The sequence below is a fragment of the Clostridioides sp. ES-W-0018-02 genome (assembly GCF_020658175.1).
Classification (GTDB): domain Bacteria; phylum Bacillota; class Clostridia; order Peptostreptococcales; family Peptostreptococcaceae; genus Clostridioides.
Window position 1 is genome coordinate 1268773 of sequence record NZ_JACVVY010000001.1, and the last position, 115343, is coordinate 1384115.

A 115343-nucleotide genomic window follows, 5' to 3' on the forward strand; every position below is an offset into this window, starting at 1 on the left:
CTACTTGTTTAAAATTATATACGCTCATATTTTGCCTCCTGTTTTTAGTTGTGTTCAACTACTTTGTTTAATATTATTTACTTATAATTTCCAAATAATTCTTTGAAAATAAAAAATCCTCGTCACTAAACTTGCGTTTAGGGACGAGGATAAATCTTCGCGGTACCACCCTAATTAGCCTACTTTTATAGACTCTCTTAGATAGCTTTTAATCCAGCCATGGAGAATAGGTTTTAATCTAGTAAGTTCAAAGTTATATAATATTAGTTCTCACCTTCCACTAACTCTCTGAAAAAATATAATCTTTTACTGCTCTAGTCTATTCAATTCAATACAATTTTTGAAATTTTCTAACTATAATAACATATATTATCATGTTTATGCTAATGTGTCAATATCTATATAAGGTGCATCTTTCCATAATTTTTCTAAATTATAAAATCCTCTATTTTCCTCATTAAATACGTGAACCATTATATCCCCATAGTCAAGAAGTACCCAAGTTTGAGTTCCTTGTCCTTCTTTTCCTCTTGGTTCTAATCCTAGTTTTGCTAATTCATCTTCAACATTATCAGCTATAGCTTTTACTTGTCTTTGAGAAGATGCTGTAGTAATAACAAAATAATCACATAAACTAGAAACTTTTCCTATATTTATTATAACTGTATCTTGACCCAGCTTATCTTCTATGGCATCATATGCTATTTTTGTCATTTGTTCCACTGTCATATAAAATTTCCTCACTTTCCTAATTTAAATACACTTAGTTATTCTAACATATTAATACGATTTTGTAACATAGTCAACTTTAATTTTATTAATATGTTTGCCTTTATATAAGATTTTTATAATAACTTTTCTTTAATTAGGTAGTTTCTTGCCATAACAGTTCTTGGATGTATTTCTTCTTTTTTATTAATAACAAACATTAAAGTATTATTAAATGAAGTTAAAAGTGCTTCGTCAAGCTTACCTTCATAGGCTAATTCTCTCAATGTATCTACAACTGGAAATTTTCTTCCTTCTTCAATTAAATCTGCTATGTAAATTATTTTTTCTAAAAGAGACATATCTTCTCTTCCTGTTGTATGGTATTTAATTGCATTTATAATATCTTCATCTTCTATACCAAACTCATATTCACATATGTATGACCCTATCACACTATGTGATAGAGAGCGGTTTCCATCTTCTATTGGGTCTAAGTATATTTCATACTTATTAACATAATCCTCTACTTCTTTATCACTTAAGTATTTCGCACAATCATGAATCATTCCCGCTATATAGGCTTTTTCTTTGTCACATCCATAAATTTCACACAATTTTACAGCACATTCTGCAACATTTTTTGAATGGCTAAGCCTTCCTACTGGTAGCATTTGATTTAATCTCTGGTTAATATTCTCTAAGTTCATTTAATCATCTCCATATTGATATAGTTTATTTTCATACAAATAATTTTCTACATTTTCGGGTACTAAGTAACGTATAGACTTTCCTTCATTTAGCTGTTCCCTTATATATGTGGATGATATATCCAATGATGGAACGTAAACTGTTATAATGTCAGCATTATATTTTTTAGTCAGTTTCTCTATAGTTTCTTGTGACCTTAATAAGCTAATACCTGGTCTAGTTGCAGCTATAAAAGTAGCTAACTCAAAGTTTTTCTTTACATCTTTCCACTCTTCAACACTACAAATAGCATCTGCCCCTGTTATAAAGTAAATATCAGCATTTTTGTATTTTTTCTTTAAATATTTTAATGTATCGATTGTATAAGTCCTTTTATTTCTTTCGATTTCTACTTTTGAAACTAAAAAATCTTCATTGCTTTCAGTTGCTAGAAGTGTCATATTGTATCTATCATACTTATTTGTAGTGATACCTAGTTTATGTGGTGGATTTCCTGATGGTATAAAGATAATTTTGTCAATCTCATACTTATCTCTAATAAACTCTGCTGTTGCTAAATGAGCATAGTGTATAGGGTCAAAAGTACCTCCTAATATACCTATTTTGATTTTGCCTTTATGGCGATTAAATTTCTCTAGTTTTTCAGTATTTTTCAATTCTGCCTTCTGAACTAGATTTTTACTTCTCATATTTTGTCTCCTTTTAATGTTATAATACTATTGTACCATTATTTTTTATTTCTTAAAGCTTATAAATTATTTTTTTTGGTATATAATCATATTTATATGGTAAAAAATACTTTAAAAAATAATTATTTAACATAGTTTCACTTAACTTTTTAATAAAAATAACTTTTTATTATTTTGTCTTAATTTAGATTAAATATAACGTATAATTATAAGTTTTTTATTAAATTTTATTAGTTACTTTTGTTAATATAATTACATATAAAAAAGGAGAAATTATGAGTATAATTACAAAAATAGAACAACAAAAAAGAAATGATGATAGAGTAAATATTTATGTAGATGATAAATTTTTTATTGCTATATTTAAAGAACTTGTTTATACATTTAATTTAAAAAAAGGAAATGAAGTAAATGAAGAGGAATTAAAATCCATTTTAGATGATGAGATGTATATAAAAGCTAAAAATAAAGCATTAAATATTTTATCTCGTGCTGACCAGTCTGAAAAAAAAATAAAAGAAAAACTATCAGCAGATTTTGAAGAGGATACAATTGATAGAGTTATAGATTTTCTTAAAAATTATAATCTGGTAAATGACAATATATTGGCTCAGAAAATAGTTAATACCAATGTTAATTTAAACAAATGTGGTAAAAACAGAATTAAACAAAATTTATATAATAAAGGTATTGAAAGAAGTGCAATTGATGAAGCAGTATCAGAATTAGACAAAGATACTGAATTTGAAAATGCCATGTATCTAGCAAAAAAAAGATATGAAAGGGTAAAAAAAGAAGATAAAAAGAAAATATATCAAAAAATTTCTCAACATCTTTCCTATAAAGGCTTTGATTATGATATTATTAAAAGAGTTTTAAATAAACTTTTAAATTTTGATGAATCTGATATATAAGTATATTTTTAAATATACTAAGGAGGTAAATTATGAAACTAATTATTGGTGGTTTAAGCTTTTTATTAGGATTATATAATATATATCAATTATATAGAGAAGATAGTATGAGATAAGTATTATTTTATTAAAATATAATACTTATTATGGAGGGAAAATCAAATGAAAAGTCAAGAAAGATTTAAAATTTTAGACGTTGATGTTTATCTACAACCATTTGAGTCTGACATAAAAAAAAGGATGAAACACTATGAAGATGTAAAAGCAAAAATATTAACTAGCTGTGAAAATTTTAATTCTTTTGCAAATGGTCATCTTTATTATGGATTCCATCAAACAAATGATGGATGGTTTTATAGAGAGTGGGCTCCAAATGCAGATAGTTTATCATTAATTGGTGACTTTAATAATTGGAATAGAAAATCCCATCCTCTAAAAAAAATAGATTCTGGTAATTGGGAAATTTTTATACCTGATAAAAACAGCTTACCTCATAAATCCGAGGTAAAGGTACAAGTCACTACAAATGGTGAAACATTTGACCGCATACCATTATACATAAAGAGGGTAATCCAAAAGGATTCTGGTAACTTTAATGGGCAGATATGGCAACCAAAAACTCCATTTAATTGGACTGATAGTGAATTTGATTTAAAAAACATAACTTTCCCTTTAATCTACGAATGTCATATAGGTATGGCTACTGAAAAAGAATCTATTGGAACTTATAATGAATTTACTGAAAATATACTTCCTAGGATAAAGAAAGCTGGATACAATACTATTCAACTTATGGCTATCATGGAACATCCATATTATGCTTCTTTTGGATACCAAGTTTCAAACTTTTATGCAATTTCATCTAGATTTGGTACTCCTGAAGACTTAAAAAACCTTATAAATACAGCTCATTCAATGGGAATTGCTGTTTTATTAGACTTAGTTCACTCTCATGCTGTAAAAAATACTTTAGAGGGAATAAATGAATTTGATGGAAGTGAACATCAATTTTTCCATTCAGGTTCAAAAGGTAATCACCCTGCTTGGGGAACAAAACTCTTTAACTATGGTAAGCCTGAGGTAATTCATTTTTTACTTTCAAATATAAAATTTTGGCTAAATGAGTATCATTTTGATGGTTTTAGATTTGATGGCGTAACCTCAATGCTATATCATAACCACGGTCTTGGAGTTTCATTTGACAGTTATAAAAAGTATTTCAGTGCAAACACGGATATGGAAGCTATAACATATCTTCAATTTGCAAATGAATTAATAAAAGAAATCAAACCTAATTCAATAAGCATTGCAGAAGATATGAGTGGAATGCCTGGAATGTGTATACCTATAAGAGATGGTGGAATTGGCTTTGACTATAGATTAGCAATGGGAGTACCTGATTTTTGGATAAAAACTATCTCAAGATCTTCTGATGAAAATTGGGATTTAGGCAAAATGTGGTACGAGCTTACTACTAGACGTCCTGGTGAAAAAAACATTGGATATTGTGAATCTCATGACCAAGCATTAGTTGGTGATAAGACAATTATATTTTGGTTAGCAGATAAAGAAATGTACTGGAATATGGAAATAAACTCAAATAATCATGTTATTGATAGAGCCATGTCTCTAAACAAGTTAATTAAATTAGCAACATTTTCTCTAGCTGGTGAAGGATACCTAAATTTTATGGGAAATGAATTTGGACACCCTGAGTGGATTGATTTTCCACGCGAAGGAAACAATTGGAGTTATAAATATGCTAGAAGACAATGGAGTCTTTCAGAAAATGATAACTTAAAATATAAACAACTATTGAACTTTGATAAATCTATGCTTGAACTTACAAAATACAGTGATATTTTTGCACAGAATAGTTATGAACTTATACATATAGATAATGATAAAAAACTTTTAGTATACAGTAAGGGTAAATATTTATTTATATTTAATTTCCATCCTAATCTGATGCAATCAGTAGACATATCAAAATTCCAAGACAAAAAATACAAGACAGTATTAAGTACTGATATGATAGAGTTTGGAGGAAAAACAAGACTAGAAAACTTAATAGACTACGATATCTATTTTACTTCTACTCCTCCATCTTCTAAAATACCTATTGCATCTCTCACAGCAATAGTACTTTTAAATAATATTCTCTAGATATAAATAACTACTAAAAGCCAAATAACAATTTTGATTTTAATACAAAATGTTATTTGGCTGATTTATTTTCTTGCTAATTAATTATTTTTTATATCTGACATTATAACTTCCAACTTTTAATTTGTGGAATTATATTCATCTTAACAGTCTGTGCCTTTAGAGCATTTCTAAATTTTTCAGTAGATGTATTTTTAAACATTTTACTAGAAGCACTTTTAAGATTTTCTATAGAATCCCAGTGTTGTATCATAATCCATTTTTGAGTTTTTTCATCATATAAAAGCTCAGTATCAATAAAGCCCGATTGAACAGAGTGAAAATTTATTTCTAAATCATTTACAATCTCTACAAATGCATCTTTTGATAAATGCTCTTCCACATTAAATTCTACTATTTCTGTAATAATTTTCATATACAAACCCTCCTATTTATCTTTCTTACATCATAACAAGAAGTAAATTAAAGGTATTGTAAAAAATCGACAATATAATTATAAATAGTTGTATGTTGTGTTTTCTTTAATAGTTTTATTCTCTTTAATAAATTTAATTGGCGATACTCCTGAAAACTGTTTAAATTCTTTAATAAAATGAGCTTGGTCATAATATTCATTTTCATAAATTAAGTCAAGAAAGTTATTATTTTTAGAGCTATAAATAAGCTGATTACTTACCATTTTAAATCTATATATTTTCCTTAGTATTTTAGGTGTATACCCAGTATATTTTAAACAAGCTCTTTCTAAAGTTTTAATATTTATGTTCATCTCATCACAAAACAATTTTATAGTGCTATATTGATTATTGTATATAAATAAATCTAGGAGATTTATCATCTTATTTATAACCAAATTTTCATCTAATACAGATACTAATATTTTTTCTAAATGTAAAACTATATCTTCTATTGATAATATTTGATTTAATGTACTTTCCAATTTCCCAACAAAACCTTTTGATACTTGTTTTAAGTCAACAAGTTGACCCTTAAACTCTGAAATTGGTATCTTTAAAAATGGATAGAGCCCAAATGGATAAAAAGAAATACCCATCACACGTATATTTCCACGTTGAATAACAAATCCATGCTTATCTCTTATTCCATTAAAATGTATATTACTTGCATTATAATTTTGATTTTCAATCTTATATTCCATAACATCAGAAAGATTAATGATAATATCTATACTGTCTGTAGGTAATAACTTATTATTTAGCAATATATTTGATTTTGTTTCAAGATACCAAATAAACTTTACCCAGGGTTTTAAACGAACATTTCTAACTGCATACCTTGTAACTGATAACATTGTAATTAACCTCTATCCTAAATTTTTTTATCATTATATACTTTATCTTTATATTATACAATATAATTTATCCTATCAAAAACTTAATCTATTCCATATCTATCTTATACATTTTTTTAATGCTTTAGAAATAGGAAGTGCTATTATAAGACCTATTAACACCTGCATTAAATTGCCTGGTATTGAAGTAAGTGGAATTATAAAATTACCATAAAGTATAACCTCTGTTACATAATATCCAAACAACATCCAAATTGATGAAACTACTACTCCTATTACATTAATCAAAAAACTTTCTCCATTCTTGCCATTTGCCCATACAATCTTTCCAAGTAAATACCCCATAATACCTCTAACTATAAATGTAAATGGAGCCCATAGAGTCCACCCAGATATCAAATCAAAAAGAGCCATCCCAATAGCACCTGATAACGCACCTTTTTTACTTCCAAATACTATTGCTGATATAAATAACATTGCTGTTCCTAAATGTACAAGACCTCCATTTATAGATATTGGCAATCTTATATTTATAAACTTGGTTGCAACAAATACTAACGCTATTAATAGTGAAGTTTCTACCAAATCTTTTGTTGTAAATTTCTGTTTAGCTGTAGCTTCCATGCCACATCCTCCTTTTATATTGTGACTAAAAATAATATTTATTAAATAAATCTACTAAACTTCCATTTGTATTAAATTCTAATGCTTTTAAACTTTTATCCAATACATTTAATATGTGAACTATTTTATCAAGACTAGCATTTTCCCCCATATGACCTATTCTCAAAATAGCATCCATATATTGATTTAATGATGTTGCAACAAGTGTATTGTAATTTTTAAGCATATAATCAGTAAGTTTTAATGCTCCTATACTTTCAGGTATTTTTATTGCTGTCACTGTATTAGAATATCCTTCTTCTAAAAACAATTCTAAACCATATTCTTCAACAGCTTGTCTTACACTAGAAGCTATTTTCTCATGTCTACTTAATACCTTTTCCACACCCTCTTCTAGTATATTGTCTAAGGCTCTATCAAGACCCATTATGTCACTTATTGGCATTGTATAAGGGAAATATTTTTTTTCGTAATATCCTTCCCATATACTTAAATTACAATAAAAACCTACTATGTCTGTTTTTCTATTTTTTATACAATTTTTTGCATCTTGACTTATACCAACTATAGTAAGACCCGCAGGTGCAGAAATAGCTTTTTGAGAACCGCCTAATATTACATCTATTTTCGATTCATCTACATTTAACCTTTCACCCACCATACCTGCCACAGAATCCACTACAGTTAAGATTCCATATTCCTTCAATAGCGGACATATCTCACTTACATCATTTAATACACCTGTTGGAGTATCACAATGAACCACTGTTGCATATTTAAAGTTATTATCCTTTTCTAAAAACTTTCTTAACTCATCAACATCTATACTTTTTGTATATTGACTTGAAAAAAGCACATACTCTCCACCATACATTTTTACAAAGTCTTTAAATCCTTCTCCATATATACCATTGTCAATTACAAGAACTCTATCACCCTTCTCTGTCAGTGAAGCACAAGCTGCTTCAAGTCCCAATATTCCTTCACCACTTAATATGTAAATATCATTCTTTGTACCAACTATATTTCCAAACTTTTCACATGTCTTCTTATAAAACTCAACAAAATCAACATCTATATCTGGGTTAGTTGTTTTCTCTGCTCTTATTAACCTTACATTTTCTCTAGTTTCTGTTGGTCCTGGTGCATAATTAATTTTATTATTCATATATATCAGCTCCTTTTTATTTTCTATACGATTATTATACAAAATTTTCATTTTTCATGGTACAATTTTATATTTTTTTAGAATTGTACCAATACATTTTTTTCTGATAACAATCTTCTGAACATTAAACATACTATCACTTACAACTTAAATTGATAAGTTATATTAATAAGAATTTTATAACAGTAAAAACAACAAAATACAGGACATATGAACATTTAAGCCACTTGCCCTGTATTTGTATATTATTAACCTATTTAACTCTATTTTTATATCTTCTATAATCCTGTTTAAAAATTAAATATAGCTTTTTATATATTTTTATTCACTATATCTTACTCTATCAATAAGAGATTCTTTGTTAAAGCTTCTTCCTATTAAATAAGTTGTTATAAATTGAGCTATAAGGATAAATACAACCATAAATAAAATTGGTACTATTGGTAATGCATATGTTGCATAAGATAATCCAGTTTTTCTTAAAAATACAACTGCAATGTATCCTAATATACCTCCAAAGACAATACTTCCTATCATCATTCTAGAAGTATAATATATAGCTTCTGAATTAAGCATTTTTACTAATTGTCTATTAGTAAGTCCAATTGCTTGAAGCATACCAAGTTCTTTTTTTCTAGTAACTATACTAGTTATCATTGTATTTACAAGATTCATAAATCCAATAACACCTATTATACCAGTTAAAGTATAGCCCATTATTTTTATAAATGAAATCATCATCTTATTTGATTCTATTCTACTATCTAAAAAATCCGCTTCTAAATATCCATTAGATTTAGCAATTTTCTTTATAGCATCTTTAACTTCTTGATATTTTCCTTCTTCAGTATATATTCCAATGGTACTTGTTGTATCATATTTCAAAACTCTATCTATAAAATCTTTTCCTATACCAAAACTTGGAGTTCCCATAGCTATTGCTTGAACTTTAAATTCTTTTTTTATCTCTTTATCTCCATCATATAGAGTTAATTTTATTTTATCTCCAGCCTTTACACCCATTTCTTTTGCTGTATCAAGGTGAGTAATGACTATTTCGTTTCCTGTTTGTAACCCTTCAAAATTTATTTTTCCATCTATTAGGTTTTTATTTAAATCCTTCACATCATTTTCATTTATGCTCTGTAAAAGGTCATGTTTAAACTCAACATTATAATCCTCCATCCCAATTTTTACAGAATTTCCTAATTCAGTTTTTTTGACTCCTTCTATACTCTTTACTTGGTTTAAAAAGTCTTTACCTAATGGATTATTCATTTGTAGAATATTCAAATTACTTTCAGGATTCTTGTCGCTATCCATTTCATATCCAGTAAATCTAACTTCTATATCATAAGGAAAATGCTCTCTAGCCATCTTCTCAGCATTAAAACTTTCTAAAGCAGTAGATACTGTTATAAATATAGTTCCACTTAACATAAGAGATGTCAGTGTCATATAAGTACGCTTTTTATTTCTTTCTAAATTTGCTTTTGATAAATTCTTTAAATTTATATTTTTATGTCCTTTTCTATCATTTTTACCACTTATTTCATTTCCAGTATATCTTACTGCATCAACTATAGATACCTTTGAAGCTACTTTCATTGGTTTCAAAAGTGATAAAACAACAGATATAAAACTTATTACCACAACCAATAATAGCACTGGTAATTGTGATGATTTTACATCTACATCCATAAATGATTTTATTATAATATTTGCAAGTGCATAACCTAAAATTGTTCCTACTGGTATTGCTATTCCTGCTAATATAAAGCCTTCCTTAAACACTATTGCTTTTACTTGTTTTTTAGTTGCACCAATTGCTCTAAGTTTTCCAAATTCTTGTACTTTAGTAACTATTGAGATGTAGAATATATTGTATATTACCAATATACTAGACAATACAATTACTAAGCCTATAAGAACTCCTCCTATCATTGTTTCACTATCTGGTTTTAAAGCATTTATATAATTTTCATTTACAAGTATATTATTAGTATCTAATCCTATATCATTTGCAATCTTATTTAATTTTTCTTTTGCCTGTTCTATAGATAAATCACTCTTATCTTTTAATTTAACATATATATTGAAATCTTCTTGTGACATATCTCTAGTATTTTTCATATATGTTTCTGATATAATAGCAGAATAATTCTTTCCTGCTTCATATATTTCACTAGTTTCTAAGATTCCAGTTATTATAAATTCTTTTTCTATTCTTTTGTCGCTTTTATAATCATCATAAGGTACTTTTATTTTTTCACCTAATTTTTGACCATGACCTAATGCTTTTAAAGCTCCACTATCTAGTACTATTTCATTTTCTTTTGTTGGTAATTTTCCTTTTATAAATTCAAAATTATTTAATTTTAAACCCTCTTCATTCATATATGATAATGAAATGGTTGTATCATCTTCTAGCTTCTCAACACCCACTCCATTCATTTTTCCAGCTAGTTCAATATCTGCATGATTACTTAATATTTCAGCTTGTTTTTCATTTACATTTGCTAATACTCCTTGATAATTGCCTGAATACTTTATTGTATTTTCCTTTTGATATTCTCTTGTATCGACAATATAAATACCTATAGATGAAAGCATCAATGTTGAAAGTATTATAGTTATTATTATTAATATACTTTTTGATTTATTTTGTTTTACATTACTTTTTGCTATTTTAGTAGTATTAATCATTTTTGTCACCAACCTTTGACACCTTACCATCCTCTATAAATATAACTCTATCAGCCATTTGAGCTATACTATCATCATGAGTTATCATAACCAAAGTTTGACTATATTTTTTAGACATAGACTTTAGTATACTCATAACTTCATCTGATGTTTTGGAATCCAAGTTTCCAGTTGGCTCATCAGCAAGTATTATGGCTGGTCTTGTTGCCAAAGCTCTTGCTATTGCTACTCTTTGTTGTTGACCTCCTGATAATGTATTTGGTAAAACATCGTGTTTATTTTCAAGCCCCAAAGATTTTAAAAGGTCTTTTATAAATTGTTCATCCACAGTTCTACCATCTAGACCGATTGGTAATACTACATTTTCCCATACATTAAGAGATGGAATTAGATTGTAGCTTTGAAATATAAAGCCTATTTTTCTTCTTCTAAATACAGCAAGTTCTTCTTCTTTCAATGTAAATATGTTTTTATTATCAATGTATACCTTGCCAGATGTAGGTATATCGAGACCACCTATCATATGTAACAATGTACTTTTTCCAGAACCAGATTTACCTATTATAGCTACAAATTCACCTTCATTTATTTCTAAATTTACATCATCTAAAGCTTTTACTAAACTTTCTCCTTCTCCATAATGTTTTGATAAACTTTCAGTATATAGTATTTTCATAAAATTATCCCCTCACTCTAAGTTATGTTGCTCCTTAATCATCTACTTCTAATTTGTGGAGCTGTTTATACTTATATAATATATGTAGAGGATTACATTCTCCTTTCAGTAAACATTACATAGTTGTAAGAAACAAAGAAAACTTACTTCCTTTTCCTAGATTAGAAGATACCATGATATTACCACCTTGTTCTTCCAAAATTTTTCTACTTAAATACAATCCTACACCACTACCTTCTATAGATTCAATTTCTTCATCTGTTCCTCTATAAAAACGTTTAAATATGTTATTAAATTCATTTTTTGCAATTCCTCTACCATTATCCTCTATTATGATTTTAAAATAGTTTACAGTCTCTTCTATGGATATATTTACTTCTCCATTTCTTTCTGTATACTTAACAGCATTGTCTAATACATTAAAAATACTTTCCTCAGTCCATTTTTTATCGTGAGGTATAATTCTACTATTAAATTCATTTATTTTTAATGTTATATTTTTAATTCTCGCTTTAGGAGTTATACTTTCTATAGCATTTAAAATAGTACTTTTTATGTCATTATCTTCTTTTTTTATGCTTATCATACTAATCTCTAGTCTTGATATGTTAACTAAAGAATTTATTAAATTTTCCAATTTATTTATAGAATTTTTATTAGTTAATAAAAACTCATGTGCTTCATCTTCGTCTAAGTCTTCTTCTATAAGTAATGTATTATATAATTTTAATGATGCTAAGGGAGTTTTTAATTGATGAGAAATGTCTGTTACTAATGATTTTACACTTTCCTTTTCTTTTTCTAATTTAATAAATTTTATCTTTAAACTTCTATTTAACTCATACAGGCAATTGTTAATCTTACTAAATGTACCCTCTCTAAAATACTCATTATATTCTACCAAATAGCCAGAATTATCTAACTTGCTACCTTCTTTTAAATAATTTTCTTGTGCCATTTGCTCCACTATAAAATAAATCTTGCTTAATCTTTTGTTTATGTATCTTATAAAATAATATATTATTCCTGTAACGGCTATAAACATTATTAAAAAAACAAAAATTGATTCTTTAAAAAAAGATTTTAAATATATGCCAAAGTTTTTATCATTTGACATTTTATTTTCTAGCCCATATCCAAATTTTTCAAGTGCTTTTTCTCCAACCTCTGCATTACTATAGTCAAAATTATAAATAGACTTTACTATATCTACCTCATCATCTGGATATTTTTCAATCAACATACCTGCCATACTTTGAGTATTTTTTATTTGATGTTCATATAAAACATATAGTCTATTATATTCAAAAAATATAAATGCAAGTGTTACCACAAGCATGGATAAAATAGAATATATAACAGCCTTTTTCATTATATAGTCCTCTTTAATACTAAAATTTTCTTTGGTATTTATATCTTTTAACATTTTTTTATACTCCTTTCACCCCATATATATCCAACTCCTCTTACTGTTTTTATATACTTAGGTTCAGAAGGATTCTTTTCTACTTTTTGTCTAAGTCTTCTTATATTTACTGCAACTGTATTATCATCTACAAAATTACCACTACTATCCCATAAAGATTCTAATAGTTGTTCTTTGGTCAAAGCTTGCATTGAATTTTCCATCAAATATCTTAATAGTTTAGTCTCTGTTTTACTTAAAATTATTTCTTCTTCCTTGTCATCATTTTTTATAATCAGTTTATTTTCTATATAATAAAAAAACAAATCATCACAAACCAGTAAAGTGTAATTTTTTACTGTGTTTACCCTTTTCATAAATGCATTTACTTTTGAGATTAATACCATCAAACTAAATGGCTTTGTAATATAATCATCTGCACCTAAATCATAACCTGTAACAATATCCACTTCTTCATCAAGTGCTGTAAGCATTATTATATAAACATCACTTTTCTTTCTAATCTCCTCACAAAAATCAAACCCACTTCCATCTGGTAAACCTATATCAGAAATAATTAAATTTATATTCTCTTTAAAAAAAATACCTCTTGCCTCTTCTATACTAAATGTATTAAAAACATTGTATCCCTCTTTTTTTAATTTAAAGCTAATCCCTCTATTTAAAGATTTATCATCTTCTAAAAGTAATATATTATTCATGTTTTTCTCCTCCATTATTATGTATACTAGCTAAATTATATCATACTAACTAAGCCATTTTATTTGACAATTTATAAATATTTTTTAATCATCAAGAAGATTTTACACACTTAGATAATAAAATAAACATACCAATGATAAGTTAATAATATATTTGTTTTTAATCAAGGGTACAATTATTGATTCGATATTACTATACATAAATAAAAAAACAAAGGTAATCCAGTATTTAAACATCCAATTACCTTTGCTTAGGTTTGTATTTTATATAATAATCAATACCTATTTATCAATAAATAATTATTAATTCTATTTTATTATTGATTTTATTACTAATTTCATTTTACTTTTTTATTTTTTAAATTTATCTGATTATTATTTAATAAGTAAATTAAAACACTCGAAGCTACAAATATAAACATACTATCTTTGATACCTAAATCGCCTGTTTTAGGAGATTTTTCTTTAATTTCTGCTTTAGATGCTTTTATATTAGAACTTTCTCTAGCTTTCATTTTATCTAAATTTTTACGTTTATTCTCATTTGAGTTTTTAGTATCCTCATTATTTGCACTGTCTTCACTATCATTTAAATTATCTTCATCACCATTTAATACTAAGTTACTCTCATTACTTTTAATTATCAATTCTTCCTTAGTTTTAATGCTAATTCTTCCATCTACACTCTTGCAGATTTCTTTTTTATACTCTATATACTCAATTACTGCACTTTCTAAACTTCCAAAATCTTCTAACATTGGTTCTTTTGATAAGCAAGGAAATTCATCTCCACCTAGTGCTATATAATCATTGGTTGCAACTGTATACTCTTTATTCATGTCAAGTGATTTTCCATCTTTCATAATACCAGTTATTTTTTCTCCTTCTTTCTGCTTTGGGTCAAAATAGTATGAGATTCCACCCACTTGTAAAAAGGCTGAATTTTTTTCTGGATACAGTTTTACTCCATGTTCTAAAACACTTTTAATTTGTTCTCCTGTAAGTTTTTTAGTAACTATAGTATTGCTAAAAGGGAATACATCTGCAATACTTCCTATTGTTATATCCCCTTTTTCAATTGTATCTCTTATATTCCCCCCATTAAATAGCGAAATATCTGCTTTAGTTTTATCTAATAAGATATCACCTATTAAATTTCCTAGATTCGTTTCTTTTGTCCTTACATTTTCATATGAGCCATCTAGAGTATTTTTTGTTACTCCTATCACTTTATCTAAAACTTGTTCCTGCTGTTTCTTTATTTCACCAATCTTTTCACTTATGTTAGAATCAAGCTTATACTCTAATGCTTCTTCTTTTTCAATTAATCTTGCTGATTTATTTTCTATTTTTATATGTTCTGTATCATTAGTATCCAATGTTAACTTTACTTCACCAATATGTTCTAGATATTGCCCTGTGCTTACAATCAGTGTATCACCAACCTGTTTACCATTTTCAAACTTAGTATGGCTATGACCATCAATAATTAAATCAATACCATTAACTTTATTTGCTATATCTATACTATTTGGCTTACTTAAACTATTAGTTCCAATATGTGATATTGCAACTATTACATCAGCACCTTTTCTTTTTAATTCATTTACTTGCTCTTTTGCACTTTCTATAGGATTTCTAAACTCTAATCCTTCTACATTTTTAGAGCCTGTCTTACTTTTTGTTTCTTGGGTTGTAAGCCCAAAAAATCCTATTTTTATACCATCTATTTCTTTTATATCATTACTGTCAAATATGTTCTTATCATCTTCAAATATATTTGATGCTAAAAATTTTAAAGTTTTATCTCCTGAATTAGCAATTTTAGATAGCTCTAATAATCTATCCTTTCCATAATTGAAGTCATGATTTCCTGGAGTAATATAGTCATATCCAACACTTTTAATTAATTTAATTGCATCTTCACCTTTATTCATATTTACTATTGGTAACCCATGTAAGCAATCTCCTGCATCTACTAAAATTGAATTTGGAGTTTCCTTTTTTAATGTAGCTAGATTACCTATTTGTATATATTCATCACCTTCAGCATATCTTCCATGTATGTCATTAGTGTGAAAAATTGTTATTTCTTTAGATGAGTTCTCTATTTTGTGCTTAAAGTTATTTAATTGTTCTACACTTTTATAACTTTCTTCAAAACTCTCTAGTCCATAAGAAATAAAACTCTGGCCTGTTGTAATTAGAATTATAATTACTAAAATTAAATATCTTCTAATTTTCAATATAAGTTATCCTCCTAAAATTAGTTTCAGCTTTAAAATAAGACTCTTATTTTAAGATAAAGCTTTTTAGATAAATATTAGAATATATGAAGTTAATCATTTCGATTTTAATATTTATCTATCAATTTAATTTTGTCCATATCCAACAAGTTTTAATCTAGTTACATTTTTTCACACTTATATTTTCATTTATTTTATATGTATTTTTTAGAACCTTTTTAGCTGGTCTCTTTTAAAAGTCCATTGAGGAACTGTTAAATCCCCCTCAAAATCCAAGTTATACCAAGGACTTAAATTTGGTTGTTTACGATTAATAAGAAGCTGAGTTTGTTGAGCAGGCATATAACTTTGAGCTATCATAAAGACCTTTTCTCCAGTTTTTTCATTTTCTGCCATATCCATAATTATACTTGCATGTCCTGGACTGCCTCCAACTATAAAAACATCCCCTATTTTCATATCATCAAGTTGCACAGGTTTTAATTCTTTTTCAAGTGATAAAGTGCCTGAATAAGCAAATACTATATCCATAAATTTTCTAAAACTATCATATGATGTTGAATATTCACTTGCTTTATACCAACTTGAACCACTATCTTTTACTGAAATCCTATATCCTTCTGCCCATTTTGAATACTTAGCCTTAAAACCATCCACAAAGTCAAAGCTTATTTCATCATATCTCTTATTCTGATACAGGTATTCTGCTCTCATAAGCATAATTGCATCTGCACATTGATGCAAATCTCTATCACCAATATTGACATCGAATACACTATCATAGATACCTTTTGATTCCTTAGTTCTACCATCGTAATACTTAACTTTCTCACCATAATTTTTCAACTTAGTATTCCTCAAAAAACTTTCAAAGCTACCTTTTTCTACATCAACCCTTTTAAATCCTTTTGGTGGCTCATACCTATCTTTTAATATATTTTCATCTTTATGTACTACGATAGATTGCTCTTCTTTTTTAGAATTTTGAATATGGTTAGAACCTTCAACTGTTTTTTTACTTTCCCCATTACTGCATCCAACTAAAGTCAACATCATCAATGATAAAATAGTAATTTTCTTTGACAGTTTCATTAGATTTACCTCCTATAAATTTTTCAAAAATAAATGTAAAGTTATACTTATAGAGTTCTTGTATACTATTATACAAAATTTCTATTTACTAATATTTCTTGACTCAAATGCACATTTATTGTTGTATTTAATGTTAAAATAATTATAATAGGATATCATAATAAAAACAAACAACAGATTTGTGTTAATTTTAGAAAGGGGAAAAAATGATAGATTTAACTTTACTTGGATGTGGTGGAAATGTACCCATGCCACATAGATTTTTGTCTTCTGTATTCATGAATTATAAAGGCAGAAAAATACTAATTGATTGTGGTGAAGGCACTCAAGTATCTATGAAGTTGAAAAAATGTGGCTTTAAAGATATAGACTTGATTTGTATAACACATTTACATGGTGACCATATATTTGGACTTTTAGGGCTTCTATCAACGATTGGAAATAGCGGTCGTACAAGTGATTTAACTATAGTTGGTCCTATTGGAATAATTGATTGTATTCGTTCTATGAGAAATTTAGTAGAATACATACCCTATACTTTAAAAATTATAGAAAATCCTCAAGGTAGTTTTTCTTTAGATAATGAGTATTTGAAAAACATAGAGATTTCAACAATCCATTTAGAACACTCTATAGAGTGTATAGGATACAGTTTTAATTTTAAACGAAATCCTAAATTTGATATAAATAAAGCAACTCAAAATAAAGTTCCTAAAACAATATGGAAAAATCTTCAGGATGGTCAAAGTGTAGTTTTAAATTCAAAAAAATACACTCCAGACATGGTTTTAGGAGAACCAAGAAAAGGAGTTAAAGTAAGTCTTACAACAGATACAAGACCTATAGACTCAATACCTAACTTTATAAAAGATAGCGATTTATTTATATGTGAAGCTATGTATGGTGATGATTTAGATATTTCAAAAGCTGTCAAAAATAAGCATATGACTTTTAGAGAAGCTGCAAACCTTGCAAAACTAGGAAATGTTAAGCAACTTTTATTGACACACTTTAGCCCATCATTAGATATGCCTAACATGTACTTAGAAAATGCTACTAATGTTTTTGAAAATACGATTATTGGTGAAGATAGACTTAGCTTACACTTAAATTTTGATGAATAATTAATTTTACAGCTTTAGTAAAAATTATACTTAATAAAAATTTAGGAATGAACTTACCTTAGATAAAATTATTTTAGGGTAAACTCATTCCTTTAATATTTATTACTGTTATTTAATTTATTAATAGTTACTTAATTATTAATAGTTATTTAGATAAAATTATTTAGATACATTTCCAGCTACATTTAATACATCCCAGGTTCTTGCAAATGGTGGAGCATAACATAAATCTAACATCCCAAGTTGACTTGTGGTCATTTTTCCAAAGATAGCAGCTGCCAACACATTAGTTCTTTGAACAGCATCTTTAAAACCAGCTACTTGTCCACCTAAAATAACTTTTGTCTCTGCATCGTAAATAAGTTTTACATATATTTTATTTCTTCCAGGATAATAGTGAGTTTGATTATAATCAGAAATAAATTTGGATTTGAAGTTTAATCCCAAATCACTAGCTTGTTTCTCTGTAATTCCAGTTGAGGCAGCCTCCATATCCATAACCTTTATACAACTTGAGGATAGAGAACCTTGATAAGAGACTTCTTTACCTGCTAAGTTTTCTCCTACTATCCTACCTAATTTATTTGCTCCAGTTGCTAAAGGTATATATGCATTTTCATTACTCACTATATTCTTTATAGTTGCACAATCACCAGCAGAATATATATCTTCAACAGAAGTCCTGCCATATTCATCAACTACTATAGCTCCATTTTTTAATGTTTTTATATTTGTATTTTGTAAAAATTCCGTGTTAGGTTTTACACCAGTAGCAATTATTACAACATCTGTATCTATTGTACCTTTATTTGTTATTACTTTTTCCACTTTATCTTTTCCAGACAATTCTACAACTATCTCATCCAAATGTAATTTTACATCGTGATTTCTTATTTCATCCTCTAAGACATCTGTAATTTCCTTATCAAATACTTGTGGTAATACTCTCTCTTCCAATTGAACTACATGTACATCTTTACCTAATTTTTTGCATGCTTCAACTGCTTCTAATCCTATAAATCCAGCACCTATTATTGTTACTTTTTTTATTTCTTTTCCACTTAATAATTTTTTTAGATATTCTCCATCATATAGGCTTTTTAGTGTAGAAACATTTTTTAAATCTATATTTTTTATAGGAGGCAGAATGCTTCTTGCCCCAGTTGCTATCATCAATTTATCATAGTAATCTTCGTATATCTCATCTGTTTTTACATTTTTTATTTTTATTTTCTTAGACTTAGTATCAACTGCAACAACCTCTCTAAATATATTTAAATCAATGCCCGATTCTCTAAGTTTTTCAGGTGTTCTTGCCAATAAATCATTAGCATCATCAAAAAAACCACCTACAAAATATGGCAACCCACAAGCTCCAAAAGACACTATTTCAGTTTTTTCATAAACTACAACCTCGTATTCAGGTTTAATTCTTTTTAATTTCGCTGCAGCACTCATACCAGCTGCAACACCACCAATTATTATTACTCTCATTTTATCTCTCCTTAGACGTCTAATTAATTTCTCTACTTAGTTTAAACTTTTCATTTAATATCTATTCTATGTATATATTTTCATGATAATTTTAGTTATTTTTTTAACATCTTTTTATTTGAAATCAAATTTTATAAAAGTTGTTCTTACATCCATTAATCTAATTCAAAGTCTTTAAACATATATTATACCCCCTTTTCATCTATTTAATCATATTTTGATAAATTAAATTATTTTATTCTATCTCGGTAAATTGTGATATAATATTGACATTTTTTTAATATATTGATATCATTTAAGCTTAGAAAAATTTATTTTTAGACAAAGGAGAAAAAATATTGGAAAACTCATTCTTATCACAATTTCTTATGATTACAGATTTTAAAACGATTTTTTTCATATTATTACTTATAGGTATATTTTTTATTGTTAGACAATTTGAAAAGAAAAAAATCAAATTTTCATTGAGAACAATATATGCTACAATAATTGGTCTTATATTGGGAATTATTATTCAAGCTTTTGCTGGTTTTCCTACTGATACAACTCAAATTACTTGGTTACAAGAAGTAAGCAAATGGTATAGTTTATTTGGTTCTGGATTTATGGACTTATTAAAAATGTTAGTAATACCTTTGGTTTTCTTATCAATTATAAAAGTAATTATTAACATGAAAGATAATAACCTTGGAACTTTGACATTTAAATCTTTAGGAATGCTCCTTATTACTACGGCTATAGCAGCAATTGTTGGAATTGTTGTTGCAAACACGATGAGATTAGGAGTAGGAGCTGATTTATCCAGTTTAGGTGGAAATCAAGAGCTTAAGGAAATAAACTCTCTTGTAGATACTTTAAGAGGATTATTACCATCAAATCCTGTAATGGCTATGGCAAATGGAAATATTGTAGCTACAATAATATTTGCTACATTTATAGGTACCTCAGTAAAGAGATTAAGTAAAAAACATTTTGAAACTATAAATCCATTTATAGATTTTATAGAAGCATCTTACAAGATAATTGTTAGTGTATCTATGACTGTTATCAAATTTATGCCTTATGCTGTAGTTGCACTACTTGCTAATACAATAACTTCACAAGGTATTAGTTCAATAATTTCTGTTTTATATTTTATATTAGCTCTTTATATATCAGTTGCAATATTATTTGTTATACATTTAATTTTTATAACTTTAAATGGTCTAAATCCTATTACTTATATAAAAAATTCAACTGAAGCTCTACTTCTAGCATTTACTTCACGTTCTAGTTTGGGAACATTACCTGTTACGATAGAAAGTTTAGTACAAAATCACGGAGTCGATGAGGGTGTATCAAGCTTTACAGCAAGTTTAGGTGCAAACATGGGTATGAATGGTTGTGCTGGCATATATCCTGCTTTAATGGCTGTTACTCTTGCTAATATGGCTGGAGTAAATATGGATATTAGTTTTTATGTTATGCTGTTAATTGTTATAACAATTAGTTCACTTGGAATAGCAGGTCTTCCAGGAACTGCTACAATAGCTGTTTCAGTTGTTATTTCTGGAGTAGGTCTTGGCTCTTATTTCCCACTAGTTGGTGGAATACTTGCAATAGACCCTATACTAGATATGGGACGTACAATGATAAATGTCAATGGTGCTATGGTATCTTCAATTACTGTAGGTAAGTCACTTGGAAAAGTTGATAAAGAAGTATTCAATAAGAAAAACATTTCTTAAAAAATATTATAAAAATAAATGGCTAACATAGTACAAAGTTAGCCATTTATTTTTTATTTTATTTACAAAATGGAAAAAATTCTTTTGTAAGGTTTTGAGGATATACAGATATAAAAACAAAGTCATAATCTTGAGACTTTGCATATTCTAATATATCTCCATCATAGTATCTAGGGTCTATCATATCCATAGTTGAACAAACAGAAGAAAAGAATGCTGCTGTTGGTACAATTAATGAGTCCTTAACAAATAACACTTTTAATCCTTCTGGATTTTCTATATTTTTAATTTTAACTAGTGGACGATTCCCCAATAAGTATGTAAAATATTTATCTGATTGTCCATCCATTAAATTAAGGTCAGCATTAAAAGGGTATGATAATATCAAACTCTCTTCAAACCTTCCTTTTAATTCAAATTTTTGAGATTTAGAATCTGTATAGTATGTATAATTCGTCTTAAATTTAGGATAAATTAGTGTAAAATCATCTATTCCACCATATAAAATTCCCGTCTTCCTTCCCATAGAACCAAGAAATGACCTAGGATATACAATCGAATTATAGTTTTCTTTATCTCTATAATAATAATTTTCATCTAATTTCATGTTATATTTTTTATTAAGCTGTTCAATCAATTCTCCAAATGCCCAAAAAGAAGTCTCTACTTTCCAATGGTGGTCTGTTTTAAAGAATAACTCATCTTTTGAAATACCACTTTTTAAAATATTTTTTCTAAAATCTATATAGTCAACATTATCATTTTTTAGTTCATTTAAAAAATTATCTGCTGTCTCATTACTATAGGAATAAGGTATGCCTTTAGGAAACTGTGTTACTCCTTTTATATATTTATCTGGAGTCATTAAATAAACTAATTTAGTATTTTGTTTATCCATTTCCTTAGAGAACTTACTTACTCTGTCTGACAATACATCAACTTGATTTGGAGATTTAGCAAAATATGTGTAATGCATTTTGCCAGAAGTATCTTTCACAACACTAAACTTTGAAAATTCATTTTTACCCATTAGTTTTTGCAAATATCCATAAGTTTCAATAAAAGTATTTTTATATATCACTTTGTCATTTACTGTATTATCAATAGACGATATAGTATCCTTTAAACTATTCTTATCATTAATTGATTTTTTTATTTCTTGTATCATATCTTTTCCAGAATAACAGATATTAGAGATAGAGAAGGTGAATAAAACAACTAAGAATATAATTGTAGTTATTAGCCTTACTTTAAAAAATCTATTCATACTTTTCCTCCTCAGCTAAAAATTAAAGTAAATAAATGGATTATAACTTCCAGTTACTAAATATGTCACAGAAATAAAGAACAATAAAATAGAACAAATTGGATAAAATAAATTAAATAATGTACTGTATTTAGCTTGTTCAACAACAAATTTATTAACTTTTTTTGCAATAGGTACACTAAAAATAAATGCAAATATAAAGAAAATCAAATATTCTTTCAAGAACATATATGTATAGTCACTCCACATAACTCCACTTGCACCAAACATAGCTTTAAAATAGTTATATGCTTCATTTAAATTTGGAGCTCTAAACAGTACCCATCCAAAGTTTACTACTAGTAAAGTATAAATATGTTTTATGAGATTATGATTTTCAATCTTTTCAAACATTATAAATCTCTCTATAATTAAAAAAACAAAATTCAAAATCCCCCAAATCACAAATGTCCATTCTGCACCATGCCATATTCCAGTAAATAACCATACTATAAACATATTTCTAATCATAATGTCTTTATTTAAAACTCTAGAACCACCAAGTGGAAAGTATATATAACTCTTAAACCACATTCCTAAAGAAATATGCCATCTTCTCCAAAACTCAGAAATTGATTTTGAAATATATGGGTAATTAAAGTTTTCTTCAAATTTAAAACCAAACATAAGACCTAAACCTATGGCCATATCTGAATACGCAGAAAAGTCAAAAAATATTTGTAAAGTATAAGCTATTGAACCAAGCCAAGCCAACGATGTAGCTATTGAACCTTGACTATTCATAGTGTAAATATAATCTGCTACTATTGCCATATTATTAGAAATTACTATTTTTTTACCTAAACCAGTTATAAACCTACATGTTCCAATAGAAAATTTATTCCATGTTTCTTTTCTGTTATGAATTTGTTCTGCAACACTTTCATATCTAACTATAGGCCCTGCTATTAATTGTGGGAAAAAAGCTATATATAATCCTACATAAAAAGGATTCTTTTGAACTTCTCCATGTCCACGATAAACATCTATAACATAAGACATTCCTTGAAAGGTAAAAAATGAAATACCTATAGGTAAAACAATGCTTGGAATCGCAAGTTCTGTGTTAATAAGCGAACTAATATTTCTTAGTGCAAAAGCTAGATATTTAAATATAAATAGAACACCTATATTATATATACACATCAAAATCAAAATAATCTTTACTTTTACTTTACTTTTTCTATATCTGTCTACTATCAAACCAAATATATAATTCATTATTATAGAAGCTATCATAATAACAACAAATTTCGGCTCTCCCCAGGCATAAAAAAATAAACTAACAATAAGTAATATCATATTTTGGATTGTCCGATTAAATCTAAATAAATAATATAATACCAAAGTTATTGGCAAAAAATAAAATAAAAAAATCAAACTTGAAAATAACATGCTATACCTCCTCTCTTTACTCAGTTTTTAAGTGTTTTTTCCAATATAAGTATATCCCTAAGCATATTGCTAATAAGGATATAAATAAAATGCGAATAAAATTTACACTATTATTCATAGCATTTACTGTTTTCATATTTTGTACGGTTGGTGATTGTTTAGGTGATACTAAGGTATACGGAACACCATCTTTATCTTTTTGATTAATACTCCAAGACTGAGTCAATACTATCTTCTTTCCAACTTTAAACTTGTCATCAACATTAACTTTTAAAATAATTTCTCCAGGTTGTACTTCATTATTTAATGTTAATTTACCTTCCTGAGATATATTTACATTGTTTTGTTTTTCTACAAATGAGTACTTAATTTTTGAACTCTGTTCCAGTCCCGACACTTTATATTGACTTATACTTTGACCCAATACAGGTATTTGTACTTCTTCATCACCAATTATTTTAATATTATGCAAGGATTCAAGTTGCTCCTCTAAAAGTAAAGATACTTTTCTTATAGTAATAACATTATGTTCTTCACTAGATGGAATAAATGTGATTCCCCACCCGTTAATATCTGATAGAACATCTGAATCTAACATGACATTATTTTTATCATTTATAAAACTGCTAAAATTCACATAAATTTTTCCCTCAAACTCACCTGGTATATCTATGCATCCATCTTTTATTTTATCTGAATATATTATATTTTGATTTTCAATAAATATTTCGCTACCTTCTTTTAACTTAAAGTCAAGCGTATCCTTACTTTGTATATTTAAATTAATTCGCTGAGGACTCTTATTCTTATTTTGAATCTCAATATAAAAATTATGGAATACATTCCAGTCATCTTTTATATTTTTATAAACATATAGATAACGTTCTTTATTATTTTTAGAACTATCTGTCTCTATTTTTATACTTGTATTTTCATGTATAATGTTAGCACTTAAATTACTTTCCACCTTTTTAAAAGATAAATCTAAATTTTTATTACTTATTCCTGAACTTGTAAAAGTACTGTTTATAAAAAAAATAAACACTAAAATAAAATATTTTAAATAACACAAAAACACTTTTAAAATTTTCATTTTATCTCTCCTAAATATATTTCATTGGCTCAAACTCATCTGTGCATTCGTCTTTCTTTTCATTAGGTTTTGAAATTATAATTGTTTTATGTTGTAATATCCACTCCATCATTTCCTCTCTTAAAAATAAATTTTGCATTATACTATCAATATTATTTACTTTGTATAAAACACCCCTCATATCAGCTTTACCTTCACATAAATCACACTCAAGTATAATATTTTCATTAAGTTCTATTTCTATTTTTTGAGGATAAATATCTTTATTTTCAAAACCTAGTAATACATACTGATAGTTAAAATTTACCAGTTTTACCTTACCTATATGTTCTATATCACTTTGGAAATCTGTATTAATTCTTGGACTTCTTCTCGATAAAGTTTTAGATTTTTCAATACGTTTTTTTACATTAATTTGCAAGTCATCAAAAAAACCTAATTGATTAGATATTGTCATTGGCAAAGTCGGCACCCTATCATGAACAATACACATCCAATTATCAAATTGATTATCTTCAATGTGTGTAATGTAACATGCATACTTCCACTTTGAGTTTATTTCCACAACATTAACTATCTTTGCCTTCATACTGGCTATATATATTTCATTTCCTGATTTTTCTTTAAACTCTACCTCAAATTCTTCTGGAGAAATATACTCTGGATTTTCCAACAAAAACGCAAATCCATTTTCTGATATATCAATTGTTTTTGAAGAAAAAATGTACGAATTTTGCTTTAGTTTAAAATCAATTTCAGCAACATAACGCTCAGATTTTCTTAATTGTTGTCTTCCTGATATAAACAGCATGGCCATAACAAGATTAAAAAGATTTCCAATTAACCAAAACAGTACGACTGAGTATGTCATTGAATTCATTTTAAATATTGATATAAACATCTTTAAGATTCCTATTATAGATAGCACTATGTATATAAAATATGGTGCTCCTTGCAAAACCTTATATATTCTTTTTTCTTCTGCTTTACTCTTATTGGTTACTGAAAATTTATTCTTAGATATTGCAAATGTTTCAAGTATTACTGCTGGCATTAAAGACTGAAACATTATAGTTTCATATATATTAGTCCATCTTGTGTTTCTTATATTTTGAGAAAATATTTTAAGGGATAAACTACTTAAAATATACATAGGTAACCAAAATATCAATACTTGAAGTAATGTGCATTTTACAACAATTACATTAAAGACTGAAAATAAAATGGGAGCCATTATATAAGTAAAGCGTTTTATACTTGCATACCAATAAGTAATTGAAGAAATATAACTTATTTTCTGCCAAAATCCTAAACCTTTTCTAAACAAAATATTCAATCGTCTACCTGTCTGTATGCATCCACGTGCCCATCTTTCACGTTGTTTAATAAGGCTTTTTAAATCTATTGGAGATAATCCTGATGCATGTACTTCTGGAATAGCATAGCATCTATATCCTTTACTTTGAATTAAAATCCCTGTTGCAAAATCTTCTGTGATAGAAAAAGTATAAAATCCTCCAACTTCATCTAAAGCTTCTCTTGAAATAACCGTATTACTACCACCATAAATTACAGAATTGGTTTTATTTCTAGCTAATTGAATATCTCTATAAAAATAATCTTGTTCATTTGGAATTCTACCTTCAGAGTGTAAATTAAATTGAAATAAATCTGGATTATAGAAACTTTGTGGTGTTTGCACAAAACCAATCTTTTCGTATTGTTCTTTTTCTCCATCTTTTTTAGCCTGTTCATTTTTTAAAAAGTATGGTACTGTATCAATTAAAAAATCATGCATTGGTATCATATCTGCATCAAATGTAGCAATCAAAGGAGAGTTTGTATGCTGCATTGCATTATTTAGGTTTCCAGCTTTGGCTCCTTCTCTTTCTGTTCTAGTTATATAATTGACACCCATTTTTTCTGACAGAAGACGCATTTCTTCACGATTACCATCATCACATATATATATATGTACCTTTTTCTTATCAGGATATTGCATATGAAGACATCCATTTATTGTTTTTCTTACCAAGTCAACAGACTCATTATATGTTGCAATAAATACATCCACAGGTGGATAAAGTTCTTCACTTATAATTGGCTTTTCAGGATACTCAATATTAGACATTCCATAATAATGTACAAACATTTCCATCATCCCTATTAACTCCACTGAAAGTAGTATTATCGCACAAATTAATGCAAACATCCCTTCTTCTTTAGGTATTGTATAAAAAATTCTCCACAATATATATATAATATTAGTAATAATAGTTAAGGTTATAAGTACCTTTTTTGAATTTTTCTTCATCAAATCACCTCTTTCCTACTAGTGCATTCAATATATCTTCATCCCAAGTACTTTCAACTTGATTATATATTCCAAATCCAGAGGCAAGTTCCCAGTAAGCCCATGAAAAATTTCGTTTTTCAGCCTCTTCTCTTACTGCTTTTATCCAAGCTACTCTTGAAGCTTCTGGTGCCTCTTTTGTTATTCCAAACTCTCCCAATAAAACTTTTACATTATTTTTATTAGCCCATTTCTCTACTGTATCAAATCTTTTCTTTAGATATTCAAGTTGTTCATTTGTTCCTTCCCAAGTAATATTGCTTAAGTTCTCAAACCCTTTATGATAGATATTTCCTTGGAATGCAAAATCATTTGGTTCATAATAGTGAAATGAAACTACTATATTAGAATTTTTAGGAATATTTAAATCCTTTAAATAATCAATTTGGTAGTAATTGTATGGACCCACTATAATTGTCCTTTTAGGATTAGTTTTTCTAATTATATTTATAGCTTCTTTAAAGTATTCATTTAGTAACTGTGGAGATAGGCTTTCTTTAGGCTCATTTAATAATTCAAAAACCAATTTTTTATCATATTTTTGATATCTATTAGCTATTTGTTGCCATATTTTTAAAAACTTCTCTTTATTAGTTTGTGGTTCTTTCATAATGTCTTCAAAGTGATGTAAATCTAACACAACTACTAACTCTTTATCCAAAGCATACTTTATATGCCCATCAATCTTTTTGAAGAATTCTTCATCAATTTTATAATCATTAGAATCTGAGGTGTAATCAGAAAATCTTACTGGTATACGAACTGTATCAAAACCTGCCATTTTTATATCATCAAAATACTTATTTGACATTTTAACATCCCAAGGAAAATTTTTTGGTGATTCTAACGCATTACCTATGTTTATTCCTCGTTGCATTGTAACTTTATCGCTATCTCCTCTTATTATAAAATAAAATCCAATAAAAGCTATACTCAAAAAGGCTGCTATACTAATACCTATTCTTTTTATGTTCCTCTCCCCCTAACTTATTTTTTGTATAATATTACTTTACTAGTTTTAGTCTATCTATAGAAGCTTTAATATCATTAGTACCCTATTATAACAAATTAAATTATATCATGTTATCTCTAATTATGCTTCTTTATAAATTTTATTCTAAATATACTTTTAAAAAAATATAAGGCAGTATATCTTAAAATAACTTTGATTATTTCTCGATATAATGCCTTATATTTTTTATAACTTATCTAACAAATCTAAAACTTGTTTTTTGACCTTATCATATCCAAAATTATCTAGTGAATATCCAAGCTCTATATTTCCGAAACCTTTAATTTCAGCATTTTCTTTTTTATTTAATAGAGTTTGCATAAGCTCAACTTCTATATATTCTCTTCCCTTTTCTTTTTCTAACATAGTAAATAACTCAAAATCTTGTATGCCAAATCTTAAGTTTTCCATTCTAACACTTCTAACAGGCTTTAAATCTTTTCCAGGATAAACAAAGAACATATCTCCAGCTTTCCAAATAGGGAATTTGTAACTTGCGTCTTTCCAAGGGTCTTCTGTCCATAAATTATAATCCCATCTTAAAAATCCATCAAGACCAAAATAATAAGTGTACCACCCTATTATTCTATTTTCTACAAAAGGAGAACTTATAAAACTATTTGGTTTTTCTGGGAAACAGCAAACAAACCAAGTCAATATTCCACCTTTATCATGCATTTTTTTCTTTAGATTTTCTATATTTTTATAATTTTGAATAGTAAGTTTTAAATTTATTGACATGTCATCAACTTCATCTTTAGCTCTATCTAAAAAGTTTTGGTCATGAGTTGCTGATTTATATTTAACTTGATGAGTACTTACAGTAGAGTTTATAAATTTGATACACTCTTTTACAACCTCTGGATTATTTGGTTCATCGGCTATAATTCTGATGCTATCCCATAGACCACATTCTATTAAATGATTTAATACTAATCCTATATACTCTTTTAAATCATCTGTATTATTTATGAATTTAAACACTTTGTCTTTTTCATCAAAGTATCTTACTCTTATAGGGTCTTTATAGGCCTCTATAGGGTTTCCAAACTCTCCAGCACACCAATTACCTAACAGACCAAATAAATCTATCTCCTGAGCCATTTTGTACTTACTAGCTATACTTATATACTTGTCCATGCTTTCAAAATTACACTTGATATTTCCATCTAAATCTTTTGAGACACCTACCATGTTGTATTCATATAAGTTTGATGGATTTTTATAGACTTTATAACAACTTTGACCTGCCCATGGATAATCTGAAACTATAACTGTTGCAACTTTTTCTCCTAAAGATGCTAGTTCTTTGAGATAATTATCTATTATCTCAAAATGTATATCAGACCACAATTCAACTTTATACATTCTAGCTAGACAACTTGGATGTTGCCATAAATCTAAAAAGAATTTACTTTCGTCCAAAGGCTTTAACACAACATTTTTTACTTCTATAGGCACATCAACTGTAAAAACTTTTTCTTCATCTTCATAACCAAAACTTTTGAATATATCAATACTTATATTAAACTTATTTCCTAAAAAATCCTCAGGTACTTGCCCTTCAATCCAAAACGTTTGAGGCAAATATTGTTCCACTAGTACATCTTTATCTCTCAAAATAGCATCATTTACAAATGCTTTTGTATCATCTTGAACGTACCCTAATATATTTATACTAAAATTATTTTCTAATCCATCAGGCACATTTAGACCTAATCTTACTCTATTTCCCAAGCCTTTCCATGATATAGCACTACTACCATCAATTGTGCAATTAAATTCTTCTGTAGCTTTCAGCATAATTTGAAATGCAAATTTTTCACCTTTAGCTACTACAATATTTAAATCCTTATGTTCCCAAGTTTCAGCTTCTATAACTGAGTATTTATTGTGTTTAAATGTGCAATCTTTCAATATATATGAAATTTCCATGTTTTGATTTCCTCCGCATCTATAGTTTTATTTTGTATTTTTAAATTAGACTATTTAACCTTTTATACCAGATAAAGATACACCCTCAACAAATTTACTTTGTAAAATTAAATAGAAAATAAATGGAGGTAAAAATGTTATTGTTGCTCCTGCCATCATTTGTCCATAATTTGTTATCTGGAATGTCTTAAGAGTGGATAACCCTACTGTTAATGTCCTCATTGCATCTTTAGTTGTTGCTATAAGAGGCCACATAAACTCATTCCATGCTCCCATGAAAGTAAATATAGCTAGTGTAATTAATGCTGGTTTGATTAGAGGTAACACTATTTGTACTAAAATTCTAAGGTCTGAACAACCATCTATTTTTGCTGATTCTAAGAGTTCTTTTGGTACTCCTAAAATAGCTTGTCTCATTATAAATACACCAAATGCAGTTGGTATTGGCATAATAAGAGCCAAATAACTATTTATCCATCCTAAGTGTTTCATTATTATATAAAGTGGTATCATTGTAACCTGAGATGGTATAATTAAAGTCATTATCATAAATAAAAATAACTTATCACTACCTTTAAAATCCATCTTCGCAAAAGAATACCCTGCTAATGTACTAAATACTAAGTTTAACAGTACTCCTGAAAAAGATACTATGGCTGTGTTTAAAAAATATTGCGTAAATCCTTTTTTAGTAAATATATCTATATAGTTTTGAAGTGTTACTGTTGAAAAAGATATATCCAAATTGTACGAATTATAGGTTACCTTTAATGATATTATCAACATGTATATAAATGGTACTAAGCTTGCACATGCTATAAATAATAGCAACCCATCACTCAATAATCTCTTTGTTGTTTTCATATTATACCTACCTTTCTAAAAATCTGAACTGTCTCGTTTTACAAGTTTATTTTGTAAAATTGAAACTACTGCTATCAACAAAAATAATACATTTGCTACAGTCATTGCATATCCAGAATTGAAGTTTTTAAAGTTTAAGTTAAATGCATGCATAACTATACTCATAGTAGATATCCCTGGACCTCCACCTGTCACAGTATAAACCAAGTCAAATACTTGTAACGACCATATTGTTCCTAAAAACACAACCATTATTGTAGTTGGCTTTAGTAGTGGAACTGTTATTTTCATAAATTCTTGAAGTTTTGTAGCTCCATCAACCTTTGCTACCTCATAACAATGTTTTGGTAAATTCATTATAGCTGAAATATAAATTACCATAAAATATCCTATATTTTTCCACATAGATATAAACATAAGCGTAGGGAGTGCTGTTTTACTATCTCCCAAAAGTTTAGATGATTCTATTCCAAAAGCACCTAACAATTGATATATAATTGAACCTTCTCCATTTAATAAAGCTCTCCATACCATACCAATCAAAACCATAGACGACAATACAGGTATAAATATAGCTCCTTTAGCAAATGAAGCTATTTTACTATTTCCTTTTCCTGTAATCCAAACTGCCAAAATCAACGATAAAATAGTCTGGCAAGGTACTACTACAATAGCAAATTTAATCGTATTTATAATAGATACTTTTAATGTCTCATCTGTAAATAATTTTTTATAATTTTCTAAGCCTATAAATGTTGCTGGACTAATAATATTGTACTTTGTAAAACTAAAGTATATTGACATTATTATTGGTAATACATAAAATGCCACTAAAATTATGCCCAATGGTAATATGTATATATATGGTTTAATATTTAATTTTAATTTTTTTCTTGTTGAATTTTCTTCAAACTCTCTAACTAAGTTATTCATTTTTATCCTCTCCAATATAAATATTAGCATTGTACTTATAAATACAATGCTAATTTTAATCTGTAAAGTATTTTATAACATCTTACAGCCTTAAACTTTTATTGTGCTAATAAATCATTTGAATATTTTGCAGCATCATCTAACGCTTGTTTTGGAGTTTTATCTCCTGAAATCATAGTTTGAAGTTCTTTCCATAAATATTCATATATTTCAACACCATGTGGTCCTACTACCAATGGTCTATATACATCCTTATCATTTTCAACCATTGCTTTAAATCTTTCATCACCTTGATATGGTTCACCTTTTGTTATTGGTGCTCTTGGTATCGCTTTATGGAATTCTGTCATTGATTCAACACTTAACATATGTTGTATTAATTTATATGCAAGTTTTTTATCTTTTGCTGATGACATTAAAGATAAATGGTCTACTGCTCCAAAAGTTGCAGCTTTCTTGTCTTCTAAACCAGTCACAAATCCCCAATTTAAATCTGGGAATGACTTATCAAATACACTTGTTGCAGCAGAAGACAACATTATAGTAAAGGCTGCTTTCCCTGGTCCAAATACACTTTCTATCATTTCATTGCTATCTTTAGATAAAGAATCTTCAGGTACATATGCTTGTAATTCTTTTAAGAAATTAGCTGCTTCTAAACCACTCTTATCATTAAATTTAACTGATTTTAAATCATCATTAAATATATCTCCACCAGCTTGCCATAAATATGGATACCAGTTCCAGTTCATGTTACCAAAAGTTTTAGCTCCCCATCCTTGAGCTAATCCCCATTGGTCTATTTTTCCATCGCCATCAGTATCCTTTGTTGCTTTTTGGCAGATTCTTTTAAAATCTTCCCATGTTTTAGGAGGTTTTTCTCCTATTTTATCTAGAATATCTTTGTTATAGTATAATACACCTGGATTTGCTGCTTGGAATGGCATTCCATACATTCCACCCATCATTTCAGATGTTTTTATGTAAATAGATTGTTCTTTATCCTCTTTAGTTGCATAATCAGTTAAATCTTCTACTGCTCCACTTTGTATAAACTGAGGATACATTTCTGCATACATATATCCAACATCAGGGCCTTCATCAGCACTTATGGCTGTTGCAAATTTTTCTGAATAATTTTCCCAAGGAATTATCTGTAAATCTACTTCACAGTTATTTTTTTCCTCAAATTTATCTAAAATAGGGTCCCAAACTTCCTTCATATTATCTTCTACTGGTGGCATCCAAAGAACTAGCTTTTCTTTTTCCCCATCCTTTTTTGCATCTTTTCCACTACCACTTGAACACCCTGTTATAAGTGTTGTAGTCATAATTGCCACCATAGCTAGTGAACACAATTTTTTCAACATACTCACCTTAATTCCCTCCATCTTGTTTGGTTTTTCTTTTTTCATTGTAATTCTACATAATTTTACTCCATTTAAAATATTATCAAAGCATGTATTTCTTGTCTAATCAGTTTTTTCTATATATTTTTTTTTATTATAGTTTTTTTCTATAGTGCCATTTTTAATTTTATTTTTTATGGCAATAAATATAGTTAAAATAAACTAGAATCTTTTAGTAAAATTTTTAATTTTAAAGTCTCTTTTATTAAATTACAACACAAAAAATAGACCATATAATTATATGGTCTGTTTTCATCTACTTAAAAAAGTTTATTTTTTAGGTCTAAGTTCAGCTTTATCTCTTTTTATTTCTTCTAATATTTCTTTTAAATTATACTCAACACTAGAAAGCACATCTTCTGCATATTCAATTGAACCAATTCTTATCTCATTGGCTATTCTTTCAGCCCTATCAACTATATCCTTAGCTCTTTGGTCTGCTTGAACAACAGGTTCACTTGACTCTACATAGGCTTTTACTACATCTTCAGAATTTTTCTTTAATTCTTCTATATTTTCTTGATATTCTTGCTGTATTCTTTCAGCTTCTTTTTGTGCTTGTTCAACTATGTTTGTAGCATCTTGTTTAGCTTGGCTTATTATTTTATTTCTTTCTTTATTTATCCAGACTGCCTGTGTTACTTCCTCTGGTATTAAAGTTCTTATATCATTAACTATTGCTAAAACTTCATCCTTATCTACAGTGCATTTATGAGAAAACGGAATTGTAGAAGCACTTCTAAATATCTCCTCTAACTGATCAAATAGTTCAATCATTTCTAAATCTATCTTCATATATCAATTACCCCCAGTAGTTTTTTTCTTTAATTCTTCCAAAACAATTTTTGGAACCAAATTTTTTATATCAGCATCAAAGAGCAAAACCTCTTTTATTAAAGATGAACTTATAAATGAATATTTTGTACAACTTGGTAAAATTATAGTCTCTATATCTGGATTAAGCTCTCTATTCATATGAGCCATTTGAAGCTCATAATCAACATCTGCACCACTTCTTACACCTCTAACTAATGCTCCAATTCCATTTTCTTGACAGTAACTTATTAATAGCCCATCAAAAGTTACAACTTTTATATTCTCTAGATGGCTTGTACTTTTTTTTATAAGTTCTACTCTTTCATCAAAGCTAAATAGACCTTTTTTATTAGGATTATTTAGGACTCCTATTTGTAATTCGTCAAATAACTTCGAAGCCCTGCAAATAATATCTAAATGTCCATTAGTGATTGGGTCAAAGCTTCCTGCAAATATAGCTTTTCTAGGTTTATTTTCCATTTTATGCCTCCATCTTATAAAAAGTTAATGTAGTATTTCCATATTTTTTATCTTTAGTTTTTTCTAACTTACATATTTTATCTGGAAATAAATCATTAGTATCATGTTCTACAACTATTATTCCATCTTCATTCAATAAATTGGAATTATCAATTTTTTCAATAGCTTCTATAAACATATTTTTATAATAAGGAGGGTCCATAAAAATTATGTCAAATTTACTATTTTGTAACTTAAGCTTATCTATAGCAGTTTTAAAATCAAGGTTTAAAATAAAACTCTCATTTTCAACCCTTGCTTTTTTTATATTAGATTTAACAATTTCTATACTTTCTTTACTAATATCTACAAAAGTACATTCTTTGGCACCTCTTGACAAACACTCTATCCCTAAAGAACCAGTTCCAGCAAATAAATCTAGAACTTCACTTTCCATTATATATGAATTTATTATATTAAATAAAGACTCTTTTACTCTATCTGTTGTTGGCCTTACATCTTCATTTTTTGGAGTATTTAATTTTAATCCTCTTGCTTTTCCTGAAATTACTCTCAATATGACAATCTCCCTTCAGCACATTCTTACATCAATAATATTTTAACATAAATTAAAATCAATTTAATGAAATTTCTTCCAATGTATCTTTAAATTTATCTATAATTTCCTTTTTAAGTGGAATATTCTCTTTCAATTGTAGATTATTATCTTCACCTAATATATATCGAGCTTCCTGCTGTGCTAATTTTAATATTTTTATATGCTTAAACAAATTTGCTACTTTTAATTCTGGAAGTCCATGTTGTCTGGTCCCAAAAAACTCTCCAGGTCCTCTTATTTCTAAATCCTTTTCTGAAATTCTAAACCCATCATTTGTTTCTTCCATTATAGACATTCTCTGCCTGCATACATCTGTTTTAGAGTCGTAAATTAGCACACAATATGACTTATGGCTTCCTCTCCCAACTCTACCTCTAAGCTGATGTAATTGTGCAAGTCCAAACCTTTCAGCATTCTCTATTATCATTAGAGTTGCATTTGGCACATTGACCCCAACTTCTATAACTGTTGTTGAAACCAAAATATCTATTTCTTTATTCTTAAAGTTACTCATTACTTCATCTTTTTCACTTGATTTCATTTTCCCATGAAGAAGTCCAAGTCTTAAATCTGAGAAGTATTCAGCTCTTAATTCCTCTACTAATTCAACAGCTGACTTAGCTTCTATTGATTCACTTTCTTCAACTAGTGGACATACAATATATACTTGCCTTCCCGATTCAACTTCTCTTCTTACTAGGTTATTGTAAGCTCTATCTCTCTTGCTCTTTTCAATAGCAAGTGTTTCTATTGGCTGTCTACCTGGTGGGAGTTCATCTATAATAGAAATATCTAAATCTCCATAAAGTATAAGTGCTAATGTTCTTGGTATTGGTGTTGCTGTCATTACCAGTATATCTGGATTTATTCCTTTTAATGAAAGTCTACTTCTTTGCATAACTCCAAATCTATGCTGCTCATCTGTTATAACTAGACCAATATTATTAAATTCAACTTTATCTTCAATTAATGCATGTGTTCCTATCAATATATCAATTTCATTATTTTTAATTTGTTCTAATACCATATCTTTTTGTTTTTTTGTAAGACTACCTATTAATAGACCTACATTTATACCAAAATCTTTTAAGGTTTCAGTAAGTGAAATATAATGCTGTCCTGCTAATATCTCTGTAGGTGCCATCAAAGCTCCTTGATAACCATTTAAGACACAATTTGCAAGTGCTAAGAGAGCAACTACTGTTTTACCACTACCTACATCACCTTGAACTAATCTATTCATTATTTTATCAGAATTCATATCATTTATAATTTCATCTAATGCTCTATTCTGAGCTTTAGTCAATTTAAATGGTAAAGAACTTATTATATTCTTTAAACTTTCACTTGTTGTAAATTTTATTCCGTTTTCTTTATTTCTTCCACTTTTAAATACAAACAGTCCCAACTGTAATATAAGTAATTCTTCAAATACAATTCTATATAAAGCTATTTTTAACGATTCCTTATTGCTTGGTGAATGAATATTTCTAACTGCAAAATCTATATTACATAATCTATATTTTTCTATAATTCTTTGTGGCATATATTCTTGTATAATTAATTCCTTATCTTCAAGTACAGTCTTAATTATGCTCATAATCTCTTTATTTGTAACACCATATGTAAGTTGATACACTGGCATAAATCTACATGTATTTTTAGGTGAATTAGTAAGGTACTCTAATTCACACGATGTAAGTTCTAAGTTATTAAATCTTTTCTTAACTTTTCCAAAAACCAATATTGAATCTCCAGGTCTAAATGTATTTTTTATATAAGTTTTATTAAAAAACACTAGTTTAGCCGAACCAGTTTCATCTTTTACATCAATCTTTGTTAAAGTCATTCCTTCTTTTGGACTAAATGTATTTATATTTGATATTACTGCTTTTATTGTAGCTTTTTCATCATTCTCCAACTGCGCTATTTTCTTAAGATTGTTTCTATCTTCAAATTGCCTTGGAAAATAATACAATAAATCTTTTAATGTGAATATACCCAGCTTATTTAGCTTACATGCCTTTTTAGGTCCTATCCCTTTAACATATTGAACATCTTTATATAAATCCAACAAATATATCACCTACTACACAAAAATCCTGTACAACCAACTTTATAAAAGCTACATGGTCATACAGGTTCTTATAATCATTATTCAACTGAAATTAAGTAATAATAAAGAGGTTGTCCTCCATAATATAATTCCACATCTACATCTTCAAATTTTTCTTCTAAAGAAGTACGAAGTTCATTTGCCTGAGATTCTGTAACATCTTCACCAAAGAATAAAGTTATTATAGCAGTATCCTCATCAACCAATTTTTCAATAAGATTTGATGTTACTTCATCTACATAATCCCCTGCTGATAATAATTTACCTTCTGCAATTCCAATTATATTACCTTCTTTAACATCAATTTCATTCATTACTGTATCCCTAACAGCAAAAGTTACTTGACCTGATTTAACTGAATTTAAAGCATTCATCATAGCTTCTTCATTTTCATCTTCACTTAATTCTCCATTAAATGTTACTAATGCAGCAAATCCTTGAGGTGTGTTTTTTGTAGGTATAACTATTATATTTTTATCACTCAATTCTTTAGCTTGGTTAGCAGCCATTATTATATTGCTGTTATTTGGGAAAATAAATATATTTTTAGCATTTATATCCTTTATGGCATTCATAAAATCTTCAGTACTTGGATTCATAGTTTGACCACCTTCTATTATATGGTCAACACCAAAGTCTTTAAATATATTTGCTAATCCTTCACCCATTGAAGTAGCTATGAATCCAAATTCTCTTTCTTCTTCTAAAGGCTCACTATCATTTTCTTTTTTTTCTTCTACTTCCAATATTGTATTTTCATGTTGTAACTTCATATTTTCTATTTTTATAGTTAATAATTGACCATACTTTAGAGCTTCTTGAAGCACGTTTCCTGGGTCATTAGTGTGTACATGTACCTTTATGACTCCATCATCTCCAACTACTGCTAAACTATCGCCATAAGCCATCATTATATCTCGTATTTTCGTATCTTCTACTTTAGAACTTTCTAGTATAAATTCTGTACAATAACAGTATTTTATATCATCTGTGCCAGTACTATTCTTTGGGAAGTCTATATTTGTTGCAATATTAGTGTCTAGGCTAGTATTTTTTATTTCTATATTGTTACCTTTCATAGAAGCTAACATACCTTCATATATAAGTACAAGCCCTTTTCCTCCAGAATCAACTACACCAGCATCCTTCAGATTTTTTAGAAGGTCTGGAGTTCTTTCTAGTGAAGCATTTGATTCCTTTACAAGCATACTTAAAAACTTTACTACATCTTTTTCTTTTTTAGCAGCTTTTACTGCAAACTCTCCGCTCTCTCTAACTACAGTAAGTATAGTTCCTTCAATTGGTTTTATTACAGCTTTATAAGCTGTATCAGAACCATTTTTAAAAGCTTTTGCTAAATCATCTGTTGATAATTTACTTTTTCCCTCTATAGACTTAGCTATACCTCTAATTATTTGTGAAAGTATAACTCCTGAGTTTCCTCTTGCACCCATTAAAGAACCTTTAGATAGTGCTTTTCCGATGTCTGATATATTATCATTGTCTACTTTCGCTAACTCTTTTAAGGCATAAGATATAGTTAAGGACATATTAGTCCCTGTATCTCCATCTGGTACAGGGAATACATTTAATTTGTCAACTAAATCTTTATTGTTTTGGAGATTGTTTGCACCTGAAATGAACATCTCTCTTAACCTTTTACCATCTATATACTGAATCATTTCTTTCCTCCTATAAAATTACTTCACTCTTATTCCTTGTACATTAATATCAATTTTAGTGACTCTTACACCAGTCATCTTTTCAACTACATATTTAACTCTATCTATTATGTTATTTGCAACTGTAGATATATTTGTACCATATTGTATTATAACATAAAGTTCTATTGCTATGGCATCTTCTTCTACTTCTTCTACTCTAACACCTTTAGTAGCATTTTCACCTTTTAATAATTCTACTATTCCTTTAGATTTAGATGCTAAACCTACTAGACCATAACTTTCCATTGCAGCTCTATATGTGACTTGAGCTATTACTTGATTATCTATTTCTATACTTCCATATTGATTCATTACCTTTGCACTCATGGTTGACCCCCTTAAGTTTTTTTTATTAAAAATGTTTCTTAATTTATTTTTTACTATTTTTACTTATTTATTATATAAAATTATAATCATATCATACTATAAATATGGTATAATTTAAACCTAGAAAAGTTTTTGGATAAAATTTCTTGTACTGTCTATATATTTAAAGAAAAATAATAATTATTTTTCAAATATATTTACTTTATATAAAATTATATATATAATTTTATATGATAATGAGAAATTCTTCAATATATGTAAGGCAAATATATATTTCTATTGCAAATTTTTGTTATTTATGATAATATAAATATGTTTTTAGTCTTTAAATAGTTATCATTTTAAGGAGGTGTGCGTAGATGGCAAAAGTATGTAGCGTATGTGGTAAAGGTAAGGTTTCTGGAAACCAAGTATCACACTCAAATAAACATAATAAAAGAACATGGTCAGCTAATTTAAGAAGCGTAAGAGCGATTATAGATGGAGCTCCTAAGAGAGTAAAAGTTTGTACTAGATGTTTACGTTCTGGTAAAATTGAAAGAGCTTAATAGCCACGTTTAAAAGCCTACTTCCGAAAGTAGGCTTTTTAAATTTAATCATTTTTACTCTTTCTCATAAATTTTAAAACTATGTTTGAAATCCATTTTGGTAACTTTATTGTTACTACTTTCATCAATACTCACCCCACACTTTATAGTTAAAATTATTTTAACAAAAAAATAATAATGCTCCACATCCAATAAGTATTAATGCGGTAAGTGCTGACCAAATCCAGCCAGGAAGCAACATAGATAAAATTACTGCCATTCCTGTTGCTAGACACAGTATTCCTAGCAATACCTTAGACTTGTTATTTCTCATGGAACACCTCCACATAGAACTTGTATCTACAAATATTTTCATATTTAAGTTTATGCGATAAGTTCCTATTTTAGACCGATAAATACATTATGTAATTTTAATTTTTTATACTGGAATTATTACTATCTTCTGATGCTGATTCTATAATATCTAAAATACCTCTTTTTTTACTTAACCTTTCAGGTCCACTATATAGAACTACTGGTATAACTTTTGGGAGTTTAAAATCTTTGCTTTCTATTTCTTCAAGACTCTTTTTCATTATAAAGCTTTTCCAAATTTGCTCTCTGTATGATTTTAATCTTGGTACAATCTCAGTATCCATTTCTGTTTGAAACTCCAACACTATATAGTGTGAAATTTTACGATTTTTAGAAAAAACTTTATAAATTATATCTACTTCCTTTCCTTTATATTCACATATAAAAGATGTTTCTAACTCTATACTTTTAAGAGTTAATTCCTTTGCTATTGAGACGCTTGTAAAATTTTGAATCAAACTTAAAAAACTTTCTTTATCTGAATATAACCTTCTATATTCTTCACGTTTTTCTTTGCTTCTTTTTAAATTCATACAATTCCTCCCAGGTTATAGATTCTCTATCTTTTGATAAAAATAATCTATAAATTTTATTTTTTAATTTTCACTAGTGATTATTGACACTTATGATTAAAATATCCAATAAAGATATTTTTTTATATTTTTATTAAAAGATATGAATTTTTATATTTTAATATATTGACATTGACGTTGCGTAAAAGTGTATATTTAATTTATAGGAGGTATTACTTATGGAATATACAGTTCAGAAATTAAGTAAAATAGCTGGTATAAGTACTAGAACCCTTAGATACTATGATGAAATCGAGCTTCTTAAGCCACTTAAAATAAATTCCTCAGGTTATCGTATATATGGTCAAAATGAAGTTAATAAGCTACAACAAATACTTTTTTATAGAGAGTTAGGCATCAGCTTAGAAAATATAAAAAACATTATAAATTCACCAACTTTTGACAGTCTAAATGCATTAAAAGAACATCATAGCAAATTACTAGCTAAAAGAAAACAAATTGACTTACTGATAAAAAATGTAACTAAAACTATAGCATTAAAGGAAGGAAAATATATTATGACAGATTTAGAAAAATTTGAAGGTTTTAAAGAAAAGATGATTGATGAAAATGAAAAAAATTATGGAACTGAAATTAGGGAAAAATATGGTGAAGATGTAATCAATCAATCAAATAGAAAGTTTAAAAATATGTCTAAAAAAGATTATGAAAATTGGCAAGATTTAAGTACTGAGATAATTAGTAAACTCAAAAAAGCTTTTAAAACTGGTGATGCATCTAATGAACTTTCTCAAGAAGTTGTGAGATTGCATCATAAATGGTTGAGTTACACTTGGAATACCTACTCTAAGGAAGCTCATGCTGCTTTAGCACAGATGTATTTAGATGATGAACGTTTTACATCATATTATGATAAAGAACAGCCTGGACTAGCAAAGTTTCTAAGAGATTCCATAGTATTCTATACAAGATAACAATCAATGTAAAGTAATAAAAAGAGTGCTACTTTAAAATAGCACTCTTAAAAAATTTTATTTTTCAAATTATATAGTTATAATCTGTGATAAAAATCTAACTTAGTTTTTATTAAAAGTAATTGTAACTTTAAATAAATCTCCATCTATATCTATCTTCATTTTACCACCTTGTAGCTCTACAAAACTTTTTGCTATTGCTAGACCAAGTCCAGAGCCTTCTGTATTACGTGACTTATCTCCTCTTACAAATCTCTCCATAATATCATCTACACTAAAATCAATTTCAGTTGCTGACATGTTTCTAAGCATGATATTTACTTGTCTATCTGTTTCTAAAATATCAATATATACTCTTGAATTTGGCATTGCATATTTACTTATATTTATTATAAGATTCTCAAATACTCTAAATGTACGTTGACTATCTAATGGTAATATTATTTTTTCGCTAGAAAAATTATTTTTTATTTTCAGTGATGACTCTGCTATCTTATCATCTAATTCTAGTAATGTCTGTTTCATTAGAGATATAATATCTACATTTACTATGTTTAAGTGTACATCTCCACTATTTACTTTACTCACTTCAAATAAATCTTCTATTAAGTGTTGTAGTCTTTGTGACTTTCTATCCAATGTATCAATATACATTTTACGATTTTCATCTGTTATATTTTCATCCTTTAGTAAATCTATATAAGTGATTATAGATGTCAAAGGTGTTTTTAAGTCATGTGACACATTTGATATAAGCTCTGTTTTCATTTTTTGACTTTTAACTTCTTCATCTACAGCTTTTTTAAATCCAGATTGAATATTTCCAAGCTCATCTTTAATAGGATTAAAGAACCCTAAATCATCTTCCATATTTGCTTCTAAATTTCCATCTGAAATTTTCTTTGTAACATCTAAAAGTTGATTGTATTCACGTATTGTTTTCTTAGAGTAATCTGACAATACCTTAAATAAAACTATTGAGTAAATTAATGCAAGTATTATTCCAAAGAACCACATACTACACATTATAACTATAATTAATAAGTTTACTGCTAAAATTATAGCTATAGTTTTATTTGGCTTTTCTTTTAAATTTGTCATTCTAACTTGATTAATAACTACTTTACTTGATTTTTTAAACCATTTTAGAAACATCCCTGTCAAAGTATTTTTTACAAAGTACTCTTTTATTCCAACGTTTAGAATATGTTTTAAAAGTACTATAAATACAAATATTATTGAGAAGATTACAAACCAATAAATTAAATTCATTGAGCTTACTAATATATTTGCCATTTTACCACTTATATCATTTTTTATTAGATACTCGACATAATTTCCATTCAATGTGTTACTTATTATATCAGTAGGATATAAAGCTACGATACTCTGTATAATAACAATAGCAATAAAAAGTAACTCTAACGGTATTCTTGTGATTATCTCAAACCCTAATAACTCTTTAGATTTTCTATATGGAAATGCTACAGCTACAATTACAACTATAGATATTATGATTTTTATAATCATTGCAGAAATTTCATAATAAGAATTATTCTCTACATTATTTATATATCTACTTATATCATCACTACTATAAATCATCCCATAATTATTATATGAGCTATATGAATTATCTTGGCTTATTACTTTAGGTACCGCATATACCAATGTTTTATTTTTTATTGGAGATAATTTATATGAGATTGAATTTCCATCTAAATCTGTCTCCATCAAATCTTCTCTAGATTTAGATAATAACATTTGGCTGATAATCTTTTGGTCTACTCCATAAGAGTCTACAATATTTACTTTTCCATCTTTATCAAAATTCATCACAAGGTAAAACCTATAATTTGCTTTTATATTTTTAATCTTTTCTTGTCTTTCCTCATCATTCATAGTTGTCTCTTGAGGCTGCTTTTTATCAGATTCCTCTTTTGAAGTGTCATTTTTTGTTGTATCCAGTGCTTTTAACTCTTTATTCTCATTAAAAAGCTCAAAGTTATTTTCTTTATCAACTAAATAGTATTTTAAGTTTTTACTTGAATTATCAATAAAAGATTCCCATTCATCAAATTTTTCATTAAAATCTGCATTAATACTCTCATCAGTGTAATAGGTTTCTGAACCTTCATATGCGCTTTTCTCTTTACTAGTATTTTTTATATAATTTATAGTTTCTTCACTTAAAAAAAGCTTCGAAGGTTGTATCATCTTACCTTCTTGTTCTTCTTTCATATTGTGGTCTAAAACATAACTTCCTTTATATATGCTATCTACAAATCCTTCTTGCTCAAATGGATTTTTAGCTCCACCTTTAGCAGCTGACTGTATAGTCGAATATTGGCTAATCATACCTAATGATGCTGATAACATAAGTATAAAGACTATCACACTGATTATATATTTTTCCTTAAATTTTTTCGATTTTATATCCAACACCCCACACCACCTTTAAATATTTTGGATTTTTTGGGTCAATTTCTATCTTCTCCCTTATATTTCTAACATGTACCATAACTGTATCTGTGTTTACAGCATTTTCATTCCAAACTCTTTCATATATTTCGTCTGCAGAAAAAACCCTTCCTGCATTTCTCATAAGTAAACTTAATATCTTAAATTCTATAGGAGTTGTTTTTATATAATTTCCATCAATACTGACTTCTTTTGTATTTTCATTTAATTCTAATCCACCTATTACAAATATACCTTCATTATTTTCTGAACTTTCTTCTTTATTTTTTATCATATTTAGATACTTAGTATATCTTCTAAGTTGCGAATTAACTCTAGCCAATAACTCTAATGGCTTAAAAGGTTTTGTTACATAATCATCCGCTCCGATGTTAAGCCCCATTATTTTATCAACTTCTTCTGATTTTGCAGATAACATTATCACTGGAAAATTATGATTTTCTCTAAGTTTCATTGTAAGCGTTATTCCATCCATTTGAGGCATCATTATATCAACTATAGCTAAGTGTATTTCTTGGCTTTCTATAATTTTAAGACCTTCCAATCCATTGTAACCTTTAAAAACATTATACCCTTGATTTAAAAGGTATATTTCTATAGCATCTGCTATTTCCTTTTCATCTTCTACCACCAAAATATTATATGAATTCATTTTAATCTCCTTTATATCAATTAATTTATAAACTACCTTTACATATATGATTATACAATATGATAGAAGTTTTTCCATTTTTTTATAAATTTATAGTGGTCTATTCTAATTATTTATCTTTGATGTCCATTTTAGAACCCTCCCTTTAATTTAACTTCAATACTGTTTTACTTTATTTATATATCTAATATTAAAGCTAAAAACTTAAGATATTATATATACTTTTCTAAAGATTTTCTAAAGATTTAAATTTACTTGTTTTAATATACACAAAAAAAGTAGGTATTATTGTATTAATTAAATCAACAACCTGAAACATAAATTTAATATCAATAAAATCTACTTTTTAGTTTTTGCATATTTATTTTTAGTTTATTTACTTTTTATAAAAATTCTTGTTTTTATTTTATAAATGTACATATGTCTTCCACTGGTTTTTTAGATGGACTTCTTAAGTTGTCTTCTGGTACTCCAAGTGCTAACATTGCACCTAAAAAGTATTCGCCTTTTTCAAACCCTGTTTCTGCCTCTAAAACAGATTCTATCTCATCTGCTGCATAGTTTTGACTTGTCAACCAACAAGAACCATATCCAAGTTCAATTGCTGATAATGTAAAGTTTTCAATTGCTGCTCCTAAACTTTGCATGCCTGGATTTCTTATAAATAACTTATCTATAGTCTCTTTAGGTGCATTTATAAGTTCTAACTCATAATAGCCTGATGGGTTGTATACCTTTGTAAAAACTAATACCAAAACTGGAGCTTTTAAATAAAATAAAGTAAAGTTTGGCACAAATTTTCTAAATCTATTAGCTTTTTCTACTGATACTTTGTCCATCTCTACAAGTATTTCTTGTTGTTTTTTAGTTATCACATCTGCTATCTTTTCCATTAAATCACGACGCTTTATAACTACAAAATGCCAGTTTTGAATGTTTTTACCTGATGGAGCTGCCCCTGCTGCTTTTACCATTTTCAAAATATCTTCATCTAAAACATCTTGTTCTTTAAATTTTCTTACACTTTGTCTTTTGTAAATAGTATCTTGTAATTCCATTTTTAAGTCCCCCTGTAGATTATTTTTTTAATTTAAAAACAAACTTTAAACTTCCCTTATTTTAATATATCATGTTCTAACAAATCTTTAAATGACTCTATAGAATAATCATACTCATCCACATTTCCAAAACCATATTTTGCATATACAAAAGGAATCCCAGCAAATTTAGCACTATTTGCATCCCCTTGAGTATCTCCAATATAGATTGGATTAGTTAGTTTATTTCTATCAATTATGAGTTTATTATTTTCACCTTTATGCAATCCAGTATTTCCAGGACACTCAAAATCTATAAAGTAATTTTCTAGCTTATGTGCTTTTAAAAAAGATTCTATATATCCTTTTTGACAATTACTTACTATAAATAATTTATATTTTTTAGATAATTCTCCAAGAGTATTTTCTATGTCTTCAAATAATTTGCCTCCATATTCAGATAAGTAATCACATTCTCTTGCAGAACATTCATCTAATATATTCATTCTTTCTTCTTCATCTAAATCTGGAAAGAAACGCTTTGCTATTTCATCAAATGAAAGACCCATAACACTTCTAAATAATTCTACTGTAACATTTAAACCTATATCCTCACGTTTATCTAAGACCTCTTGCCATACCTTACATACTCCTTCAGTTGAATCCCATAGAGTTCCATCTAAATCAAAAATAATACTGTCTATCACAAAAAATCCCCCTTGCGTCAAAAATTATTATTTATTTATAATTATATATTAAAAAGCAGATACAATTATAAATATATTTTACTTGATTGTATCTGCTCTGTAATATAAAATCAATTATTAAAGTCCATTTTTATAAATTTCTAATTACAAGTACACATCCCTGCTCTACTTTAATTTTACAAGAATTCCCTAACATAACATTGGATATTCCAATAGGTACTGAATACTTCATATAATAATCATCCAAAGGATATTCCAAGCCAGTAAGTGTTACTCCTTTAGCATCTCCTTTTACAGCTATTACAGAAATAGTATCTCCTTTGTTTCCAAACAAGGTAAATTCTTCATTTTCAACTATATACATCTCTTCTTTATCTGAGAGTATCCTAGAATATATGCCATCTTCTTTTAAATAATATAATAGCTTTATATTTGCAAGGGTATGGTCAATTCTCCCACCTAAAGCACCAAAAAAATCAATATGGTTAGCTTTAAGAGTTTTAGCTAAAAAAAGACATAGTTCTGTATCAGTTTCATCCTTTTTAGATGGAAATTTTTCAAATTTAACACCTTGATTTCTATAGAAATTTATCTTGTCTTCTTCTACTGAATCTAAATCTCCCAAAATATAATCTGGTATTATATCCATTTTGTAGGTGTGATTTGCTCCTCCATCTGCACATATTATGCAGTCATAACATTCTTTAAGTATAATATCTCTTGTAATTTTATAATCTTCAATTTCACCATTTAAAACAATACAGATTTTCATACCTAAGTCTAAACTAATTCTTCAAGAGAAGCATTCTTTCTAAATAAATTAACTGTTTCTTGAATGTCATCACTTCCAAATATTGCAGAGCCTGCTACTATTACGTTAGCTCCTGCTTGCACAACTTCAGCCACATTTTTAGGACTTATACCACCATCAACTTCTATATCAATATTTAATCCTTTACTATCTATAAGTGTTTTTAATTCTTTAATTTTATCTAACACACAAGGTATGAATGATTGTCCTCCAAATCCAGGATTAACAGACATTAAAAGCACCATATCTAAATCAGATAGTACATGTTTAATAGTATCTATTGGTGTTGCTGGATTAAGCACTACACCTGCCTTTATTCCATGTGATTTTATATTTTGTATAGTTCTATGTAGATGTGTACAAGCTTCCTGATGAACAGTTATTATATCACATCCTGCTTTTACGAACTCTTCAATATATTGGTCTGGATTCTCTATCATTAGATGAGCATCAAATACCATATTTATATTCTCTTTTTTTAAACTTTTAACTACAAGTGGTCCTAGTGTGATATTTGGTACAAAATGTCCATCCATTACATCGATATGAAGATATTCACATCCTGCACTTTCCACTTTTCTTACATCCTCTAATAATTTTGCAAAATCTGCTGATAATATTGATGGTGCTAATTTAATCATGTTTCTAATACCTCCTACTGTTATTTTGTCTTATTTCATTTAGTAGCTGTATATAACTATCATATCTTTCTTTAGATATTTCTCCATTTGCAACAGCTTCTTTTATAGCACAATTAGGTTCATTTTCATGAATACATTTTGAACCAAACTTACAATCATTAAATTTATCAAATTCTATAAAATAATCTTTAAGTTCAACTTCTTCTATGTCTTCAAGTGCAAGTGAACTAAAACCTGGTGTATCTGCAACCATTCCACCAAACTCCAACTTTAAAAGTTCAGCATGACGAGTGGTATGTTTTCCTCTTTTTATTTTATCACTTACTACACCTGTTTGCAGTTGAAAATTTTCATCTATTTCATTTAATAAACTCGATTTTCCAACTCCAGACGGTCCTGCAAATACTACTACATTTTCTTTTAATTCATCTTTTACTTTATCTATATTTAACTTAGTGACATTACTTACAGGAATAACCTTATATCCACTAAGCTCGTATATCTTTTTAACATGCTCTAATATGTTATCATCATCTAAATCTGCTTTTGTAAGGATTATTACAGTTTCTAAATTTTCTTTTTCTGCCAAAACTATAAATCTATCTAAAAGAGATAAGTTTGGTTTAGGATTTTTTATTGCAAATACTATTAGTGCCTTATCTACATTTGCTATAGGTGGTCTTATAAGTTCTGTGTCTCTACTATCTATTTCTTCCACAATTCCCTTTTTTTCATCTTCATCAACAACACTTATTTTAACTCTGTCACCAACTAAAGGTGTTACTTTTTGCTTTCTAAATATACCTCTAGCCTTACATTCATAAAGACCTTTTTCTGTATCTACATAATAAAATCCACTAATCCCTTTTATAATTTTTCCTTCTAGCATCAAATACCTCCCTTTATAAAATTATATAAACCTATACTGTTTATGAGTAGTATATAGTGTTATTCTTTCCTATTTTTATATAATACCACATTTTTTTTAAATAACAAATCCTCCGTTTGGGCTAATTACCTGACCAGTAATAAAACTTGATTTATCAGATGCTAAAAAAATAGCACAATTTGCTATATCTTCTGGTGTTCCTAATCTCATTAAAGGAGTTTCCTCTACAAGAACATCTATCTCATCTTCATTATATTCAGATAACATATCTGTATTAATAACTCCTGGTGCTATGCTATTTACTCGAATATTTGATGGAGCAACTTCTTTAGCTAATGCCTTTGTCATTCCTATTATACCTGCTTTTGATACAGAATAATGTACTTCACAAGAAGCACCTGATATACCCCAAATTGAAGATATATTAATTATGTTTCCTTTTTTTTCTGATATCATGTATTTTAAAGCAATTTGTGAACAATAAAAACTTCCTTTCAAGTTAATATTCATCATATTATCCCAATCTTCATCAGTTATATCTGTAAATAACTTATCTTGGCTTATACCAGCATTATTTATAAGTAAATCTAATCCTCCAAACTCCTTTATACAATAATCTATCATATTTTCGACTTCTTCTCTATTTGAAATATTAGCTTTAAATAATTTTACAGAAAAACCCTTTTCGTTTAATACAGTATATAATTCTTTAGCCTCATTTTCTGATTTATTAAAGTTTATTAATACATTATACCCATCTTTTGCAAATATTTTAGATATTGCTCTTCCAATTCCTCTAGAGCCTCCTGTTACCAAAACTGTTTTATTGTTTTTATTCATAAATATTTATCCCCCTTATAATTAATCTAATATTTTATACAAAACAAACTGCCCCTTTAAAGAAAATAATTTCTATAAAAGGACAGCTTTTTATTTTTAGCTACTATTTATTCTGATTTACCAATATTTCCACCAGTTCCTGCTGGAGTTTCTCCAGTATTTCCTGAGTTTGAACCTCCTGAGTTATCTCCACTATTTCCTGAGTTTGAGTCTCCTGAATTATCTCCATTATTTCCGGAGTTTCCTCCACTATTTCCTGAATTATCTCCACTATTTCCAGAGTTTCCTCCACTATTTCCTGAATTTCCTCCGTTAGTTCCTGAGTTTGAACCTCCTGAACTTCCTCCACTATTTCCTGAGTTTGAACCTCCTGAGCTTCCTCCACTATTTCCTGAGTTTGAACCAGGTGTTGTTGTATCATTCTCATCTGGTGTTGTTGGAGTCTTATTTGGTGTTGTTGGTGTTGGCGTATTTGATTTCTCTGAGCCTTTGCTAACATATAGGTCTATTTCATCACCTTCTTGAACACTTGATGAACCAGAACTAGGGCTCTGACTTAAAACTGTACCTTCTTTATATACTGAACTATACTCATACTTGACAGTTCCAACTTTCAATTTATTTTCCTCTATAATTTTTTTTGCATTAGTTAAAGTAATACCTACTACATTGGGAACTGAAGCTTCGTTTGCACCTTTACTTACAACGACATTTATGGTGTCACCTTTTTTAATATTTGTACTTCCACCTTCAGGTGTCTGCGATATTATACAATTTTTATCTACCTCACTGCTATACTCTTCACTTTTTACACTTAAGGACAATCCTTCTTTTTCAACCGCACTCTGTGCTTCCTCTAATGTCATATTCACAAGATTAGGAACAGTTAAATCTTTACTACCAAATCCTCCAGCAAATAAAAATTTATATGCTAAGAATACTTGTGCACATAAGATTACTATCAAAACTGCCGCGACTACTTTTAGTCTTTTTCTAGCTTTAGGACTTTCTTGTTTTTTCTTCTTTTTCTTAGCCCTCTTACTTTGAGTATTCTTAGGTTTTTGATTCTTTTTAGCTCTCATTATCTCTTCCTCATCTTCATCGTCTTCATCTTCTTCTTCATAAAAATCATCATAATAATCTTCATCTTCATCTAAATCAGCAACTTCTATAGGTTTAACTACTTTTTCCGGAACTGGCTTTGCAAGTACTGGATTTACAGCTTTATTAATCTCTTTTTCATCAATTTTCTTCGTTGCAAAATCATCGTATTCCTTTATAAAATCTAAGTCAATATTTTTTTCTATATAATCTATATCTTCTATTAACTCTTCAGCAGTTTGGTATCTATCTGCACTAGATTTTTCTGTAAGCTTTTTTATTGTAGTTCTTACACTTTGAGGAATCCTAACTTTTTCTTCTGATGTAAAATCTATATCATCATTGATATGTTGAAGTGCTATAGAAATTGGGCTATCTCCTCTAAATGGTACTTTTCCTATCAGCATTTCATATAAAACTATTCCTAAAGAATACAAATCTGCATTATTAGTTACAAACTTTCCTTTAGCTTGCTCTGGTGAAAAATAGTGTACTGAGCCTATTATACTACCAATATTAGTCATAGTTGAATTTGAGACAGCTTTGGCTATACCAAAATCAGCTACTTTTACTACTCTTCCTTCATTGGATATGAGAATATTATGAGGTTTTATATCTCTATGTATAATCCCCTTTTTATGTGCAGCACTAAGTGCCATAGCTATTTGTTTTGTTATATCCAGTGCGGTATATTCGTCTAATATCCCTTCATCCTGTATAATTTCCTTCAAATTTTTTCCATCTACAAATTCCATTACAATGTAGTGAACTTTTCCATCTTCCCCAACATCATATACATTTACTATATTTGGATGTGAAAGGCTTGCTACTGCTTCTGCTTCTCTTTTAAATTTTGTTAAAAATTCATCGTCATCTACAAATTCAGGTCTGAGTACTTTAAGTGCAACAGTCCTGTTTAATAATCTGTCTTTAGCCTCATATACAAAGGCCATTCCTCCATCACCAATCTTCCTGATGATTTCATATCGATTTCCTAAAATTGTATCTCCCACAATATCACCGTCCTAATTATACTTTTATTACTATCACCGAAACATTATCTTTACCAGAAACATCATTGGCCATGCTTATCAATTCATCACTTATATCACTAATTCTCTCATATTCGTAATCTAATATTAAACTTCTTATATCTTCGTCATAAATAAACCCAGTTAATCCATCTGTTGCAAGAAGTATTATATCACTTTTTTTGATTTCCTTCTTAAAAATATCTACAACAACCATATCATCTGTTCCAATTGCTCTAGTTATTCTATTTCTCTGTGGATGTCTTCTCGCTTCTTCTTCTGTAATAACATGAGCCATCATAAGTTCTTCAACCACAGAATGGTCTATAGTTATTTTATCAAATTTTTCATCTGTTAACAAATAACATCTGCTATCTCCAACATTTGCCACATATAAGACATTATTATACACTATAGCTGTAACTAATGTAGTTCCCATTCCTTCAAATGCTATATCTTCCATAGATTTCTTGTGCACAATTGAGTTTACATTATTATAAGCCTGTTTTAGTATATCATCTATATAGTCTATTTTTACATTATCATGCTGTAATAAGTTTTCTTTTAGAAAATCAATTATATTTTCTACTGCTAACTTACTGGCGACTTCCCCCTTTTTATGTCCACCCATTCCATCAGCTATGGCAAATATTCCTATTGTACCATGTTCTGTATCTATAACTTCTCCCTCACAATAGTCTTCATTGTTTTTTCTTACTTTTCCTATATGGGAGGCACAACTATAAACCATACGACTTCCTCCTTACATATTACTTGTATTTTCTTCTCAATTGGCCACAAGCTCCACTAATATCAGAACCCATAGACATTCTAACTGTAGCAGGTATATTATTTTTCTCTAAACTATCTCTAAACTTATAAATAAATGCCTTGTCTGGCTTTTCATATTCTCTTTCTTCAACCTTATTTATTGGTATTAAATTTACATGGCATAGCATACCTTTTAAAAGCTTTGCTAATGCCTTTGCTTCATTTTCTGAGTCATTTACACCCTTTATAAGAGAGTATTCAAATGTAACTCTTCTATTTGTCTTTTTTATATAATATCTACAGGCATCTAGTATTTCTTTAATAGAATATGCATTTGCTACAGGCATAATCTTTCTTCTTTCTTCATCATATGGTGAATGAAGTGATAAAGCCAAATTTATAGCTATTTTCAAATCAGCCAACTCGTACATTTTAGGCACTATCCCACAAGTTGAAAGAGTTATATGTCTATACCCTATATTAAGACCATTTTTTTCATTAATTATTTTTAAAAATTGTTTTGTATTTTCAAAATTGTCAAGTGGCTCACCACTTCCCATTAAAACAAGATTTGATACTCTTTTTCCAGTATCTTCTTGAATTTTAATAACTTGGTCTAAAATCTCCCATGGTTCTAAGTTTCTAATCAATCCATCCATTGTAGATGCACAGAAGTTACATCCCATTCTACAACCTACTTGATTAGAAACACAAACAGTGACCCTACTGTCATAATCCATCATCACAGTTTCTATTATATTTCCATCATCTAATAAAAACAAATATTTTTTTGTGCCATCTACCTTAGATTCTAACTTTAATTCTATATCTATATGACCTATACATGAAACTTCTTCTAATTTATTTCTCAAACTTTTTGGTATATTATTCATGTCATCAAAAGTTTTTGCACCTTTGTATATCCAAGAAAATATTTGGCTCCCTCTAAAAGGTTTTTCATCTATAGTTTTCATAAATTCCTTGAGTTCATCTTCAGTAAAGTTTTTTAATACTATTTTTTTATCTTCCATTCTATTCACTACCTTATTCTCTTTAATTTTGCTATAAAAAACCCATCTATACCATGAATATTAGGATATATTTTTAAATATCCTTTATCTTGATTGTCTAAATCTACGTTTATTGTGTCAATTGGAATCAATTCAAAATTATTATATTCTTCAATAAAAGAAGTAATTATATTTATGTTTTCCATATCTTGAACTGTACATGTACTATAGACTAAAGTTCCTCCAATTTTAACATACTTTGATGCATTTTCTAATATTTTCTTTTGTATAGAAGTAATATCTTCCAACTCTTCTTCTTTCTTATATTTAATTTCTGGTTTACGTCTTATTATACCAAGACCAGAACAAGGAACATCTGCTAAAACATAATCAAATTTATTTATGCTATTTTCATCAATTTCAGAAGCATCAAATCCTTCTACACATACATTTTTTAGACCAAGTCTATTTACAGTAGCTTTTATAAGCTTTAGTTTATGCTCAAAAATATCTCTAGCTATTACTTGACCTGTATTATTCATTAAAGTGGCTAAGTGAGTAGATTTTCCACCAGGAGCACTACATACATCCAAAATCAATGAATCTTCCTTTGGATTAATTACTTTCCCTACTATCATAGAACTTATATCTTGAATTGTAAATAAACCAGCCTTAAATAACTCATTATTTTCTATATTTTTTAATTTTTCGACTTTTATAGCTTCTTCCACCATAGGGACTTTCAAACACATAATACCCTTTTCATTTAATTTTTCAATAAGCTCTTCTCTGCTAATTTTAAGTGTATTTGTTCTTATATAAATACTAGGTTTTTCATTGTTTGCTTCTAATAAATCTTCAGTAAATTCTTGTCCAAAATTTTCTATCCAATTTTTTATAATCCAAGAGTTATAAGAATACTTTATAGATAAGTATTTTACACTATCTTCCTCAGCTATGTCCATTATAGTATCTTTATTTCTTATTTCATTTCTAAGAATAGCATTTATAAAACCAGAAGATTTTTTATCATATTTTTTAGATAACTTAACAGTTTCATTAACTGCTGCATAATCTGATATACTATTTAAAAATAAAATTTGATATGTTCCCATTCTTAAAAAGATTTTAACATAAGTTGACATTTTTTTTACTTTTATTTTTGAAAGTTTATTAATTATATAATCTAAGTAATATTTATTTTCTACTACTCCATAGATTAACTCTGTTGCAAGTCCTCTATCCATATCGCTTATTTCTAAGTTTTTAAAATGCTTATTTATTGCAATATTTGAATAGTTATTATTTTTCTCTATATCACATAATACTTTAAATCCAATTTCTCTTGCATCCATATAAATTTCTCCCTTTTATTAAACATAAAAAAGGGTTGTTTCTAAACAACCCACTTTATTTTTAGTCATCTCTTCTTTGAGCTATTAGTAACAATCTAAGTAATTGAAGTATTGAAACTAGTGCTGCTGCAACATATGTTAAAGCTGCTGCTGAAAGCACTTTTCTACTTTGTCTTACCTCACCCTCATCTATAATACCTAGATTTCCAAGTTGAACAATTGCTCTACTAGAAGCATTAAATTCTACAGGCAATGTTATTATTTGGAATAGTACTGAAGCTGAAAACAATAGTATCCCAATTTTTAGAAATGGCCCAGCCATAATAAATCCTATAAATATTAAAAACCAAGAAATACTTGAAGCAAAGTTTACTACTGGCACCAAACTACTTCTTATTTGAAGAGGTGCATAACCTTTAGCATGTTGCATTGCATGACCACATTCATGTGCAGCTACTGCAACAGAAGTTATTGATGTTCCATAATATACATCTTCTGATAATCTTACAGTTTTTCTTCTTGGGTCATAGTGGTCACTTAAATGACCTCTAACCATTTCTATCCTTACATCATACAAACCATTTGAATCAAGTACTCTTCTTGCTGTCTGTTCTCCAGTATATCCTCTACGTGTATTTACTCTTAAATACTTATTTGTTGTTGAGCTCACTTTAAATTGAGCATATACAGTGAATAATATAGCTGGAATTAATATAATCATCGTTGGGTCAAATCCCCAAAAGCCGCCATATACAGGGTACATAAATAACACTCTCCTAAAATATATTTTTATTATACATCCTCTTTAATATTCACATAACTTAAAAACAGTTTAATTACAAGCTAATATCTCTTTTCCTGTTAAAAAGCTTATAGCTTTTTCAATATCTACTATGTCTACATTAGTATTTATACAAGGTCCATTAGGTCTTTTATTAAATACTCCTAAAACAGGAATTTTTTTTATATCTTGTATTCCAGATGTTAAATCTCTCTCACATGCAACAGCTATAACAGCTTTAGGTTTATTGTCAATTATAATTTTTCTAGCTAGAGTCCCTCCTGTAGCTACAAATACTTTTACTTTAACACTTTTATTTAGCTCAGCTAATTCTCCTATATTGCATTTTCCACATTTTTTACAATTATCTATATCATTAGTAACTTTTAGTTTGCAACTATTCTCTTGAATACAATGAGGTATTAAAATTATTATATCCTCTGGATTAAAATTATATTTATTACTGTATATATATTCATTATTTAATTTTATATATATTCTTCTAATTTCACTTTTTGACATACCAAATGATGATGCAATAAAAGATATAATGGGAAATAATACACTAACAATTTTAAAATTTATTTTCATTATATTTGAGTTAACATTTTTTCCTTTAATTACTCTATACGTAACTATTGTTGAGCATAGTATTATAAGTATTAGTGATATTACTACAGCATTTATTCCTAAGGAAAATATTTGAGTCAAACTAATTATAAAAAAGTTTGCAACCCCCATTAAAATCCCTAATATTAAGACTAAGATACCAACACTTGTTAAATACTTTTTTATATCTGTCATACTTTTCACCTAACTCAATACTACACCAATTTCTATAGTATTTCCTTTTATATATTCTCCAACTAGCATTCTCTTTTTATTTGGCATCTGAATTTCTTCAATTAAAAGTACCTTATCTTTAGTACTTACTTTTATGCCATCTTTATTTACCTCAATTATTGTACCTGCTTCTTTGTTACTTTCTTCCTCTAATACTTTAGTTTTCCAGATTTTCATCGTTACACCATTATAAGTAGTATAAGCACTTGGCCATGGATTTACACCTCTAACTAGATTGTGTATTTCCTTAGCATTTTTTGAAAAGTCTATATTACCTAGTGATTTATTCATTATTGGTGCATAAGAAAATTCCTCATGATTTTGTACTTCTCTTGGAGCAGTTCCTGCTTCTATCAACTTTAATGTTTCTTTTAAAGTTTCTGCTCCTATATTCATCATTTTATCATGAAGTTCTCCTGCTGTTATATTTTCATCAAGATTTACTTCTGTCTTTAATATCATATCTCCAGTGTCTAACCCTTCATCCATATACATAGTTGTAACACCAGTTTTTTCTTCGCCATTGATTATTACCCAATTTATAGGCGCCGCACCTCTATATTTTGGAAGTAAAGAAACATGGACATTTATACATCCAAACTTAGGAATTTCTAATATTTCTTTTGGAAGTATTTGCCCAAAAGCTACAACTACCATTACATCTGGCTTTAAAGATTTCATTGTATCTATAAAATCTTTGTCTCTAGCTTTAATTGGTTGATATACAGGTATATTATTTTCAATTGCAAGTTCTTTTACTGGACTCATGCCAAGTTTTTTACCTCTTCCTTTTGGTTTATCTGGCTGAGTTACAACTCCTAGTATTTCATACTTTTCATCTATTATTTTTTGTAAACAAGGAACTGCTATATCAGGAGTTCCCATAAATACTATTTTCATCAAATCAACCCCTACTATTTTTCTATTTTATCAACAAACAGTATTCCCTCTAGATGGTCTATTTCATGACAAAACGCTCTAGCTAAAAGTTCTTCCCCTTCTAGCTCTATTGTTTCTCCATTTCTATTTAAAGCTCTAACTTTTACATAGTTTGGTCTTTTAACCTCTCCAGATTCTCCAACAACACTTAAACAACCTTCATCATCTATTTGTTCTCCAGATGTTTCTATTATTTCTGGGTTTATAAGTTCTATAAGTTCTTCTCCAATATCAATTACTACAACTCTTTTTAAAATTCCAACTTGAGGTGCAGCTAGTCCAACACCATCTGCATCATACATAGTTTCTGCCATATCGTCTAACAATTGTATTATTTTTGCATCAATTTTTTCAACTTTTTTTGATTTCTTTCTTAGTACTGGTTCTCCTATTTGAACTATTTGTCTTAAAGCCATTACACTTCCTCCTAAATTTATAATACACTATTTGGATTAATATCTATAGATACATTAATATTCTTATTAAATATCAAATCTCGTTTTGTTATACATATATATTTTATTATACCCTTTAAGAGATTAATTTCAATATTTTCATCTTTAAAGAGTATTTGCCATCTATAATTTTGATTTATTTTTGATATTGAGCATGGATTGGGTCCTAATATAAACCCTAAGTCGTTTATACCCCTTTTTTCTAATAAATAAATCAAAGATGCATGCATATTTTTTATATTTTTTATAACTAATCTTTCATCTTCACCACTAACAACTACGCTTAACATGTTATTAAAAGGAGAATATCCAAATGCCTTTCTTATCTTTATCTCATCTTCATAAAAACCTTCATAATTATACTCTATGGCATGCTTAATAGCATAATGCTCAGTATCATATGTTTGAAGTACTACTTTACCTTCTTTGTCTGCTCTTCCTGCCCTTCCAGAAACTTGAGTTATCAACTGAAAGGTTGTTTCAAAACTTTTAAAATCAGGAAAATTTAGTATCATGTCTGCTGACAAAATGCCTACTAAAGTTACATTATCAAAATCCAATCCTTTACTTAACATCTGCGTTCCTATCAATACATCTGCTTCTTTATCTTTGAACTTATTTAGTATTTCCTCTAATGAACCCTTTTTTGATGTTGTATCTTTATCCATTCTCAAAGTTTTTATATTTGGAAAAATACATTTTAACTCTTCCTCAATTTTTTGAGTTCCTACTCCAAATGGCTTAACATAATTACTTCCACATTCTGGGCATTCTTTTGGAATTTCTCTTTCATATCCACAATAATGGCATCTTCCAATATTACTTTTTTTATGATATGTCAAAGATATATCGCAATTTTCACATTGAAACACATAGCCACACTTTCTACATGATACAAAATTTGCATAACCTCTTCTATTTAAAAATAGTATTACCTGACTATTTTCTTCAATCGCACAACTTATTTCTCTTTGAAGTTTTAAACTAAATATACTTCTATTACCTATATCTAATTCATCTTTCATATCTACAACTTCAATATTTGGAAGTGGTTTATTGTTTGCTCTATTTTTTATATTTATAAGTTTATATTCACCAGTTTTTGCTCTATAATACTCTTCAATTGAAGGTGTCGCTGAACCTAAAATAAGAGTTAGATTATTTTTTAATGCCATAAATCTAGCTACTTCTATAGCGTTAAACTTAGGATTTTTTTCAGACTTATATGATGACTCATGAAATTCATCAATTATTATCAATCCTAAAGAATTAAAAGGAGCAAATAGTGCTGACCTAGCACCAATTAAAACTCTTATCTTGCCAGCTTTAACAGCTTTATAAACGTCGTGTTTTTCTCCTTCAGATAGTTTACTGTGAAACACTCCAACTAAATCGCCAAACCTACTCTTTAATCTATCTATCGTTTGGGGAGTTAATGCTATCTCAGGAACCAAAAATATACTATCTAAACCTTGGCTTAATGCAAATTCTATTATTTCCATATAAACTTCAGTCTTTCCACTTCCAGTTATACCATGAATTAAATATGGCTTTTTATCATCTATAAACATACTTGAATTTATCTCATCAACCGCTTGTTGTTGCTCATTGTTTAATTTTATACTTTTTGATATAGATTTGTAAATACTTTTTGGCTCTCTATAATAATCTTTAAATTCTAAAGTTATTAACTCTTTCTTACTCAAAGAGTTTATACTCTGCTTTGAAGCATTTAATAAATCCAATAAATCATTTATCTCTACATTTTCATTATTTTTAAGAAAATTTAATATCTCTTTTTGCTTGCTTCCTATGCTTATTTTATTTTGTTCTATATAATCATCAATTTTATCATTTTCTAAACCCAAAGATACATAGCATACTTTCTTCTCATTTTTATGATTTTTGTATTCCCAACATAATTTTATAATTCCATTTTTATTCATTGTATATAGATAATTATTTAGATTCGCTATATATTTTAACTTATCAGCCTTAATTTTTCCTTTACTAGCAACTACTTTTTCTACTATCTCTCTATTTTTATCACTCAGCTTTGATATCTTTTCATATAATTCAGTCTCACTTAATCCATTTAGCTTTTCACCTAGTAAAACTACTTTGTAATTATTTAGTTTATATCCTTTTGGATATATCAAATTTATACACTCTATATAAGTACACAAATATCTATTTTTCATCCAGTAAACCAACTCTAAATCTTCTTCTCTAAATATTGGATTTTCATCTAATATCTCTATGATTTCTTTAGTCTTTATTTTTTCATCTAAATTATCTGTAAGTTGAAATACAAAGGCTTCTGTTGGTTTATTACCTCTTCCAAATGGCACTAATATTCTATGCCCAACACTTATAACTTCCTCTAAAAATACAGGAATTTGATATGTAAATAAATTATCTGTGTATATAGTATTGCTTCTAACTATTACCTTTGCATATTTTTTCATTGTAAAACCCCTACTTAAAATTAATCTACTGCTCATATTTTAACACATTTTATAATATATCAAAAAAATCTCAGCATATCTAAAAAGTTTCAAGTTATTACTAATATTAGATATATCTTAATAATTAACTATTAATCATATTTTATACTTTATGGCAAAATAAATGCTGAAAACCACAATTTAACTGACATTTGCGAGTTTTTACTCGCTAAAAGTAAATTGTAGCTTTCAGCCACTTTAGCTGTGATAAAATACACAAATATCATATTTAAAAAAGTTCTTATTTCTCAAGTAACACTTTAATCTTATTTAATATAACATTAGCTACTTCTTCCTTTTTCATTTTAGGGTACTCAGTAATATTTCCTTCTGTATCTATTATTTTTACAATATTAGTATCAGTTCTAAAACCAGCTCCCTCTTTAGTTAAATCATTTGCCACAATAAAATCTAAATTTTTCTTTTCAATTTTTCCTTTGGCATGTTCTATTAAGTCATTAGTTTCAGCAGCAAATCCAACTAATATCCTATCTTCCTTTATTTTTCCTATTTCATAAGCAATGTCATAATTCCTACTTAATTCTATTGATAAATCATCATTATTCTTTTTAATCTTTTTGTCAGAATAAGTTTTTGGCTTATAATCTGCAACTGCTGCACTTTGAATTACTATTTTATTTTCGTTTAAATTTGATACTACTGCCTCATACAAATCTTGTGCTGATTCTATTTGTACAAATTTTTTAAGGTTTTGTGGAATAGAGAGATTTGTAGGACCTGATATTAATGTTACATCAGCACCTCTAGATATAGCCTCTTTAGCTATAGAATATCCCATTTTACCAGAAGACCTATTAGTTAAATATCTTACTGGGTCTATACTTTCTACAGTTGGTCCAGCTGTAACTATTATACTTTGACCTTTTAAATCTTGCTCTTTCGTAAGATTAGCTAAAACTGACTCTACTATTACATCTGGTTTAGCTAGTTTTCCTGCTCCAATATCTCCACATGCAAGTCTTCCACTTTCTGGTTCTATAAATTTATATCCAAATTCCTCTAAAGTTTTTATATTTTTTTGGACAATTGGATTTTCATACATATTAGTATTCATAGCTGGTGCTATTAAAACTTGTGCTTTTGTTGCCATAACAGTAGTTGTTAGCATATCATCAGCTATACCATTTGCAATTTTTCCTATAACATTTGCACTTGCTGGTACTATTAGAAACAAATCTGCCTTTTTTGCTAATGATATATGTTCAACTTCCCAAGATTTTGGTTCTTCAAACATATCTTCTACTACATAATTTTGACTTAGTGATTGAAGTGTAAGTGGTCTAACAAATTCTGTTGCTGATTTTGTCATTATAACATGGATATTTGCATTTAATTTTTTTAATTTACTTACAACATCACAAGCCTTGTATGCAGCTATTCCGCCGCTTATGCCAATTACAACAGTCTTATTTTTTAGCATGACCTTACTCCTCTTCTGAAATTTGTTGATGTTGCTCAGCGTAGTGTCTAGCTTCTTCTATCTCTATTTCTTCTTCTGTCAATAATCTATATGTTATTTTTCCACTTGCAACTTCCTTAGTAGCTACACATACAGGTTTTTCCTTAGCTTTGTTTGGAACATATGGTTCGTCTCCATCAATTAACTTTCTTGCTCTCTTTGAAACAGTCCCTACTAAGTAATATCTGTTGTCTATTTTTTCTAGTACCTCATTGATAGATGGTTTTAACATAATTATAATTCCTCCTTAAATTTCTCTATTATAATATTTTTATATCTGCTAACTTTATTCTTTTCAGATGATATTATACCTTCTATTTCTTTAGCAGATGTTTTCACATCTTCATTAAATATAAAATAATCATAATCCTTAATCATTTTTATTTCTTCATATGCACAACTAAATCTCTTTTCTATTTCTTCTTCTGTCTCTGTACCTCTTCCAACAATTCTATTTTTTAACTCTTCAAGTGATGGAGGTAATACAAATATAAATACTCCTTCTGGACAAACCTCTTTTATTTGTTTTGCTCCTTGCATTTCAATTTCTAGTAGCACATCCTGTCCTTTTTCTAAACATTCCATTATTGCTGCTTTTGGAGTTCCATAAAAATTATCATAAATTTGAGCATACTCCAAAAACTCACCTTTTCCTATCATATCTTCAAACTTTTCTTTACTTATGAAGAAATAATTTACTCCATCAACTTCTCCTGCTCTTGGTTTTCTTGTAGTAGCTGATACAGAAAGTTTTATTGTATCATTCTCTCTAAGTAATTCTTTGCAAATAGTACCTTTTCCTGCACCTGATGGACCTGATACAACTAGCAATAATCCTTTTTTTGTAAACATTTAAATATTCCCCTTCTAATATTGTATTCTTACTCTATGTTTTGTATTTGTTCTCTTATTTTTTCTAACTCACTTTTCACTTCTACTACTAAATTAGTTATATTTATATCAGATGATTTTGAACCTATTGTATTAGTTTCTCTGTTCATCTCCTGTATTAAGAAATCAATTTTTCTACCTATAGAATCGTCTTTAAATATAGTTTTTTTAAGCTGACCAATATGACTTTTAAACCTAACTATCTCTTCTGTTATACTACTTTTATCTGCATATATTGCAACTTCTTGTGCTAACCTATTTTCATCTATTATACTTGGGTCTTCTAGCATTTCACTTATTCTTGAATTTAGTTTTTCTCTATAGTCTTCTACAACACTACTTGAATATTTTTCAATTTCTTCTATATGATTTTTTAATAAGTCACATCTCATGGTAATATCTTCAGCTAGTTTTTTACCTTCTTCACTTCTCATTTCTCTTAGTTTTATCATTGCATCTTCTACAGCTTGATTTAACATCGACCATAATAAATCTTCATCTTCATCTTTTTCTTCTATTTTTATAATATCAGGAAATCTTGCAACATTCATAACACTAATATCATCTATAATATCAAATTTGTCTTTTATTTCCTTTAAGATATCTATATATTGAGATGCTAATCCTTCATCAAAATTTAAGTTTACATCTTCTTTGCCTAATAAGTCAAATTTTATGTATAAATCAACTCTTCCTCTTTTTACATAGTTTTTTACTAAATTTCTAACTTTATCCTCTAAAAATGAAATTTTTCTTGGAAGACGTATATTTATATCTGAATATTTATGATTTATTGTTTTACATTCTACTAAAAAATAATAGTTGTCGTCTTTGTATTCTCCTCTTCCAAAACCAGTCATACTTATAGCCATTACCTAAACCTCCAAAACACCTTCACATATTTTTACTGCTGGACCTGTCATATAAGAAAACTCTCCTATATCTATTCGTACTGTTCCACCTTGAGAAGTCACATTTACACTATTTTCTACCATATCAAGTAAATTACATACTATTGCTGATGCAGTCATACCTGTTCCACATCCTAAAGTATATCCACAACCTCTTTCCCAAGTATAGACATGTATATTATACTTATCTTCTACTTTTACAAAATTTACATTCGTTTTTTTCGGAAATATTTTATTATTTTCAATCTCTTTTCCATATTTACAAACTTCATCTACATTTAATTCATCCACTATAACCACAGTGTGAGGAACCCCCATCAACATAGATGTAATCTTAAACTCTTTATCTAAAACTTTTATATTTTCTTGTACAAAACGTTCTTCGTCAGTTAACACAGGAACATCTTTAGCTAAAAAACTTCCTTTTCCCATATTAACTTTTATAGTATTTATTTCTCCATTTATAGTGTTTATTTTTATATTTTTTACACCATCTAGTGTATCTACTGTAAAGTTTTCTTTTTTAACTATGCCATTATCATAAACAAACTTACAAAAACATCTAAGTCCATTTCCACACATAGCTGCTCTTGAACCATCAGAATTATAATACACCATTTCTACATCTGCAATTTCTGAATTTTTTACAACTAGTAACCCATCCGCACCTACAGAAAATCTTCTATGGCATACTTTTTTTGCTAAAACAGTATAATTTGATGAATCTATTTGGTCAAATCTTCCATCTATTGCAATAAAATCATTGCCTATTCCATGTAGTTTCCAAAATTTCATAAGTATCGCTCCTTTGTAAATTAACACTTAAACTATTATAACATAAAAAAATTCCCATAAACTTATAATTTATGGGAAAAGTTTTGTAATGACAACTATAATTTGAGGATGTGAGGGAGAGTTGCCATTACAATTAGGGTAATTATATTATGTTTTTAAGCTAGTTCTTTCTATATTTATATAATAATATTTCTATATGAATTTTATGTATAGTTTATTTAAACTGTATATGAATTTTTTAAATAAAATATTTAGCATCTTCTATTTAGTTTTTTGAACATACCTAATTAGCATACACCTATTAATTCTTTAAGTGTTTTTAAAACATAATCTAAATCTTCTCTAGTAATATCTACATGAGTTACAAATCTATACTCCCCATTTTCCATTTTATTGATTTTTATATTTCTTTCAAAAAACTCTTTTATTAAAACATCTTCTCTTATTACATCTTCACTCATTTTAAAGAATACCATACTCAGGTCTGGACTAGTGTTATTTACTTCAATTCCTTCAATTTTATCCAACTCACAAGCTAAATATTTTGCATTATCATGGTCCTCATTTAATCTCAGTGTCATTTTTTCAATGGCAATTATACCAGCTGCTGCAACTATACCAACTTGTCTCATGCCTCCACCCATAACTTTTTGCTTTCTTCTAGCTTTTGCTATAAATTCTTTACTTCCAGCAAGAATAGAACCCATTGGTGCAGCTAAACCTTTTGATACACAGAACATAACACTGTCACAACATTGTGCAATTTCTTTAGCTTCTACACCTAAAGTTAATGCTGCATTGAATAATCTCGCTCCATCTAAATGCACTGGTAAATTGTGTTTTTCAGCTATTTTTTTAATTTCTTTTAAATTGTCAAGGCTTACAACAGTTCCACCTGAATATGCATTTTCTACACATATAAGACCTGTTTGTGGTTCATGTATATCATCTCTCCTAATTGCCTTCTCAACAAGCTCAGGATTAAGAGCTCCACTTTCATCTTCATCTATAGTTCTAAGTTGAACTCCAGCTATTACAGCAGGTGCTCCAACTTCATGAGTCACAATATGATACCCTTTACCAATAATGATTTCTTGACCTCTTAGGCAGTGAGTAAACAAAGCTAACTGATTTCCAAAAGTTCCACTTGGAAGGAAAATAGCATCTTCTTTTCCAACTTTAGCTGCTGCTAATTCTTCAAGTTTATTTACAGTAGGGTCATCTCTAAAGATTGAATCTCCAACAGGAGCCTTTGCCATGGCTTCTCTCATTTCATCAGTAGGCATAGTAACAGTATCACTTCTTAAATCAATAAATTTCATTTTTTCAACCTTCTTTCATATTCATATACTATACAGCTTTAATATTTATTTAGCTTTGTAAAGTTTATATACTTTTATAAGTTATTCTTTACACACTAATTATACTACATTTGTTTTATATTTAAGCAAATTTAAATTATTAATTTAAAAATATACTTCCTATTCTCTTGTGAGTATATCCTGTAAGTATAAATAATTATAAAATTTACACATTAATCCATGTTGTTTAAATTCCCCCTAGTCATAGAGCATATATTATGTGTATAATTAATTTACTGACTTATTTTGGTCAAAGAAAGGGGTGCTATACATGGCATTAGATGGATTAGTTATACATTCAATAGTAGATGAATTATCATCAAAGCTTACAGGTGGAAAAATAGATAAGATTCATCAACCTGAAGATGATGAAGTAATTTTTAATATAAGAAACAACAAAGAAAATTTTAGATTGGTTTTAAGTGCAAGTGCTTCAAATCCTAGGGTTTATTTAACAAGCAATTATAAAAAAGAAAATCCGCTAAAGGCGCCTATGTTTTGTATGTTGCTTCGAAAATATATACAAGGTGGAAATATTATAGAAATTTCTCAAATTGGTTTTGAAAGAATAATAAAAATCAGTGTTGAATCTTTAGATGAATTAAAAGAAAAGACAATCAAAAATATTATAATTGAAATTATGGGAAGACATAGTAATATAATAGTAACTCATAATGAAGATGATAAAATTATAGATTCTATAAAAAGAGTGCCTTTTAGTATAAGTAGAGTTCGTCAGGTTTTACCTGGACATAGTTACTCATTGCCACCAAAGCAAGATAAACTTAACCCTCTTGATAATATATCTAAAGATTCGTTTATTAACAATCTAAATGAATTTGATGGACCTATTTTTAAGTCTATATATTCTAAATTTTTAGGTATAAGCCCTACTATCGCCAAAGAAATTTGTTATAGAGCAGATGTAAATCAAAACGCTATTAGCAAAGATATATCTAGTCAACAGTTTGATTCTTTATACAAAGAATTTTGTAGTTTATTTAATGATATAAATTCTAATAAGTTTTCACCTTGTATTGTTATAGATAAAAAATTAGATAAAGTCGTTGATTTCAGTTGTGTCAATCTTACATTGTTTAATGATTTATCATATATCAATAAAGAAAGCATCTCTAATATACTAGAGGATTTCTACAGAACTAAAGATATTAAAGATAGAATCAATCAACGTTCATCTGACTTAAAGAAAAGCATATCTGTTAAACTGGATAGACTTTATAACAAACTTAGAAAACAAGAAGAAGAATTATTAGAGTCTGAAAATGCAGATATTTATAAAGTAAAGGGTGAACTAATTACATCTTATATATATATGGTAGAAAAAGGGATGGAAAGTGTTGATGTTGCCAACTTCTATGATGAAGAGTGTAAAAATGTAACAATAGAATTAAATAAAAATTTGACTCCATCTGAAAACGCTCAAAAATATTTTAAAAAGTATACTAAAATGAAACATGCCAAAGTTGAAATATCTCACCAAATTTCATTAAACAAAGAAGAAATAGATTACTTAGAAAACATAATTTTGAGTATTGAAAACTGTGAAAATTTGGCTGAATTACAAGATATAAAAGAAGAACTTGGTAAAGTTGGATATATCAAAGCCCAAAAGAAAAGTAGTAAAAAAGACACTATTCCTTCTACAAAACCTCATGAATTTATTTCTTCTGATGGATTTAAAATCTTGGTTGGAAAAAATAACAAACAAAATGATTATCTTACATTAAGACTTGCTGATAATGATGACTTATGGATGCATACAAAAAATATTCCAGGTTCTCATGTAATAATAAAATGTGCTGGTAAAGAAATTACTGATAATACTATATTTGAAGGAGCTATGTTAGCTGCATTCTTTAGCAAATCAAAGATTTCTTCTCAAGTACCTGTGGACTACACAAAGAAAAAAAATGTAAAGAAACCTAGTGGTTCTAAACCTGGCATGGTTATCTATGAAACTAATAGTACTATTTATGTTACTCCTGAAGAAGAAATGGTAGCTAAGCTTAAAATTAAATCCGAATAAAATATATCTCATAGATATAAAAATTTCTGACTGGTAAATAATAATATATTTATCATATTAACTAAAAGTAGTGGCATTCTTATTGTACAAGAATGCCACTTTTAAATTTGTTTATTTTTAGTTTTTTAATAATCAATACTTATATTTAAATTGATTAATTTCTATTTTTATAAAAAAACAACGATTAGTTTAATTTTGAACATTATTTTTTATACGTCTAATTTTTTCTAATAGCTCATTATATTCTAATTCATAACACTCTTTTTTTGCATTATCTTTTTCTATTGACAGCATAGATATAATGTTTGTAAGTCTATTTTCTAATACTAAAAGATTTTCTTGTTTAACTTTACTTTCTCTACTAGAAGTTTTTTTATTTCTACTAATGATATAATCACTATAGTTACAATCAAACTCCTTTATATTCTTATCTTTTATTTCTAAAAAATAGTCACAAATATGAGATATAAATACTCTATCATGAGATACTATAAGCATAGTTTTATCAGTATTTATCAATGCTTTTTCCAATGCTTCCATAGATTTTATATCCAAGTAATTAGTTGGCTCATCAAGAACTAAAAAATTATTATCTTCTAGTATTATTTTGCATAAAGCTATCTTTACTTTTTCACCCCCACTAAGAACTTTAACTTTTTTATAAACAGTATCACCTTTAAATCCAAATAAATTTAAATTTATTCTTATAAAAGACTCAGCAAATGAACTATTTGCTTTGATATTGTACAAAATACTCTTTTCCTCATCTAACAAATCTTGATTTTGGTCAAAATAACCTATCTTTACTTTGTTATTTATCCTTATACAATCATTTTTATTACTAAGTATTTCTTTTATCAGAGTACTTTTTCCACATCCATTATCGCCTAATAAAGCTATTTTCTTACCTCTTTTTACCTTGAAAGAAATATTATCTAGTAAAAGCTTTTTTCCCACATTTAAACTTAAATCCTTTAATTCCACTAAGTTTTTGCTGATTATTTCCATACCATCCTGTATTTTAATATTCATATTTGTACAAACTTTAGGCTTATCCTTTACTTCCAATTTCTCAATTCTACTTTTTAATGCTTTTACACTTGAATCTATTTTTTTCTTATTTGTTTGACCACCCATTTTATGGAGTCTAGCTTCTGAATTCCCCATTCGTTTTGGAGTCTTCCTTATACCATCACTTAAAGCTTTTTTGCCTAAAAGAGCTTTCTCCAATCTTTTTTTTTCATTTATATATTCATGATATTCAAAGTCAGATCTTTTTGTATCCGCATCCTTTTGTTCTAAATAATCAGTGTAATTACCTTTATAAACTTTTAATTTGCCACCTTCCAATTCCAATATAGTTGTACATAATTCATCTAAAAAACGTCTGTCATGAGATATTAATAATAATGCTCCTTTATGTCTCTTAAACATATTTTCCAAAATATCTATACTCTTTTTATCTAAATTTGAAGTTGGTTCATCTGCTATTATTATATTTTTCTTATTATTCAGTGCATCTGCTATCTTTAGCTTAACTTTTTCTCCTCCAGATAAATAATCTTCAAATTTATCTGGCGCATTTAATAGACTTTTTTCTTTACTATCATTACATTTTTCAATATTATTTTCACTCTGACTTATATATGAATAGCTATCTGTAAGATAAACACAACCTTCATCAATTTCTATTTCACCCAATATTGCTTTTAATAAAGTTGTTTTTCCCTGACCATTTGAACCCACTAAACCTATTCTCTCATTCTCTAATATTTCAAGTTTATCTATATCCAAAATTAATTTATCAGCATAATATTTTTTTAAATTTTCTACTTTTATTAACATCATAAAAAAATCCCTCCCTGGTATACTTAAATATAAGGAGAGATTTACATAAATAGGCACAATAACTAAACGTATAGACTATAATCTACTCTCCTTAATTTAAGCATTATAAATAAAGCCACCAATATAGGCTTTTCAAAATTTACAATACTTTAAATTATAAAAAATAGATTATATTCTCATCTTCCCAGTTACCTTACCCTTTCTTTTATTTATTTTTAATCATTATATCAATATTGATTGCCGATGTCTATAAAAAATTGATTATTTAAAATAATATATACTTAATTAATTATTATTTTTCAACTTTAAAATCTTGATTATTCAATATTCTATTTAGTACAATACCTACAATCGCAGCCAAACTAAGACCAGTTATCTTTACAGTACTTGTTATAGGAATTCCTATAGAAATCCCTTTATTAGATAAGTAAGTTGTTCCAAGACCTATCAATAATATAACTGCTATTATCAATATATTTACTTTACTTTCTACACAAGAACTATCTTTTATAGTTTTTAACCCAACATAAGTTATCATTGAAAATAGCATTATACTGATTCCACCCATAACTGAACCTGGTATACTTTGAAGAAATCCTCCAAACTTCCCTACACATGCAAGCAATATAGCAAATACTGCTGTACGTCTAAGTATTGAAGGGTCATAGTTTTTAGTTATCGCCAGTACTGCTGTATTTTCCCCATAAGTAGTGTTAGCTGGTCCACCTAAGCATCCTGCTACTATAGTTGCAAATCCATCACCAAGTAATGTTCTGTTTAATCCTGGATTCTCTATAAAGTTTTTTCCTACAACAGCACCATTGGTAGTCATATCTCCTATATGCTCCATAAATACAGCTAAAACAACTGGAGATATAATTACAATTGCTCCTAAGCTAAATTTAGGAATTGTAAAGTCAGGTATAGCAAGTAAACTTGCTTCTGTAATTGTAGTTATATCTACTAATCCTAATACCAAACATATTATATATCCAGAAAAAACAGCTATTAATATACCTAATTGTTTTATAAATCCTCTACCAAACTTATTAGTCAAAATTGCTATTGCTAAAGTCAAAAAAGCTATTATAAAATTAGCTGAAGCCATATTAAAAGCCGTTGGTAATAAATTCAAACCTATAACTGCTATCATAGCTCCTGTAACTTGTGCTGGAAAATATAACTTAATTTTATCCACCCCAACTAATTTTACTATAATTGACATTATAATATAAATTAATCCTGCTACTATTATACCACCCTGAGCATATGCCAAATCTCCTCCATAAGCTTCTTTAGCTGCTAGTATAACAGGAATAAAAGCAAAACTTGAACCTAAAAATGCAGGTACTTTTCCTTCTGTACAAAAATGAAATATCAATGTACCAACACCAGCGCAAAAAATTGCAACTGATGGATTAAAGCCTGTTAAAATGGGAACTAATACTGTCGCTCCAAACATGGCCAATAAATGTTGTAAAGACATTATCGTTTTTTTCATAAAAACCTCCAAAAATTATTATATATGAATAAATCCTTTGTTCAATTAATATCTTTTAATTAATTATAATTCCCTAGATTCTATTTTTTAATCTCTATATACTTACTGTACAAACTATCATTTTTTTACATTTTACGACATTGAAAACCAAAATAAAGGAGAATAGAGACTACATTAATATACACATTAATAAACTTGTATTATTTATTTTGTGCAATATATGTAAGCTTTATCCTCCTCCATGACTATACAATGCTGAGCTTTTATATAATATTAAAAAACCACTATTCTTTGATTGTAACTGAATCTTCTCCATCAATTTCTAATAAACTAACAGATATAATTTCATGTCTTGAAGTAGGGACATTTTTTCCTACATAATCTGCTCTTATAGGCAATTCTCTATGTCCTCTGTCCACTAATACTGCTAATTGTATTGATTTAGGTCTTCCTATATCAATAATAGCATCAAGTGCTGCTCTTACAGTTCTTCCTGTATATAACACATCATCAACTAAAACTACTGTTTTATCATCTACATTAAAATCTAGATATGTTCCTTTGACTACTGGTTCAACATTAATTTTTTCTAAGTCATCTCTATAAAGTGTTATATCAATATCACCAGTATCTACTTTTGTTCCTTCTATTTGTTCTATTTTTTTAGATATTCTATTTGCGATTGGTACACCTCTAGTCTTTATTCCAACTAAGACTAGGTTTTCTACACCTTTATTTCTTTCAATTATCTCATGACTTATCCTAGTAATTGCTCTTGCTATAGCCTTTTCATCCATTAATTGAGCTTTTTCTACCATATCATAACTATTGTCAAAAAAATATATTCTCTTTTATTTTGACAAATCTACTCCTCTCTCTTAAATTTTTATAGAACCACTTTATTAAAATTTTCAATTTAAACAACAAAAAACTTCTCATCACAAGACAAGAAGCTTTTATATAAAAAAATATATAGTCTAATTCAGCAATTGTCTTACGATATCTCTGTATCGTTTAAAGATAATTTTTATACTCCATTAACTCAAATTATATATTTATATTTCAAATTTTTCAAGCTTTTTTAATCAAAATACTTTAATATAAAATATTTTAGCTAAACTTCACTAATTTTATCACTTGTATAAATCTAATTAGATGATTTATAATATCATACAAACTTTTATTTAATTTTTCTAAGAACTTCCTTAAAGTATTCTGGTAATTCTGAATCAAATTCAATATATTCCTTAGTGGTAGGATGTATAAATCCCAATTTCTTAGCATGTAAAGTTTGTCCCTTTAGTTTAAACTTATTTTCTTTAGGTCCATATACACTATCACCTAAAAGCGGATGATTTATAGATGAGGCATGAACTCTTATTTGATGAGTTCTACCAGTTTCAAGTCTAGCTCTCATATGAGTAAATTTATCAAATCTTTCTACCACTTCAAAATGAGTTACTGCATTTCTTCCATCTTTTACTACAGCCATTTTTAATCTATCCTTAGGATTTCTTCCTATTGGTTTGTCTACAGTTATTTTATCTTCTTTAACTACACCATAACATATAAATTCATACTCCCTAGTTATAGAATGCTCTTTTAATTGTTCTGCTAAAAAATTATGTGCATAATTATTTTTAGCTACCATAAGAAGACCAGAAGTATCTTTGTCTATTCTATGAACTATACCAGGTCTAATAACACCATTTATTGATGATAACTTATCTTTACAATGATACAAAATTCCATTTACCAATGTATTTTCATAATTTCCAGGAGCAGGGTGAACAACCATATCCTGAGACTTGTTAATTATTAAAATATCATCATCTTCAAATACAATATCTATTGGTATATTTTGAGCTACAACCTCTAGAACTTTAGGTTCTGGTATTTCTATAATAATCTTATCTTCTTCTTTAACTAAATATTTTGCTTTTTCTACTTTATTATTAACTTTTACTTTACCATCTTTTATAATTTTTTGTATGTAGCTTCTTGACATATCTCCTAATTGTTCTGCTAGATAAACATCAAGTCTAACCTCTTCTTCCTTTTCAAGCACTAAAAACTCTCTTACATTCTCCATCAAATCACCTACTTTTACTTTCAAAAAATAAAACATATATACATAAAAATACAGTTCCTACAACTACAAATACATCAGCTACATTAAATACATACTCCCATATAATCCTAAAGTCAAAATAATCTACTACAAACCCTAATCTAACTCTATCAATTAGATTTCCTAATGCACCAGATATTATTAATATGATTCCCAACTTTCCAGATGTATGTACTTTTCTTGTATTGAGATAATATAACCCAAATACTGTTGCAATTAGTGCAACTATTATAAATATCCATTGATTATTTTGTAATAGTCCAAATGCTGCACCTCTATTTTCAACATAAGTTAGATGAAATACATTCTTTATTATTGGTATTGTAGACACATTCACCAAATTATTTAACACCCATAGTTTAGACAATTGGTCTAATCCTATAAGCAGAATTATTATTAACACATATAACAATGATTTTTCCCCCTATAAATTATTTAAAAATCAATTTTGATTGAAATTCACTATTACCATTATACAAAAAAAATACTATAAAGAGCAACTCTGTTAAAATTGAATTTTTTAGTAAAACTAATCAAAAATAATATTAACCCTTCTATATTATAAATTGCTACAAATTTAAAATTACATTATTATGTATAAAAAATTTCAAAATACTCTATTATTCAATACTTTTTGTGTATTTTATAGCTTAAAGATTAATGATGCTTGTATTTTAGATTTACAAGCATCATTAGTCTTTAAACAAATATCTTTTATTTTTGTACTTGTTGATTTTTATCTAAATGTTGTATAAGTTCAGATACTGTTACAAATTTATACCCTTTTTCTTTTAACTTGGGAATTACTACTTCCAAAGCCTGTATAGTCTGTGATTTATTGTTTCTTTTATTATTATAATCATGTAGAAGTATTATATTTCCATTTTGTACTTTTGTAAGAATAGTATTAATAATACTATCAACGCCAGGATTTGACCAATCTCTAGGGTCCAAGTTTGACCAAAGAATTATATTCATACCTTTAGAAACTATAATATCACATACACTTTTGCTCATAGCTCTATATGGAGGTCTAAATATTTTGGGCTCTACTCCAATTACACTCTTTACAGCATTTTGTGTATCTGTTATTTCTTTTTCTACTTTATTATAACTATTTTTTTCAACATTTATATGTGTAAATGTATGATTACCTATCTCATGCCCTTCCTCATACTGTCTTTTTAGTAATTCCTTGTTATATGCAACTTTTTCTCCAACCACAAAAAAAGTTGCTTTTACATTATTTTTCTTTAGTATATCAAGTACTTGTGGTGTAAAGTCTTCATCTGGCCCATCATCAAAAGTCAATGCTAAAATTTTTTCGTCCTCATTTCCTTGCTTGATTATTACATCTTCATAATCGTTCTTTATATTGTCATTTAGACTATAAGCTTCTTTTACGCTATTTTGATTATGTGTATTATGACTATATGTATATACGCCTACTATTGATAATACACATATACATATACCCCACATTACTTTTTTCATGTCATTACCTCTTTTCTTAATTCGTTCTAACAATATATGATGTCAATTTTTTAATCTCTTAATGTTCCGTTTTTGTTTAAATCAGTTAAATTTGTTAGGTCTGTTGAATAAAAATTAGAATCCTCCACTTCAGGAGTTTCACTTGCGTGTCCTAATAAATCCTCTTCTTTTTTTGCACACTCATTGCATAAATTTGTATCAGGTAGTATATCCAATCTTTCTAAATCTATTTTATTATGACATAAATCACAAAGTCCGTATGTCCCATTTTCTATTTTAGATAATGCCATATCTATTTGATACAATCTACCTTCTTCATGATTTATTAAACTATTTTGCATATTTTGCATATATAAATCTGTTCCCATATCTCCTATATGATTATCATAACTAGATAACTCTCCTGATGAATACTTTTCACTGGTATGTTTATTTGTATCTCCAAATAAAGTATTGTCTTTCATATCTCCCACTAAATTAGTCAAATTTGCTCTTTCTTTCAATAATTTATCTTTGTATTTTTTAGTATCCATTTTTAACACCTCTAATTTTAATATTTATATCATAAAAATAGTATGTGGAAAACTAAATTAAAAATACAATAAAAAGTAAGATTTGATTTTTTCAAAAAAAATTGTAGGCAAATTTTAAATTCACCTACAAATTTTTAAAACACATTTAAATGTTATATTTTTATTTTTTATAATAATTATATTAACTTGCTAATTTATGAGTATTTTGTTCTTTTATATCTTTAGCTTTTTTAAAGAATAAAATACCAAGAATTATTGCAACAGCAACACCTATTCCATTAGATATATTTACTGGTAGTCTAAAACCTTCTTTTGCCTGCATTATATAACTAAATGTTACTACAGTCATAAAAAGCGCTGGCAATGTAGTTATGTAGTGGTTTTTATTTGCTTTAACCAAATATGCAGAACCAGTCCATAACATTATCATAGCAAGTGTTTGATTTGCCCAAGAGAAGTATCTCCAAATTATATTAAAATCTATAAATGTAAGAGCAACACCTACTGCAAATAGTGGTAAAGCTATTAAAAATCTATTTTTAACTGCATCTTGATTGTAGTTCATTGCATCAGCTATTGTTAATCTAGCACTTCTAAATGCTGTATCACCTGAAGTTATAGGACATGCTACAACACCAAGTATAGCCAAAGCTCCTCCAATAGGCCCCATCAATCCAACAGATACTGTATTAACAACAGTAGCTGCTCCACCATCATTAAATATTACATTAAGTTGAGGTATACCATGGAAGTATGACATAGCTGCTGCTGCCCAAACTAAAGCTATTATTCCTTCTGCAACCATTGAACCATAAAATACTGGTCTTGCTTCACTTTCTCTTTCAACACATCTTGCCATAAGTGGTGATTGTGTTGCATGAAAACCTGATATTGCCCCACATGCTATTGTTATAAATAAATATGGGAATAGGGGTGTTCCATTTGGATTCATATTTTGTAAATTTATATTTGGTATGTTATATCCCTTTATTATTAATCCTCCTGCTACACCTACTGCCATAATTAATAAAGCTGCTCCAAATAAAGGATATATTTTTCCAATTAACTTATCTATTGGCAAAACAGTAGCCATTATATAATAAAGAATTATTACTCCAACCCATATTTGTGTATTTACTCCTGTTAATGTTTTTAATAATCCTGCTGGACCTGTTATAAAAACAACTCCAACCAATACCAAAAGAATAACGCTAAATATTCTCATTGCTATTTTTGCACTATTGCCTAAGTAAAGACCTACTAACTCTGATGCAGATGTACCTTTATTCTTCATAGATAAATATCCAGAAGCAAAGTCATGTACACCACCTGCAAAAATTGTCCCAAATACTATCCATAAAAATGCTGATGGCCCAAATAATGCACCTTGTATAGCACCAAATATAGGACCTAAACCTGCGATATTTAAGAATTGAATTAAGAAAATTCTTTTCCATTTCATTGGAACATAATCTACACCATCTCTACAAGCTATAGCTGGAGTTTGATTTTTATCATTGATTCCAAAAACCTTTTCTACAAAAGTACCATAAATAAAATAACCTACTATAAGTACCACCATTGAACCTAAAAAACTTACCATAAATTCATCCCCTTAGTTTTTTTATAATTGCTTTATAAATTTTTATAAGTTTAAGAAAACTATTTCCAGTTCAAATAGTAATACTTTTTTGCACTAATATAAATGTTAATCACATTAAGTGCATATTTAAATACATGAAATGACTTTATATGTGCATTAATAGCCTAAATTCTTTTATTCTACTTCTACTTACAGTTACTTCATAATCACTATCTTTTAACTTCAATATGTATGTGTTATTAAACCATGGGATAATTTCTTTTACTTTAGTTAAATTTACTATGTAAGACCTGTGTGTTCTAAAAAAAGTTTTATCATTTATTATGTTTTCTACTTCTGATATACCCTCTTTTAGTATAAATGTTTCCTTTTCAGTATATATAAATGTCTGTCTTTCATTAGCCTCACAGTAATATATATCATCAATATCTATTACAACCAATTTATCACCTTTCCAAAGGCTAATTTTATGTGTTATTTCCTCTATATTTTGATTTATTATACATTTTTTATCACTAGATATATAATTATTATCACTAGATATTTCACTACTATTTGTTTCACTTTTCTCTAACTTATCCAACATTGATGTAATCCTATCCTCAGAATAAGGCTTAAGTACATAGTCAAATACACCTAATGAAAAAGCATCTACTGCATAATTTTCATATGCTGTTATAAATACTATTTTGGGTCTTGCTTTAAATTGATTTAATGTTTTTGCAAGTAACATTCCATCAAGATGAGGTATATTTATGTCCAAAAAAATTACATCTATTTTATTTTCTTGAATAAAATCTAGTACTTCTATGCCATTAGTAAATTCACTTACTACCTCAATCTCGCTTTTATTTTCAATAAAATATCTCAATTCTTTTCTTGCTGGAAACTCATCCTCAACTATTATTGCTTTCATATTCTTACTCCTTTACGTAAAACATAATTAAAGTTCCTTTATCAGTTCTTCTCATATTAAGACCACTTCCATACATTAGCTTAAGTCTTAAATGAACATTATAAAGTCCAATCTTATTTTCTGGCATATTATCTTGATATACATTATTTATAACTTCTTCACTTATACCTATACCATTATCCTCAATCGATATTCTAATAGTATTTTCTAATGAATGTTGTAATTTTTTTATAGATATTTTTACCATACCAGCTCTTCCACTTTCCAAAACTCCATGTATAATTGCATTCTCTACTATTGGTTGTATAATTAAACTTGGAATTTTTATATTTACATCATCTATATCATAAATTATAGTTAATAAATCTCCAAATCTAGCCTTTTCTATTTCTACAAAAGATTTAACTTGCTCAATCTCTTTATTTATGTCTATCAAGTTATCACTATATTCAAGATTGTATCTCAAGTAAGTTGATAAATTTATTATGAGTTCTCTAGCTTTATCTGGATTAAATCTTATAAAGGATGCTATTGTATTTAGAGAATTAAATAAAAAATGCGGATTAATTTGCCTTTGAAGTGCTTTTATTTCTGCTTTATTTCTTGCTTCTATATCCTTTTTATCTTTTTCAATTCCCTCAACTATAGATATAACAAATCCTATACCAATTTGTCCTACAATTAGAGGCAAGTATATTCCATTAATTATTTGAATTGCTAGAGAATGAGGCTGTGATATTAAATATATAAGTAATATAGTAAAACTTTCAGAAATCATACCTACTAGTATTCCATATATCACTCTATGCTTCTTTGGTATCTTCTTATACAAAAATCCTGATAACACACCTGCTAGTATACTTGATAAAAGGCATGGCATGGATGTTATACCTCCAATATCCATAAAATACCTATGTATACCTGATAGCAAACCTGCTGTAATACCTACAATTGGTCCAAATAAAACGCCTCCTGATACTATAGATATTATTCGAGTATTTACTATTGACCCCATATAGTTTATGCCATTGTAAGTACCAAATATAGCTAGAAAAGTAAAAACTAAAGATATACAAATCAAATCATTTAAGCTATATTCTTCTTTTTGAAATATTTGTTTAAATGTTTTTAGCTTTGTTATTAGAAGAAATAATACTACAATAAGGCTTGTTTTTTCTATTAATGCTATTAAAATTGATGTTTTCATGTTTTTTCCTCTTATTTTTCCTATTTAAAATAATTTTTACATATGTTATTGGTATTATTTTTATGGCTTATTAAATACATAAAAAATAATTGCCTTAATTATTGTATCATATCAGTTAAACATAAAATCAAACTCATTTAATTATATATATAAATTTTTTTAAAACGTTTTTTTGATATATTATTGACAATTTTCTTTATAAGAGTTAAAATTAATTCATAAATTACATATTGAGTATAAAGTATAATGGATGTATGTTCAAGGTTAGTTCAGAAGGCTCTGGTTTTCTGATTTTTTTATGCTCAGTAGTGATATGCAAAAAAGAACAAAGTTAACGTCAGTTAACTTTTACCTTTATTCTACTTTCCCCAAAGTAAGAATAATCTAACCCCTTTGAGATGAGCAAAAGCTCATCTTTTTTTATTACAAAACTAAAGAGGATATTATCTTAATAATATCCTCTCTATTTCCTATCATATACTTTTTTAATAACTTTAAATATTTATTTACTAAAGAAGATATATAATATAATTAATATCTTCTCTCTATAAACCCAACCTTTTTATAAACTTTTCTAAGAGTTTTTCTAGCTTGCTTTTCAGCCTTTTCAGCTCCCATAGTATAGATTTTTTCTAAATAATCTTTATTATTAAGAAGGTCAACGTATTTTTCTCTTATTGGTCTTAAAGCTTCTGATACTACTTCAGCTACATCTTCTTTAAATACTCCATAACCTTTACCTTCATACATGTTTACAATTTCTTCTACACTCTTTTTACTTAAATTAGAATATATATCAAGTAAGTTTTTAATACCAGGTTGTTCATCAGTATACTTTACAACACCTAAAGAATCAGTAACACTTCTCTTAATCTTTCTCTTTATAGTATCTGAATCATCTGCCAATAATATAAATGCGTTGTCATTTGAATCAGATTTACTCATTTTCTTAGTTGGTTCTTGTAAACTCATTACTCTTGCTCCACCTTTTGGATAGTATCCTTCTGGGACTACAAATGTAGGTGAAAATCTATTATTAAATCTATTTGCTAAATCACGAGATAGCTCTAAATGTTGTTTTTGGTCATCTCCAACTGGAACCAAATCAGCTTGATATAATAGTATATCAGCAGCCATAAGAACTGGATACGTAAATAATCCTGCATTTAGATTTGCTTCACTCTTTTGTGATTTATCTTTAAATTGAGTCATTCTACTTAATTCACCCATATAAGTCATTGTATTTAATATCCACATAAGTTCAACATGCTCTTTAACATGTGATTGTATAAATATAGTATTTTTTTCTGGATCTAATCCACAAGCTAGATATTGAGCAAGTAATTCTATAGTATTAGCTCTCAAAACTTTAGGGTCTTGAGGTACTGTTATTGCATGTAAATCAACAATACTATAATAACAATTATAATTTTCTTGAAGTTCAGTCCAGTTTTTTATAGCTCCTAAATAGTTTCCTAGAGTCATCTTACCTGATGGTTGTGCACCACTAAATATAACCTTTTTTTCACTCATATGATTTGTACCTCCTTATATATTTATATTGATTTTAACATGCTTAATACGATATCTTTAGAATTGTTGGCGGCCTCATGTACAAATACTTCATATGCAACTCCAGCACTTCCATCTGCTTTATCAGACATTGCTCTTATTATGACAAATGGAACATTATTTAAGTAACATACATGAGCTATAGCTCCACCTTCCATCTCTCCACAATACCCGCCAAAATCATTTACTAACTCTTCTTTTAATTCTTTAGAGTTTATAAATATATCTCCTGTTACTACTCTTCCTTTTAATACTTTATGCGTTTTTGTTTCTTCTACAGAAGATTTATAAGCAGCTTCTACGAGTCTTTCATCTGCTTTAAATACAGATGTTTCCATTCTTGGTATAACACCTTTAGGGTCTCCAAATGCAGTAGTATCTATATCGTATTGTATCGCATCAGTTGAAATTACTATATCATTGACATTAAGATTTTCATTTAAAGCCCCCGCAACACCTGTATTGACAATAGCATCAACTTCAAATTCACTTATTAATATTTGTGCACAAAGAGCAGAGTTAACTTTTCCTATACCACATTTTACTAAAACAACACTTTTTCCTTCTAAAGTTCCTTTATGAAATTCTAAGCTAGCTTTTTTTACAATTTCTTTAATATCCATTAAATTCACTAATATACTTACTTCTTCATCCATTGCACCTATAATTCCTATTACGTTCATCTTTCCTCCTAAATTTTATATATTAAAAAATCCGTCCTAAATCAATAGGACGGATATATTTTCCGTGGTACCACCTAAATTTATATATACTCAAAGCTGAATATATATATCTTAATATGTGCTATAACGTGCACACACGATATCAGATAATCTACAGTCTTAAACTGCATTTCACATTACTCCTCAAAGACCCATTCAATAAATACTTTTTATTAAGTTCTCAGCACCCTTAATTCTCTGTGTAAAAGTCTATTTATTTACTCTTTCTTATCCCAGGATTTAATTTATTAATTTCTTTATTTTATAATATTCCTTATGATATAAATTGTCAACTATATATATAATAATATCCAAAATATATATTTAAAATACATTTTTATTTAGCTGTTCTCTTTTCATATCTATTCCATAACCATAGACCAGATAGGATAACTAGAAGACCTCCACCAATCATTTCTATTTCATATATGATATTTTCAGCAAATGTAGGCATAACTGGTGCTGCTGATAATAATATACCAACTACAGTTACAGTTAAAACCATTTTCGCTAAACCTATACAAGTACCTGTTGATTTTGCCATAGTATATGGTCTAATTTCATCTGGTCTCTCTTTTCTTAGCTTAATATAAGAAGCATATAACAATACATATGGGAATAATGCAGTTAATGCTGTCATAGTTACAAGAACATTGTATATAGCATCAACAGAAGGCATTAATGTAGTCACTAATAATATTATAGTAACTATTATTGCTTGAAGTATAACTGCTTTCGAAGGTATCTTGTGTTTATTTACTTCTACCAAACTATCTGGAAATACTCCTTTTTTAACACTACCAAATAACATTTTTATTGGTGATGCTATATAAAGAACTATTGCTCCTAATATTGAAAAAGCTATACCAAAAGCTATCAATTGAACTAACCAAGAACCTATTCCTAAAGATTCACAAACAGCTGCAAGCGCATCTAACACACCTTTAGAAGCAGTAATTTGGTCTGGTGGTATTATCATTGTTATTGCAATAGAACCTAATACATATAATGAAGCAACTATTCCAGCTGATATTAATATAGCTTTAGGGAAGTTCTTTTCAGGCTTATCTATCTCTGTTATAAAGTTAGCTGCAGTTTCTGCTCCTGCTAAACCAAACATTATAGCTGATATAGCAACAAATGCATCCATATTAAGTTTTGGAGTCATTGAAGCTATTGTATATGTTGAAGCCATATCATGTTTTTTCAATACTAATACTGCTAAAAATGAAAATATTATAAGTATAGCACTTGGTATTGTTGAACCTAATGCACCTGTATTAGTAAATATTTTTGTAAAGCTTATTCCTTTAGTTGCTATAATAGATAATATCCAGAATATTACTAAAGATAATATAAGTACAAATATCTTATTATCTGCAAGTGCTGGATTTCCTATTGTATAAGAAACATTTACTGCTAAAAAAGTTAGGAATGAAGAATACCAAAATATTTTAGCTGTCCAGTTTAACCAAGAAACTAAAAAGCCATATTTTTCTCCAAAGGCTTCCTTAACCCAATCATATAAACCTCCATCACCTTTTTGATATGTAGAAGCTAATTCAGCACAAATTAAAGCTCCTGGTACGAAATATATAAATGAGAATAATAACCACATAGGTATTGCACCTAATCCTAAACCGAAGCTTGACGCTGTCGACTTAGCTATCCATCTTATACCATATAAAGCTGATACATTCATAAATACCAAACTCCATAGGCCTATTTTTTTCTTTTCCATCCTATTATAATTTCCCCTCTCTTTATTAATTAAAAATTGATTTCATAACAGTTAAAATAACTTTAACCTATAAAATACTTCAATTTAACCTATAAAATACTTTAAATAAAAATATTTATACCTCAAATTTAGATATTTTGAAATCAAAATTTACTAAAAGTGATAAATTTTGAAAGTTCTATCACTTTCTCTTTAATGATACTAAATTTTTAAAATTGTTTCAATATTATTTTAATATAAAAATTTTTTTATTAATTTTCATAATTATATAACTATCTTAAATATATATTTTTACTTATTCAAGTTATTATTTTTATAAAATTTTCACAATATAAACTTATTTTACTTTTCTTTTAATGTAAAATAGGGAATTAAATTTAATATAAAAAATATATGTTAAAATTTTTTTATATTTCTAGAAGAAAAGTATACTAATTTTTGTTTAATAGTGCTAAAATTGATTTGTATCGAATTTTGATTAGGAGGAAATTATTATGAAGACTCAAAGATTAAATGCTGTACTTGAACAAATGAAAAAAGATGATATTTCTCAAATGTTGGTAAGTGATCCTACTTCAATATTTTATTTAACAGGATTACTAATCCACCCAGGTGAAAGACTGTTAGCTTTATACTTAAATTTAAATGGTAATAATAAATTATTTATAAATGAATTATTCCCAGTTGCAGAAGATTTAGGTGTTGAAATGGTTTGGTTTAATGATACTCAAAATCCAATAGAAATAGTAACTGAACATGTAGACAAAAATGCTACTATGGGTGTTGACAAAAACTGGCCAGCTAGATTCTTATTAAGCTTAATAGAATCAGGTGGAGGAAGTAAATTTGTAAACTCATCTTATATAATAGATACTTTAAGAATGTGTAAAGATGAAGAAGAAAAAGAATTAATGAGAATAGCTTCAAGATTAAATGACAAAGGTATGGAACAACTTAAAGCTACTGTTTCTGGTGAACTTACAGAAAAACAACTTGTTGGTAAATTATCTAAAATATATGAAGACTTAGGTGCTGATGGATTTTCATTTGACCCTATAATAGGATTTGGTCCTAATGGAGCTAATCCACATGGAGAACCAGGAAATGCTCTTGTAAAACCTGGTGATGCAATAATATTAGATATAGGTTGCATAAAAGATAATTATTGTGCTGATATGACAAGAACTGTATTCTATAAAGAAATACCTGAAAAAGGTAGAGAAATATTTGAAATAGTTCTTGAAGCCAATAAGAGAGCTGAAGCTATTGTAAAACCAGGAGTTAGATTCTGTGATATAGATGCAGCTGCTCGTGATTACATAACTGAAAAAGGATATGGACAATACTTCACTCATAGAACTGGTCACTCTATAGGACTTGAAGTTCATGATAAGGGAGATGTATCTTCTATAAATACAGATACTGTGCAACCAGGAATGATATTCTCTATAGAACCAGGTATATATTTACCAGGAGAGTTTGGAGTTAGAATAGAAGATTTAGTACTAGTTACTGAAGATGGTTGCGAAATACTAAACAAATATGACAAAGAAATATGTGTGGTTGGTTAATTGTAAGATTAACTTAATAACATCAAAATAAGCTGTATAAAAATGATTTTATTCATTTTTATACAGCTTTAACTTTTTAGTTTGTTGTTTATATTGCAGTTATCAAAATTGCACCTTTTGAAGTATATGTTCCCATTACTGAACCAACTTCACAGATTACAACGTCTTTATATTTAACATCTTTTTCCATAGCTTCTCTTACTTTTTGAGCTTTTTCAGGGCAGTTAGCATGTCCTATAAATAAAACCTTCTCTTCTTTATCTATAATTTTTGATTCTACTAACTGAATCAGTTTTTTCAAGCTATTCCCTTCACCCCTTGCCTTATCTATTGGAGTTACAATCCCATCTGCAACTTGTATTATAGCCTTAAAATTTAATGTATTTATAATTTTTCCTGCTATTGGATTTATTCTACCTCCTTTTATAGCATTTTCTAATGTCTCTAGAGTTCCATAAAATGGTGGATTGTCTTTATATCTATCTATTATTGAAACAATTTCTTCAAGTTCTTTTCCTTCTTTTATTAATATTGCCGCTTTTAATACTAATTGTCCTATGCCAATTGACCCACTAAGTGAATCTATAATTTCAATTTTTTTATTATTTCCTTCTTTTTCGAACATGTCTTTTGCCAAAAGTGCACTATTATAAGTTCCAGATAATCCTGAACTTATGCTAATTACTAATATACTTTCCTCTTCGCATTGATATGCTTCTAAAAACTTATCTGGTGAAGGACATGATGTTTTTGGCAATAATTTACTTTCATCCATTTTTCTGTAGAAAGTTTCATTATCTATTTCCTTCCCAGATATATAGTTCTCTTCTCCAAAAGATACATTTAAACCAATAACTTCAATATTGTATTTCTCTATTATATGATTAGGTAAGTCACATGCACTGTCTACTATCAATTTTATTTTATCCATATTAACCTCACTATAAGATATTGTTTTTGTTTATTTAGTCGGTCGTACGACCGATTTAATTATTATTTTATATTTTGGATGAAAAAAAGTCAATAGATATAGATTCTTGCTTTATTGACAATAATTTTCTATAAGCTTATAATGTTATTAATTTGTTATAAATATACATAGAAAGGTAGGTTTTATGAAAACAAATAATATGAAACAAGCTATTTTATTATCTGCTACTAATTTAATAGCCAAAAATGGAGTTCAAAATACCAGTCTTGCTGATATTGCAAAAGATGTGAATATAAGTAAGGGTACACTATATTATCACTACTCATCTAAAAATGATATTATATATGACATTGCTGATACTCATTTAGAAGTTATAACTAGTGCTATATTAAACTGTGTAAAAAATGTCAAATCCAAAAATTCTCAAATAGAAATGGTCAACTTAATACTAGAAAAAATATCTACTATAGAAAGTCGTGGTAGAGTACATATGTATCTTATTTGTGAAGCTATTACTTCAAATGATGATTTAAAAGAAAGAATGAGATTGAAATATATTGAATGGCGAACTACCCTTAAATCTGAAATTATTGAATCTCTTGAAAAATATAGTGGTGATGAGAATGAACAGGATGCTGAATCCTTTTCTTTTTTACTTATGTCTATAGTTGATGGTTTAGTTGTCCAAAGCCTGTTAAAAACAGAAAAAATGCCTTATGAAAATATCGCTTCTTTTTTAGTTAACCATTGGATTTAAACTTGATATTTTAATAATTAATAAAAGTGAACTATTAAAGTTTTTTTATTTAACAGCTCACTTTTTTATTTGCTATGAATAATTTTTATTTAAACCTTCATGGAATCACAAAATAAAAATCATTTTATTAATTTAAAATACTTCTATTTATGTTGATGTGTATGCCCATCTAAATGTTCATGCCCATGTATATGTGTATGTTCATGCCCATGCTCATGAGTTCCTGAAAATCCATCATCATGATTATGGTCATGACCTACACCATTTACATGCTCATGTTCATGTCCATGACTGTGAGAATGCTCGTGTGAATGTTGATGGTTATCTCCTCCACAGCATCCTTCTCCTCCAGTTCCACAGCATCCATTAGCATGTGGATTATGATGATTTCTTACTACAAATCTCTCTCTTAACATATTATTATACCTCCTAGTATATTATTGAGCACTTCATGTGCCCCATTAGTTACAGTATACATCTAACTAGGTACAATAACAAGATATATGGTATTTTTTAACACTTATATCTTATAAAAATTTATCCTTAAAACCTCCACCTTTTACTTCTTCTACATTGTTTACAGAAATAAAAGCTTCACTATCCATATCATAAATTAAATCCTTAAATTTACCTACTTCATTTGCAGATATGATACAGTAAATCATTTTTTTCTTATTCTGCGTATATGCTCCTTCTGCTTCTAAAAAAGTTACTCCTCTACCCATCTTATTCATTATTACTTTTGATATTTCTTCATATCTATTTGATATTAAAAGTATAGATTTTTTTCTATCAAAGCAATCTTTTGCTATATCCATTGTAAAAGAAATTATATACATAGTAATTAGAGTGTACATTACCAATTTTGCTCCAAATAAAAATGCACCTGCACATACTACAAAGAAATTAATAAATAAAAATGTATTTTTCATTGGTATATCGTACTTTCTTTTCATTATAGCTGCTATTATATCAAGCCCTCCAGCAGTAGCTCTTGCTTTAAAGGTCAATCCCATACCTATACCAGTTAAAACACCACCATAAATAGATTGTAGCATAGTATCATCTATTGGAAAATATTTAGCAATATCTTGTGTTAAACCAAGTGCAACAGAAAATAGTAACATATTTACAAAACTTATTAACAAAAATTTATTATCAAAATACTTCTTAGCTATAATAAATATTGGTATATTCATCAAAAAACTAGATAATCCCTGATTTATACCAAATAACTTATATAATATAACACAAATTCCAGCTACTCCTCCACTTAACAACTTGGCTGGTGCTAGATATAAATTTATTCCTAAGGTTGATAAAATCATTCCCAATATAATAAGACCATATTGCAAAAATATGTTATTATCAATACTTAGTTTTTTGCTTTCACCATACATCAAAACGCACCCCTTTGCATAATAAATAAACCACCCTGCATAATGCACAATAAATTTAAAAATAAATTTACCAGAAGTAGTTCACTCTAAAATATTATTCATCCTCACTTAAACGTTTATTCATTAACATTTTATCATATGCTATAAATAATTTATATGATTTATATAAATTTATTTGTTGTAAATTTTGGAATATTAAAACATTTAATTATTGAAGTACAAAAACAATTAATTAAATAAAGAAATAAGCTATCTTTTTAAAAAAAGCCCTATAGAAATTTACAAATCATTTTCTATAGGGCTCTTAATTAACAGCTTGTTATTTTTTATTTTCTTGTAACTTTTATACCTGTCATATGGTCATTTAAGTTTTGTTCTTCTAAAGATTTATCATCCACTCTATTTATTTCTAAAGCTAAAGTCTCAGACTTGATGTATTCATCAAAATGCTCAACAGCTTTAGCAATCTCATCATCACCACAGTAATCTATTACTATGTTGTCTAGTACTTCAAAGTTATTAGATTTTCTCAATTGTTGTACTTTAGATATAAATTCTCTAGCATATCCTTCATCAACTAACTCATCAGTTAATTTAGTATCTAGTATAACAAAAAGATTATTTTCAACAGATACATTAAATCCTTCTTTAGCAGTTATACCTATTAATACTAAGTCTTTATTAAATTCAAATGCTTCTCCATTTAAATCAACTGTTAAAGTTTCACCATTTTCAAGTTTATTAGCAGTTTCATGTGCATTTAACTTGTTTAATGCTCCTACAAATAAGTTCATCTTAGCGCCTAATATTGGTCCAGCTTCTTTAAAGTTTGGTTTTAGGCTAAAGTTCATATATTCATCTAAATCTTTAGCAAATACTACCTCTTTAACATTAAGCTCTTCTTTTATTAAATCAACTACATCACTTATTGTGTCTTCAAATTTACCATCTACTAATACTTTTTGTAATGGTTGACGAACTTTTATTCTCTCAACTTCTCTTGAAGCTCTACCTAAAGTAACTAGATTCTTAGCTAAATCCATTTTTTCTTCTAATTTAGTATCAACTAAACTCTCATTAAACTTAGGATATTCAGCTAAATGAACAGATACTTCTCCAGTTAGGTTTCTATACATTTCTTCTGACATATATGGAGCAAATGGTGCTATAGCTCTGCAAAGTCCATGTAATAATTCATAAGTTGTATTGTATACAGCTTTTTTATCTTCTGTTAATTCAGTTGCCCAGAATCTTCTTCTTGAACGTCTTATATACCAGTTAGATAAATCATCATTTATGAAATCTTGTATCATTCTTAAAGTTTTATTTAATTCAAATATCTCTAAATTTTCTTCTACATCTTTCATTAAATTATTGAATTTAGATAGTATCCATCTGTCAAGTTCTGGTCTATCTTTGTATTCTACAAAGAATTCAGTTGGATTTATATCATCTGTATTTGCATATAAAGTAAAGAAGTTATATACATTTTTCATAGTACCTATAAATTTACTTTGGATTTCTTTTAATCCATCCATATCAAATTTAGTTGGAGTCCATGGTGGAGAAACATATAGTAAATACCATCTTAGCGCATCTGCTCCATATTGATCAAACAACTGCATAGGATTTACTGTATTTCCTCTTGATTTACTCATTTTCTTTCCATCTTTATCAAGTACAAGGTCTGGAACTAAGACACTCTTATACGGTGCTTTTCCTAATACAAATGTTGATACTGCAAGTAATGAGTAGAACCAACCTCTAGTTTGGTCTATACCTTCTGATATATAATCAGCTGGGAATAGCTCATCAAAGTTTTCTTTGTTTTCAAATGGATAGTGGTGTTGTGCAAATGGCATAGCTCCACTATCAAACCAGCAGTCTATAACTTCTGTTACTCTTGTCATTGGTTTTCCACATTTTTCACACTTCAAGTGTATATCATCTACATATGGTCTATGAAGTTCTACAGTTTCTGGGTTTACATCTTCTATAGCTTTTTCAGCTAATTCTGCTCTTGAACCAACTGAATCTGTATGACCACATTCACATCTCCATATAGGAAGTGGAGTTCCCCAATATCTAGTTCTTGATATTGCCCAGTCATTTAGATTTTCTAACCAGTTTCCAAATCTCTTTTCACCTACAAAGCCTGGGAACCATTTTACACCATTATTATTTTCTATTAATTTATCCTTAAGCTTAGTCATTTCTATATACCAGCTTGGTTTTGCATAGTACACAAGTGGAGTTTGGCATCTCCAACAATGTGGATAATTATGAACTACTTTTTCTTTACTATATAGTTTATTTTCAGAAGCTAGCCATTTTATTATTTCAACATCTAGCCCATCTTCCATTACAAATCTACCTTCCCAAGGAGTAGTTGTAAATTTACCAGTTTCATCTACTGGCTGTACAACTGGTAAATCGTATCTTTTACCTGTATTGTAGTCATCTTCACCAAATGCTGGTGCTGTATGAACTATTCCAGTACCATCTTCAGTAGTTACATAATCTCCTACTGTAATGAAAAATGCTTTTTTATCAACTTCTACAAAAGGCATTAATTGTTCATATTCTAAGCCTTCTAAATCTTTACCTTTCATTTCTTCTAAAACTTCATAGTCTTCACCTAGTACTTTATTAGCTAAAGGTTTAGATACATAATATACCTCATCACCTTTTTTAACTTTTAAGTAATCAACATCAGCATTCACTGTTAATGAAACATTTGATGGTAAAGTCCATGGAGTAGTTGTCCATGCTAAGAAATATTCATCAGCATCTTTTTTCTTAAATTTAGCTACAACTGTATTTGTCTTTACTTCTTTATATCCTTGTGCAACCTCATGACTAGCAAGACCAGTTCCACATCTTGGGCAATAAGGAAGTATTTTATGCCCTTCATATATATATCCTTCTTTATTGAACTTATTCAATATCCACCATACAGATTCTATATAGTTATTATCTAAAGTTATATATGGATTATCTAAGTCAACTTCATAAGCCATTCTCTCAGTCATTATTCTCCATTGTTTTTCAAATGAGAAAACTGACTCTCTACATTTTTGGTTAAATTCAGCTATTCCATATTCTTCTATTTGTTGCTTGCTAGTAAGACCTAATTCTTTTTCTACTTGTATTTCAACTGGCAATCCGTGTGTATCCCAACCAGCTTTTCTCTTTACTTGATAACCAGACATTGTTTTATATCTACAAACAGAATCTTTAAGTGTTCTAGATAAAACGTGATGTACTCCAGGATTTCCATTAGCTGTTGGAGGTCCTTCATAAAATACAAAACTTGGGTCGTCTTTACCTTTTTCTAGAGTTTTTTCAAGTATATCTATGTCTTTCCAATAGTCAAAAACTTGTGCTTCTGCTTGTTTCACAGAACTGTCCACCAATGGCTTAAATTTTGCCATGTAAATCACCCTTTCCTACAGTTATTATAATTCCAAAGTTTTTATTCTTTTACGTAAATTTGAATAATAAAAAACTCGTCCCCTTTAAACAAAGGGACGAGTTATCAATCGCGTTACCACCCTAATTCTATATGTGAACTTAACAATAGTCACATATAACACTCTAATAGTATAACGGCACTAACCGGCACAGCTTAATAAAGTTTAATCGTTCAGCCTGCAGCTCAAGAGTGATTCTCATCTTTATAAATTCCTTGGTTCTCAGCATACCCAATTCTCTGTAAAATTATCTAAAGATAATTGTCTCTATCAACGCTTTTAAAAATTTATCTGTGTTTATATGAAATTCTATAACAAATAATTTGAATAGTCAATATATTTTTGAAAAATATAATAATTTATATTTTTCTTACATATTTATCCTATTTTTTGTTTTTGTTATAGTATTCTCAAACTTAAACAATAATTCTACCTAAAATCCAGTAAAATTATTGTTTATTCTAAAGTTGTAGCAGCTTCATCATTACTATAATTATACACTGATGTACCTTCAAATGCATTTACACATTTTTCATCTACATCATAAAAAATCTCATCGACACTTCTTATTTCATCTTCTAACAATGATTTAAATTTATTTCTAAATATCTTAAATTCTTTAACTAAAGCATCGTACTCTTTTCTTATCTCTATAACACGATTATTAGCTTGTTCTATAATTTGTCTAGCCTTTAAATCTGCTTCTTCAACGATTATCTTAGCCTTTTTATTTGCTGCACTACAAGTGTCTTCTGCTGCACTTTGAGCAGTTATTAAAGTAGCTTTTAGTGTTTCTTCAATATTTTCATATTTATTTACTTGATCTTGATATAATCCTAATTTTTCTTTAAGAGCTGTATTCTCTCTACATAGAGATTCATAATCTTCTTTGATAATATCTAAAAACTCATCAACTTCTTCATCTCTATAACCTCTTAAACCTTTTTTAAACTCTTTATTTTCTATCTCAATTGGAGTTAGCATTACATTTCCTCCCAGCTATAATTTTAATTAGTCCTTATACAATTAATTTTGCTTGAACTTTTATTCTTCCTTTTTTAGTAATATCTCCTATTTGTGTTACTTTAGCTCTTCCTTTACCTCTAATAGAAATTAAATCATCATTTTTAATTATTTTAGAAGTTGAAGTTATCTTTTCATAATTGACATGGACTTTTTCTCCATTTATGTATTTTGCACTATCTTGCCTAGATATATTGTAAAGACTACTTATGATACAATCTAACCTATCTGAAGATACTGTAAATGATACTTCTTTATATTTTGAAGAACTATTAACAATATTTTCTCTGGAAATTTCCTTTACAATTACACTATTTCTTGAAACTTTCTCTAAATTTATGATTATAAAATCACAAATATCACTACTTACAACTACTTGACAAAAACTATCATGTATAATTATATCTCCAATTTTGTCTCTTTTTATACCTAGATTCAAAATTGCTCCTAAATAATCTTTATGAGATATACTTTTAAATTTAAAATTTCCTTCTATTTGTAAAAATCTAAGAGTATCTTCTATATCCTCATATTCCATGTAAAATGGATAAATAAATACAGTGCTTCTTTCAGCTTGTTCATAACCTCCATCCACACTGTATTTTATTTCATTAGTAGAATTTAATATATCTACAGCATTTCTCACTTCATATGGATTAAGAAACTCAGTAGACTTAACATCATAGTTTTTTATACAACTATTAGCCTTGTCTATTACTTTAAACATTTTATTTTTCAAGTCTACATCCTTTATGTGATTTGTCAATTTCAATTTGTCCATGTTATCACCTTAGAATATAACCAATACTAATTGTCTTAGGAACATCAATAATACTATTGCAATTAAAGGAGAAAAATCTATCGGCCCATTTGTGTATTTGTACATTATAGACCTGATTGGACCTTCTATTGGCTCTGTAAGATTTTCTAAAATCTCAAAAATTTTGCTTTGTCTTCCATTTGGAAACCAAGTCATCAAGCTTTTTATAACTATCATCCATGCTATTATGTCTAAAAGATAATATAGTGCAATTCTTATTGTTCCCATACATTAACCGCCTTTTTACTATTTATTTTGCCAAGGGAAGAATGCTTTGCTTTCTAATTCTTTTTTCATATTTGCATCTATATCTACATTATTAGGAGCTAGTATAAATATTGACTTAGAAACCTTTTGTATACTTCCATCTAAAACATAAACCGCTCCATTCATAAAATTAAATATAGATTTACGAACTTCAGAATTAGTCAATCCTTCCAAATTCACTATAACTGCCCTTCTTTGTTTTAGATGGTCTGCTATAGTTGCAGCTTCATCATAAACTTTAGGTTCAACTATTACAACTTTCATTTGAGAAGTTGTATGTAAATTTACAATTTTATTTGCTTTTGCAGCACTAAATCCTCCATTTATTTCTTCCTCTTGAACTATATCTTCCATACCACCTTCATATTCATCTTCAACATAATCTTCATCTTCATCAACTATCCAGTTCTTAAATTTAGATATTATTCCATTTGACATTATTAACTTCCTCCTTAGAATTTATTCAGATTTGAGTAATTATTTTTTATTGTAATTTCTTTCTCCAAAGATTGATGTTCCAACTCTAACAATGGTAGCCCCTTCCTCTATAGCAATTTCATAATCGTGACTCATTCCCATTGATAAAACATCCATACCTACATTAGATATGTTTAATTCTTTTATTTGTGTTGATAAATCTTTAAGACCTTTGAATACACCTCTTATTTCATCTTCATCTGCTACAAAAGGTGCCATTGTCATTAGACCTTTTATTTTTATATTTTTATATTTTTCTGACACTTCTTTGACAAAATCTATAACTTCTCCTTTGTCAAGTCCATGTTTAGATTCTTCTTTAGATATATTCACTTGTACTAAGCAATCTATTTCTCTATTTATTTGCTCAGCCCGTTTTTGAATTTCCTCGCATAATGCAACTCTATCTAAAGAATGTATCATACAAACTTTATCTATTATGTACTTAACTTTATTTGTTTGCAAAGTTCCTATTAAGTGCCAATTTAGTTTGTCACCTATAATATCATACTTTCTAGCTAATTCTTGAGGTTTATTTTCACCAACAGAAGTAATTCCTTCTTCCATTGCTTCATTAACTAAATCTACATCAACAGTTTTAGTAACTGCTAAAAGAGTGATTTCTTTACTATCTCTATTTACTTTTTTTGCAGCTTCATCAATTTTACTTCTTATTTCAGATAAATTCTCTTTAACAGAACCCATTATTATCACCTACTTTATCCTTATATTTGTGTTTATTTTGTTAGGTCTTAAAATTATTTTGTCATATAGATTAACACTTTTAACTCCATTTATGTCATTTTTATAATAATCCACAAATACAGAAGATTCATTTTCATAAGTTATCCCTTCTAGTATGACAAATTTTACATTTTGTGATTGTTCATCAATTACATATACACCACGTTTATTGTCTTTTGTTTTTATAGAAGTTTTAGGTATTTTTAAACATTCCATCTGATTATATATTATATCAAATTCTTCGACACTTGTATCCTGATTTCCAATAATTTGGTTACTTATTTTTAATTTTACCATTATTTTATTATTATTTTTATATATTTTGTAAACTTTTGCATCTATTTTTTGTTTGTCATATTCAATTACGACATCTTGATTTTTTTCAAATCTTTTATAATCTTCTTTATCAACATATATTGATAAATAACTACTCTGGTCATTAAAGTCTTTTTCTAGAGTACCTTCTGTACTAATTTTTGCATCGACTACTTCAGATTTTAATACTAATGTATCTACATTCTTACTAATAATCATTACTAAAATATTAAATACTAAATATATAAGAATACCAAGTATCACTAATCTGGTATATTTAACCTTTTTCAAAGACTCTCCCCCTATATAATTTCTTTCATTATAAATACTTCTTCTAAAAAAGGTTTATTCCTTTTTTATATGATAATAATTGTTTTTTTTCATATTAAATTTATTTTTTATCAATCTTCCTATACAAGATTGTATTATTTATATATAATTATATTGTAAAGTATAAGTTTAACTTAGATTTTAAACTTGCTTTATATACCTTTATAGTTATTTTTATTTTTAGATACAATATAAAACCAATTAAAATTTAAAATTACTTTTGTTCTGTTGTCATTAATTAGTTAATTATTTACACATTAGGATAACGTTATCATAAGCAAAAGTTTATGTCCTAAAAAAAATACAAGGAGGATTTTCTTATGTCAGAAATTTTATTAGGAACAGGTTTACTTTTATTGGTTCTATGTTGTTTCACAATTTTTAGTTACAAAGCTCCATATGGTATGAAAGCTATGGGAGCTCTTGCAAGTGCTGCTTGTGCTACTTTCTTAGTCGAGGCATTCAATCTTTCTTTACTTGGCGACGTTTTAGGTATGGAATTTTTTAGAAGTGTTGGAGCCGCTAATGGTAGCCTTGGTGGAGTTGCTGCTGCTATACTTGTGCCATTAGCTCTTGGTGTATCTCCAGTTTATGCTGTTTTAATAGGATTATCATGTTTAGATTTTTCTATATTATCTGGATTCGTTGCTGGATACTTTGTTTCTTTCTTAATTAAGTTTATAGAGAAAAAGGTACCACCTGGAGTGGATTTAGTAGTTGTAATCCTTCTATGTGCACCACTATCTCGTCTTATAGCATCAAATGTAGACCCATTAGTTAATAGTACACTACTACAAATCGGACAAGTTTTAATAGAGGCTACTAATATTAGTCCTATAGTAATGGGAATTATATTAGGAGGCTTAATAACAGTAGTTGGTACATCTCCACTTAGTTCAATGGCGCTTACGTCTATAATTGGTCTTACTGGTCTTCCTATGGCAATAGGAGCATTAGGTGCTTTTGGTTCAGCTTTTATGAACTCAACATTATTTGCAAGATTGAAGTTAGGATCTAAAAAAGATATTATATCTGTTGCTATTGAACCATTGACTCAATCAGACATAATTTCGGCAAATCCAATACCTATATATTGTACTAATTTCTTTGGAGGTGCTTTTTCTGGTATCATTGTAGCTTTGATGGGTCTTGTAAATATGACTCCTGGTACAGCTACACCTGTAGCTGGATTTGCTATAATGTTTGCCTATAATCCAGTTAATCAAGTACTCATAACAGCTGGCTTATGTGCCTTATTTAATGTAGCTGCAGGATTTTTAGGCTCGAAAATATTCAGTACTTTTAAAGTTCTTACTGCTGGTGAAATACGTGGTACTGATGTAGAAAAAGAAATTGCTTAAAAATAATAAGATTTATAAATTAATATTTTAAGTTAATATTTTAAATGATAAAGTTTTATATTGTAGGCAATTTTATTAATTGCAAGCGTTTTATTTTTATATTTATTTATGATTATTATGTGTGTTAAATATTTAGATAGTTTTTTATTTTTTTAATTTACTTTTTATTTAGTTTTTTATTTAGTTGATGTATTAAAAATAAATGTTAGTATAATTTATTACTATTAGATATCATAACTTTTAAGGTACATAAAAAGTTCTATTTAATAATTAGATAATATTAAAAAATAAAAGCGATACATGACCTTTTAAAAAGTCTATGTATCGCTTTGTTGTTATCACAATCTCAACAAAAATTTTAAAATTTATTATTTTAATTATAATCTTTCAATATATAGACTCACATAGACAACTTTAATTCTGTCATATAAATCTTTATTTGAATATTATTATATGTAATGTACTTAGTTTTTAAATGAATGTATAGGAGCTGGAATTCTTCCTCCTCTTTGAGTAAACAGTTCAGATGAATTTTTATTTATAGGCATTACTGGTGCTCGTCCTAAAAGACCTCCAAACTCGACCATATCACCTACATCACATCCTGGTGCTGGTATAATTCTAACTGCTGTAGTCTTATTATTAATCATACCTATTGCTGCTTCATCAGCTATCATAGCTCCAAGTGTACCTGCTGTAGTATCTCCTGGCACAGCTATCATATCAAGACCTACAGAACAAATTGCAGTCATAGCTTCAAGTTTATCTATACTTAAAGCACCCTTAATAACAGCATCAATCATACCTGCATCTTCAGATACTGGTATAAACGCTCCACTGAGTCCTCCAACATGTGAACATGCCATAACTCCACCCTTTTTAACTGCATCATTTAAAAGAGCTAGTGCTGCTGTAGTACCATGAGTACCAACAACTTCAAGTCCCATCTCTTCTAATATATTTGCTACTGAATCTCCAATTGCAGGTGTAGGGGCTAATGATAGGTCTATTATTCCAAATGGAACATCTAGTCTACTAGAAGCTTCTTTCGCTACAAGTTGTCCAACTCTTGTAATTTTAAATGCTGTCTTTTTAACAGTTTCTGCAACAACATCAAATGGCTCTCCTTTTACCTTTTCTAAAGCTCTCTTAACAACACCAGGACCACTTACACCAACATTGATAATTCTATCTGCTTCACCAACACCATGGAATGCTCCTGCCATAAATGGATTATCTTCTACTGCATTACAAAATACTACTAGTTTTGCACAACCAAATCCTTTTGCATCTTTTGTCATTTCTGCAGTTTCTTTTATAATTTCTCCCATTTCTTTTACTGCATCCATATTTATACCACATCGTGTAGAACCTACATTTACTGAAGCACATACCTTATTAGTACTTGCCAAAGCTCTTGGAATTGATTTAATTAATATCTTATCACCTTTTGTATATCCCTTTTGAACCAATGCTGAGAATCCACCAATAAAGTCTATTCCTAAATCCTCTGCTGCTTTATCTAATGTCTGTGCGAATTTCACATAATCTTCTTCATCTGTTGCACCTGCAATAATGGATATTGGAGTTACTGATACTCTTTTATTTACAATTGGAATACCAAATTCACATTCTATATCCTTACCAACTTTTACTAAGTCTTTAGCAGAATTCATAATTTTATTATATATTTTTTCTCTCGCTTTATCTCCATCAGGGTCTATACAATCTAGTAATGAAATCCCCATAGTTATAGTTCTTATATCTAACTGTTCTTCATCTATCATCTTGATTGTTTCAAGTATATTTCCTACATTCACTGTTATCACCTCCCCTTACTATTTACTACAGATTATGCATTGAATTAAAGATTTCTTCTCTTTGAATTTTTACATCTACTGATAATTTCTTTCCTCTTTCAATTAAATCTTCAACCGTTTGCTCAAAAGAATTTAATGCTTTTTCTAAATCAACTACCATAATCATTGTAAAATATTCTTGAAGTATTTTTTGTGAAATATCTACTATATTAATATTTTGCTTGTATAGCTCATCACTAATTCCTGCTACTATACCTGGTTTATCCTTTCCAATCACTGTTAAAATTGCTCTCATAATAATATCCTCCCTTATTTTTTTATAAATCTTACATTTTTACAAATTGAACTAGTTGCTAACATATATTTCATTTATTTGTTGGTAAATCACTTTTTATGTATATATTTAATATATTTTAATACCTATATATTCATTTGTCAATTTTTTTTCAATATTCTATTATTTTTATACTATTTAACCAAACTGTATATTATATATCATTTTATTAATAGTTATATATAGTTTTCATAATAATGAAAGGCATTACTTAGTAGCTTTATAATTTACTAAATAATACCTTTTTAAAAATTATTTTTTTATTTGTATGAATTCTATTACATTTTTTCTTACACTTGGATTTACAGCTAATATAGAAACAATCATAGTTGGAGTTAATATACAAAGTAAAAAGAAAATCTCTCTATTTAAATTATATTTTTTAAATATAGATTTAAGATTCTCATTGTCATTTGCTATTTCATCATAATTATTTACTCCTGATTTTTCATTGTTTATTTCTTTATTTCCGTTTACAAAAGCATCTCCATAAGAGAAATATTGATTATTATTGCTAAATACTGATTTCTGTTTTAAATTATAATTGCTATCATCTTCTATCATTAAATTTTTACTATTAAATTTATTTTTATACTCATAATCATTTTCTTTATCAGCATTTATATCAGTATTTTCTTTATTATTTTGATGATTTTTATTATCGACACCACCAGCACTTGGTCCTATGTTATCTTCTGAATCATTTGGTTTTCCTCCATTAGAATCATTGTTTTCATTACTACCATTGTCAGTATTTTCTTTATTTTCATTATTATCTTCTTCTTTATTTTTATTGTTATTACCCTCATTTTCACTACTGTCATCTCTATCTGGGTCATCTCTACCACCACCTCCACGATCACCTCCATCTATAATAACGTCTCGGTCATCTTCTGGTGTCATCTGACCACTGCCTCCACCCATCACAAATCCTGGTTTTAAAAATATATTTGAATATCCGTCTCTTAATCCACCTTCTACATTTACTCTAAAACATCTCAATTTAAAATCTTCAAAATCAAGTATAATTTGGTTACTAATATAATTTAATTCTTTGCTTACCCAATTTATACCATCATCAGAATATTCTACAAATACCTTCTTGGCATTATATGGCATACTGTAATCTAAAATAGCTGAATAACCCTTTTTTGAGTTTATAAAAGATACTTCTAAATCGCTTATAGGTCCTTTATTTGTAACATGAACATATAAAATAGGCGCAACATTATGATTTAGCACTATATTATTTTCATTTAGATATTCTTCTTTAAATTTTCCTTTTATCACGAACTCTGCATTTTTATTTAAATCAGTATAGTAATTTGATAAATCCCAGTCCACATCTAACCTTTTAAACTTTCCACTAGAAGTTTTTAAAGTTACAGTTTGAGGAAATTTTAAATCTTCTATTTTATCTTCTTTTGTTATCATTATTTCCTCTTCAAAGACTCCAATACCTCTGCAATTACACCTTATAATATTATAATCATCATCTTGAGGTATATCTGGCATTATTGTATTTTGCTCTCCTATAATATAGACATTCTTGATCTCTGATACAATTGACCGTCCTTTTTTATTGTTACTTCTTAACCCTAAACTTTGCTGTTTATTATCATCATTGACAATTACTGAAGTATCCTCTATTTCGACTTCTCCCTTAGAATAAATCCCTATAGCATTTTCTCCATCAACTTCAATCGTTTTACAGTCTACTCTAACATTATTTTCCGAATAAATTCCTATAGCGTTTTCTCCACTTGCTTTTATGTTTCCAACCTCACCATAATATGTATCTATAATTAAATCAGCTTCTTCTTCTGCATACAAAGCAGTTCCATTTAAAGCAGTTATATTATCTATCCCTATCCTTAGCTTTCCTCCTCGTTCTACATGAATTACACCGTCTGTTTCACCTTCTCCAATTATATTTAATTCATTCCCATTGATAAAAAAGTTCCCTTTATCTTTTATGAGTATTTTATACTTATTGGTATCTATTGTAATCTTAGTTCCATATGGAATACTAAGTTCAAAATAACCATCTATTACCATATCACAAGAAAGAGTGTAAACTATTTTTTTATTATTATATTCATTTTTCAAAATCCAACTTTTAAAATCATTCAGACAATTATTTTCTTGGGAAAAACTCTTATTTGGAAAAAGTGCAAAAATCATAATTAACGAATTTATAAGAATAAAAGCTTTGTTTGTTTTGCTCATATTTTTCTCCTACTAATTCTCTTATCAAATAAAATTGAGTTATTTTAAACAATTTTACTTATTTTACTATTTAAATTTTATAAATTTATTTATATGCTTTATGATACCAGGATTTACTGCTATTATTGAACATAGCATGCTTAAAACTACAATTCCAATTCCAATGATGATTCCACTATTAAAATTTTGAGTTTTATTCTGTGATTGAGAAGGAGAGTCTAATTTATCATTAAACTTACCTACTTCAGAAGTATCTTCTCGATTTAAGGCATTATCGTCATTAAATGTATTTTGAGGAGATTTATAATTTTCATTATGACTTTCTGTTAATATTTCCTTTAAACTACTTTCAATTTTATTTTTCATGATTAAATCATTACTCTTAAAGTTTTTGTCTTGATTGTTAATGTTTTTGTTTGTTTCATTCTCTGTCTTAATATCTTTTTCATCTGACTTATCATTTTTTTCATCTTGCTGAAGTTTATTGTCTTTTTCTTCATCATTAGATTCTGTATCTTTATTAGAATCTTCAGGTCTTTGCTTATCAATAGCTTCATTCTCATTATTGTCATTTGTATCTCCAATAATCTCAGAATCTTCTCTATCTGGGTCATCTCTACCGCCACCACCACGGTCTCCATCAATATCATCATTTTCCCGTTCATCATCTGGTGTCTCTTGGCTATCACCACCTCCCATTATAAATCCTGGTTTAAAAACTATATTTGAATACCCTTCTTTTAATCCTCCTTCCACTCTTACTCTAAAACAACGCAGCTTAAAATCTTCAAAGAAAAGTATAGCTTGGTCTCTAATATCCTCCTGTTCTTCAGATATCCAATTTATTCCGTCACTTGAATATTCAACAAAAACTTTACTTGCACTATATGGCATGTCATAATACAAAGCAGCTACATATCCATTTCTTGTATTTTGAAATTCCAATTCCAAATTATCTATTGGTTTTTTCTCTATAACAGATATATTCAAAATAGGAACAACATCATCATTTATTATAATTTTTTCTTTATTTAATGTTTCTGTTTTAAACTTTCCTGTTATACTAAAATTTTCTTCTTTTTTTAGCTTTTCATAATAATCAGTAAAATCCCATTCTACATCTATATCTATTTGATTACTACTAGATGTTTCTAATACCATATATTTGGGAAATTTTATATTTTCTATTTTATCATCTTTACTTACTTTTATTTCTTCACTAAATACATTAATTCCCCTATGACAACATTTTACAATATTATATCCAGAATCTTCAGATATGGCTGGTATAAACTCATTATAACTATCAATTATATAAATATTTTTACTTTTTGATACAATTGATTTAACAGTTTTATCTGAACTTCTTAATAATCTAGTTTTGTTGTCATTATCATAAGCTCTTACTGATGTACTTTCCAACTCAATATCACCTTTACAATATACTCCTACAGCATTTTTCCCTCTTACCTCTATATCTTTATATGGCACTCTAATGTCATTTTCAGAATAAATTCCTATAGCATTATTTCCATTTGCCCTTATATTTCCAATACTTTCATAGTATGAACTAAATCTTAAATAACCTCCTTCTTCAATATATAAAGCAGTTCCGTTGGTAGCAATTATATTATCTATACCTATATTTAATCTTCCTCCTTTTTCTACATGTATTACTCCATCTTCTCCACCCTCTCCTACTATATTCAATTCATTTTCTTGAATTATAAAATTCCCTTGGTCTTTTATTAAAATTTTATATTTATTAGTATCTATTGTGAGTTTAGCTTCATCTGGAGTGAAAAACCTATATTCTTCATCTATCACCATATCACAAGAAAGAGTGTAGACCATCTCTCCAGTATTGTTTTTATTTTCTTGATACCATATTTTAAAATCTTCAAGGCAATTATCCTCTTGTCCAAAGACTTTATGTGGAAAACTTATAAAACATAAAAATATTATATTTACAAAAATAAATATCTCATACTTTCTCATACTACACCTCTAGAATTTTTTTAGATTAAAACAGCCTTGTCTAAAAATATACTTTACTCATTATAATTTTTCCACAATTATCAATTATTGTCAATTTATATAAAAACTTTTATTGATTTTTATAAATAAAAAGCTACTTGTTAAAGTAAACAAATATTTTACTTTAACAAGTAGCTATATTTTTATAACAAAATAGTTATGATATTAGAACTTCCTTCATTTACAATTTTTTGTAGAGTCTTTTGCATCTTGACTCTTATTTCCTCTGGCATAGTATACAATTTACTTTGAAGCTGTTCTTTTACTAAATCATGAAGTGACTTCCCAAACATATTTGATTCCCATAAATCTGCTGGTTGCTCTTCAAATACCTCCATAAGATATTTTATCATCTCCTCACCTTGATTTTGATTTCCAACTATAGGAGAAACTTCTGTAGATATATCTGCTTTTATAATGTGAAGTGATGGTGCATTAGCTTTTAACTTAATACCATACTGTTTTCCTTGTTTCATTATTTCTGGTTCTTCCAAGCTAAGTTCTTCTAAAGAAGGGGCTACTACTCCATATCCTTTTATCTTAGCATCTATTAAAGCGCTTTCTATCTTATCATACTCATTTTTAACTTTAGATAGTCTAGTTATCAGGCTAAGTAATTGATAATCCCCTTCAATTTTAAATCCACTTTTTTCTTCAAGGACATTATAGAATAAATCTTGCTTTGTTTGTAAGTCAATGTTTATGACACCTTCCCCTAACTCTACATGGTCAACACCTGTATCATCTAAAAAATCTAACTCAGAGAAACCTTGCATAATTCCTTCTATATCTCTTATTTTACCTATATCTATAATGCTCTGTTTTAATGTTGTTATTATACTACTTTTTATCCAGTGATTTCTCTCAAGACCTTCCACCCATTTAGGTAAGTTTATTCTTATTTCTGTAAGTGGGAAATCATATAGTACAGTTTCCATAACTTCTTCTATATCCTCATCTTCCATTTCAACTATATTCATTGGAAGGACTGGAACTTCATATTTTTCCTCTAATTCATTTCTAAGCAGACTTGTTTCTTCACTTCTAGGACTTAACGTATTTAAAACTACAGCAAATGGTTTTTTAAGATTTTTTAATTCTTGTATAACTCTCTCTTCTGGCTCTACATAGCTTTTTCTATCAATACCAGTAACTGAGCCATCTGTCAAGACAACTATTCCTATTGTAGAATGGTCTTTTATAACTTTTTTAGTCCCTATCTCTGCTGCTTTCTCAAATGTCATAGCTTCTTGTGACCAAGGAGTGGATACTAATCTTTGCTTTCCACCTTCCTCATGACCTAAAGCTCCTTCAACTATGTATCCAACACAATCTACCATTCTCACTTTTAAAGATACTGTGTCTTTTATTTTAATTTCTACACCATCTGCTGGTACAAATTTTGGCTCTACTGTCATTATAGTTTTGCCTGAACCACTTTGAGGTATCTCATCTCTTGTTCTATCTTTTTTGAACTCATTGTCTATATTTGGGATAACCAACTTTTCCATAAACTTTCTTATAAAAGTTGATTTTCCTGTTCTTACAGGTCCCACTACTCCAATATATATATCCCCCTGAGTCCTTTTGGATATATCTTCGTATATGTTATTATTCATATTATTCCTCCTATACATCTAATCTTATTAAATTATATTTAGATTTCGAGGTTAATATTCTTAAAATAGAAAAATAAAGACCAGCAATATTAATTTAGTTTACATATAGAAATTTGCAAATTTCAATGTAAATTAAATTATAATGCTAGCCTAAATAGTAATGTATTATATTAACTAACTTTAGTAGTATTTTCATTTGACTTACTATTCATTTCAATAAGCTCTTTACGTCTTTCTTTAGTCATATTCATCCATATAAATGTAAACACCAATCCAATTATGGCTACTATAGTAAGAACAATGAAGTAGTACTTATATCCAGTTACACCTGGAAATGCATCTAATATCTTTCCTGCTGCTAGAGGACAAAGTACTTCTGGAAGATATCCTAATGTAGCAACTATACCTATAGCAGTTCCTGATATTGATAGTGAATAATTACCTTCTTCAAGTAATGAATAATGTAAACCTTGAATTGCATACATAGATACATATATTGCAACACATCCAATCAATAGTACATAAATCATAGAAGATTTCGTTGGTGTAAAGATTACACCTAAAAGTCCTGCAATCATAAGTATAAATCCATAAGATATAATCTTTGATGAACCAACTTTATCTCCAAGCAATCCAGAAGCAGCTGATGCTACTGGTCTACAGTACTGAGCTAATATTGATATTGCAGATGCAAATACTACAGTAGCTCCAAATGCTTCAGTTGAATACGGCGTAAAATAATAAAATGACATATTAGCTGAATATGAGCAAAACATTATTATTGTTATTATCCATGTATGAGGCATTTTTATTACTGTAAAGAAAGCTTCTTTATCAAATTTGGCTGATACCTCTTTTTCATTATCTTTTAACTTAAAAAATACTAATAATCCAACTATTACATTTATAGCTGAATACAGTACTATAATAGCTGTAAGACCAGATTTATCACTTACTTTTGATGAAATATATCCAAATAATATTAAGACTATAGATAAATGAATTGCATTGGTAATTCCACGACCACTTTCCATAAATCCAAAAGCTTTTCCTTGTTCATTTTCAGATGCTAACATCCTGACAGCTTTTACAAGAGCTGGCCAAAAAGTAAGTATTGTTGTTATTCCCCATAAAGCATGGATTAAAAATACAACAATATATGGAGGATAAAGCGTTAATACAAGACCAGATACCCCTGTAATAATTAAAGAACCTGAAAGTAGTTTTCTGGCTGAAATACGGTCTGCTAAGAAACCACCAAAAAGGTATGATACCATTGCAAGTAGACCATAAATGCTTCCTAAACTCCCCATTTGTGTATTTGTAAGATTAAATGCTTGTGCAAAAGTGTCATAGTAATAATTCTTTAAATATGGTAAAGCATATATAAAGGCTCCTGCTACAAAGAGTATTATCAAGACTTTGAAATTTTTCCAAATGCTTGGTTTATTCACTTCAACTGACATATTTCCTCCTTATGTAAATACTCATAAATTTTTATGACAACTAATTATTGATTTTTTAACATTTCAATATATTATAGATTTATTGATATGTTAAGTTAATTTATCCATAATTTTTAGTGAACTAAAGAGATACGCTTTTAGTTCACTAAAATAATTATATTTTTATTTATAGGAATCTCCAGAATTATTAGATACCTTCTTTTCATAGTTCTTCCATATCATTAAACCTGTTATTATAACAAAAAGACCTCCACCTATCATTTCAATCTCATAGACTATATTATCCTTTAAAGTCTCCATAACTGGTGCTGTTGAGAAAAGTATCCCTACTACAGTCACTACAAGTACCATTCTGGCTATATTGATACAAACTGAATCACTTTTTGCAATTGAGTATGGTCTTTCTTCGTTTGGTCTTGTCTTTCTAAGTCTTATATATGACGTAAAAAGTAATACATATGGAAACAAGGCTGTTAATGCTGTCATAGTTACAAGGACATTATATATATTATCTACTGATGGCAGTAAATTTGTTCCTATAAGAAGTAGACTCACTATTATAGCTTGAATTACTACAGCATTTGATGGTATATTGTGTTTATTTGTAACAGTTAATTGCTTAGGAAATACACCTTCTTTTACATTTCCAAAAAGCATCTTTACTGGACCTGCTATATAAAGTATTAGTGCTCCAAGTACTGATAAAGTTATCCCAAATGCTACTACTCTTATAAACCAGCTTCCTATTCCTAAATCTTGTGCAACTTTAGCTAGCGCATCTAGTATTCCTGTCGATGCTGCAATTTCATCTGGAGGAAGTATCATTGTTATTGCTACTGAACCTAGGATATAGATTCCTCCTATTAAAACAGCTACTGTCAATATAGCTTTAGGGAAGTTTTTCTTAGCATTATCCATTTCGGTTATGAAATTAGCAGTTGTTTCAGCTCCTGATAGTGCAAATATTATAGCAGATATAGAAACTAGTGAATTAGCATCTATCTTTGGTATTATATTTTGGATTGTATATACAGATGCTGATGGAGCTTTTTTGAGAATAACTACAGACATAAATGCCATCACTATAAGTAATATAGCAGGAATTGTAGAACCTAATGCTCCTGTATTTGTAAAGAATTTTCCAAATGCCATTCCACGAGTACTTACTAAGGATAACATCCAGAATATTATGAGTGAAAGCACTAAAATAAACATCTTATTGTTTGATAGAGCTGGATTTCCAAGCATATAAGCAATATTTATAGCTAAGAATGTCAAGAATGAGGAATACCAAAATATCTTTGATGTCCAATTTAACCATGACACCATAAATCCCCACTTCTCTCCATAAGCCTGTTTAACCCATTCTCCAAGTCCACCATCTTTTGGATATGTTGCAGCCAACTCTGCACATATAAGTGATGCTGGAACAAAGAATATAAAAGCAAACAATAACCAAACTGGTATCGAACCAAGACCCAACCCAAAACTAGAGGCAGTAGATTTAGCTATCCATCTAATCCCAAATAATGCTGATATATTCATAAATACTAAATCCCAAAATCCAATCTTCTTTTTCACTGTAATTCCTCCAATTTCAAATTTACTTAAATTCATACATATGTACTAATTTAAATATCAAGTATAAGCTCTTCAACACTTCTTGGATAATTAGTTATAATTGTAGCACTATTTTTACCTACTATTGCTGTATCTGAATGTCTAAATCCTCCAATTCCAGGTATATATATTCCTGGTTCCATAGAAAATACCATTCCTTCTTCTAATATTAATTCATTGTCAAATCTTAAATATGGTTCCTCATGTTCTGATAAACCTAAACCATGACCAATTCTGTGATTTGAATATAACTCTAGACCATGCTTTGCAACAACAGCTCTTGCTGCTTCATCCACCATTCTTGCTGGTATACCAGCTTTTATTGTATCTAATCCAGCTTGTTGAGCTTCTACTGCAATCTTAAATACTTCCTTTTGTCTTTCTGTTGGTTTACCTATAATAAAAGTTCTTTCATTTTCTGCTCTATAGTTTTCATACCAAACCTGTCTACTATGTATTACTATATCTCCTCTTTGAAGTATCCTAGTATTGGAGTCTAAATGTGGTTGTGCTGTTCTATCGATGCCTGAACAAGTCCAGTTTGCAAATCCGATATATGTATCAGGATAATTTTCAGATACATATTTTAGTAAAGCATTATCCCCTGCAACGTCAAATTCCAATTCACTCATCCCAACTCTAGCATTTTCCAAAGAACCTTTTATTCCTATATCGGATAAGTAACCAGCTATCTTTAAAAATTCTATCTCTCTTGCATCTTTTACATATCTCATTTCAAATATTTTACTTCCAACATCTTTAATAGCAAATGATTTCTCAGTTATATATTCTGAAAAGCTTGCAGATACTATATCTTTTTCTATCCCAACAGTTATTCCTTTAGGATATCTATTTAAAATTATATCTAAGTAATGTTTATGTGATATTCCATGTTCTTTCATCTCTGGTATTTCATAATATACATATACATTATCAACTTTTGCAACTTCTTTAGCATGTAGCTCCTCTAATCCAGGTACTATTAATTCTATTTTATCTTGAGTTACTACTGTTACAATTGGTCTAGAGTAAGTTATTGCTTTAAATCCACTAATATAAAATTGGTTGTCTGGTTCAAATATTAGGGCAATTTCAATGTTTTTTTCATTCATATACTTTCTTAATCTTTCTAGTCTCATATTATTTGACATAGTGCACCTCTTTCTCAATATTTAGATAATTTATTCAACACAACAAAGATAAACATATTATTTTAAAATTATTAACATTTTTATTAATTGTTGTATTCATATGTAAATTAAATTTATTTGTGATTATTTTATCATAATCATGATTATTTTGTCAATCATGATTTCATTTTTAAATATTTTTTATGTTATTATGATTTTGAATTATCTAAAATATAACGAATATAGATTATATTTTGGAATATTATTCTTGATTTATGGCAAATTTAATGATAAAATCACGATTATATAAACTATATTGATTATTTGTAGGTGAATAAAATGACAAATAAAGAGTTACAAAAGAAAAGGATATTGATGTATTTCATAGAAGCTGCTCAAAACATTATGGAAAATGAAGGAATAGAAAATATTACACTTCGTAAGGTTGCAGATATGGCTGGCTATAACAGTTCAACCCTATACAACTACTTTAAAAATTTAGACCATCTAATATCATTTGCATCTATAAAATATTTTAAAGATTATAACTTGAATATTTCGAGGTGTATAGAGAATGTAAATGATGAATATAAGAAATATATAATTATGTGGAAATTATTTTGTAAACATTCTTTTGAAAATGCCCAAGCTTTTTATCAGGTATTTTTTAACTTGTCCAGTGATGAGCTTAGTTATATAACAAAACAATATTATGATATGTTTCCAGAAGATTTAGGTATTCATGACAGTGATATATCTTTAATGATTACAGGAAAAAGTATAAAAGAAAGAAATAAAATACTGTTGAACAATCTTGTAGATACTGGATATATACCAGCTAAAGATTTAGGCATAATCAATGATATAATTATTTCTTTTTATCAAAATCTATTATTCTTAAAAAAGAACACAGGAAAAAATTCTAATGATGATGAATTAACTATGAAAATGATTTCTTCTATTGAATACATAATAAAACATGCTAAGTAATATTAAAATAGCCCTCTTTATATAAAGAGGGCTAAAACACGTCTATTATTTTTTTATTTTATTATGCAATAAATTTATATATCATCACCTAAAACTACTTCTTCCATTTCGTGCTTTTTGCTTCTCATCATTAGCTCTATTCCAACTTCTTTAGGATTTGCACCTTTAGTTATCACAGAATATATAGCATTAGTTATTGGCATATCTATATTCAGCTTTTCAGCAACATCATGTGCTACTTCAGTAGCCGTTATTCCTTCTACAACCATCTTTACTTCTTTTAATGTATCTTCTAAGCTCATACCTTGTCCTATAAGTATACCCGCTCTTCTATTTCTACTATGCATGCTTGTACAAGTAACTATTAAATCTCCAATGCCTGAAAGGCCTGCAAATGTAGACATGTTAGCTCCCATAGCAGTACCAAGTCTACTCATTTCACTAATTCCTCTTGTCATAAGAGCTGCTTTTGCATTGTCACCATACCCTAAACCATCACATATACCAGCACCGAAAGCTATAATATTTTTTAATGCTCCTCCAAGTTCAACTCCAACTATATCTGGATTTGTATAAACTCTAAGTTTAGGGCTCATAAATAAATCCTGTATACTCTGTGCTATTTTTAATTCTTTAGAGGCTACTACTACTGTAGTAGGTATATTTCTTGCTACTTCTTCAGCATGAGATGGGCCAGATAGTATTACATATGGATTTTGTGGCAATTCTTCTTCACATACCTGAGACAATCTAAGTCCAGTGCCTTTTTCAAGACCTTTTGCTACATTAACGATAATCTGTCCAGCTTTTACAAAGGGTTTTATTTTTTCACAAGTACTTCTTACTGCTTGAGATGGAACTGCTAAAACTATTACTTTGCAATTTTCTATAGTTTTTTCTATATCAGTACTTATAGTTATATTATGTGGAAATAATACTCCTGGTAAATAGTCTGTATTTTCTTTAGTCCTGTTTATTTTTTTGGCTTGTTCTTCTTTTCGAGTCCACATGCTAACATCATTACCTTTATTTGCAAGGCCTAAAGCTAATGCACTTCCCCAACTTCCAGTACCTAATACACATACTTTCTCCATGTTTAACACCACCTGAGTATAATATATTTACTATTCTTTCTTTTGACCAATTTTTCTTTCTGTCCCATTTAATAATCGCTTTATATTTGCTCTGTGATTATATATTACTGATATGGTTAAAAACAAAGCTACAACTAACCCTGCTTTATTTTTTGCTATAATCATAAATATTGGTGAACAACCTATACCAACAACAGAACCTAATGAGACATATTTTGTTATAATTACCACCAATATAAACACTGCCAAACACATTAATGTTATTGCTGGATTTACAGCAAGCATTGCACCTAGTGAAGTTGCAACACCTTTACCCCCTCTAAATCCTAAAACTGCTGGCCAATTATGACCTGCTACAACACATATAACTGCTAGATATCCAGCTAAAAGAGTATCTATACCAACCAACTTTGCTGCAATTTCCGATATCAAAACAGCAATTACACCTTTAAAAACATCACCTAAAAAAGTCATTGCTCCTGCTCTTTTCCCAAGTGTTCTAAGTACATTTGTCGAGCCTGCATTACCCGAACCTTGAGTCCTTATATCAACCCCAGCAATTCGCTTTGCAACTATATACGAAGTTGATATATTGCCTAATAAGTATGCAATTACAGCAATAATTATATAACTAAATATTTCCACTGAACTTACCCCCTTTAGTTATATTTTAGATATTTACTTTTTATTTTTTTGTCTATACTCAAACTTTATAGAAGTTCCTTCAAATCCAAAGTTTTCTCTTATCTTATTTTCAAGGTATCTTTGATATGAGAAGTGAGTTAAGTTCTTGTCATTTATAAATAAAGTAATTTTAGGAGGTCTAATGTCTGTTTGAGTTCCATAGTAAATTTTTAATCTTCTACCTTTGTCAGATGGTGGCTGATTTAACATTACAGCTTCTCCAATTACTTCATTTAATGCTGAAGTTGATATTCTCTTAGAATGCTCATTTGATACATATTCAACTGTGTCTAATATTTTATTCATTCTTTGATTAGTCTTTGCAGAAACAAATACTATTGGAGCATACATCATAAATGGGAATTTTTCTTTTATATCTTTTGTGTAATTACTCATTGTCTTATTATCTTTTTCTATTAAGTCCCATTTATTGACTACAAATATACATCCCTTGCCTTCATCATGTGCTATACCTGCAACTTTTGTATCCTGTTCTGTGACGCCTTCCAAAGCGTCTATAACTATTAACACAACATCTGCTCTATCTACAGCACTCATAGCTCTTATTACGCTGTATTTTTCTATCGTCTCATATATTTTGCTCTTTCTTCTAAGCCCTGCTGTATCTATAAGAAGAAACTTCTGTCCATTTTTTTCAAAATAAGTATCTATTGCATCCCTAGTAGTTCCTGCAATTGGACTTACAATTACTCTTTCTTCTCCTAATATCTTATTAAGTATAGAACTCTTTCCTGCATTTGGCTTACCTGTTATAGCTACTCTTATTATATCTTCTTCATACTCTGTATCTAATCCTGCTGGAAAATTTTGAACTATCTCATCTAATAAGTCTCCAAATCCCATACTATTGGCTCCTGACACTCCAAAAGGAGTTCCAAAACCTAATTCATAAAAATCGTATATATTGTCAAACTGACTTTGACTATCAATTTTATTAACCACTAAAATTACTGGTTTTTTTGTTTTTCTAAGTATCTGAGCAATTTCTTTATCAGCAGCTGTTATTCCAGCCTTGCCATCAACTATAAAAAGTATTACATGTGACATATCCATTGCAAGCATAGCTTGATTTCTCATTTGAGATAATATTATATCTTCGCTATCAGGCTCAATACCTCCTGTATCTACTAATGTAAAATATTTATCTAACCATTCTACTTCTGCAAATATCCTATCTCTTGTAACTCCTGGTGTATCTTCAACTATTGATATCCTTTTTCCTGCAAATTTATTAAATATTGTAGACTTACCAACATTTGGTCTCCCAACTACAGCTACAACTGGCCTACTTATACTCATGTTGTTTCTCCTTCCATCTTTTGTTTTCTATTTTAAAATTTTATCCACAAAATCTTTTCCTTCATTTAAACATGGGATAATTTTTATTTTCATAAGTTCTTCTAACTGATTTAGTTCAATATTATCTAAGAAAATTTCTTCATCTGCTTTTAACATACTTCTTGTTATATAAAGAGCTTCTCCCAATTCCTTATGCTCAAGTTGCTCTTTTAAATCTTTAGCTGTTAAAAGGCCTGATACTGTTATTGTTTCTCCAAAAAACTTGTTTTTTATTTCATAAACATCTATTTGAAGATTTTTAAACTTGTCCATCATAGCATCTGCCATACTTTGTATAAATTCGTATGCAGAATGTCCAGTAGCTATTGATACCTTTTTATCTCTTTTGAGAATATTCTCAGACAATGTGTTTAGATACTCTTCAATATCTGTTTTTAACTTACGTATCATACCTACACCATCTTCAAACTGTAAAAATCCTTCATACTCTTCATATCCAGGCAATTCTCTACTAGATAATATATAAAATTCATCTGATAAAAATGCAAATCGAGTTCCTATTTTCTCAAGATATATCTGTTGTATTTCATGTATTTGCTCTATAGTTTTATTTGCACCCTTATTATCAAATATATTTAATTCTACTAAATTTTCTCTATGCTTTGTAATTCCAACTGGAACTATAGCAACACTATTTACATATGGATAAAGTTGAGCTAATTCTTTTATTGTTCTATCCAATTCCTTTCCATCATTTATACCTGGACATAAAACAATTTGACAGTTCATCTCTATATGAGCATCTGCCAATCTCTTCATTATACCATATAATTTTCCTGCAAATTTATTGCTTATCATTTTTTTTCTTAATTCTGGATTAGTTGTGTGCACAGATATATTTATAGGACTTATTCTGTATTTAATTATATTATTTATATCTTCTTCGCTCATATTTGTAAGTGTAACAAAATTTCCTTGTAAAAAAGATAATCTTGAGTCATCATCTTTAAAATAAAGTGTTTCTCTCATTCCTTCTGGCAATTGGTCTATAAAACAAAACATACATTTATTTCTACAACTTTTAGCTTGGTCAATTATTGGATTTGTAAATTCAACACCCAAATCTTCATCATAGTCTTTTTCTATCTCATATATGTAGACTTCGCCATCTTTTTTTTGTATCTCTACCTCTAAATACTCATCACTTAGTAAGAATCTATACTCTATTATATCATGTATTGGCTGTTCATTTACAGATATAAGTAAATCTCCTACTTCTATACCTATTTCTTCTGCAATACTATCTTTGTAAACTTTACTTATAATATTATTTATTTTTTTTACATTTACTTCCATTTTTTTCACCACTCTTTTATATTCATCAATATTTATTATAATATATTTTCATATACAGTTTATTACTTTATTATATTTTACAATAGCATTTTTAAACATTTCATGTCATAATAACACATTTTAATTCTAATAGTCAATATAAGTAAATAGCTATAAAAAGATTAAAACAAATAATATTCAAATTTAAATATTTTATAAATTTGAACATTATTTGCCCTTAAAAGTATCTTATCGTTTTAATGCTTTACTATTATTAATGTTCCATTAGTCATATCGTGAACCATTCCACCTACACACTTTGACATGAGCATCGCCTT

The 115343-nt window shown here is 28.2% G+C and carries 102 protein-coding genes and 2 other annotated features (2 of these 104 only partly in view); of the genes, 11 read left to right on the top strand and 91 right to left on the bottom strand.

The features are described from left to right. From leuS to nadD, 4 genes are all read right to left on the bottom strand, one after another. Window positions 1–28, bottom strand: the 5' end (the start) of a protein-coding gene (leuS, locus tag IC219_RS05595) for a leucine--tRNA ligase (protein ID WP_227432523.1). 2393 nt of this gene lie to the left of the window's left edge; 28 of the gene's 2421 nt are visible here — the first part of the coding sequence; the start codon lies at window positions 26–28; its stop codon lies off the left edge, out of view. A gap of 350 nt (window positions 29–378) precedes the next feature. Beyond that, window positions 379–729: a ribosome silencing factor gene (rsfS, locus tag IC219_RS05600; RefSeq protein WP_227432522.1), complete on the bottom strand. Its 351-nt coding sequence runs from the start codon at window positions 727–729 to the stop codon at window positions 379–381. A gap of 116 nt (window positions 730–845) precedes the next feature. Beyond that, window positions 846–1418, bottom strand: a complete 573-nt coding sequence (gene yqeK, locus IC219_RS05605; protein ID WP_227432521.1) for a bis(5'-nucleosyl)-tetraphosphatase (symmetrical) YqeK — start codon at window positions 1416–1418, stop codon at window positions 846–848. Then, the gene (gene nadD, locus IC219_RS05610; protein WP_227432520.1) at window positions 1419–2108 is read right to left on the bottom strand and encodes a nicotinate-nucleotide adenylyltransferase; all 690 of its coding nucleotides are present in this window, start codon (window positions 2106–2108) and stop codon (window positions 1419–1421) included. Between the two features lie 275 nt (window positions 2109–2383). On the opposite strand from nadD, the gene recX reads away from it, so the two are divergent. Continuing rightward, window positions 2384–3022, top strand: a complete 639-nt coding sequence (gene recX, locus IC219_RS05615; RefSeq protein WP_227830759.1) for a recombination regulator RecX — start codon at window positions 2384–2386, stop codon at window positions 3020–3022. A 162-nt stretch (window positions 3023–3184) separates the two neighbouring features. Continuing rightward, window positions 3185–5188, top strand: a complete 2004-nt coding sequence (locus IC219_RS05620) for an alpha-amylase family glycosyl hydrolase (RefSeq protein WP_227830760.1) — start codon at window positions 3185–3187, stop codon at window positions 5186–5188. Window positions 5189–5291: 103 nt separating this feature from the next. On the opposite strand, the gene IC219_RS05625 is transcribed toward IC219_RS05620, so the two are convergent. The 10 genes from IC219_RS05625 to IC219_RS05670 form a co-directional block, all read right to left on the bottom strand. Then, window positions 5292–5603 (bottom strand): antibiotic biosynthesis monooxygenase, encoded by a 312-nt coding sequence (locus tag IC219_RS05625; protein WP_227824191.1) that lies wholly within the window; start codon window positions 5601–5603, stop codon window positions 5292–5294. Window positions 5604–5681: 78 nt separating this feature from the next. Then, the gene (locus tag IC219_RS05630) at window positions 5682–6500 is read right to left on the bottom strand and encodes a helix-turn-helix domain-containing protein (protein ID WP_227432516.1); all 819 of its coding nucleotides are present in this window, start codon (window positions 6498–6500) and stop codon (window positions 5682–5684) included. A 99-nt stretch (window positions 6501–6599) separates the two neighbouring features. Beyond that, entirely contained in the window at window positions 6600–7124 is a 525-nt protein-coding gene (locus IC219_RS05635) for an ECF transporter S component (RefSeq protein WP_227830761.1), read from the bottom strand. 25 nt (window positions 7125–7149) lie between these two features. Beyond that, a complete protein-coding gene (locus IC219_RS05640; protein ID WP_227432514.1) occupies window positions 7150–8292 on the bottom strand; it encodes a pyridoxal-phosphate-dependent aminotransferase family protein in 1143 nt (380 codons plus the stop codon). A gap of 321 nt (window positions 8293–8613) precedes the next feature. Next, window positions 8614–10998, bottom strand: coding sequence for an FtsX-like permease family protein (locus tag IC219_RS05645; protein ID WP_227830762.1), 2385 nt, complete (start codon window positions 10996–10998; stop codon window positions 8614–8616). Continuing rightward, window positions 10991–11674, bottom strand: a complete 684-nt coding sequence (locus IC219_RS05650; protein ID WP_227432512.1) for an ABC transporter ATP-binding protein — start codon at window positions 11672–11674, stop codon at window positions 10991–10993. The genes IC219_RS05645 and IC219_RS05650 overlap by 8 nt, the downstream gene beginning before the upstream one ends. A 115-nt stretch (window positions 11675–11789) precedes the next feature. After that, on the bottom strand, window positions 11790–13100 hold the full coding sequence (locus IC219_RS05655) for a sensor histidine kinase (protein ID WP_227830763.1): 1311 nt from the start codon (window positions 13098–13100) through the stop codon (window positions 11790–11792). Continuing rightward, a complete protein-coding gene (locus tag IC219_RS05660) occupies window positions 13094–13801 on the bottom strand; it encodes a response regulator transcription factor (RefSeq protein ID WP_227830764.1) in 708 nt (235 codons plus the stop codon). Before IC219_RS05660 ends, IC219_RS05655 begins: the two co-directional genes overlap by 7 nt. 338 nt (window positions 13802–14139) lie before the next feature. Then, window positions 14140–16047: a bifunctional metallophosphatase/5'-nucleotidase gene (locus IC219_RS05665; protein ID WP_227830765.1), complete on the bottom strand. Its 1908-nt coding sequence runs from the start codon at window positions 16045–16047 to the stop codon at window positions 14140–14142. Between the two features lie 207 nt (window positions 16048–16254). Continuing rightward, window positions 16255–17139, bottom strand: a complete 885-nt coding sequence (locus IC219_RS05670; RefSeq protein ID WP_227830766.1) for a DUF4846 domain-containing protein — start codon at window positions 17137–17139, stop codon at window positions 16255–16257. 206 nt (window positions 17140–17345) lie between these two features. On the opposite strand from IC219_RS05670, the gene IC219_RS05675 reads away from it, so the two are divergent. Further along, window positions 17346–18263 carry a ribonuclease Z gene (locus IC219_RS05675; protein ID WP_227432507.1) on the top strand — a complete coding sequence of 306 codons (918 nt, stop codon included), beginning with the start codon at window positions 17346–17348 and terminating at the stop codon, window positions 18261–18263. A gap of 159 nt (window positions 18264–18422) precedes the next feature. On the opposite strand, the gene IC219_RS05680 is transcribed toward IC219_RS05675, so the two are convergent. Beyond that, the gene (locus IC219_RS05680) at window positions 18423–19757 is read right to left on the bottom strand and encodes a CoA-disulfide reductase (protein ID WP_227432506.1); all 1335 of its coding nucleotides are present in this window, start codon (window positions 19755–19757) and stop codon (window positions 18423–18425) included. 338 nt (window positions 19758–20095) lie between these two features. Between IC219_RS05680 and IC219_RS05685 the strand changes: the two genes are divergently transcribed. Next, a complete protein-coding gene (locus IC219_RS05685; RefSeq protein ID WP_227432505.1) occupies window positions 20096–21484 on the top strand; it encodes a cation:dicarboxylate symporter family transporter in 1389 nt (462 codons plus the stop codon). Between the two features lie 58 nt (window positions 21485–21542). Here the strand turns inward: IC219_RS05685 and IC219_RS05690 are convergent, their stop codons facing one another. The 15 genes from IC219_RS05690 to IC219_RS05760 form a co-directional block, all read right to left on the bottom strand. Continuing rightward, complete coding sequence (locus IC219_RS05690; protein WP_227432504.1) at window positions 21543–22751, bottom strand: alginate O-acetyltransferase AlgX-related protein; 1209 nt, start codon at window positions 22749–22751, stop codon at window positions 21543–21545. Between the two features lie 15 nt (window positions 22752–22766). Next, on the bottom strand, window positions 22767–24185 hold the full coding sequence (locus IC219_RS05695) for an MBOAT family O-acyltransferase (protein ID WP_227830767.1): 1419 nt from the start codon (window positions 24183–24185) through the stop codon (window positions 22767–22769). A 16-nt stretch (window positions 24186–24201) separates the two neighbouring features. After that, the gene (locus IC219_RS05700; protein WP_227830768.1) at window positions 24202–25278 is read right to left on the bottom strand and encodes a hypothetical protein; all 1077 of its coding nucleotides are present in this window, start codon (window positions 25276–25278) and stop codon (window positions 24202–24204) included. Between the two features lie 10 nt (window positions 25279–25288). Continuing rightward, complete coding sequence (locus tag IC219_RS05705) at window positions 25289–27592, bottom strand: glycosyltransferase (protein ID WP_227830769.1); 2304 nt, start codon at window positions 27590–27592, stop codon at window positions 25289–25291. 4 nt (window positions 27593–27596) lie between these two features. After that, window positions 27597–28568 (bottom strand): glycoside hydrolase family 5 protein, encoded by a 972-nt coding sequence (locus IC219_RS05710; protein WP_227830770.1) that lies wholly within the window; start codon window positions 28566–28568, stop codon window positions 27597–27599. Between the two features lie 261 nt (window positions 28569–28829). Then, window positions 28830–30578 (bottom strand): DUF4091 domain-containing protein, encoded by a 1749-nt coding sequence (locus tag IC219_RS05715; RefSeq protein WP_227830771.1) that lies wholly within the window; start codon window positions 30576–30578, stop codon window positions 28830–28832. Window positions 30579–30632: 54 nt separating this feature from the next. Next, window positions 30633–31442, bottom strand: a complete 810-nt coding sequence (locus tag IC219_RS05720) for a carbohydrate ABC transporter permease (protein WP_227432498.1) — start codon at window positions 31440–31442, stop codon at window positions 30633–30635. Window positions 31443–31457: 15 nt separating this feature from the next. Beyond that, window positions 31458–32375: a carbohydrate ABC transporter permease gene (locus tag IC219_RS05725; RefSeq protein WP_227830772.1), complete on the bottom strand. Its 918-nt coding sequence runs from the start codon at window positions 32373–32375 to the stop codon at window positions 31458–31460. A 98-nt stretch (window positions 32376–32473) separates the two neighbouring features. After that, a complete protein-coding gene (locus IC219_RS05730) occupies window positions 32474–33790 on the bottom strand; it encodes an ABC transporter substrate-binding protein (protein WP_227845603.1) in 1317 nt (438 codons plus the stop codon). A gap of 264 nt (window positions 33791–34054) precedes the next feature. Further along, on the bottom strand, window positions 34055–34579 hold the full coding sequence (locus IC219_RS05735) for a hypothetical protein (RefSeq protein ID WP_227432496.1): 525 nt from the start codon (window positions 34577–34579) through the stop codon (window positions 34055–34057). A gap of 3 nt (window positions 34580–34582) precedes the next feature. Then, on the bottom strand, window positions 34583–35080 hold the full coding sequence (gene coaD, locus IC219_RS05740; protein ID WP_227432495.1) for a pantetheine-phosphate adenylyltransferase: 498 nt from the start codon (window positions 35078–35080) through the stop codon (window positions 34583–34585). A 1-nt stretch (window position 35081) separates the two neighbouring features. Next, on the bottom strand, window positions 35082–35636 hold the full coding sequence (gene rsmD, locus IC219_RS05745; RefSeq protein ID WP_227432494.1) for a 16S rRNA (guanine(966)-N(2))-methyltransferase RsmD: 555 nt from the start codon (window positions 35634–35636) through the stop codon (window positions 35082–35084). Window positions 35637–35694: 58 nt separating this feature from the next. Beyond that, on the bottom strand, window positions 35695–37752 hold the full coding sequence (gene recG, locus IC219_RS05750; RefSeq protein WP_227432493.1) for an ATP-dependent DNA helicase RecG: 2058 nt from the start codon (window positions 37750–37752) through the stop codon (window positions 35695–35697). 80 nt (window positions 37753–37832) lie between these two features. After that, window positions 37833–39476 carry a DAK2 domain-containing protein gene (locus tag IC219_RS05755; RefSeq protein WP_227432492.1) on the bottom strand — a complete coding sequence of 548 codons (1644 nt, stop codon included), beginning with the start codon at window positions 39474–39476 and terminating at the stop codon, window positions 37833–37835. A gap of 18 nt (window positions 39477–39494) precedes the next feature. Beyond that, window positions 39495–39845 carry an Asp23/Gls24 family envelope stress response protein gene (locus IC219_RS05760; RefSeq protein WP_227432491.1) on the bottom strand — a complete coding sequence of 117 codons (351 nt, stop codon included), beginning with the start codon at window positions 39843–39845 and terminating at the stop codon, window positions 39495–39497. A gap of 359 nt (window positions 39846–40204) precedes the next feature. On the opposite strand from IC219_RS05760, the gene rpmB reads away from it, so the two are divergent. After that, window positions 40205–40393, top strand: a complete 189-nt coding sequence (gene rpmB / locus IC219_RS05765; protein ID WP_003416297.1) for a 50S ribosomal protein L28 — start codon at window positions 40205–40207, stop codon at window positions 40391–40393. Window positions 40394–40553: 160 nt separating this feature from the next. On the opposite strand, the gene IC219_RS05770 is transcribed toward rpmB, so the two are convergent. Together IC219_RS05770 and IC219_RS05775 are read right to left on the bottom strand one after the other, a co-directional pair. Next, the gene (locus tag IC219_RS05770; protein ID WP_009893656.1) at window positions 40554–40706 is read right to left on the bottom strand and encodes a hypothetical protein; all 153 of its coding nucleotides are present in this window, start codon (window positions 40704–40706) and stop codon (window positions 40554–40556) included. A gap of 97 nt (window positions 40707–40803) precedes the next feature. Beyond that, a complete protein-coding gene (locus IC219_RS05775) occupies window positions 40804–41280 on the bottom strand; it encodes an Rpn family recombination-promoting nuclease/putative transposase (RefSeq protein WP_227432490.1) in 477 nt (158 codons plus the stop codon). Between the two features lie 218 nt (window positions 41281–41498). On the opposite strand from IC219_RS05775, the gene IC219_RS05780 reads away from it, so the two are divergent. After that, on the top strand, window positions 41499–42254 hold the full coding sequence (locus tag IC219_RS05780; RefSeq protein ID WP_227830773.1) for a MerR family transcriptional regulator: 756 nt from the start codon (window positions 41499–41501) through the stop codon (window positions 42252–42254). A gap of 102 nt (window positions 42255–42356) precedes the next feature. Here the strand turns inward: IC219_RS05780 and IC219_RS05785 are convergent, their stop codons facing one another. The 23 genes from IC219_RS05785 to ltaE all read right to left on the bottom strand — a co-directional run bounded on the left by IC219_RS05785 (window position 42357) and on the right by ltaE (window position 66504). Continuing rightward, entirely contained in the window at window positions 42357–44699 is a 2343-nt protein-coding gene (locus IC219_RS05785) for a sensor histidine kinase (protein WP_227432489.1), read from the bottom strand. Next, entirely contained in the window at window positions 44671–45387 is a 717-nt protein-coding gene (locus tag IC219_RS05790) for a response regulator transcription factor (RefSeq protein ID WP_227432488.1), read from the bottom strand. Before IC219_RS05790 ends, IC219_RS05785 begins: the two co-directional genes overlap by 29 nt. Before the next feature lie 401 nt (window positions 45388–45788). Next, window positions 45789–46445, bottom strand: a complete 657-nt coding sequence (locus IC219_RS05795) for a nitroreductase family protein (protein WP_227432487.1) — start codon at window positions 46443–46445, stop codon at window positions 45789–45791. 56 nt (window positions 46446–46501) lie between these two features. Beyond that, a complete protein-coding gene (locus IC219_RS05800) occupies window positions 46502–47131 on the bottom strand; it encodes an HAD family hydrolase (protein ID WP_227432486.1) in 630 nt (209 codons plus the stop codon). A gap of 130 nt (window positions 47132–47261) precedes the next feature. After that, entirely contained in the window at window positions 47262–47903 is a 642-nt protein-coding gene (locus IC219_RS05805; RefSeq protein WP_227432485.1) for a thiamine diphosphokinase, read from the bottom strand. A gap of 8 nt (window positions 47904–47911) precedes the next feature. Beyond that, window positions 47912–48583 carry a ribulose-phosphate 3-epimerase gene (gene rpe, locus IC219_RS05810; protein WP_227432484.1) on the bottom strand — a complete coding sequence of 224 codons (672 nt, stop codon included), beginning with the start codon at window positions 48581–48583 and terminating at the stop codon, window positions 47912–47914. 4 nt (window positions 48584–48587) lie between these two features. Then, window positions 48588–49472, bottom strand: a complete 885-nt coding sequence (rsgA, locus tag IC219_RS05815; protein WP_227432483.1) for a ribosome small subunit-dependent GTPase A — start codon at window positions 49470–49472, stop codon at window positions 48588–48590. Between the two features lie 96 nt (window positions 49473–49568). Continuing rightward, on the bottom strand, window positions 49569–50312 hold the full coding sequence (gene ymfI, locus IC219_RS05820) for an elongation factor P 5-aminopentanone reductase (protein ID WP_227830774.1): 744 nt from the start codon (window positions 50310–50312) through the stop codon (window positions 49569–49571). A 107-nt stretch (window positions 50313–50419) separates the two neighbouring features. Then, the gene (gene pknB / locus IC219_RS05825) at window positions 50420–52426 is read right to left on the bottom strand and encodes a Stk1 family PASTA domain-containing Ser/Thr kinase (protein ID WP_227830775.1); all 2007 of its coding nucleotides are present in this window, start codon (window positions 52424–52426) and stop codon (window positions 50420–50422) included. A 16-nt stretch (window positions 52427–52442) separates the two neighbouring features. Continuing rightward, window positions 52443–53195 carry a Stp1/IreP family PP2C-type Ser/Thr phosphatase gene (locus tag IC219_RS05830; protein WP_227830776.1) on the bottom strand — a complete coding sequence of 251 codons (753 nt, stop codon included), beginning with the start codon at window positions 53193–53195 and terminating at the stop codon, window positions 52443–52445. 19 nt (window positions 53196–53214) lie between these two features. Further along, window positions 53215–54246, bottom strand: coding sequence for a 23S rRNA (adenine(2503)-C(2))-methyltransferase RlmN (gene rlmN, locus IC219_RS05835; protein WP_227824205.1), 1032 nt, complete (start codon window positions 54244–54246; stop codon window positions 53215–53217). Window positions 54247–54254: 8 nt separating this feature from the next. Next, window positions 54255–55580: a 16S rRNA (cytosine(967)-C(5))-methyltransferase RsmB gene (gene rsmB, locus IC219_RS05840; RefSeq protein ID WP_227830777.1), complete on the bottom strand. Its 1326-nt coding sequence runs from the start codon at window positions 55578–55580 to the stop codon at window positions 54255–54257. 61 nt (window positions 55581–55641) lie between these two features. Next, window positions 55642–56343 (bottom strand): zinc metallopeptidase, encoded by a 702-nt coding sequence (locus IC219_RS05845; RefSeq protein WP_227830778.1) that lies wholly within the window; start codon window positions 56341–56343, stop codon window positions 55642–55644. 69 nt (window positions 56344–56412) lie between these two features. Continuing rightward, window positions 56413–57165 (bottom strand): DUF116 domain-containing protein, encoded by a 753-nt coding sequence (locus IC219_RS05850; RefSeq protein WP_227432476.1) that lies wholly within the window; start codon window positions 57163–57165, stop codon window positions 56413–56415. A gap of 9 nt (window positions 57166–57174) precedes the next feature. Beyond that, window positions 57175–58104 (bottom strand): methionyl-tRNA formyltransferase, encoded by a 930-nt coding sequence (gene fmt, locus IC219_RS05855; RefSeq protein WP_227432475.1) that lies wholly within the window; start codon window positions 58102–58104, stop codon window positions 57175–57177. A gap of 14 nt (window positions 58105–58118) precedes the next feature. Beyond that, the gene (def, locus tag IC219_RS05860) at window positions 58119–58559 is read right to left on the bottom strand and encodes a peptide deformylase (RefSeq protein ID WP_227432474.1); all 441 of its coding nucleotides are present in this window, start codon (window positions 58557–58559) and stop codon (window positions 58119–58121) included. Between the two features lie 17 nt (window positions 58560–58576). Then, window positions 58577–61066 (bottom strand): primosomal protein N', encoded by a 2490-nt coding sequence (gene priA, locus IC219_RS05865; RefSeq protein ID WP_227830779.1) that lies wholly within the window; start codon window positions 61064–61066, stop codon window positions 58577–58579. Between the two features lie 280 nt (window positions 61067–61346). Next, on the bottom strand, window positions 61347–62546 hold the full coding sequence (coaBC, locus tag IC219_RS05870; protein ID WP_227830780.1) for a bifunctional phosphopantothenoylcysteine decarboxylase/phosphopantothenate--cysteine ligase CoaBC: 1200 nt from the start codon (window positions 62544–62546) through the stop codon (window positions 61347–61349). A 4-nt stretch (window positions 62547–62550) separates the two neighbouring features. Next, the gene (gene rpoZ / locus IC219_RS05875; protein WP_227432471.1) at window positions 62551–62817 is read right to left on the bottom strand and encodes a DNA-directed RNA polymerase subunit omega; all 267 of its coding nucleotides are present in this window, start codon (window positions 62815–62817) and stop codon (window positions 62551–62553) included. Window positions 62818–62819: 2 nt separating this feature from the next. After that, window positions 62820–63437 (bottom strand): guanylate kinase, encoded by a 618-nt coding sequence (gene gmk / locus IC219_RS05880; protein WP_227432470.1) that lies wholly within the window; start codon window positions 63435–63437, stop codon window positions 62820–62822. A 29-nt stretch (window positions 63438–63466) separates the two neighbouring features. Next, entirely contained in the window at window positions 63467–64348 is an 882-nt protein-coding gene (locus IC219_RS05885) for a YicC/YloC family endoribonuclease (protein ID WP_227482880.1), read from the bottom strand. A gap of 3 nt (window positions 64349–64351) precedes the next feature. Beyond that, window positions 64352–65182: a diaminopimelate epimerase gene (gene dapF, locus IC219_RS05890; protein ID WP_227482881.1), complete on the bottom strand. Its 831-nt coding sequence runs from the start codon at window positions 65180–65182 to the stop codon at window positions 64352–64354. Window positions 65183–65469: 287 nt separating this feature from the next. Continuing rightward, window positions 65470–66504 carry a low-specificity L-threonine aldolase gene (gene ltaE, locus IC219_RS05895; protein WP_227830781.1) on the bottom strand — a complete coding sequence of 345 codons (1035 nt, stop codon included), beginning with the start codon at window positions 66502–66504 and terminating at the stop codon, window positions 65470–65472. Between the two features lie 310 nt (window positions 66505–66814). Between ltaE and IC219_RS05900 the strand changes: the two genes are divergently transcribed. Further along, the gene (locus IC219_RS05900) at window positions 66815–68590 is read left to right on the top strand and encodes an NFACT family protein (protein WP_227432466.1); all 1776 of its coding nucleotides are present in this window, start codon (window positions 66815–66817) and stop codon (window positions 68588–68590) included. A 189-nt stretch (window positions 68591–68779) separates the two neighbouring features. Here the strand turns inward: IC219_RS05900 and cplR are convergent, their stop codons facing one another. The 13 genes from cplR to IC219_RS05965 form a co-directional block, all read right to left on the bottom strand. Continuing rightward, window positions 68780–70438 carry an ABC-F type ribosomal protection protein CplR gene (cplR, locus tag IC219_RS05905; protein ID WP_227824208.1) on the bottom strand — a complete coding sequence of 553 codons (1659 nt, stop codon included), beginning with the start codon at window positions 70436–70438 and terminating at the stop codon, window positions 68780–68782. A gap of 292 nt (window positions 70439–70730) precedes the next feature. Beyond that, window positions 70731–71939, bottom strand: a complete 1209-nt coding sequence (locus tag IC219_RS05910) for a uracil-xanthine permease family protein (protein WP_227432465.1) — start codon at window positions 71937–71939, stop codon at window positions 70731–70733. 284 nt (window positions 71940–72223) lie between these two features. After that, window positions 72224–72757 (bottom strand): bifunctional pyr operon transcriptional regulator/uracil phosphoribosyltransferase PyrR, encoded by a 534-nt coding sequence (gene pyrR / locus IC219_RS05915; RefSeq protein ID WP_227432464.1) that lies wholly within the window; start codon window positions 72755–72757, stop codon window positions 72224–72226. A gap of 362 nt (window positions 72758–73119) precedes the next feature. Further along, window positions 73120–74067, bottom strand: coding sequence for an RluA family pseudouridine synthase (locus IC219_RS05920; protein ID WP_413926909.1), 948 nt, complete (start codon window positions 74065–74067; stop codon window positions 73120–73122). Further along, the gene (gene lspA / locus IC219_RS05925) at window positions 74036–74482 is read right to left on the bottom strand and encodes a signal peptidase II (RefSeq protein ID WP_227432462.1); all 447 of its coding nucleotides are present in this window, start codon (window positions 74480–74482) and stop codon (window positions 74036–74038) included. Before lspA ends, IC219_RS05920 begins: the two co-directional genes overlap by 32 nt. A 302-nt stretch (window positions 74483–74784) precedes the next feature. Further along, window positions 74785–75564 (bottom strand): polysaccharide deacetylase family protein, encoded by a 780-nt coding sequence (locus IC219_RS05930; RefSeq protein ID WP_227432461.1) that lies wholly within the window; start codon window positions 75562–75564, stop codon window positions 74785–74787. A gap of 50 nt (window positions 75565–75614) precedes the next feature. Continuing rightward, complete coding sequence (locus tag IC219_RS05935) at window positions 75615–76097, bottom strand: TraR/DksA C4-type zinc finger protein (protein ID WP_227432460.1); 483 nt, start codon at window positions 76095–76097, stop codon at window positions 75615–75617. A 181-nt stretch (window positions 76098–76278) separates the two neighbouring features. Beyond that, window positions 76279–77700 carry a carbon starvation protein A gene (locus tag IC219_RS05940; RefSeq protein ID WP_227432459.1) on the bottom strand — a complete coding sequence of 474 codons (1422 nt, stop codon included), beginning with the start codon at window positions 77698–77700 and terminating at the stop codon, window positions 76279–76281. A 145-nt stretch (window positions 77701–77845) separates the two neighbouring features. Next, complete coding sequence (locus IC219_RS05945) at window positions 77846–78616, bottom strand: LytR/AlgR family response regulator transcription factor (protein ID WP_227432458.1); 771 nt, start codon at window positions 78614–78616, stop codon at window positions 77846–77848. Window positions 78617–78620: 4 nt separating this feature from the next. Continuing rightward, window positions 78621–79823 (bottom strand): sensor histidine kinase, encoded by a 1203-nt coding sequence (locus IC219_RS05950; RefSeq protein WP_227830783.1) that lies wholly within the window; start codon window positions 79821–79823, stop codon window positions 78621–78623. Between the two features lie 531 nt (window positions 79824–80354). Continuing rightward, on the bottom strand, window positions 80355–81356 hold the full coding sequence (gene trpS, locus IC219_RS05955; RefSeq protein WP_227482885.1) for a tryptophan--tRNA ligase: 1002 nt from the start codon (window positions 81354–81356) through the stop codon (window positions 80355–80357). Window positions 81357–81379: 23 nt separating this feature from the next. Beyond that, complete coding sequence (locus IC219_RS05960; RefSeq protein ID WP_227830784.1) at window positions 81380–82078, bottom strand: 5'-methylthioadenosine/adenosylhomocysteine nucleosidase; 699 nt, start codon at window positions 82076–82078, stop codon at window positions 81380–81382. Between the two features lie 42 nt (window positions 82079–82120). Next, window positions 82121–82361, bottom strand: a binding site (T-box leader). Between the two features lie 93 nt (window positions 82362–82454). Further along, window positions 82455–83858 (bottom strand): APC family permease, encoded by a 1404-nt coding sequence (locus tag IC219_RS05965; protein WP_227432454.1) that lies wholly within the window; start codon window positions 83856–83858, stop codon window positions 82455–82457. A 494-nt stretch (window positions 83859–84352) separates the two neighbouring features. On the opposite strand from IC219_RS05965, the gene IC219_RS05970 reads away from it, so the two are divergent. Continuing rightward, window positions 84353–85429, top strand: a complete 1077-nt coding sequence (locus IC219_RS05970; RefSeq protein ID WP_227432453.1) for a M24 family metallopeptidase — start codon at window positions 84353–84355, stop codon at window positions 85427–85429. Window positions 85430–85517: 88 nt separating this feature from the next. On the opposite strand, the gene IC219_RS05975 is transcribed toward IC219_RS05970, so the two are convergent. Continuing rightward, window positions 85518–86360, bottom strand: a complete 843-nt coding sequence (locus IC219_RS05975; protein WP_227482886.1) for a DegV family protein — start codon at window positions 86358–86360, stop codon at window positions 85518–85520. Between the two features lie 184 nt (window positions 86361–86544). Here IC219_RS05975 and IC219_RS05980 point away from each other — a divergent pair, with 184 nt between their 5' ends. Next, window positions 86545–87117, top strand: a complete 573-nt coding sequence (locus IC219_RS05980) for a TetR/AcrR family transcriptional regulator (RefSeq protein WP_227482887.1) — start codon at window positions 86545–86547, stop codon at window positions 87115–87117. Between the two features lie 143 nt (window positions 87118–87260). Here IC219_RS05980 and IC219_RS05985 read toward each other — a convergent pair whose 3' ends face one another. The 9 genes from IC219_RS05985 to IC219_RS06025 all read right to left on the bottom strand — a co-directional run bounded on the left by IC219_RS05985 (window position 87261) and on the right by IC219_RS06025 (window position 95927). Continuing rightward, on the bottom strand, window positions 87261–87533 hold the full coding sequence (locus IC219_RS05985) for a hypothetical protein (RefSeq protein ID WP_227432450.1): 273 nt from the start codon (window positions 87531–87533) through the stop codon (window positions 87261–87263). A 111-nt stretch (window positions 87534–87644) separates the two neighbouring features. Then, window positions 87645–88517, bottom strand: a complete 873-nt coding sequence (locus tag IC219_RS05990) for a YitT family protein (protein ID WP_227824210.1) — start codon at window positions 88515–88517, stop codon at window positions 87645–87647. A 326-nt stretch (window positions 88518–88843) separates the two neighbouring features. Then, entirely contained in the window at window positions 88844–91951 is a 3108-nt protein-coding gene (gene ileS, locus IC219_RS05995; protein WP_227432448.1) for an isoleucine--tRNA ligase, read from the bottom strand. An 89-nt stretch (window positions 91952–92040) separates the two neighbouring features. After that, window positions 92041–92273, bottom strand: a binding site (T-box leader). A gap of 173 nt (window positions 92274–92446) precedes the next feature. Further along, the gene (locus IC219_RS06000) at window positions 92447–92974 is read right to left on the bottom strand and encodes a DivIVA domain-containing protein (RefSeq protein WP_227432447.1); all 528 of its coding nucleotides are present in this window, start codon (window positions 92972–92974) and stop codon (window positions 92447–92449) included. A 34-nt stretch (window positions 92975–93008) separates the two neighbouring features. Continuing rightward, complete coding sequence (locus tag IC219_RS06005) at window positions 93009–93794, bottom strand: RNA-binding protein (protein WP_227482889.1); 786 nt, start codon at window positions 93792–93794, stop codon at window positions 93009–93011. A 9-nt stretch (window positions 93795–93803) separates the two neighbouring features. Further along, window positions 93804–94061: a YggT family protein gene (locus IC219_RS06010; RefSeq protein WP_054274603.1), complete on the bottom strand. Its 258-nt coding sequence runs from the start codon at window positions 94059–94061 to the stop codon at window positions 93804–93806. 18 nt (window positions 94062–94079) lie between these two features. Beyond that, a complete protein-coding gene (locus IC219_RS06015; protein ID WP_227432445.1) occupies window positions 94080–94538 on the bottom strand; it encodes a cell division protein SepF in 459 nt (152 codons plus the stop codon). A 39-nt stretch (window positions 94539–94577) separates the two neighbouring features. Next, on the bottom strand, window positions 94578–95282 hold the full coding sequence (locus IC219_RS06020) for a YggS family pyridoxal phosphate-dependent enzyme (RefSeq protein WP_227432444.1): 705 nt from the start codon (window positions 95280–95282) through the stop codon (window positions 94578–94580). Window positions 95283–95291: 9 nt separating this feature from the next. Then, window positions 95292–95927, bottom strand: coding sequence for an HlyD family efflux transporter periplasmic adaptor subunit (locus IC219_RS06025; RefSeq protein WP_227830785.1), 636 nt, complete (start codon window positions 95925–95927; stop codon window positions 95292–95294). A 359-nt stretch (window positions 95928–96286) separates the two neighbouring features. Between IC219_RS06025 and IC219_RS06030 the strand changes: the two genes are divergently transcribed. Beyond that, window positions 96287–97327 (top strand): PTS sugar transporter subunit IIC, encoded by a 1041-nt coding sequence (locus tag IC219_RS06030; protein ID WP_227432442.1) that lies wholly within the window; start codon window positions 96287–96289, stop codon window positions 97325–97327. Between the two features lie 464 nt (window positions 97328–97791). Here IC219_RS06030 and IC219_RS06035 read toward each other — a convergent pair whose 3' ends face one another. The 8 genes from IC219_RS06035 to IC219_RS06070 all read right to left on the bottom strand — a co-directional run bounded on the left by IC219_RS06035 (window position 97792) and on the right by IC219_RS06070 (window position 109603). Then, on the bottom strand, window positions 97792–99147 hold the full coding sequence (locus tag IC219_RS06035; RefSeq protein WP_227830786.1) for a PFL family protein: 1356 nt from the start codon (window positions 99145–99147) through the stop codon (window positions 97792–97794). Window positions 99148–99172: 25 nt separating this feature from the next. Then, complete coding sequence (locus IC219_RS06040; RefSeq protein WP_227432440.1) at window positions 99173–99442, bottom strand: ACT domain-containing protein; 270 nt, start codon at window positions 99440–99442, stop codon at window positions 99173–99175. A 291-nt stretch (window positions 99443–99733) separates the two neighbouring features. Continuing rightward, window positions 99734–101710 (bottom strand): Ig-like domain-containing protein, encoded by a 1977-nt coding sequence (locus IC219_RS06045; protein WP_227830787.1) that lies wholly within the window; start codon window positions 101708–101710, stop codon window positions 99734–99736. Between the two features lie 66 nt (window positions 101711–101776). Next, window positions 101777–103708 (bottom strand): hypothetical protein, encoded by a 1932-nt coding sequence (locus IC219_RS06050; protein WP_227830788.1) that lies wholly within the window; start codon window positions 103706–103708, stop codon window positions 101777–101779. A gap of 182 nt (window positions 103709–103890) precedes the next feature. Beyond that, a complete protein-coding gene (spoIVA, locus tag IC219_RS06055; RefSeq protein ID WP_227432437.1) occupies window positions 103891–105366 on the bottom strand; it encodes a stage IV sporulation protein A in 1476 nt (491 codons plus the stop codon). 170 nt (window positions 105367–105536) lie between these two features. Further along, window positions 105537–106832 (bottom strand): MFS transporter, encoded by a 1296-nt coding sequence (locus IC219_RS06060; RefSeq protein WP_227432436.1) that lies wholly within the window; start codon window positions 106830–106832, stop codon window positions 105537–105539. 162 nt (window positions 106833–106994) lie between these two features. Then, window positions 106995–108449: an amino acid permease gene (locus IC219_RS06065; protein WP_255612845.1), complete on the bottom strand. Its 1455-nt coding sequence runs from the start codon at window positions 108447–108449 to the stop codon at window positions 106995–106997. 14 nt (window positions 108450–108463) lie between these two features. Then, the gene (locus IC219_RS06070) at window positions 108464–109603 is read right to left on the bottom strand and encodes a M24 family metallopeptidase (RefSeq protein ID WP_227482893.1); all 1140 of its coding nucleotides are present in this window, start codon (window positions 109601–109603) and stop codon (window positions 108464–108466) included. Window positions 109604–109921: 318 nt separating this feature from the next. Here IC219_RS06070 and IC219_RS06075 point away from each other — a divergent pair, with 318 nt between their 5' ends. Next, a complete protein-coding gene (locus tag IC219_RS06075) occupies window positions 109922–110572 on the top strand; it encodes a TetR/AcrR family transcriptional regulator (protein WP_227432433.1) in 651 nt (216 codons plus the stop codon). A 74-nt stretch (window positions 110573–110646) separates the two neighbouring features. Here the strand turns inward: IC219_RS06075 and IC219_RS06080 are convergent, their stop codons facing one another. The 5 genes from IC219_RS06080 to IC219_RS06100 form a co-directional block, all read right to left on the bottom strand. Beyond that, on the bottom strand, window positions 110647–111666 hold the full coding sequence (locus IC219_RS06080; protein ID WP_227432432.1) for an NAD(P)H-dependent glycerol-3-phosphate dehydrogenase: 1020 nt from the start codon (window positions 111664–111666) through the stop codon (window positions 110647–110649). A gap of 30 nt (window positions 111667–111696) precedes the next feature. Next, window positions 111697–112311: a glycerol-3-phosphate 1-O-acyltransferase PlsY gene (plsY, locus tag IC219_RS06085; protein WP_227432431.1), complete on the bottom strand. Its 615-nt coding sequence runs from the start codon at window positions 112309–112311 to the stop codon at window positions 111697–111699. Between the two features lie 33 nt (window positions 112312–112344). Continuing rightward, the gene (gene der, locus IC219_RS06090; protein WP_255612844.1) at window positions 112345–113670 is read right to left on the bottom strand and encodes a ribosome biogenesis GTPase Der; all 1326 of its coding nucleotides are present in this window, start codon (window positions 113668–113670) and stop codon (window positions 112345–112347) included. A 27-nt stretch (window positions 113671–113697) separates the two neighbouring features. Beyond that, complete coding sequence (locus IC219_RS06095; RefSeq protein WP_227830789.1) at window positions 113698–115026, bottom strand: DUF512 domain-containing protein; 1329 nt, start codon at window positions 115024–115026, stop codon at window positions 113698–113700. 236 nt (window positions 115027–115262) lie between these two features. Beyond that, on the bottom strand, window positions 115263–115343 hold the 3' end of the coding sequence (locus IC219_RS06100; protein WP_227432429.1) for a capping complex subunit for YIEGIA. It continues 120 nt past the right edge of the window; 81 of the gene's 201 nt are visible here — the last part of the coding sequence; the start codon falls outside the window, past its right edge — the gene reads right to left on this strand; the stop codon is at window positions 115263–115265.

Coding starts and splice junctions, on each gene's coding strand:
- IC219_RS06030 (WP_227432442.1), top strand. CDS start 96,287: ATGTCAGAAATTTTATTAGGAACAGGTTTACTTTTATTGGTTCTATGT.
- IC219_RS06000 (WP_227432447.1), bottom strand. CDS start 92,974: ATGCTAACTCCAATTGAGATAGAAAATAAAGAGTTTAAAAAAGGTTTA.
- IC219_RS06095 (WP_227830789.1), bottom strand. CDS start 115,026: ATGGAAGTAAATGTAAAAAAAATAAATAATATTATAAGTAAAGTTTAC.
- spoIVA (WP_227432437.1), bottom strand. CDS start 105,366: ATGAATAATAACATATACGAAGATATATCCAAAAGGACTCAGGGGGAT.
- IC219_RS05660 (WP_227830764.1), bottom strand. CDS start 13,801: ATGAATAATATATTACTTTTAGAAGATGATAAATCTTTAAATAGAGGG.
- IC219_RS05805 (WP_227432485.1), bottom strand. CDS start 47,903: ATGAAAATCTGTATTGTTTTAAATGGTGAAATTGAAGATTATAAAATT.
- IC219_RS05695 (WP_227830767.1), bottom strand. CDS start 24,185: ATGTTATTTTCAAGTTTGATTTTTTTATTTTATTTTTTGCCAATAACT.
- IC219_RS05965 (WP_227432454.1), bottom strand. CDS start 83,858: ATGGAAAAGAAAAAAATAGGCCTATGGAGTTTGGTATTTATGAATGTA.
- IC219_RS05725 (WP_227830772.1), bottom strand. CDS start 32,375: ATGAATAACTTAGTTAGAGAGTTTGAAGAAAATTCAACAAGAAAAAAA.
- ltaE (WP_227830781.1), bottom strand. CDS start 66,504: ATGAAATTTATTGATTTAAGAAGTGATACTGTTACTATGCCTACTGAT.
- IC219_RS06070 (WP_227482893.1), bottom strand. CDS start 109,603: ATGTCAAATAATATGAGACTAGAAAGATTAAGAAAGTATATGAATGAA.
- IC219_RS05630 (WP_227432516.1), bottom strand. CDS start 6,500: ATGTTATCAGTTACAAGGTATGCAGTTAGAAATGTTCGTTTAAAACCC.
- rsgA (WP_227432483.1), bottom strand. CDS start 49,472: ATGCTAGAAGGAAAAATTATAAAAGGGATTAGTGGATTTTATTATGTA.
- IC219_RS05910 (WP_227432465.1), bottom strand. CDS start 71,939: ATGAAAAAAACGATAATGTCTTTACAACATTTATTGGCCATGTTTGGA.
- IC219_RS06050 (WP_227830788.1), bottom strand. CDS start 103,708: ATGAGAAAGTATGAGATATTTATTTTTGTAAATATAATATTTTTATGT.
- IC219_RS06040 (WP_227432440.1), bottom strand. CDS start 99,442: ATGAGAGCAATTTTAACAGTGATTGGAAAGGATAAACCAGGTATAGTA.
- IC219_RS06010 (WP_054274603.1), bottom strand. CDS start 94,061: ATGGGAACAATAAGAATTGCACTATATTATCTTTTAGACATAATAGCA.
- IC219_RS05945 (WP_227432458.1), bottom strand. CDS start 78,616: ATGAAAGCAATAATAGTTGAGGATGAGTTTCCAGCAAGAAAAGAATTG.
- trpS (WP_227482885.1), bottom strand. CDS start 81,356: ATGAGTGAAAAAAAGGTTATATTTAGTGGTGCACAACCATCAGGTAAG.
- IC219_RS05775 (WP_227432490.1), bottom strand. CDS start 41,280: ATGAATTTAAAAAGAAGCAAAGAAAAACGTGAAGAATATAGAAGGTTA.
- IC219_RS05920 (WP_413926909.1), bottom strand. CDS start 74,067: ATGTTTTATTTTTTGAAAGTAAAAGTAGGTGATTTGATGGAGAATGTA.
- IC219_RS05680 (WP_227432506.1), bottom strand. CDS start 19,757: ATGAGAGTAATAATAATTGGTGGTGTTGCAGCTGGTATGAGTGCTGCA.
- IC219_RS05700 (WP_227830768.1), bottom strand. CDS start 25,278: ATGAAAATTTTAAAAGTGTTTTTGTGTTATTTAAAATATTTTATTTTA.
- IC219_RS06065 (WP_255612845.1), bottom strand. CDS start 108,449: ATGAATTTAAGTAAATTTGAAATTGGAGGAATTACAGTGAAAAAGAAG.
- IC219_RS05645 (WP_227830762.1), bottom strand. CDS start 10,998: ATGATTAATACTACTAAAATAGCAAAAAGTAATGTAAAACAAAATAAA.
- rpe (WP_227432484.1), bottom strand. CDS start 48,583: ATGATTAAATTAGCACCATCAATATTATCAGCAGATTTTGCAAAATTA.
- IC219_RS05985 (WP_227432450.1), bottom strand. CDS start 87,533: ATGTTAAGAGAGAGATTTGTAGTAAGAAATCATCATAATCCACATGCT.
- IC219_RS06005 (WP_227482889.1), bottom strand. CDS start 93,794: ATGGACAAATTGAAATTGACAAATCACATAAAGGATGTAGACTTGAAA.
- IC219_RS05975 (WP_227482886.1), bottom strand. CDS start 86,360: ATGGATAAAATAAAATTGATAGTAGACAGTGCATGTGACTTACCTAAT.
- IC219_RS05730 (WP_227845603.1), bottom strand. CDS start 33,790: ATGAAAAAAGAAAAACCAAACAAGATGGAGGGAATTAAGGTGAGTATG.
- def (WP_227432474.1), bottom strand. CDS start 58,559: ATGGCTTTAAGACAAATAGTTCAAATAGGAGAACCAGTACTAAGAAAG.
- rpmB (WP_003416297.1), top strand. CDS start 40,205: ATGGCAAAAGTATGTAGCGTATGTGGTAAAGGTAAGGTTTCTGGAAAC.
- IC219_RS05850 (WP_227432476.1), bottom strand. CDS start 57,165: ATGACAGATATAAAAAAGTATTTAACAAGTGTTGGTATCTTAGTCTTA.
- priA (WP_227830779.1), bottom strand. CDS start 61,066: ATGAAAAAATATGCAAAGGTAATAGTTAGAAGCAATACTATATACACA.
- recX (WP_227830759.1), top strand. CDS start 2,384: ATGAGTATAATTACAAAAATAGAACAACAAAAAAGAAATGATGATAGA.
- IC219_RS05885 (WP_227482880.1), bottom strand. CDS start 64,348: ATGGCTATAAGTATGACTGGTTTTGGAAGAGGAGAATACAAAGACGAC.
- IC219_RS05675 (WP_227432507.1), top strand. CDS start 17,346: ATGATAGATTTAACTTTACTTGGATGTGGTGGAAATGTACCCATGCCA.
- IC219_RS05970 (WP_227432453.1), top strand. CDS start 84,353: ATGAAGACTCAAAGATTAAATGCTGTACTTGAACAAATGAAAAAAGAT.
- IC219_RS05950 (WP_227830783.1), bottom strand. CDS start 79,823: ATGAAAACATCAATTTTAATAGCATTAATAGAAAAAACAAGCCTTATT.
- IC219_RS05715 (WP_227830771.1), bottom strand. CDS start 30,578: ATGGAAATTTCATATATATTGAAAGATTGCACATTTAAACACAATAAA.
- IC219_RS05780 (WP_227830773.1), top strand. CDS start 41,499: ATGGAATATACAGTTCAGAAATTAAGTAAAATAGCTGGTATAAGTACT.
- IC219_RS05735 (WP_227432496.1), bottom strand. CDS start 34,579: ATGAAGATAGATTTAGAAATGATTGAACTATTTGATCAGTTAGAGGAG.
- IC219_RS05755 (WP_227432492.1), bottom strand. CDS start 39,476: ATGATTCAGTATATAGATGGTAAAAGGTTAAGAGAGATGTTCATTTCA.
- IC219_RS05705 (WP_227830769.1), bottom strand. CDS start 27,592: ATGAAGAAAAATTCAAAAAAGGTACTTATAACCTTAACTATTATTACT.
- IC219_RS05690 (WP_227432504.1), bottom strand. CDS start 22,751: ATGAATAGATTTTTTAAAGTAAGGCTAATAACTACAATTATATTCTTA.
- IC219_RS05635 (WP_227830761.1), bottom strand. CDS start 7,124: ATGGAAGCTACAGCTAAACAGAAATTTACAACAAAAGATTTGGTAGAA.
- rsmB (WP_227830777.1), bottom strand. CDS start 55,580: ATGGATGCAAGAGAAATTGGATTTAAAGTATTATGTGATATAGAGAAA.
- IC219_RS05900 (WP_227432466.1), top strand. CDS start 66,815: ATGGCATTAGATGGATTAGTTATACATTCAATAGTAGATGAATTATCA.
- IC219_RS05960 (WP_227830784.1), bottom strand. CDS start 82,078: ATGAACGTAATAGGAATTATAGGTGCAATGGATGAAGAAGTAAGTATA.
- coaD (WP_227432495.1), bottom strand. CDS start 35,080: ATGGAAAATAAACCTAGAAAAGCTATATTTGCAGGAAGCTTTGACCCA.
- rpoZ (WP_227432471.1), bottom strand. CDS start 62,817: ATGTTAAAACCATCTATCAATGAGGTACTAGAAAAAATAGACAACAGA.
- IC219_RS05770 (WP_009893656.1), bottom strand. CDS start 40,706: ATGAGAAATAACAAGTCTAAGGTATTGCTAGGAATACTGTGTCTAGCA.
- coaBC (WP_227830780.1), bottom strand. CDS start 62,546: ATGCTAAAAAATAAGACTGTTGTAATTGGCATAAGCGGCGGAATAGCT.
- IC219_RS05830 (WP_227830776.1), bottom strand. CDS start 53,195: ATGGTTTATAGTTGTGCCTCCCATATAGGAAAAGTAAGAAAAAACAAT.
- IC219_RS05990 (WP_227824210.1), bottom strand. CDS start 88,517: ATGTATGGTGAAAGCAAAAAACTAAGTATTGATAATAACATATTTTTG.
- yqeK (WP_227432521.1), bottom strand. CDS start 1,418: ATGAACTTAGAGAATATTAACCAGAGATTAAATCAAATGCTACCAGTA.
- IC219_RS05670 (WP_227830766.1), bottom strand. CDS start 17,139: ATGAAACTGTCAAAGAAAATTACTATTTTATCATTGATGATGTTGACT.
- gmk (WP_227432470.1), bottom strand. CDS start 63,437: ATGTTTACAAAAAAAGGATTATTGCTAGTTGTATCAGGTCCATCAGGT.
- IC219_RS05625 (WP_227824191.1), bottom strand. CDS start 5,603: ATGAAAATTATTACAGAAATAGTAGAATTTAATGTGGAAGAGCATTTA.
- IC219_RS06080 (WP_227432432.1), bottom strand. CDS start 111,666: ATGGAGAAAGTATGTGTATTAGGTACTGGAAGTTGGGGAAGTGCATTA.
- ileS (WP_227432448.1), bottom strand. CDS start 91,951: ATGGCAAAATTTAAGCCATTGGTGGACAGTTCTGTGAAACAAGCAGAA.
- rlmN (WP_227824205.1), bottom strand. CDS start 54,246: ATGGAAGATAAAAAAATAGTATTAAAAAACTTTACTGAAGATGAACTC.
- IC219_RS05620 (WP_227830760.1), top strand. CDS start 3,185: ATGAAAAGTCAAGAAAGATTTAAAATTTTAGACGTTGATGTTTATCTA.
- IC219_RS05845 (WP_227830778.1), bottom strand. CDS start 56,343: ATGTACCCTGTATATGGCGGCTTTTGGGGATTTGACCCAACGATGATT.
- IC219_RS05940 (WP_227432459.1), bottom strand. CDS start 77,700: ATGGTAAGTTTTTTAGGTTCAATGGTGGTACTTATAGTAGGTTATTTT.
- IC219_RS06015 (WP_227432445.1), bottom strand. CDS start 94,538: ATGTCAAATGGAATAATATCTAAATTTAAGAACTGGATAGTTGATGAA.
- nadD (WP_227432520.1), bottom strand. CDS start 2,108: ATGAGAAGTAAAAATCTAGTTCAGAAGGCAGAATTGAAAAATACTGAA.
- der (WP_255612844.1), bottom strand. CDS start 113,670: ATGAGTATAAGTAGGCCAGTTGTAGCTGTAGTTGGGAGACCAAATGTT.
- IC219_RS05640 (WP_227432514.1), bottom strand. CDS start 8,292: ATGAATAATAAAATTAATTATGCACCAGGACCAACAGAAACTAGAGAA.
- IC219_RS06045 (WP_227830787.1), bottom strand. CDS start 101,710: ATGAGCAAAACAAACAAAGCTTTTATTCTTATAAATTCGTTAATTATG.
- cplR (WP_227824208.1), bottom strand. CDS start 70,438: ATGATGTTAATAAAAGTAGAAAATTTAAAAAAATATTATGCTGATAAA.
- dapF (WP_227482881.1), bottom strand. CDS start 65,182: ATGAAATTTTGGAAACTACATGGAATAGGCAATGATTTTATTGCAATA.
- IC219_RS05790 (WP_227432488.1), bottom strand. CDS start 45,387: ATGAATTCATATAATATTTTGGTGGTAGAAGATGAAAAGGAAATAGCA.
- IC219_RS06020 (WP_227432444.1), bottom strand. CDS start 95,282: ATGGGTTCTGTTAAAGAGAATTTATCTGAAATAAGAAGTAAAATTGAT.
- IC219_RS06060 (WP_227432436.1), bottom strand. CDS start 106,832: ATGTCAGTTGAAGTGAATAAACCAAGCATTTGGAAAAATTTCAAAGTC.
- IC219_RS05720 (WP_227432498.1), bottom strand. CDS start 31,442: ATGAAAACAACAAAGAGATTATTGAGTGATGGGTTGCTATTATTTATA.
- IC219_RS05930 (WP_227432461.1), bottom strand. CDS start 75,564: ATGAAAAAAGTAATGTGGGGTATATGTATATGTGTATTATCAATAGTA.
- IC219_RS05980 (WP_227482887.1), top strand. CDS start 86,545: ATGAAAACAAATAATATGAAACAAGCTATTTTATTATCTGCTACTAAT.
- IC219_RS05795 (WP_227432487.1), bottom strand. CDS start 46,445: ATGGAATTACAAGATACTATTTACAAAAGACAAAGTGTAAGAAAATTT.
- IC219_RS05935 (WP_227432460.1), bottom strand. CDS start 76,097: ATGGATACTAAAAAATACAAAGATAAATTATTGAAAGAAAGAGCAAAT.
- rsfS (WP_227432522.1), bottom strand. CDS start 729: ATGACAGTGGAACAAATGACAAAAATAGCATATGATGCCATAGAAGAT.
- ymfI (WP_227830774.1), bottom strand. CDS start 50,312: ATGAATAAAAACAATAAAACAGTTTTGGTAACAGGAGGCTCTAGAGGA.
- IC219_RS06075 (WP_227432433.1), top strand. CDS start 109,922: ATGACAAATAAAGAGTTACAAAAGAAAAGGATATTGATGTATTTCATA.
- IC219_RS05650 (WP_227432512.1), bottom strand. CDS start 11,674: ATGAAAATACTATATACTGAAAGTTTATCAAAACATTATGGAGAAGGA.
- pyrR (WP_227432464.1), bottom strand. CDS start 72,757: ATGGTAGAAAAAGCTCAATTAATGGATGAAAAGGCTATAGCAAGAGCA.
- fmt (WP_227432475.1), bottom strand. CDS start 58,104: ATGAAAATAGTATTTATGGGAACTCCTGATATAGCAGTTCCTTGTTTA.
- IC219_RS05655 (WP_227830763.1), bottom strand. CDS start 13,100: ATGTTAAAAGATATAAATACCAAAGAAAATTTTAGTATTAAAGAGGAC.
- IC219_RS05760 (WP_227432491.1), bottom strand. CDS start 39,845: ATGAGTGCAAAGGTAATGAATCAATATGGAAGTATAGAAATAGATAAT.